This window comes from Halomonas denitrificans, assembly GCA_019800895.1.
In the GTDB taxonomy this organism is placed as follows: domain Bacteria; phylum Pseudomonadota; class Gammaproteobacteria; order Xanthomonadales; family Wenzhouxiangellaceae.
This window is the reverse complement of record JAHVKF010000001.1, coordinates 517,464-632,366: the sequence shown is the minus strand read 5'-3', so window position 1 is coordinate 632,366 and position 114,903 is coordinate 517,464. Positions and strand designations below refer to the sequence as shown.

Genomic DNA, 114,903 nt, shown 5'->3' with positions numbered 1-114,903 from the left:
CACCTGTCCGCCGAGCCGCTCCAGAAGAAGCTGGCCAGGCAGGGCGGTTGACGCCGCCGGGCCGAACTCGAATGCATTCCGCACTCACCGTCTCGCACCCACCCCAGGAGGGCCGATGACCACCACCCCCGAGCACGATGCACGCATGGCGACCCTGACCTTCGCTGCGGTCTACCCGCACTATGTCACCAAGGTCGAGAAGAAGGGCCGCACGGTCGAGGAACTGCACCGGGTCATCGAATGGCTGACGGGCTTCGACGAACGCGACGTGAAGCGGCTGATCGATGAAGGCGTGACCTTCGAGCAGTTCTTCGAACGGGCGGAACTCAACCCGAACGCGAAGCGCATCACCGGAACCATCTGCGGCTACCGGATCGAGGACATCGAAACACCGCTGACGAAGCAGGTCCGCTACCTCGACAAGCTGGTCGACGAGCTGGCGAAGGGCCGGCCGATGGAGAAGATCCTGCGCAGCGCCTGACCCGGCACGCGCGCACGGAATCCTCAGCCATCCAGCGGACTCCGCGCCCCCAGCGCTCCGCGCTGAACCACGTGGGTGTAGATCATCGTCGTGCGCACGTCCGAGTGGCCGAGTAACTGTTGAATCGTCCGGATGTCCGCACCGGACTCGAGCAGGTGGGTGGCGAAGGAGTGGCGGAACACGTGGCTGGTCACCGGCTTGCGGATGCCGGCCTGCCGCGTTGCCTTCTTGACCGCCCGCTGGATCGAGCCGGTCAGCAGGTGATAGCGCGCGATCCGCCCGCTGCGCGGTTCCCGGCTCACGTGCCGGGCGGGAAAGACGAACATCCAGGCCGCCTCGAACTGCACGTTCGGGTACTTGCGCGCCAGCGCGTGGGGCAGGATCACCCCGCCAACGCCCCGTTCGCGATCGCGCCGGGCCACGGCCGCGGCGCGCTCGATCTGCGCGGCCAGCGGCTCGACGCAGCGGTCGGCCAGCACCGTGATCCGGTCCTTCGCGCCCTTGCCGTCGCGGACCGTGATCGAGCGTCGCTCGAGGTCGACGTCCTTGATCCGCAGCGCCGCCGCTTCCCCGACGCGAAGGCCGGAGCCGTAGAGCAGCCGCACGACCAGGTCGTGCGGCGGCTGCAGCTGGGCAAGGATCGACCGGATCTCCGCCACCGTCAGCACCACGGGCACCCGCTGCGGCCGCTTCGCGCGCACCACCTCGTCCAGCCACGGCAGGTCGATCTCGAGCACGTGGCGGTACAGGAACAGGATCGCGTTGAGCGCCTGGTTCTGCGTCGCCGCCGCGCAGTCCCGCTCCGTGGCCAGGTGGCTCAGGTACGCCGTGACCTCCTCGGCGCCCATCGTCTCCGGATGCCGCTTGCCGTGGAACAGGATGAAGCGTCGGACCCAGTGGATGTACGCCTTCTCGGTCTTCGGGCTGTAGTGCCGGACCCGGATCAGGCGGCGCATCCGGTCGAGGAGTTTTTCGGCCATGCGGGCGGCTCGTCGGGGCTCCCGCCCAGTCGACCCCATCGAGGGGCGGATCGCCATCGGGAAATTTCCGAAATTCGGGTAGGAAACTTGCGCGCTAAACAGCGATCATGCAGGATAGGTACGCGAGGCGAGCGGGGCAGGGCGTTGGAAATCAGAGACTTGAAGCCAATCGGCGACGAAAATACGCGGACTAACGCGCCATTTCGCGCGCCTACTCGCTATACAGCCCTTTCGTCACATATTTCATAGTTAGATTGACTCAGGGATGAAGACAAAGCTCAAATACACTCTCAAATTCCTACTTGGAATAATCTTTGTTTTAGGCGTTGTTGCGCTCCTCTATTGGCTCTTCGCCATCTACCAGGTTTCAAACTGGCTCGCCATTTTGGCAATTGCGCTGTTTCTGGTATTGCCCCTACTCAAGGTTATGTTTTCTCTGCCCGGTGAGATCATGATGCTCTACCACATCCTGCGATCGGACAATCCGGAGGAGCTGGAGAAAATAGCTGGCGACATGAGAGAAAGAGATCAGCTATGAGAAGACTTCCGAGGCCGCAATCTAACAAGTCGCTCAAGTACGTTCCGGCCCTGGCGGGCCTCCATCGGACGCGCTACGCGCGCCGCTTAGCTAAGACGTTAGAACTCAATGACCAAGATTCTCATGCTGGGTAGGAGACCGCCACGATTCGCGCGTGTACGGTTTGGTTCAGAGGCAAGAGAGCAGATGCTGAAATTCAGGAATGGGCGTCCTCTCAAAGACAATGTCAAGTCTCTTGGGGCCAGGGTATACGTCAAGGACGGAACGGCTCCTCCGCTGGGTGATTGCCCAAGAAGTGATGAAGGAATCGTGCTCAGCGAAAGAGCCTGCGAGCTTCTAAGCCCCGAAGAATTTCAGGCAATTCCTGTCTCTTTTTATGGGGTTGGCGCGGAAAAACGGTCCGGAATTTGGTACGGACAGCCACTAGAGAGCTATACGAGTAACGTCCAATTGGAATCTAGCTATTTTTTCATCCATCCAATTAAGACAAGACTGCCCGAGGTCGAGGGTATTACAGAACCGCCAGACTATCCTGGCGATAAACCAGAGGGGGATCTTGACCTGAAGGCCTTATCGGATTGGATTGCTGCAGGTATTCATTTTCAACAAAATATCGAGAGTTACTTAAAACGCTATTTCTCGAACATTGAGCCTCCTTTGATTTTTGCCTTTGGAAATGTTGCCGATATTTTCTTCAGTGAGCAATTTCAAAAGGTAGTGCAGGAAAGTGATCTCAAAGGGTTCACTTTTAAGGAGGTCGCCAAGACTTGATTTCTAACAAGTCGCTCAAGACATTCCGGCCCTGCGGGCCTCCATCGGACGCGCTTTGCGCGCCGCTTAGCTAAAACGTTCTGCGGCGGCGCGAATTACAATGCTCCTCGGGAGAACGCGCAGATGACCCGTTGCTCGAAATGCGAAACCTGATTTTACTGGCACTCGCGCTGCTCTTGTCGCCAACGATTGCGTTCGGTCAGCCCGTTTCGCCAGGATCCTCCGAGCACCTTGCCCTGGCACGGACGTACCCCAGCGCAGCGATGCAGTTGGAGCTTGGGTACCACATCTACCTCCCACCAGCCTACGAGGCGAGGCCGGAGGAACGCTTTCCCGTCGTGTATTGGCTCCACGGAGGGAGTGGCTTTCCGCCAGGCGTGCTTGCAATCCTTTCGAGCCGCTTCGATGCAGCCATCCGGACAGGAAAAGTGCCTCCCTTGATCGTCGTCTTCCCGGACGGCCTCGGTGCAAGCATGTGGGTCGACTCCAGGGACGGCAGTCTCCCCATGGAGAGCATCGTCGTTTCCGAGCTGATTCCGCACATTGATGCCGCTTACCGTACGATCGCTTCGGCGCCAGGGCGCATTCTTGAGGGCGCCAGTATGGGCGGCTACGGTGCAGCGAGGCTGGGGCTCAAATACCCGCACCTGTTCGGGGCAATCTCGATGCTCAATGCCGGGCCTCTGCAAGAGATGCTCGACCCCCAGAATGCGCCCACCGCCGGAGTCGAGAGAGCGCAGGACACTCTCGACCGCGTTTATGGAGGAGATCAGGAATACTTCCGGTCCCAGAGCCCCATCTTCCTCGCCGAGCAGAATGCGGACGCGGTGCGTGGCAAGGTGGCGATGCGTCAACTGATCGGAGAGTCGGATCCGCTCCTGGAGAACAACCGGCGGTTCTCCGAGCACCTGACCGCATTGAACATCCCACATTCGTTCGAGGTCCTGCCTGGCGTGGGCCATGGTTCTCCCCGGGCGATGTTCGCCGCGCTCGGCGAGAGCTATTGGGAGTTCTTCAGGGTGTTTCTCGAGGGCTCCTCGTCTGATGAACCCTAATCAAGCAGATAGGGATGGTCACTTGTTTCAAGTAACAAGACCGCTTTTGGAACTCGGCGGCGAGGCATTGTCGAGGTCGTCGTCGAGGACGAGACCCCGGTCGAAGTCGTAGAGAGGGCGTTCACGACGCCGGACTGATGGGCACAGCCGGGGCCGCCGCAGAACCCGCCGCTGTAGGCCGACCGGGGGCGCCAGCGTTCCTGGCTCGTCCGAACATCGGCGCCTACTTTCGCCTGTCCACCCGCCGTGCCGCCAGCCCCCGGCGGCTAAGCGGCCAACTGTTAGCCCGCAGCAGCAAAATGATCGCAGCTGAACGTCCGCTTTACTCCAGAAAGTAAGCAATGGTGAGTGAATTCGTAGACAGTCAGCTTTTGACACGAAGCAGACAATCAACCTTTTTGGAGACAACATGCGCCTATTTATCTCGTTTTTGGTGTTCTCGTCTCTTATGACGAGCTCAGCAACAACGACATTAGCTGACGACGCTGCCTCCGGGTTCGTCGATATTCAAGCGGCAGACGTGCCATATGAGCCCCATCCTGAGGTGCAGGAGTTGGGCTACTCCGTATTGTCCGGAGATCCGTCCGAGACTGGCGTGTATGTCGTTCGCCTACAGATTCCTCCTGGTCTGACGTTCCCGCCGCATCATCATGACCAAGACAGACACATCACTGTGATATCCGGCGTATGGTCGTTCGGAAAAGGCGATTCGGGCAGATGCGACGATACGCTCTCGCTTACCGCCGGCGCGTATGTTTTGCATCCCAAAGGTGGCGTTCATTTCGACGGCGCGTGCGGCGACGAGCCCGTCGAAGTTCAGATCATTGGTCAAGGGCCGGTAAAGACTACTTGGATTGACGAGCCTGAGTAATTGTGCCGATTCGACAAGTAACGCGGGATTTTCAGGATTTTTGGGCGAACGCTCTTGGCAGAAAGAAGACATTCGGAGCGGTGGCAGGTAAGGCCAAACAGGGCGCTGCACCTGCCACTTGACCCAGCGCTCCGGGTGCTGCCGCAATGCTCGGTCTGCCTCAAGTAGATGTAAGCTAAAACGTTAGGCGGCACTGAAACGTTGTCGCGGGATTTTGGCCAGGTACTAAAGAATGAATGACCGAAAGGTTTGGGCGCCCCCGCGATCTGTTCGTCCTCTGTCAATCGCGCTCATCCGACGAGCCGAGGAAGTGCTGGTTATGGCCGTGCGGGACAGTCAAGGTCAGATCAAGGGCTGGCGCCCGCCGGGGGGTGGCATTGAGTTTGGCGAGTCTGCCGAACAAGCTGTCGTCCGTGAGATCTACGAGGAGTTGAGTCAGCCCATTATTTGCAAGCAGCAGGTATGCGTTCTCGAGAATATTTTTTCGCACGAAGGGCAACCTGGGCATGAAGTGGTGTTCGTGTTCGAGGTGAAGTTCTCAGATCATTCGGCCTACGCTACAGAGCACTATGCATACATTGATCAAGGCATCAAGAACGATGTGGTCTGGATTAGTACAGCGAAATTCCGGGATTCGACTGAGCGGCTGTTTCCTGACCACTTGCGTAAGTATCTGTAGTTGGCTTTCGTCGCAAATGCCGCCCAACTAACACGTTATGCCGCGCAAGATGCGCCGCCGCTGGAAAGCAAGGCCGGCTCGGTTCGTCGCCGCAGGGACGGTGTCCGCGGTGACCGCTATTGATTCAGAGCGGACGGTGATGTCGATGGTGACCTTGGGCGAAACCCGGTCAATCGCAAGGTCCACCCCACCTTTTGCATCCGCCGCTCGAGCGACCATGCTTCTAGGGCGACGAGAACCCGGTCGACGCCGATGCGGCTCAGCACGGCCTTGAAAGACCTCGCCTCGGCGCCGCTGGTGGTCAAATCAAGAGCCAGGACCTAGCTCGGCGGCCATGGTGGTGGGTCATGATGGAACCGAAAGCACTGGTAGCTGAGGGTGCCGGGCCCCCAGCCACCGTCCCAGGCATAATCCGTCATGAAGTTGGGTGGGTAACTATCTTGAAAGTCTGCGTTGCACCAGGGCGCAGCAATGTCACGACTGCATTCGTAAACCGTCTCGAATTCTGACGTCGGTCCCAAGGTGCCGTTCAGGCCATCAACGCAAGTCATTACAGGGTTCGTTTCATCGAGTCCCTTGCACTGATAGCTGATCCGCAGGCCTCCCTCGCTGTGCCCCGTCGTACTGTGAATTTCCTGGAACGTGTATTTGTTTCCTAGTACTGGTTCGTATCGGTCATCGCAGACCGGCGGGCCGAACACCTTTTCGCAGTCGTAATACCAGACGCGTAAACCAGTTCCATCGCCGACCTGACCGGAATAATGCAGGTCCCCATCATTCTCGAGCGGCGACCGGCAGAGTGCAGCATGGATATTCGGCCCTAATCCTTGGTTAGTGGAAACTGCGGCTTCGGCTTCGGTATCCGGATGAGTTGCGTGTTCCGGCGCGGGCTCGTCGTTTGAACATCCGATTGAAGCAAGGACAAGAGCCAGAACAACAAGAGTGCGAAAGTCTTGTGCCATCTGCTTCTTCAAATCGGCTCCGCGTAGGGACTTGATCCAAGGCTTTGATCGTCGCTACACGCGCGATTGCTCCGCGGTCAAAGGGCAAACGTAGCACATGTCGGCCTGATTGCCTCACAAGCGCCCCAGCGATCCGCGGCAACAGACGACCGTTCGATACCTTGAGTCGGACGATCTCCCAGCAGTCGGTCTACCTGCAGGAAGGCCACGAGAGCGGCGGGTGATTCGGGCGGCGCACCGCTTGCCTCGCTGCGCCGGTGATCCTGCGCGTGCTCAGCCGGGAACCCGAACCTCCACCCGATCTCGCCCCCGGCGCTTGGCCTCGAGCAGGGCCGAGTCGGCGCGCTCGAACCAGCGGTCGAAGTCGTCGTCCGGCACCGCCTCGGTCAGCCCGATGCTGACGGTGACGGCCTCGCCCGCAACAGTCAGTTCCGACCGGACGGCGTCGCACAGCGCATTCAGCCTGCCGCGTGCTTCGGCTAGCGTGGTGTCGGGCAGCAGCAGCACGAACTCGTCGCCGCCGTAGCGGGCCACGACGTCGGTGCCGCGCGTTTCGCGGCGCATGAGGTCGGCCAGCTCGACCAGGGCGCGGTCGCCGGCGGGGTGGCCGTGCTCGTCGTTGATGCGCTTGAACCGGTCCAGGTCGACCACGGCCAGGCAGCTGGGGGTGCCGCGCCGGGCCAGGGCGAGCTCGCGGCCGGCCTGGAAGATCAACAGGTCGCGCGTGGTGGCGCCGGTCAGGCCGTCGAACATCAGCCGTTCGCGCAGCTGCTGGTTGTCGGAGACCAGCAGCGGCAGGGCCAGGCCGAACCACGCGGTCGTCGCGATCACCGCGATCGCGAACTGGTACACGAACACGAACTCCGCCAGGCCCAGGGCGCCGAGCAGGACGACGATCAGGAAGCTGACGACGCCCAGGCTCGCCGCCGTTCGCAGGGGCGATTCCGAGTGGGTCAGCCACATCTGGGGGATCAGCAGGAAGAAGATCAGGAACGCGCTCTCCACCGTGCCGAGGCGCTGGGCGGCGAGCATGGCCGCGGCGACCACGAGCGCGCTGACCGAGAGCTTGAAGGCGAAGGAGCCGGTCAGGCCGTCCTTGCGCACGCCGTCCATCGGCTCGATCCAGAACGCCGGTGCGCGGACCAGCTTGATCAGCAGGGCGCCGCAGAGCGGGCCGAGCACGACGAGCGCGACGAAGTCGCCGATCCAGAAGGCCAGCCAGGTCCCGGCGATGGCGTCGGCGTCGAGCAGGTCGAACACGACCAGGCTGGTGATGACGCCGGCGGTGGTCGCCATGGACGCGGTGATCGCGATGCCCAGGAACGCGATGACGATGCGCGGGAGGCTGTGCTGCTGGCGGTCGGCCACGCGCCCGAGCGCCGCCGCGCCGAGGCCGTAGCAGCCGATATGGACCACGGCGTTCGCGAGACCGCCGCCGATGATGTCCTGCCAGCCGGCGCTGATGTCGTAGAGCCAGACCGACCAGACCGTGGCCACGACGTTGGCCACGAGCAGGGCCGGGACGGCGCGCAGGCCGATGACCAGCAGGGCGGTGAAGGTCAGCGCCGACGGCGGGTACCAGACGCTGGCGTGGGCGGTGAACTCGGCCAGGTGGCCCAGCCCCCAGATGCCCAGCCAGGCCGCGCACAGCGCGACGCTCTCGAGCCAGCGCGACCGCGTGGTATCGCTCACGGGGCCGGGGTCGCTGCGTCCTGCTCGGCGTCTGCCGTCCAGTAGTACAGGCTGCCGTCGTCACTGCCGCCGACGATGGCGTGGCCGTCAGCGGAGATCGCCATGGGCCAGTTCATGGTCCGGGTCTTTACGGACCAGGCGAGGTCGCCGGTGGCGTTGTCGTACAGGTAGAAGTGCCCGGCGCTCTCGTGGACGCCGTGGCCGTGGTCGGCGGGTTTGCCGTCGGTGGCGGTGACGTGCAGGCCGGCCTCGTCGAGGCCCACGCCCGGGTTGACGCCGAACGCGGTCGGTCGACTCCACAGGAAGTCGGAGGCGACCGTTCCGTCGGACTGCTTCGAGGCCAGCGAGTACACGACACCGCCGTAGGACGGGTCGGCCGCGGGCGTGGCGGGGCGGTCCAGGTTCGCGCCGACCGCCACGTGCACGGTGCCGGCGCTCGAGCCCGAGATGGCGAAGCCATAGGCCAGGGAGATCGCCTGGCCCTTCGGCAGCTGGTCGCCGGTCGGCTTGAAGCGCCAGGCCGGTTCCTCGCTTACGTTGTCCTGGAAGCACACGCAGCTGCCGTCGTGCAGGCTGCCGCCCCAGGCGCTGCCGTCGGCGGTGATCGCCACGCGCATCACGCCGCTGTCGAAGGGGGTGACGCGGTGCGACGTGAATCCTTCGCTGCCGATCTCGAGCCGGACCAGCTTGCCGGTGGTGGCATTGTTTGCTCCGTAGGTCCGGGACGCGGCCACCGCTCGCCGGCCGGCCTCGTCGATCATCACGCTCTGGACGTCGGCCTCGGCCCCTGCGTCGAAGGTGTCGAGCAATCGGAACTCGAAGCTGCCGTCGGCGCCGTACAGCGCAACGGTGCTGCCGTAGCAGGCGACCAGGCGGCTGCCGTCCGCGCCGAGGCTGACCTCGTTGACGCGGCTCGGCGTCGACGTGGCGAGCAGGGGGACGAGCCGCATGGTGTTCGGCGGCGCGTCGGGATGAATGCCGTAGACGCGCAGAAAGCCCTCGGTGTCGGACACTTCGCCGCCGGCGGCGAGCGTCGAACCGTCGTCGCTGATCGCGACCCAGTACACGCCGTGCTCGATCGCCTCGTCCGAGACCGGAATCGAGTAGAGCAGGTCGCCCGAGGCGTCGTAGCAGTAGACGTGGAAGTCCCCGCTGACGCCCGGTCCGCGCTCGACCCAGGTGCCGCAGACCACGCGGTGGCCGTCGGGCGTGATCGCGCAGGTGTTGATCTGCTTTCCGGCGGCGGGCACGCGGGTCCACTTCGGCGTGGACGGGATGGTGGAGGTCACGGCAAGTCCGGGTCGGTGGGCGCTTCGGGATTCTAGTCCATCGGTCCGCGCCGGCGCGCCGGCTTGCAATTCCGGGGCGGGCGCTTATTCTGGAGCGGGAGTCGGAGCCGGCGATCGGCGGAGCGGGGAGCTCCGATCGGCCGCCGCACGAAGGGGATGGACCTGCGCCCGGCGAGTCCGGGGCAAGGACGTCGATCATGGCCGAGAGGTATCACGTCGCAGTCGTCGGCTCGGGACCGGGAGGCCTGAGTGCGGCGGCACGCGCGGCCGAGTACGACGCCATTGCGCGCGAGACGAACCCCGACCACGCCCCCACGCACATCCTCCTCGAGGCCTTCGACGGCCCGGCCAAGACCATCCACCGCTACCAGAAGGGCAAGCACGTGATGGCCGAGCCCAACTTCCTCGACCTGAGATCACCGATGCGCTTCCGGGCCGGGACGCGCGAGCAGATCCTGGACTGGTGGCGCAAGGGCCTGGAAGAGAAGCAGGTCAACGTGCGTTTCGGCGCCGAGGTCACCGGCATCGAGGGACAGCGGGGGGATTTCCGCCTCTCGCTGAACAACGGCGAGGTCGTCGAGGCCGAGACCGTGGTCCTCGCGATCGGCACCCAGGGCAATCCGCGCAGGCTCGGCGTGCCCGGCGAGGACGCGTCGATCGTGCAGTACCAGCTCGACGACCCGGAGGCCTACCGCGACGAGACGATCGTCGTGGTCGGCGCCGGCGACGCGGCGATCGAGAACGCGCTGGGGCTGGCCGAGCAGAACACGGTCCACATCGTCAACCGCCGGGCCGAGTTCGCCCGCGCCAAGCAGGGCAACCTCGATGCGGTGCTGAAGGCGATCAACGATCCCGGCGTGGCGTTCTCGTGCTTCTACGAGAGCAACGTCAAGCGCGTCGAGGCGCCAGAGGCCGCCGGCCAGCCCGGCGCCATCGTGCTCGACACGCCGGAAGGCGAGAAGCGCGTGGCCTGCCACCGGATCATCGCGCGGCTGGGGTCCGTGCCGCCGCGCCGCTTCGTCGAGGCCTGCGGGGTGAAGTTCCCCGACGATCGGCCCACGGCGCTGCCGGAGCTGAGCAGCCGCTACGAGAGCAACGTGCCGGGCCTGTACGTGATCGGCGCGCTCGGCGGCTATCCGCTGATCAAGCAGGCCATGAACCAGGGCTTCGACGTGGTCGAGACCCTTCGCGGCAACGACGTCAAGCCGGTCGACTACGAGCTCCTCAGGCTCCAGTTCGCGGGCCTGCCCTACGTGGCCGACCCGGAGGAGATCCTCGACCTCTACCAGCAGCGCCTGCCGATGTTCCGGCGGATGAACGCGCTCCAGTTCCGCGAGCTGGTCCTCGAGAGCCGGGTGATCGCCAGCGTGCCCGACGAGGACGCCCGGCGCGAGGCCGAAGCCGAGACGAAAGCGGTGGAGGAAGAACGCTGGAAGCAGCTGATGAACCGCCACAAGGAATCGCTGCGCGAGCTGAAGGCGCAGGGCGAGCCGATCGGCGACGCCGACCGCGCGCCGCCGGAGCGCCCGCGGTCCACGCGCATCGTCGAGGAGGGGTCGACGATCTACCGCGACGGCGACTACACCAGCACCTTCTACACGATCGCCGAGGGCGAGGTCCGGCTCCGGTACGAGAACGACGGACCGGTCCATACGCTGAAGGCCGGGCAGTTCTTCGGCGAGATGAGCCTGATCTCGGGCCGGCCGCGCAGCGGTTTCGCCGAGATCGGCCCGGGGACCATCCTGCTCGAGACCCCGCGCCGGATGATGATCAAGGTGATGAACTCCAACGAGGAGGTCAAGCGGGGCATCGACTGGGTCTTCGTCGTTCGCGCATTGCAGAAGACCTTCGCCCCCGACCTGCCGCTCGACGTGCTGCGCAGGATCGCCGGCCGGACCGAGCAGCGAGAATACGCGGCGGGCGAGACGATCCATCGCGAAGGGGACACCGGCGACGTGCTGCACCTGATCCGCAGCGGCACGGTGGCGATGACCCGCGAGGTCGACGGCAGGACGATCGCCATCGATCACCTGCAGAGCGGTCGGATCTTCGGCCAGATGGCGCTGATGGGCGACCCGACGCGGCGCGAGACCGCGACCGCGGCCGTGCGCACGGAGACCATCGCGCTGCGCAGTCCCGAGTTCCTGGCGCTCCTGAACCAGGACCCGCAGCGGATCGCGGACATCCAGCGCGAAACGCAGCAGCAGCTGAAGGTCGAGACGCTGCTCGGCTCGATGCCCGAAGGCGGCAGCATCGTCTCCTTCTTCATGTCCGAAGGGCTTGGCGAGGCGACGAACGCGATGCTGATCGACGAGGACCTGTGCGTGGGCTGCGACCACTGCGAGAAGGCCTGTGCCGAGACCCACGGCGGCATCAGCCGGCTGGACCGCAAGAGCGGTGCAAGCTTCGCCTCGGTCCAGGTGCCGATCTCCTGTCGCCACTGCGAGCACCCGCACTGCATGAAGGACTGCCCCGTCGACGCGATCCACCGCGCGCGCAGCGGCGAGGTGTTCATCGACGACTCGTGCATCGGCTGCGGCAACTGCGAGACCCACTGCCCCTACGACGCGATCCACCTGGCCCCGCGCCAGGTGGGGAAGACCGGCCTGCTCGCCTGGCTGCTGCTCGGCCTCGGGCCGGCGCCGGGCGAGGCGTCGACGGCGACGGCGACGGTCGACCACGCCGACAGGGACGCATCGTCGAAGGTGGCGGTCAAGTGCGACGGCTGCATGGAGCTCTCCGGCGGCCCGGCCTGCGTGCGCGCCTGCCCGACCGGCGCGGCGATCCGGATCGGGCCGGACCGCTTCGCCGACGTCATCGTGAAGCGCTGAGCCCGTGTTCCGCAACCTGCTCCAGTACCGCGATCGACGCTACTTCAAGGTCGCCGTGGTGCTGGTGGTCGCCGCCATCGCGCTCTACCTGACCCAGGACGGCGACCTGCCGCCCAACGGCGGGAGCTGGCAGGGCTACACGCTGGGTGCGGCGGGCGCGGTGCTGATCGTCTGGCTGTCGCTGCTCGGCATCCGCAAGCGCAGCTACCGATCGACGCTCGGCACCGTGGAGGGCTGGACCTCCGCGCACGTCTACCTCGGCGCGGCCCTGCTGGTCGTCGCCACGCTGCACTGCGCGTTCCAGTTCGGGCTGAACGTGCACACGCTGTTCTACGCGCTGATGGTGGGCGTGATCGTCAGCGGGTTCTACGGCCTGTTCGTCTACATGAGCTACCCGAGGCGCCTGGCCCGGACCCGCTCAGGCCGCCGCCGCAAGGACTGGCTGGCCGAGTTCAATGCGCTCGACGAGAAGATCCGCGACCTGGCCCGGCGCTGCGACGGCCACACCTTCGCCGTGGTCGACAGCGCGCTGGACCGCACCCGCCTGGGCGGGGGCGTGGTGGCCCAGCTCGACGGCCGGGACCGGTCCCTGGTGCTGGACCCGGACCGGGACGGTGATGCGTCGACGCTGGTGGCCAATCGCGACCAGGAAGCCGTCATCGACTACCTGGCGGCCAGCGTTCCGCGGGCCGGCAAGCGCGAGGAGGCGCTCGTGCTGCAGGACCTGCTGGCCCTGTTCGGGCGGCGGCGGAGCGTGCTGCGCCGGCTGCGCCACGACATCCGCCTCCAGGGCTGGCTGCGAATCTGGCTCTACGTCCACGTGCCGCTGACCGTGGCGATGCTCGCCGCGCTGCTGGTCCACGTGCTCTCGGTCTTCCTCTACTGGTAGCGCGCATGCAGACGCTGCTTCGACACATCCACAAGGACCGGGCGGGTCGCGAGGCGCTCGACGAGCGCGTGCTCGACGAAGCGGTGATCACGGTCGGTCACGCCAGCGACCAGTCGATCCAGCTGCGCGACCCGGCGGTGGCACGGCGGCACGTCGAACTGCGCCCGACGTCGAAGGGTCGCTTCCGCTACCGCTTCGTCGGTGGCGCCGACACGGTGGCCGGCGGCAGGTCCCGTCGACGGGGCGTGCTCCAGGCGGGCGATCGCATCGAGCTCGGCGACCAGGTCATCACGGTCGGCGAACCCGAGCCCGGCTTCGACGCGGTGCTGGAACTCGCGACCGTCGAGCCCAGGCAGGGCGCCGGGGCGGCGACCCACCACCGCATCGAACTGGCGCAGACCGGTCTCGCCATGCGCCGGCCGGCATGGATCGGTCTGATCGCCGTCCTGCTGCTGTTTCTCGCGATCCCCCTGGCCGGCTACTTCTGGCCCGAGATGGGCCGGGAGCTGCGCGAGAACCCGCTGCTGCCGTCCGATCACGTCTGGTCGACGGGGCCGCTGGCCGGAGTGCACCACACGCCGGAGATCGGCCTGGATTGCCAGGCCTGCCACCAGCAGCTGTTAAAACGCGCGCCCGACGGCGGCTGCCTGGACTGCCACGCCGAGGTGACCGGCCACGTCGATCGCAGCGTCGTGGCCGTGCCCACGCTCGACGCCACGCGCTGCGCCACCTGCCACCGCGAGCACCTGGAACCCTCGCGCCTCGTGCGCAACGAGGAAGCGCTGTGCGTCGACTGCCACGAGGCGCCGGAGGCCTTTGCGCAGACCCGCGACGGTCACCCGCTGCCGGAGGCCGTCGCCGGGTTCTCCGAGGCCGCGCATCCGCAGTTCCGGCTCTCGCTGCTGCGCTTCGAGCCCGCCGGCGACTGGATCAGGGAGCGCGTGCCGCATTCCCCGTCCGCGTCGGAGACCTCGAACCTGAAGTTCCCGCACGATCTGCACCTCGACCCGAGCAAGGTCGAGTCCCTGACCACCGGCGAGGCCCTGGCGTGCTCGAGGTGCCACGCGCTCGACCCGGACGGGGAGCATTTCGCGACCCTGAGCATGGAGACGGCCTGCCAGGACTGCCACTCGCTGTCCTTCGATGACGATTTTCCGCGCAAGCAGCTGCCGCACGGGGACGTCGAATCGGTGCTCCTGGCGCTCGAGGAGCACTACATCCGCAAGCACGCCGACCCGGAGCTGCGCGGCGGGCCGGCCGAGCGCGGCCGGCGACGGCCGGGGCGCAGTCGCAGCGAGGAAACCTGCGAGGGCTCGGCGCTGGACTGCGGTCGACGCCTGGCGCTGCAGGAAGCGACGAACCAGTTCTCGCGCTCGGGCTGCGTGACCTGCCACGAGGTCGGCACCGATGCGTCGCGACCGTTCCTCGAGCGCTGGGCCGTGCAACCGGTCCGGCTGGTCGACGACTGGTACCCGTATGCAGGCTTCGACCACGAGGTGCATCTGACGCGGAGCCGCGCTAGGATGGACGACGAAGTCGCCTGCAGCTCCTGCCACGCTGCCGAGACGTCGGCACGGAGCGAGGACGTGCTGATTCCGGGCCTCGACAACTGCCTGCAGTGTCATGGGCCGAGCGGCGCGGGCGAGATCATGGCGGTTCTGAGCTGCCGCGGTTGCCACGACTTCCACCTGCCGTTCCGCGACGCGATGCGGGGGCACCACGCCGGCGAGGGCAGCCGCTCCGGCGGAACGGTCACCCACCTTCTTCGAGAGGGGGAGCGACCATGAACCGGAACGCGCGTTCGATCCGACCCACCGTCACGCTGCTTGCCCTGGCGCTCTGCGCCACGGCTGCGGCCGACGACCCGGTCGGCACGAGTCCCTTCTCCGAGGACGCCTACCTGGAGCGGCTCGAACTGCTCGAACACCGGCTCCTGCGGACCGTCCCGTCCTCGCCGCGGATCGCCCTGCGTGGGCCGCGAACGCTCGGGTCCGTCACCGGCCCGCGGCTGCTTGCCGACGACAGCGAGGCGGTGATCGCGCGTGCCGTGCATCAGGCGGACGCGCTCGGCGCCGTGGCGACGATCGCGGTGGTCGACCGGGTCGGCAACGTGCTGGCCGTCTATCGCATGAACGGCAGCAACCCCGACGTCCTCCTCGCCACCACCGACCCGGGCCGGCCGGCCATCGACGGCGGCCTCGAAGGCATCGTGCTTCCGGCCACCGTCGGCGGCGACGCGCTGGCGGCGATCGCCAAGGCGGTGACCGGCGCCTACCTTTCGACCAGCGACGGCAACGCGTTCACGACCCGCACGGCCAACCAGATCGTCCAGGAGCACTTCAATCCCGGCGAGTTCAACCAGCCGTCGGGGCCGCTGTTCGGCGTGCAGTTCAGCCAGCTGGCCTGCTCGGACTTCACCCTGGCAGCGACCGGCGGCGGCGCGTCACCCGGTCCGCAGCGCTCGCCGCTGGGCCTGTCGGCGGACCCGGGCGGCCTGCCGCTGTACAAGGACGGCGCGCTGGTCGGCGGTGTCGGCGTGATGGCCGATGGCGACTACGGCATCGACCGCAACATCCTCGATTTCGACGTCGATCTCGACGAGCGGATCGCGCTGGCCGCCACCTTCGGTTTCACGCCGCCGGACGACATCCGCGCCGACCGGATCACGGTCGAGGGCAAGACCCTGCGCTTCACGGACGTAGACTTCGACGACCTGGCCGCCGACCCGGCCGCGGCGCCGGCCTTTTCCACGCTGGGGCCGGGCGATGGCAGCCTGATTCCCGTACCGGGCTACAGCGACGGCAGCGTTCGCGAGGGCACCGTGTTCGGCACGGCGCCGTCGGGCATCCGCGGTGCGCCGGCTGCGACCTTCCCGGACCGCGACGCCTTCGTGTTCGTCGACGGTGCCGATCAGGACCGCTATCCGCCGCAGGCCGGCACCGATGCATCGGCGCTGAGCGCCGAGGAAGTGCGGGTGATTCTCGACGAGGCACTGGGCGTGGCCAACCAGGCGCGGGCCCAGATCCGGCGACCGCTGGGCAGCCAGGCGCGCGTGACCGTGTCGGTCGTCGACTCCAACGGCGTGGTCCTCGGCATGGCGCGTTCGCGCGACGCGCCCGTGTTCGGCGCCGACGTCTCGCTGCAGAAGGCGCGGACCGCAGCGTTCTTTTCCTCGGCCGCGGCCGGCGCGTTCCTCGAGGGCGTCACGGAACCGACCGTCTACCTCGACGCGAACCTGGCGCCGCGCCGCTTCGTGGACATTCCGGACTACGTCGACGCCGTGCGCGCCTTCGTCGGGGCGAGCGCGCTGGCCGACGGCACGGCCTTTTCGGACCGCGCCGGCGGCAACCTGTCGCGGCCCTTCTTCCCCGACGGCATTCTCGGCACCGATGCGGGGCCGCTCAGCAAGCCGGCCGGCGAGTGGAGCGTGTTCTCCACCGGCCTGCAGCTCGACCTGGCGATGAACGGCATCGTCCAGCACATCGGCTTCGTGGCCGGCCTGTTCCCGGCCGAGACGCCGGACAACTGCGTCGGCGTGGAGCTCGGTTCGGGCATTTCGACGGCGCCGGGCGGCAACCTCGCCAACGGCATCCAGATCTTCCCGGGCAGCGTGCCGATCTATCGCGGCGACACGCTCGTCGGCGGCATCGGCGTGTCCGGCGACGGCATCGACCAGGACGACATGATCGCGCTGCTCGGGGTCGAGCGGGCCGGACAACGACTCGGCGGCATGGTGAACAACGCGCCGGATGCGATTCGCGCCGATCGCCTGACGCCGCGCGGCGTGCGCCTGCGCTACGTGCAGTGCCCGTTCGCGCCGTTCCTGGACTCGAACGTCCAGAACGCCTGCAGCGGGATCTAGGGGGAGAACACAGAGGCTCTCGCGCGTTTGGTGCGCGGAGGGCGAGGGCCATCGAAACAAGGAGCGGGAGGGAGCCATGCACTCACGGACCCAGCCGATCGGGAGCGTGTCGACCGCGCGGACGGCCGTCGGCGCTGCTGCGGTCGTGCTGTCGCTGATGCTCGTCGCGCTCCCGGCTGGCGCGCAGGACGAGGCCGCACAACAGGAGGCAGCGCAGCGCGCCGAGGCGGCCGCCCAGGACAGCGCGGAACCGCAGGCCCGGGAGCGGCGTCGCTCGACCCGGCGCCGGCGGCCGAGCGCGCCGCAGGACGAGCCGACCCCACCGGCCGATGCCGAGCCGACCGGGGAGAGCGACCGCCCGGTCCGGCGGCGCCGACCCGGCGAGCGCGAACGCGACGAGGTCCGCGGCCGGGTCGAGATCGTCGAGCGGCCGACCCTGCCGGTTTCCACCTCGGCAGTGCCGCGACCGGGCGTCGATGCCTACGTCGATCCGATCCCCGTGCCGGATCGCTGGCGCATCGTCGATGCCTTCTACGACGAGCGCTGGTGGGATCCGTACAACCGCAACCGCTACAAGGGCGACACGCCGATCCACGGCGAGGACTGGTTCTTCAACGTCACCGCCTTTTCCGACAGCTTCGTGGAGGTCCGCAACCTGCCGACGCCGGTCGGGGTGCAGAGCGCCGACGGATCGGGCGCCCTCAACGTGTTCGGCGGCCAGGACCAGTTCGGCTTCGTCCAGAACGTCGGCGCCGAGTTCGTCTACTACAAGGGCGACACGGTGTTCCGGCCGCCGGACTACGAGTTCCGCTTCACCCCGGTCATCAACTACAACTACGCGCAGGCCGACGAGATCCTGAACCTGAACGTCGACCCGCGCGACGGCACGACGCGCCACGACCACCACGTCGGCATCCAGGCGGCCTTCTTCGACTACCACATCCGCGACGTGTCGAAGCAGTACGACTTCGACAGCATCCGGATCGGCATCCAGCCCTTCAACGCCGACTTCCGCGGCTTCCTGTTCCAGGACGACCAGCTCGGCGTGCGCCTGTTCGGAACGCGCAGGAACAACGTGTTCCAGTACAACCTGGCCTGGTTCCGCCGCCTCGAGAAGGACATCAACAGCGGCCTGAACGACCTCGGCACGGCGCCCCGCAAGGATGACCTGTTCGTCGCCAACCTGTACTGGCAGGACATGCCGAAGCTCGGCTACTTCTCGTCGTTCCTGCTGGCCTGGAACCGCAACCGCGAGGACGACGAGATCGTGTTCGACAGCAACGGCTTCATCGCCCGCCCGGCCTCGATCGGCATGGAGCGGCCGCGCCGCTACGACGTCGGCTACCTGGGCTACAGCGCCGACGGCCACATCGACCGGCTGAACATCACCGGTTCGGCCTACTACGCCTACGGCACGGAAGAGAACAGCATCTTCACCAACGAAGAGAGCGACATCCGCGCCTGGTTCCTGGCCGCCGAAGCATCCATGGACTTCGACTGGCAGCGGTACCGGGCCTCGTTCCTGTACCAGTCGGGCGACGACGACCCCTTCGACGACAGGTCCGAAGGCTTCGACGCGGTGTTCGAGAATCCGCAGTTCGCAGGCGCCGACACCAGCTACTGGATCCGCCAGGCGGTGCCGCTGGTCGGCGGTGGCCGGGTGGCGCTTTCCGGGCGCAACGGCATCCTCAACTCGCTGCGCTCGAGCAAGGAACTGGGCCAGTCGAATTTCACCAACCCGGGCCTGATCCTGCTCGGCGTCGGCGGTGACTTCGACGTGCTGCCGGAGCTTCGCCTGTCGTTCAACGCCAACCAGCTGTGGTTCGACGAAACCGGCGTGCTCGAAGTTGCGCGCAACCAGGCCGACATCGGCCGCAGCATCGGAACGGACCTGTCCGTGTCGGCGATCTGGCGGCCGACGATGATCCAGAACGTGGTGTTCCGGCTCTCCTATGCCGCGCTGATTCCCGGCGACGGTTACGAGTCGCTGTTCCCGGACGACGACACGCCGCAGAGCCTGCTGTTCAACATGATCCTTACGTATTGAGCGAGGACGACACGATGATTTTCAAGCTGTTCAAGTCCGTGGCGTTCAGGAGCGAAGACTCGGCACTCCGACTCTGTGCCGTTGCAGGCATCGCCGTGCTCCTCGCAGTGCTTTCCTTCGAGCTTCTGGCCGCCGGCGGCTATGCCGATCCCGTCGACCGCTCCTACCTCTATACACCGCCGGCGCCCGAGTCCCAGTCGGCCGAAGAGGTGCTTGCCAAGAGCGAAGGCTGCATGAGCTGCCACGTGGAGACCGATCGGCCGAGCATGCACGCGAACCCGGCGGTCAAGCTCGGCTGCACGGATTGCCACGGCGGTGATGCGACCCGGATGCTGCCGGCCGGGGCGGCAATGGGCGACGAGGCCTACCAGCGGACCCTGGAGACCGCCCACGTGCTGCCGCTGTATCCCGACGAGTGGCACACGCCGAGCAGCGCCAACCCCGAGCGGACCTACACGCTGCTCAACCACGAGAGCCCCGAGTTCATCCGCTTCATGAACCCGTCGGACTATCGCGTGGTGCGTGAGGCCTGCGGCGCCTGTCACCTGGAGATCATCCACAAGGCCGAGCGCAGCCTGATGGCGACCAGCGCGATGCTGTGGGGCGGTGCGGCCTACAACAACGGCATTCTCGACCGGAAGAACTACATCCTCGGCGAGGCCTATACGGCGGACGGCGAGCCGGCGCGCGTGACCGCGCCGATCGAGCCCGACGAAACGATGCGTGCGCTCGGAATCCTGCCGGAGCTGCTGCCGCTGCCGGCGTGGGAGACCATCAAGCCCGGTGATCATTTCCGGGTGTTCGAGCGCGGCGGGCGCAACAAGCTCAGCCTGTTCCCGGAGACGGGCAACCCGAACGCCACCGGGCGCATCGTGCTGCTCGAGGAGCCGGGCCGTCCGGACATCCGTCAGTCGAATCGTGGTCCGGGGACGGGCGCGCGCATCTCGGTGCCGGTGCTGAACATCACCAAGACCCGCCTGAACGACCCGAACATGTGGTTCATGGGCACCAACGATCAGCCCGGCGACTACCGCAACTCGGGCTGCGCGTCCTGCCACGTGGTCTACGCCAACGACCGCGATCCTCGCCATTCGGGCCCCTACGCCGCCTTCGGCCACCGCGGCCGGACGCAGACCGTGGATCCGACCATCCCCGACGACGAATCGGGTCACCCGCTTCAGCACGCGTTCACCAACTCGATCCCGACCAGCCAGTGCATGGTCTGCCACATGCACCAGCCGAACATGTTCGTCAACAGCTACATGGGCTACACGATGTGGGACTACGAGTCCGACGCGCCCCACATGTGGCCCGAGGAACAGCAGTACCCGGACGCGGACGAGATGCGCGCAGTGCTCGACCGCAATCCCGAGGGCGCCGCGCCGCGCGGCAACTGGGCCGACGTCGATTTCCTGCGCCAGGTCTCGGAGATGAACCCGGAGCTGAGCGACACGCAGTTCGCCGACTACCACGGCCACGGCTGGAACTTCCGGGCCGTGTTCAAGCGCGACCGCGAGGGCAACCTGCTCGACGACGAAGGAAACATCGTGTCGAACGACGACCCGGAAAAGTTCGACAAGGCCGTGCACATGTCGTCGATCCATCTCGACGCGGGCATGCACTGCGTGGACTGCCACTTCGCCCAGGACACGCACGGCAACGGTCATCTCTACGGTGAGGTGGCGATGGCCATCGAGATCGAGTGCGTGGACTGCCACGGCACCGCCGACGCGTACCCGAACCTGCGGACCTCGGGCCCCGCTGCGCTCGAGGGCGGCACCGACATGAGTCTGCTGCGCACGCCGGACGGCCGCCGGCGCTTCGAGTGGATCGGCAACGAGCTGGTCCAGCGCTCGGCGATGAACCCGGACCTCGAATGGACCCTGAGCCTGGTCCGCGACTCGGTCATGGAGGGCAGTGCCGGCTACAACGAGCGGGCGGCCAGGGCGAAGCTGATGAGTACGGACGTGACGGCCCAGACCTGGGGCATGGACGTGCCCAGCGATGCGCGGGCGCACCGCTACGAGGAAATGGAGTGCTACGCCTGCCACACCTCGTGGACGACCAGCTGCGGCGGCTGTCACCTGCCGGTCGAGGCCAACTGGAAGACCGATCGGCTGCACTACGAGGGCGGGCCGTCGCGCAACTACTCGACCTACAACCCGCAGGTGGCGCGCGACCAGACCTTCATGCTGGCCCGCCAGGGCGAGCAGCAGGGTGGCCAGTACGCGCCGGCGCGCTCGTCGTCGGCGCTCGTGCTGTCCTCCACCGATGCGTTCCGCCAGAAGATCTACGTGCAGCAGCCGCCGATCTCGTCGGCCGGCTACAGCTCGCAGGCGATGAACACGCACTTCCCGCACACGGTGCGCAAGACCGAGACGCGGGTCTGCAGCGACTGTCACCTGTCGGCCGACGGTGACAACAACGCGATCGTCGCCCAGACGCTGATGCTCGGCACCAACTTCCTCGACTTCGTCGGCTACCACGCGTGGGTCGGCGGCGACGGCGAGCTGTCGGCGGTGCAGGTCACCGAGTGGGACGAGCCGCAGGCGGTGATCGGCAGCTACCTGCATCGCTACGCCTATCCCGACTGGCATGCCGCGCACCTGGAACGCGATCGTGAACTGGAGACCGCGCACCGCCATTCGGCTGGCCGCGTCGGCTGCATCCAGCAGCGCGGCGAGTACCTGTACACCGCCGGCGGCGACGAGGGCTTCCGCGTCTACGACATCGCCTCGGTGGCCAACAAGGGCTTCTCGCAGCGCATCGTCTCGGCGCCGTTCAGTCCGCTCGGCCAGGACATGCAGGTGGCCTCGGAGAACGCCACCTGCGTCGATCTCGTGACGACCCAGCCGATCCACCCGGACCGCAACGAGGGCGAGCTGATGCGGGAGACCAACCAGGAGCAGCCGTTTGCGCCGATCTACGATTATGCGGTGATCACGGACGCCGTCGAGGGCCTGATCCTGGTCGACGTCAACACGCTGGCCGACGGCGAGCCGCGCAACAACGACCTGGAGCGAGCGCTGACCTGGAACGAGGACGGCGTGCTCGACGGCGCCCGCCACGTCACCATGGCCGGCGACCGGGCCTATGTCGCCGCCGACCGCGGCATCGTGGTGCTCGACCTGTCGGACCCGCTTTCGCCGCGCGTGGCCTCGACGATCCCGCTGACCGGGGCCCGGGCCACGACGCTGCAGTTCCGCTACCTGTTCGTGGTCGACGCCCGCGGGCTGTCGGTCGTCGACGTGACGGATCCGGCGGCGCCGCGGATCGTCGAGAACAACACGATCGCGCTGGCCGACGCGCACAACGTGTATGTCTCCCGCACCTATGCCTACGTCGCAGCGGGTCGCGACGGGCTGGTCATCGTCGACGTGACCCGTCCGGAAGCAATGGAGGTCGTCGAGCGATTTGCCGGCGATGACGATCGCGACGGCGGAATCGTCGATGCGCGTGACGTGATCGTGGCCTCGACCAACGCGTCGCTGTTCGCCTACGTCGCCGACGGCCGCGGCGGCCTGAAGGTTGTCCAGTTGACGTCGCCGGAGCTGCAGCCGAACTTCTACGGCTTCAGTCCGCGGCCGAATCCCGCGCTGATCGCGACCTATCCCACCGCGCGCCCCGCGCTCTCCCTGTCGAGGCCGCTGGAGCGGGACCGCGGCGTCGACGAGACCGGCGGCCAGGTCGCAGTGTTCGGCCGCCTCGGCGCCCGTCCGCTGACGCTGGAGGAAATGCAGGGCCTGTATCTCGACGACGACGGGAACCCCTGGTTCGTCCGCGACGAGGTCGAGCAGGACGAGGGCGACCCCGGCGTGATCGAGCATGACCCGGCCGTTCATCATGGGACCGGCCAGGAAGGGGCTGGCCAGGAAGGGGCCGGTCATGAGTAGGCGGGCGGGCGCACCGGCGCGCGGTCATCGGATCGCGCTGGCCGCGGCGGCGGCATGGGCGGCGTCGACGGCGCTCGCCCAGCCCCTGCCGTACGAAAGCGACGACCTGCACCTCGGGCCCGCGACCTGCGCGACGTCGGTCTGCCACGGCAAGGTTTCTCCGGACGAAACCTCGAACGTGCTGCTCAACGAGTACCGCACCTGGTCCAACGACGACTACCACTCGCGTGCCTACAACGTGCTGCGCAGCGAGGAGTCGAGGCGGATGGCCGAGCGTCTGGGACTGGGCAATGCCACCACCGCGCAGGTCTGCCTGGACTGCCACGCCGACAACGTGCCGGTGGAGCGGCGCGGCGAGAAGTTCCAGATCAGCGACGGTGTGGGCTGCGAGGCCTGCCACGGCGGGGCCGAGCGCTGGATCGAATCGCACGCCGAAGAGGGCGCGACGCATCAAGACAATCTCGCGCGCGGCATGTACCCGACCGAGCAGCCCGAGGCGCGGGCGCGGCTCTGCCTGTCGTGCCACGTGGGCACGGAGCACAGGTTCGCCGACCACGACATCATGGCCGCCGGCCATCCGCGCATGAGCTTCGAGCTCGAGACCTTCACGGTCAACCAGCCGGCGCACTACGAGATCGACGAGGACTACGTCCGGCGCAAGGGCGAGATCGGCAGCGTGAACATGTGGGTGACGGGCATGGTGATGAAGGCCGAGCGCCAGCTCGCCCTGATCCGCTCCGAGCGTTTCGAAGGTCACGGAATCTTTCCCGAGCTCGCGTTCTTCGACTGCCACGCCTGCCACCACCCGATGGACGCGCTGCGCATGCACTCGACGCCCGTGACGAGCGGACTGCCGCCGGGGATGGTGCGCCTCGACGACAGCAGCTTCCAGATGCTGCTGGCGATCGCTGACGTGCTCGATGCCCCGATCGGCGAGCGGCTACGGGAACGGACCCGGGATCTGCACCGGGCGACCGCCCGCGGTCGCGGGGCGCTGCAGGGCGCGGCCGGCGAACTCGACGGCGCCGTCGACGCCCTGCGCCGGTTCGTTGCCGGCCACGACTACAGCGCAGGGGAGATGCGGCGCATGCGCGAGCTGCTGCTGGCGCGGGCCGGCGAGGGCCGCTACGGCGACTTCACCAGCGCCGAGCAGGCCTTCCTGGCCGTGGAGACGCTCAGCATCGTGCTCGACGACGCCGGCGCGGTCGCTTCCGTCCTCGATGTCTGGTTCGAATCGCTGGCGAACGAGCACGAGTTCGACCCGGGCGCCTACGCGGCCGCCGCGCGACGGGTATCCGCCGCGCTGAACTGACGAGCGCGACAGGTATCGGCCGCGCTGGACCGCGTTTCCGCGGCGGCGGTCGGCGCACGGCGCGCGCTGCGGTAAAATCGTGACGGTCATCACGCCCGGACCACAGGTTGCCCTCATGAGTGCGCGCGATTCCGATCCCGATCAAGCGTCCGACGACCGCTCCGAACGGAACTCCGGCGCCGGTCCGGCGACCGACGGCGCGCCGCGCGACCGCTTTTCCCTCGAACACCAGGCGACCCGCCGGAAGACGCCCGTGTCCGGCACGATCACCGTGGGCCGGGGCGGAGAGCGCGAGCTCGTGCTCGACTGCGTCAAGTGCTCCCGCCTCCACGCCGAATTCCGGGTCGAGGCCGATTCGCTCGTCGTCGAGGACCGGGGCTCGACCAACGGCACCTACGTCAACAGCCGCAAGATCACCGAGGCGACGACGCTGGAGGACGGCGACGTGGTCCAGTTCGGCGACGATCGCTTCCGCGTCATCGACGTCGAACAGCAGAGCACCGAGCCCGACGCGGACCGGACCGTGGTCGCGAGCAGCGGCGACCTGGACGCGCTGCTGGGATCCGAGACACCGGCGGATGCACCGCACGGCGACTGGCCCGACGCACCCGAGGGCGCTGCCCCGGACGAGCGCGAGCGCGGCGAGGCGGGGCAAGAAGACTTCGGGAAGGGTCCTGCGCCGGCCGCCGCTCGACCGACCGGTCGGGAGGGCATGCGGTCGTCGCAGGGGGCGCTGGATGCGTCGATTCCCGGCAGCTGGGCCGATGCCGACCAGCTCGAGCAGGCGTCCCACACCTCGATGCTGGTCCACGAGGAGATGCTGGCGCCCGAGCACGCTTCGCCGTCGCTGGACCCGGAGATCGCCATCGCCCGTGCCCGGGAACACGCGGGTCCGGACCGCCCGATCCTGGTAGGGCTCAACGAGTCGGTGATGGGCGTGATGTTCGAGCTCGCGGGAGGCAAGGACGAGACCGGCAGGGACAGGACCAAGTGGGAAATCGGCCGGAGCGAGCGCGCCGAAATCGTCATCGATGCCGACAGCGTCTCGGGTCGGCACTGCCAGCTGGTCCACGACAAGGGCCGCTGGAAGGTGGTCAACATGATGTCGGCCAACGGGACCTTCGTGAACGATCGCAAGGTGTTGAGCGCCTACCTGCAGCCCGGCGACGTGATCCGCATGGGCAGCGTCGAGCTGGTGTTCGACGCCCGGGTGCGGGGAGCGCGCCGTCGCAAGCGGCCCGGCGCGGCACCGGCCGACGGCCGTTCCGGCGTCGGTCGCCTGCTCACCGCGCCGTTCCGCTGGCTGGGTCGCTTGTTCTCGCGCGGCTCCGGCTGAGCCGGACGTCGGGGTCGACGCGAACGCAGCCGCGGCGCTCGCCGGTCGGAGGGCTGCTATATTCCGAGCCGACTCCATCGCCCGGTCTGCTCTTGAGCCCTTCTTCGCGAACCCGGATCTGGATGCTGCGCCTCGTGCCGCCCGGTCGCTTCGGGCGTTGGTGGTCGGCATTGATCCTCCTCGCCGCGGGCGCCGCCCTGTTCGGTGCCGCCGGGCTGCAGATCGTGCGACATCCGGGCTACGACGGGCAGTTCCCCTGGTCCATCCCGCTCTTCTTCACCTGCGCGGTGGCCTACATCGTGCCGATGTTCCACTTCATCACGATGCGCACGCACCAGTGCCTGGATACGCTGGAGGCGTACGTGCCCTCGTCGAAGCGGCGCGCCGAGCTGCGCGATGCCATCGACCGGCGCTCGCTGGCCTGGACGCTGCGATCGGCGGGTGCGGCGGTGCTGCTCTGGCTGGTCCAGAGCCGGCTCCTGGCCGGAAGCTGGGAGAACGTGTGGATCGGCCTGACCGCGAACTTCGCGTCCAGCGTGTTCGCGATCGGGCCGCTGTTCGTCTGGCTGACGATGTACGTCGCCATGAGCGCCCTGGTCCAGAACGCGCTGACGTTCCGCCGCCTGGTGCCCGAGCTGGAAACGGACATCTTCGAGCCGGACAGCCACATGCCGGTCGGGAGCATGGCCGTGACGTCCACGCTGGTCTCCCTCGGCGGCATGGCGCTGATGTCGATCATGTGGCTCGGCGGTCCGATCGACTGGTGGACGACGCTGCCGGGGCTGGTGATCTTCGCGCCGTTCGTGCTTCTCCTGCTCCTGCTGCCCGTACTGCCGCTGCACCGCAAGCTGCTGGCCCAGCGCAGGGCGGCGCTCGAGGACGCGCAGCGGATGCTTCGCCGGGCCCGCGAGCCGAAGGGCGACGACGACGCGGCCATGATGCGGCAGTCCGCGGCGCTGTCGCTGCACCGCGAAGTCGCGCGCCTGCCGGTCTGGCCCTTCGATATGGGCGCGGTGACGCGCTTCGTCGCCTACGCCGTGATCGTGCCGCTGACCTGGGCCGGGGCGGCGCTGATCGAGATGCTGGTCAACGCGCTGGTCGAGGCCGGCTAGGCGTCGCAGCGACGGGGCCGGGATCGCACGGTGCCCGTTCGCGCGCCCGCGTGCTGCATGGACGATTTCCTACATCACGTCGGGTCGATTTCCTGTCGCCCGGAAACGGTCGATCGCGCTACCGTTGGCCTCGAAGCCCGCCGGCGTCCGGCCGACGCGGAACGGGGTCGCAGATCATCCGCGCCGATCGACCCCGAACGTCGCACGCTTGCTTCGATCGTCGGGCTCGGAGACGATCGAATCCGCCCCGGAGAACCGCCATGTCGCAATTCGCCCGGCTTCGCCGCGCAACGCTCTGGACGGCCGGCTTCGTTCCGGTCGCACTCCTTGTCGCTTATCTCGGCCTGCCGTCCGAGCGGACGCTGGTCGTGTCGGGGCTGGACGATGCGACGATCGAAGCCGTGGAGGCGAACGCAGCTGGCATCGTGCGCGTGGACCGGTCGGTTCCTGCGAGTCTCGACCGGATCCAGGACCCGCTGGCCCGCATGCAGCGGCTCGGGCCCGACGAGACGCTCTTGCGCCTGCCGCCCCGACCCTGGGCGGCGGGCCTGGGAATGGGGGCCGATCACGAAGCGGCGGGGACCCTGCTCGGGGCGCGGTACACGTTCGAGCGCAGGCCCAATCGCTGGGCAGGCCCTGTCTTCGTCGCGATCCTGCTGGTCGCTGCGCTCTGTGGGCTGCGGTGGCCGGGTCCAGCGGCTACCGGACGCGCTCGTTGATGCGCAGCGCGATGTCCCCGTCCTCGACGGTGACCGCCTCGCGCACGCCCTGCAGGTCGCCCGGTGAAGCGGTCGCGTTGCCGCTGGCGCTGATGCGGGCGGTGACGTTCCAGGTGTCGAAGCTCGACAGGTTCATGTTCGGCGCCATCGCGTCGGCGTCGGTCAGGGTCACCGTGCGGGGCAGGGCGGCGGCCGGGAAGCGTTGCACGGCCAGCGGCATCGGCGGGCCGGAGGCAGCGCGGGCGAACACGAACACGGTCTCGTCGCCGGAGACGGCGCCGGCCAGTTCGGGGGCGAGGTCGACGGTGACCGTCAGCGAGACGCCGGCCCCCGCGTCGTCGCGGGGCGTGGCCGGTGACGGCCGATCCGCGGCGCCGGCGGCCGGCGCCTGCACCGCCACGCCGGCGGACGCGTGCGCGTCGCTGGCCAGGGCCGCGCGGGCCCGTGCCATCTGTTCGTTGACCTGGTCCTTGACGCCGCCGGCCGGCAGCAGGGTATCGAGGCGTTCCCAGTCGACCAGCGCCTCGCGGAAACGGCCCTGCTGGAACGCGCCCATGCCGGACAGCCACAGGGCCTTCTGGTTGGTCGGGTCGAGCTCGACGGCGCGGTCGAGCAGGGCGGCGGCCTCCGGCGGCATCTCGGGCCGGCCGGAAGCGAACAGCAGCGTCTCGGCCAGCTCGACGTGGGCAAAGGAATTGTCGGGCTCCAGAAACAGCACGCGACGCCAGGCGGCGTCGGCGGCGGGCCACTGCTGCAGGTTCTTCCAGATCAGGCCCATGCGCGTCCAGGCCTCGACGTCCTCGGGGTTCTCGTCGACCGCCGCGGCCAGGTCGCCGAGGACCTCGCGGACCTCGGTCGCCCGGGGGTCCATCGGGTCCAGCGCCTCGGGCGTGCCGGCGACGCGGTAGACCAGGACCACCAGCACCGGCACCAGCACGACGACCAGCGCCGCCGTCAGGCGATGGTCGTTGCTGCGGGGCATCGCGGCGAGCTCCCGCTGGAGCGCGTCGTGTCGACGCGACCATTCAGCGGCCGGCAGGTCCTCCTTCAGGGCATCCAGCGCCTCGAGGCGATGGCGGATGCGGCGGGCTTCCGGCGCACTGCGCAGCAGCGGCACCAGGACGAAGGCCAGCGCGACCAGGCAGGCGAGCGCACTCAGGAACAGGAACACGTCGGGCGGTCTCCGGGGGCGGGGTCAGGTAGCGGGCGGATCGGAGGGCGAATCGCCGGCCGGCGTGCCCGCCGACTCGGCCAGGCGACGGCGCTGGGCGCGGACGATCAGCGCGGCGAGAATGCCGCCGACGACCAGCAGCAGCGGCGGGCCGGCCCACAGCAGCAGCGTATGGGCGGCCAGCGGCGGGTTGTACAGCACGAAATCGCCGTAGCGGTCGCGCATGAACTGGCGAATCTCGTTGTCGGCCCGGCCCTCGCGAATCTGGCGGTAGACCGCCTCGCGCAGGTCGGCGGCCAGCGGTGCGTCGGAGCTGGACAGCGCCTGGTTCTGGCACACGGTGCAGCGCAGTTCGTCGATCAGTGCGTGGTAGCGCTCGCGCTGGGTCTCGCTGGCGAATTCCAGCGGCTGGATCGGGTTCTGCGCCGCGCCGGTCGCGGCCAGGACCAGCAGCAGGGCGGCGGCGAAGGTCCGGAAACGCACCGTCACTGCGCTTGCTCCGCCAGCGCGGCGAGGCCGCGGCTTCGCTGCATCAGGTCGGCGAAGCTCTCGGCGTCGATCGGACCGGTGTGCTTGTGCCGGATGATGCCGTTGTGGTCGACCAGGAAGGTCTCCGGCGCGGCGACAACGCCCAGATCGATGACCAGGTCGCTGTCGTAGTCGACGACCTGCAGGTCCCAGCCGTCGCCGAACCGCTCCAGCCAGCGCAGTGCGTCGTCGCGTTCGTCCTTCCAGTTGATGCCCACCAGTGGCACCGGCGCTTCCTCGCCCAGCCGGACGATGAAGGGGTGCTCGATGCGGCAGGCCGGGCACCAGCTTCCCCAGACGTTGATCAGGTAGGGACGGCCGGCCAGCGCGTCGTTGGTGATGGTGCGGCCCGGGTCGGCCAGCGAAGGCAAGGCGAAGTCCGGCACCGGCTTGCCGATCAGCGGGCTTCGGATCAGCTGGCGCTCGTCGGCGGTCTTCAGCCCGGTGAACAGCAGGATCAGCAGGACTGCGAACAGCAGCAACGGGACCGCGAGCAGACGAGTCATGCCGCGGCCTGCTGCGGACCGCCGACGGCCGCGTCGGTGCGCGTCATGGCGTGCTTCGCCAGGCGGCGGTAGCGCGGGTCGGTCGCGGCCAGCAGGCCGCCGATCAGCATCAGCACCGCACCGCCCCAGATCCAGCGGATGAACGGCTTGACGTGGACGCGGATCGACCAGGCGTCGCCGTCCAGCGGCTGGCCCATGGCGATGTAGAGGTCGCGGAACAGGCCGGGCTCCAGGGCGACCTGGGTCATGACCTGGCCGGAGCGGTAATAGCGGCGCTTCTGCGGGGTCATCGCGGTCCAGGCCTCACCGTCCTTCAGCACCGTGAAGCGGGCTTCCTCGGCCGACCAGTTCGGGCCCTTGACCGTGGCGATCTCGTCCAGGCGGAAGGCCAGGCCGGCGGTCTCGACGGTCTCACCGGGGCGCATCGCGAAGTCGCGCTCGGCGGTCGACGATTCGACCATCGCCACGCCGATCACGAACACGCCGACGCCGAGGTGCGCGGCGACCATGCCCCAGTGGCCCCGGAGCAGGCCCGACGACGACTTCGCCGCGCGGGCGACGAAGGCCAGGGCGCCGAGGACCAGCCAGAGGCCGCCGATCCAGCCCGTCACGGCGCGCAGCGTGAACGCATCCAGCGCACCGGCGATGATGACGCCGCCGAGGACGGCCACGATCGCCGGCACCACGAGCGGTTTCAGCGCCCGGCCGACGCTGTCCTGCTTCCACCGGCTCATGGGTCCGAAGGGCAGCAGCAGCACCAGCGGCGTCATCAGCAGGATGAACATCGCCGAGAAGTAGGGCGGACCGACCGAGACCTGGCCCCAGCCCATGAAGTCGTTGAGGATCGGGAACAGCGTTCCGAGCAGGACCATGGCCGCGGAGACGACCAGCAGCAGGTTGTTGGCCAGAAGCAGGGTCTCGCGCGAGAACCAGTCGAAGCCCTCGCCGGCGGCGAGCTTCGGCGCGCGCAGCAGGAACAGCAGCAGCGCCCCGCCGGTGACGATGCCGAGGAAGGCCAGGATGAACAGGCCGCGCTCGGGGTCGTTGGCGAAGGCGTGGACCGAGGTCAGCACGCCGGAGCGGACCAGGAAGGTGCCGAGCAGCGACAGGGAGAAGGCGGCGATCGCCAGCAGCACGGTCCAGGCGGGGAACGCGTTGCGCTTCTCGGTCACGGCCTGCGAGTGGATCAGCGCGGTGCCGACCAGCCACGGCATGAACGAGGCGTTCTCGACCGGGTCCCAGAACCACCAGCCGCCCCAGCCGAGCTCGTAGTAGGCCCACCAGGAGCCCAGCGCGATGCCGCCGGTGAGGAACGACCAGGCGGCCAGCGTCCACGGCCGCGACCAGCGCACCCATTCGCGCTCGACCTTGCCGCCGAGCAGGCCGGCGACGGCGAAGGCGAAGGCCACCGCGAAGCCGACGTAGCCCATGTACAGCAGCGGCGGGTGGAAGATCATGCCTGGGTCCTGCAGCAGCGGGTTCAGGTCGGCGCCGTCGGGCGGGCCCGGCAGCAGCCGCTCGAAGGGATTCGACGTCAGGATCGTGAACAGCAGGAAGCCGATCGTGATCATGCCCATCACCGCCAGCACGCGGGCCAGGAACGGCCGCGACAGGGAACGCGAGAACAGGACCACGGCCACCATCCAGCCCGACAGCATCAGCACCCAGAGCAGCAGCGAGCCCTCGTGGCCGCCCCAGACGCCGGTCAGGCGGTAGTGCACCGGCAGCAGGAGGTTCGAATGGTTGGCGACGTAGGCGATCGTGAAGTCGTTGGCGACGAACGCGGCGGACAGGATGCCGAAGGCGATCGCGACGAACACGAACAGGCCGACGGCCAGCGACGGGGCCAGGCTCATCAGCCGGGCGTCGTCGCGCCACGCGCCGATCAGGGGCAGCGTGGCGAGGAGGATCGCCAGAACCAGCGAAACGATCAGCGCGATCTGGCCCAGCTCGCCCAGTACGCCGCCCGTCATGGGTTCGTGTCCGGACCGGGGTGACCGGCCTCTTCCAGCGCCCGCAGGACCTCCGGCGGGGTGTAGGTCTCGTCGTGGCGGGCCAGCACCTCGTCGGCCTCGAAGCGTCCGTCGCGCAGGTAGCCGTGGGCGATCACGCCCTGTCCCTCGCGGAACAGGTCGGGCAGGATGCCGCTGTAGGTCACCGGCACGTTATGGCGACCGTCGGTGACCTGGAATTCGACGTCCAGGCTGCCCGGTGCGCGAACCACGGTGCCGTCGGCGACCAGGCCGCCGAGGCGGAAGCGCCGCTCGGGCGACAGTTCCTGTTCGGCGACGTCCGTGGGGCTGACGAAGAACATCACGTTCTGGTTCATCGCGGTGATCGCCACGGCGGTCGCGAGGGACATGCCGACGAGGATCAGGACGACGATCAGCAGGCGGCGCTTGCGGGTGCGGGTCATGGGGCGTCGTTCTCCTTCAATGCGTTCGCCGCGGAGCGCTCCTCGAGCTGCTCGCGAATCTGCCGGACCAGGCGACGACGGCGAATCCACGGGGCGAGGAACTGCCACGCGCAGACGGCCGCGAACACGCCGTAACTGGACCACACGAAGGCCGCGTAGTTCAGATCGGGGAGGATCGTCGACATCATCGGATCGCCGCTCCCCGTTCGATCGGATCGACCGCGCCTGGGGCTTCCAGGCCGGGCGCGAGTTCGCGCTGGACCCAGCGCTTGTGCTGGTCCTGGGCCAGCAGCAGGTTGCGGGCGCGGTCCAGCAGGGCGGCGCCGAACAGGAACTTGGTGCCCAGCGTGGTCCAGATCAGCGGCGGGATCATCGACGGGTGCATCGACGACTCGCCGAACACGCGGATCGTCTGGCCCTGGTGCAGCGTGGTCCACCATTCGACCGAGAAATGGATGATCGGCAGGTTGACCAGGCCGGCGATGACCAGGACCGACGCCACGCGCGCGCCCTTGCGCGGATCGTCGTAGGCCGCGTACAGCGCCATGATGCCGACGTAGATGAACAGCAACACGAGCATCGAGGTCAGGCGCGCGTCCCATTCCCACCAGGTGCCCCACATCGGCTTGCCCCAGAGCGAGCCGGTGACCAGGCAGATCAGCGTGAGACCGGCGCCGATCGGCGCCGCGGCCATGGCCATGATCTCGGCGGTGCGGATGCGCCAGATCAGCGCGATCGCGGCCAGCACCGCCATGATCAGGTAGCCGAGCAGCGCCTGCCATGCGGCCGGCACGTGGATGTACAGGATGCGGGCCGAGTCGCCCTGCTGGTAGTCGGGCGGGGCCACGTACAGGGCCAGGTACACGCCGTACAGCGTGCAGGCCAGGAACGCCGCCCACAGCCAGGGCGCGAGGCGACGCGCGAACACGCTGAACACGGGCGGCGACCCGAGCTTGTGGAATGCCAGTTTGATCGACTGCCAGATCATTCGAGATTCATCTTGAGAGCGGCCCGGATGCCGATCGGCGCCAGGGTCAGACACACTATTGTAAAGGCCCCCAGGAAACCCAGGTGAGCACCGGGGGCGAAGCCGTCGGCGGCCAGCTGGACCGCGCCGGCGGCGAAGATCAGCAGCGGCACGACCAGCGGAAAGACGAGGATCGCCAGCAACGCGCCGGCGCCGCGGGTGGTCAGGGTCAGCGCCGCGGCCAGCGCGCCGATCAGGGTCAGGGCGGGCGTGCCGATCGCGAGACTCGCCACCAGCGTACCCAGCGCCGGCGCGGGCAGGTTGAGCATCAGACCGGCCAGCGGGGAGAACAGCACCACCGGCAGGCCGGTGACGAGCCAGTAGGCGAGCAGCCGGACGTACACGGCCAGGTAGCCCTCGCGGTTGCCGACGAACCACTGCTCCAGCGAGCCGTCGTCGTAGTCGGGCCGGAACAGGTGCTCCAGCGCCAGCAGGCTGGCCAGCAGCGCGGCGACCCAGATCATGCCGCCGGAGAGCCGGGCCAGCAGGTCGGGGCCGGGGCCGACGCCCAGCGGAATCAGCACCACGACCGCGAACAGGAAGAACAGCGGCAGCAGCGTCTGGCCGATCCGGCGGAAGGCCAGCCGCAGGTCGCGGACCAGCAGCGCACGGGCTTCGCGCAGCGCGCTCACGGCGCGTCCCCTTGCCTATCGATGAGCGTATCGACGTGCGGATCCCCGTGCGCGGCGTCGGCTGCCACCACGGCCAGCCGGGCCAGCCGTGGGTGGTCGGGGAAGCGCTGGTGGGTGGCCAGCACCACGGCGCCGCCGGCCTCCGCGTGGTCGGACACCAGCCGGTCGACGATCACGCAGCCCTCGTCGTCGAGGCTGGCATAGGGCTCGTCGAGCAGCCAGATCGGCACCCGGCGGACCAGCAGCCGGGCCAGGCCCAGCCGACGTCGCTGGCCGGCCGAGAGCGCACGCGTAGGGCGCCGACCCAGCCCGGCCAGGCCGACCCGGGCCAGGGCCTCGGCCGCCGGTCGCCCGGGCGGCCCCATGGCGCGCTCGAACTCGAGGTTCTCGCGGCAGGTCAGGTCGTGCTTGATCGCCGGCAGGTGGCCGACCAGGGCGCAGTCGGCGGTCGCGCTGCGCGTTCCGGCGGACGGCCGGATCACGCCGGCCAGGGCGCGCAGCAGGGTGGTCTTGCCGGCACCGTTGCGGCCGGTCAGGGCCAGCACGTCGCCGCCGTGGACTGCCAGCGAAACCGGCTCGAACACCGGTTCGCCGGCGCGTTCGAAGACCAGGTCGACGGCGCGGAGCAGGGCGCTCATCCGCCCCCGCCAGCGCGGGGGAGCGGGACCAGTTCGGCCGGCCCGTCGCCGGTGCCGCAGACCACCGCGGCCTGGCCGAAGCGCCGGGCCAGGGCCAGGCCTTCGTCGAGCCGGCGCACTTCGACCAGGCGGCCGTGCTCGTCCGGCCAGCGGCCGCGCGGGTCGATGTGCCGGGTGGTGCCGCGGACCGGAATCCGGGCCTCGGCCAGCGCCGCGTCGAGCTCGGCGCGCATGCGACGGTTCTCGTCCTCGTCGCGCGATCGTGCGCCGGGGTTGTCGGGCGTGACGATCATCCAGTGACCGACCGGCCCCCGCGAGGGTTCGTCGGCGGGCCACTGGACCCGCTCGCCGATGCGCACGTCGACCTCCGCACCGCCGGCCAGGCGGACGCGGTAGGTCGTGGCCTTGAAGGCCTCGACCAGGGTCGTGGGCAGCGGGGCCGGGTCGGGCGGCATCGTTCGGGTCTCCGGGACGGGTCGATCGGGTCGTTGCGGTATCATCCTGCGCGGCCGGCTACGGGGCGCGTCGGCGATGCGCTCGCCGAAGCCCGCGGGATTCCGGCCCCGAGCGGTCCAGTGCGAGGCCGCCGGTTCGCAGTACCGATTCGCACCGATGGTTCGCGCTGAATGGTTCGTACCGTCGATTCTACCTGCCCCAAAGCCCCGGATTCATCGATGCATCCTTATGACTACGACCTGTTTGTGATCGGCGGCGGCTCCGGCGGCGTGCGCGCCGCGCGGATCTCGGCCGGCCACGGCGCCCGCGTCGGCCTGTGCGAGGAATCGCGCCTCGGCGGCACCTGCGTGATCCGCGGCTGCGTGCCGAAGAAGCTGATGGTGTTTGCCAGCCAGTTCTCCGAGGCCTTCGAGGACGCGGCCGGCTACGGCTGGAGCGTCGGCGAGGCCCGCTTCGACTGGCCGGCGCTGGTCGCGGCGAAGGAAAAGGAAATCACCCGGCTCGAAGGCGTCTACGGGCGGCTCCTCGAGGGCGCCGGCGTGACCGTGCACGAGGGCCGGGGCCGTCTGATCGACGCGCACACGGTCGAGGTCGGCGAGCGGCGGTTCACGGCCAAGACGATCCTGGTCGCGGTCGGCGGCCGGCCGACGAAGCTGGATATCCCCGGGGCCGAACTGGGCATCATTTCCGACGACGCCTTCGACCTGCCGGAGCAGCCGAAGGAGTTGCTGATCGTCGGCGGCGGCTACATCGCGGTCGAGTTCGCCGGCATCTTCAACGGCCTGGGCACGAAGGTCACCGTCGCCTACCGCCGGGACCGCATCCTCCGCGGCTTCGACGAGGACGTCCGCCGCGTGGTCGACGCCGGCATGCGCGAGCGCGGCGTGGACATCCGGACGCAGGTCTGCCCGGCGCGGCTGGACCGGGCCGACGACGGCCGCATCGAGGTGACCTTCACCGACGACTCCACCGCGCGCTACGACCAGGTGTTCTTCGCCACCGGCCGCTCGCCCTACGTCGGCGATCTCGGCCTCGAGGCGGCCGGCGTGACGCTGGGCCGGGGCGGCCGGATCGAGGTCGACGACGACAGCCGCACCTCGGTCGAGAACATCTTCGCGGTCGGCGACGTGACCGACCGCATCCAGCTCACGCCGGTGGCGCTGGCCGAGGGGCACGCGTTCGCCGATACGCAGTACGGCGGTATGCCGCGCCAGGCCAGCCACGACAACGTCCCCTCGGCAGTGTTCAGCCAGCCGCCGGCGGCCAGCGTGGGGCTGGCCGAACACGAGGCACGGGAACGTTGCGAAGCGCTCGATGTCTATCGTTCGGAGTTCACCCCGATGCGCTACACCCTGGCGGGGCGTGGCGAAAAGGCCCTGATGAAGCTGCTGGTCGATCGGGACAGCGACCGGGTGCTCGGCCTGCACGTGGTCGGACCCGACGCCGGCGAAATCGTCCAGGGCTTCGCGGTCGCCGTCCGGGCCGGTTTGACCAAGGCGGATTTTGATCGCACCATTGGCATTCACCCGACCAGCGCGGAAGAGCTGGTCACGATGCGCGTGCCGGTCGACCCGGCGACGTGAATTCCGGGAGCCTCCTTCACGGAGCGCTCCGGCGTGTTGGCAACCTGGACGACGGCCCCGGCGGGTCCGGGCGTCCACTGGAAACGAATCCTTCGGAGAACGAACCGGACATGACTCAGGCAATTCGACGCTTTTCCACCGCGACGCTGGTCTCGGCCCTTGTTGCAACCTTTCTCGTGGCGGTCGGGGGACCTGCCGCAGTGGCCAAATCCGAGCGCCCGGTCGGCGGTGCCAAGGGGCTGGAATCGGCCACCTTCATCGTTCGCCTCGACGCGCTGCCGAGCGCGCAGTTCCGCGGCGGCACGCTGGAGACCTTCGACGCCCGCGGCCGCAAGTCGGCCAAGCGCTTCGCGCCGACCGCGCCGGAAGCCACCGGCGCGGTCCGGCTCGATGCCGACGCCCCGGCGGTGGCGGAGTATGCGATGCACCTGGATGCGGTGCGCGGCGATGTCCTGTCGCGCGCCGGAGCGATCCTGGGCCGTGACCTGGCGCCGAAGCACGTCTATCGCCACGTGCTCAACGGCTTCGCCGTCGAGCTGAGCGCCGCCGAGGCCGAGCGCCTGGCCGCGCTGCCGGGCGTGCGCTCGGTCGAGCCGGAGTTCGTTCATCGGCCGCTGACCGACAACGGGCCGCAGTGGATCGGCGCGACCCGCTACTGGGTCGGCCAGAACGGCACGGTCGCGCCGAACCGGGGCGACGGCATGGTGATCGGTATCGTCGACACGGGCATCAACTGGGAATCGAATTTCTTCGACGAGACCCGCCCGGGCGCGCCCCAGATCGACAACCCGCGCGGTCAGTTCTACGGCCTGTGCAGTCAGCCGAACGTGCCGTGCAGCGACAAGATCATCGGCGTCTACGACTTCACCGACGAAGGCACCGACGGCAAGGACCCGGACAACCACGGGTCGCACGTGGCCAGCATCGCCGCCGGCTTTCCGCTGTCGTTCTCGCTGAACATCGCCGGCCAGTCGATCTTCTTCTCGACCTCCGGCGTGGCGCCGAACGCCAGCATCATTTCCTACAAGGCCTGCGAGTCCGACCCGGACGACCCGGACGGCAGCTTCGTGTGTTTCGGCAGTTCGACCGCTGCGGCGCTCGAGCAGGCCATCGTCGACGAGGTCGATACGCTGAACTATTCGATCGGCGGGCCGCCGACCGATCCCTGGGCGGGCATCGGTCAGAGCTTCACGACCTCGCAGGAACTGTTCCTGAACCTGCGCGCCGCCGGCGTCGCGGCCGCGACCTCGGCCGGCAACTCGGGCCCCGACGCGGGCACGGTCGGCACGCCGGCCAACGCGCCGTGGTCCTTCGCCGTGGCCAACGCCACTCACGATCGCGTCCTCGCCAATCGCCTGCTCGGCGCTTCCGGCGGGCCGTTCACGCTGGGCAGCCTGACCGGACTGGGCCTGACCGGTGGCACGGAGATTCTCCCGATCGTCTACGCCGGCGACTTCGGCAACGCCCTGTGCGGTACGGGCGAGGCCGAGCTCGGCTCGACCTGCGGCCAGAATACCGGCGCCACCAACCCGTTCCCGCCGGGGACCTTCAACGGCGAGATCGTGGTCTGCGACCGCGGCACCTACGGCCGCATCGAGAAGGGTCGCAACGTGCTGGCTGCCGGCGCCGGCGGCATGATCCTGGCCAATACGGACGCCCAGGGCGAGAGCATCAACGGCGACCAGCACTGCCTGCCGGCGATGCACATCGGCGACAGCGACGGTGACCGCATCCGGAGCTGGCTGGCCAGCGGCAGCGGCCACCAGGGTCGCCTGACGGGCACGATCCGGGTCGTCGACGACGACTTCGGCGGTCGCCTGAATACCTCGTCGTCGCGTGGACCGGCGATCGGCTCGCCCGACACCATGAAGCCGAACGTAACCGCGCCGGGCACCGACGTGCTGGGCGCCGGCTTCGACGGCGTCAACTCGATCGCGTTCCTGACCGGAACGTCGATGTCGTCGCCGCACGTGGCGGGTGCGGCGGCCCTGCTGCGCGCCTCGCACCCGGACTGGACCCCGGACCACGTGTTCTCGGCGCTGGTCACGACCGCGGACCCCGACCTGATCACGCTGGACGACGGCTCGCCGGCCAGCACCATCGATCGCGGCGCCGGCGGCGTCCAGGTCGACCTGGCCTCGCAGATCGGCCTGTATCTCCCGGTCACGACGCAGGAATTCGAGGACGCCAATCCCAGCCTCGGCGGCGATCCCGGTCAGCTCAACCTGCCCGGCATCGCCAGCGACGGCTGCGCGTCCCAGTGCGACTTCACCCGCCGGGTCCGTGCGCTGGGTGACGGCATCTGGAACGTCCGCGTCGAGGGCGACCTCGACATCGCGGTCAGCCCGAGCGACTTCACCCTGCAGGAGGGCGGCAGCCAGGTCCTGGACATCTCGGTCTCGCCGGGCTCGGTGCCGCTCGGCACCTGGGGCACCGGGTCGATCGTCCTCGAGTCCGTCGGCGGCGTGTTCGCCGACCAGCGGCTGCCGGTGGGGGCCTTCGTCACTCCCGGCGAGCTGCCGGACGTGCAGCACTACACGACGGAAACCAACCGCGGCCGCGGCGAACTTTCCATCGAGCAACTGGGCGTTCTTTCGGAAGCACTGTTCCGGACCAGCGCGCTGACGCTGCCCACGGCTCGGGTTCCCCAGCTGGCCCAGGACCCGACCCGCGACACCCCCTACGACGGCGGTGCAGGCGTCGCCCTCGAGCTGGTCGATGTGCCCTCCGGTGCGCTGCTGCTGCACGCCGAGACCTTCACGTCGCCGTCGCAGGACGTTGACCTGTTCGTCGGCCGAGATGTCAACGGCAATGGCGTGGCCGAAGAGTCCGAGGAAGTCTGCCGGTCGACCACGCCGACCGACCTCGAACTCTGCAACATCGCCACCCCCCTGCCGGGCCAGTGGTGGATCGTGGTCCAGAACTGGAATGCCTCGTCGGGCGCAGGCAGCGACAACGTGCCCTTCGAGTTCGCCGTACTGTCCGAGGACCTCGACCCGAGCCTGGTCGTCTCCGGACCGGCGGTCCACCCCGGCGGGCCGCTGACGCTGCCGATCTACTGGGACCAGCCGGCCATGAAGGCCAGCGAGCGCTGGGTCGGTGCCGTGGGCGTGGCCTCGTCGCCGGACTTCACGGCCAATATCGGGGTGATTCCGGTGACGGTGGACCGGGTCGGTCCGAACACGCCGCAGGTCACGCCGCTGTTCGAAGGCCAGGACTACACGCTGGTGATCCCGCCGCAGACCGAGCACGAGCTGGCGTTCATCGACGTGCCGTCCAGCGCGGCCACGCTGTCCGTCCAGGCCGACGGGCCGCTGACCGGCCTGTCGCTGCGTCGCCTCGACTTCTCGATGGTCGGCACGCCGGTCCAGCCCCAGCCGGCGACGCAGGTCGCGGTGGGGTCGCAGTCGGGCGGCACCTGGACCGTGACTGCCCCGCCCAGCATCCAGCCGGGCCGCTACTTCGTGGTCATGGACAACGCGACCAACGCCGAGGCCCAGGTCACGGTCACCGCCGAGGTCGGCGAGCTGAACGGCATCCAGCCGCAGCGCGGCCTGTGGAGCCCGCGCGACCGACTGATCAACCAGGGCATCGAGTACCAGGTCGCCGGCAGCAACGCCTTCGTGACCTGGTACACCTACGACGAAGACGGCCTGGCGACGTTCTACATCTCCAACGGCGCACCGGCCGAGCTGAACAGTTCCTACTTCAGCCAGCCGATCTACCGGGTGACCAGCAACGGCATTCGCCAGACCGTCGACGTGGTCGGCGAGATCCAGGTCACGGCGCTCGACGAACGCGAGCTGATCTTCGCCTGGCGCCTGAACGGCTACCACGGTGCGGAGATCTACACCCCCGACCACAACAGCGATTGCCCGCTGGTCGACGGCGAGCGCCGGCAGCTGCTGGGCCACTGGTTCCCGGCCGAGTTCCGCGAAGGCGGCGTGACCTTGCTCTACACCGCGGTCGCCGAGGCCTGGGTGCGCTACTTCTTCGACGTCACCGGCCAGCCGCGCTGGGTGTTCGCCGGCAACGAAGTCGAGGCCACGATCCCCGGCGCCAAGGCACTGGACGTACTCGAGTTCCGGGGCTGGTGCATCTACTGCGAGGAAACCGACATCACCAACAGCTCGGTCGGCGTGCTCGAGCGGGTGTTCGACGGCCTCGAGAGCGTGCGCGAAGTGCTGTCCTTCGAGATCGGTGCGCCGATCGACACGGACTACGCCACCGACCGCACGCTGTCGCGCCTGTCGAACGTGGGCACCTGCCCGAACTGACGCCGGGTCGCATCCGGTCGGTCCTCGAACCCGGCGCCGGCCCTCGGCGTCGGGTTCGTTCGTTTCGGCGGACCGGTCCCCGGACGGTCCGGCAGGGCGGGTCGGTCGCGTCGGCGCCGCGGGGGGCGTACAATGACCGCCACCCCATTGCAGCGAGACGGTTCCGCCCTTTGAAATCTGCCGACAACGCCGAATCCGTCCAGCGCCTGCGCGACCTCGCCGTCGCCGTGCTGGAAGATGCCAAGGCGCAGGATCTCCAGGTCTTCGACCTGCGCGAACGAAACACCTTTGCCGACTTCATGATCGTGGCCAGCGGCACCTCCAGCCGCCAGATCAAGGCCATGGCCGAGCGCATCTCGCTGAAGCTCAAGGCGCTGGAGCTGCCGCCGCCGCTGGGCGTCGAAGGCGAAGAAGGCGGCGAATGGGTGCTGGTCGACCTGGCCGATGTGGTCGTCCACCTGATGCTGCCCCAGACCCGGGCCTTCTACAACCTGGAGAAGCTCTGGGACGCCTCGATCCGCGAACGCCCGGCCCAGACGCTGTAACGCCGTCCCGATGGACCTGGCGCTGATCGCCATCGGGCGCCGGATGCCCGCCTGGGTATCCGACGGGTTCGAGGAATACCGTCGCCGCCTGCCGCCCCACCTGTCGCTCCGGCTGATCGAGCTCGACGGCGGACGGGGCACGTCCGAGATCGAGATCCGCCGCGACGAAGCCGCGCGGATCCAGGCCAGGATTCCCGACGGTGCTCAGGTCGTCGCCCTGGACGGGCGGGGCAAGCCGTGGTCCACCGCCGAGCTGTCGAAGCGCCTCGAAGGCTGGCAGATGGACGGTCGGCCGGTCGCGTTGCTGGTCGGCGGCTCGACCGGCCTCGACGACGCGGTGCTCGCAGCTGCAGACCAACGCTGGTCCCTCGGGCCGCTGACCCTGCCGCACATGCTGGTCCGCGTGCTGCTGGCCGAACAGGTCTATCGCGCCTGGTCCCTGAGCAGCGGCCATCCGTATCACAAGTAGACGCTACGATGCCTGCCATGCCATCGACTTCGAGCGACCGCGCCCCGCGCATGATCCTCGCCTCCGGTTCGCCGCGCCGGCGCGAACTGCTGGCCGTGCTCCTGCCGCGCTTCGACGTGATTCCGGCCGATATCGACGAGTCGGCAAGAGAGGGTGAGGCGCCGTCGGACTACGTGCGCCGGATGGCGCGCGAGAAGGCCGCCGCCGGCGGGTTCCCGGACTGGACCCTCGGCGCCGACACGAGCGTGGTCCTCGACGGCGTCCTTCTCGGCAAGCCCGCGGACGAGGAGGAGGCGATCGCGATGCTCGAGCGCCTGTCGGGCACGAGCCACCGGGTGCACTCGGCGGTGGCGCTGCGCGGTCCCGAGGGCGAATTCGCCGAATGCGAATCCATCACCGAGGTCGAATTCGCGACGATCGACCCGGCGTGGATCCGGCGCTACGTGGCCTCCGGCGATCCGATGGACAAGGCCGGCGCCTACGGCATCCAGGGCGCACCGGCGGCGTGGATCCGTGAGCTTCGCGGCAGTTACTCGGGCGTGGTCGGCCTGCCGCTGTTCGAAACCGCCGACCTGCTGCGCGGCGCGGGCTTCGACCCGGCCTGAGCCAGCGTGGGCCGTGACCCCGTCGATGCTATGCTCGACGCGTCCCGCCGGCGGCTGGATCGCGGCACGGATCGATCGAGGAATCGTCGCCTCGGACCCGGAACCGACCCTCCTCGATGCCCCCGTGCGGCCCCTGACGACCCTCCCAACAGCGAAGCCCGACCGTGAGCAATGAACTGCTGATCAACGTGACGCCGTCGGAAAGCCGAGTGGCGCTGGTCGAGAACGGCCTGCTCCAGGAGCTGCACCTGGAGCGCGCCGACGACATCAGCTACGTCGGCAATATCTACTTCGGCCGCGTCGAGCGCGTGCTCCCCGGCATGCAGGCCGCCTTCGTGAACATCGGCCTGAGCCGCACCGCGTTCCTGCACGCCGGCGAGATCGCGCGGCCGCGGCCCGAATTGTCCACGGCGCTGGACGACGAACTGGACGAGCCCACCGTGCCGCCGATCGGCGAACTGATCCGCGAGGGGCAGGAGGTGCTGGTCCAGGTGGTCAAGGACCCGATGGGCTCGAAGGGCGCGCGCCTGACCACCCAGCTCAGCCTGCCTTCGCGCTACCTGGTCTACCTGCCCGGGGTCCGCTCGGTCGGGGTTTCGCTCAGGATCGACAACGAAGAGGAGCGTGCACGCCTGCGCGGTCTGGTCGAGCAGTTGATGTCCGAGCGCCGGACCGACGACGGCGACGGGAAGAGCCAGGAGGCCGACAGAACGAGCGGTCGGAAAAGCGACGGGGAAAGCGGCAGGGGGGGGCGCGACACCGCCGTCGATGAGCCCGGCGGGGCGTCGGCCGAGGACATCGGCCTGATCCTGCGCACCAATGCCGAAGGCGTGGAGCTCGATGCGCTGCGCCGCGACCTCGACTACCTGCGCCGCCTGTGGCGCGACATCGAGCGCCGGATGGCCGGGTCACCGAAGCCCGGCGACTGCATCTACGAGGACCTGTCGCTGCCGCTGCGCGCGATCCGCGACCTGATGCACGGCGGCATCGACCGGGTGCGCATCGACGATGCGAAGACCCTGCGCCAGGCCCAGGCCTTCGCCGCGAACTTCGTCGCCGAATGGGCCGACCGGATCGAGGCCCACGGCGGCTCGGGCCCGCTGTTCGACCTGTTCGGGGTCGAAGACGAGATCACCCGGGCGCTGAAGCGCGACGTGACGCTGAAATCCGGCGGCCACCTGACGATCGACCAGACCGAGGCGATGACCACGATCGACGTCAATACGGGCGGCTACGTCGGCGTGCGCAATTTCGCCGAGACCGTGTTCAAGACCAACCTCGAGGCGGCCCAGGCGCTGGCCCGTCAGCTGCGGCTGCGCAACCTGGGCGGCATCATCATCATCGATTTCATCGACATGGACGACGACGAGCACAAGCGCCAGGTGCTGCGCACGCTGACCCAGGCGCTGGCGCGGGACCCGGCCAGGAGCACCGTGTCGGAGATCTCGCCGCTGGGCCTGGTCGAGATGACCCGCAAGCGCACGACCGAGAGCCTGGAGCACCGCCTGTGCGAACCCTGTCCGCACTGCAACGGCCGGGGCTGGCAGAAGTCGGTGGAGACCGTGTGCTCGGAAATCTTCCGCGAGATCCTGCGCGCGGTCCGCCAGTTCGAGACCGGCCAGCTGATGGTCATGGCCCCGCCCCAGGTCGTCGACAAGATTCTCGAGGAACACACCCGGACCATCGCCGAACTGACCGAACAGCTCGGGACCAACATCCGCTTCCAGCCCGAGGAACAGTACGGGCAGGAACAGTTCGACGTCGTGCTGCTCTGATCCGGGGGCAGGATTGAGCTCGGGACCGACTTCTTCCTCGACGCCGTCCGCTCCGCGCCGGCCACGACGGCGCCTGCGCAGCCTGCGGCGCGGGTTCTGGAAGCTGGTCGCCGTGGTCATCATCGGTTCGGCGGCGCTGGTCAGCATCGGCCGCCTGCTCGCGCCCTATGCCGACGTGGCCCGGCCGCTGGTCCAGGACCTGCTCGCCGAGGCCCTGCAGCAGCCCGTGCGGATCCGCGAAATCCGCGCCCGCTGGCCGAGGATGTCGCCGGAGATCCGCCTGCACGGGCTGGAGGTGGGCCCGGACGACGCGCCGTTGCTGCAGATCGACCAGGCCCGTCTGCAGCTGCGGCTCTACAACCTGGTCCGACCGGCGCGCAACACGGTCGGCCTGGCCGCGCTCGGCCTCGACATCGCCGCCGTGCAAGACGATCGGGGCCGCTGGAGCTGGCAGCTGGAACAGGGTGGGCGCGTCGGGCGCGGCTGGGAGCGCGCGCTGACCGCCGGCGACCTGACGCTGCGCGACGTCGGCATCCGGATCGAACCCCGCGACCTGCCGCCGATGCGCCTGCGCGTACCGGAAGCGGCGCTGGCCCGCGACGGCGCCCGGATCGCGGCCCACCTGCTGGCGATTCCGGAGGGGCTGGACGGACGATGGGCTCGTCGGGCAGGCGCCGAGCCTGCCGGACGCCCGGAAGGCGATCCGATCGACCGGCCGGGCCGGCAGTCGGGAGCCGATCTCCCCGCCGAGACGGCGGATCCGGAGGGCGCTTCACTCGTCGAGCCGGTGAACGAGACAGTCGCCGAGACCGTCGTCGCTCCGATCGTTGCTCCAATCGTTGCTCCAATCGTTGCTCCAATCGTCGACCGTGCCGACGATGGCGGAACCGTTTTGACCGGAACGCCGATCGAGATCGGGCTGCGCCTCGAGCTCCCGGACTCGGGTCTGCGCGCCGTGCGCGCGCATGCACGCATCGACGAGCTGCGGGTGCCGCCGTTCGAAGAGGGCTCCGAGTCGCTGCGCGTGGCCGGCGACCTGTGGGTCGACTGGTCCCCGGCGGCCGGCCTCGAGGCGATCGGTGACCTGGCCCTGGAACGGCTCGACGAGGAGCAGGTGGTCGAGCGGCTGGTCCTTTCCCTGATCGCCGCGGGCGGCAACGAAAACGGCAACGGGCCGGATCGCGAGATCAACGACCCGACCAACGACGAGACCGACCACGACACCGACCACGAGGCGCTGGTGCTCGATATCGAAGGACGCGATCCGGACCGGGGCGTGACCTGGATCGAGAACGCGGCGGTCGGCCGGAGCCCGGATCACTGGGCGCTGGCGGCGGAATCGATCGACCTGGCGCTTTTGCACCGGTGGACCGAGCCCCTGCGCGAGCGCGGCGCGCTGCCGGAATTCGAGCTGGCCGGAATCGCGCGCGACCTGGCCCTCGGCGGGGACGCCAGCGGCCATCTCCACGCAGCCTCCGGCGTGATCGAAGACCTTGACGTTCGTGTGGAACTGACCGGTCGGGTCGCCGAGCGGATGCCCGGTCCGCTGGACGTGCACGCCTCGCGGCTGGAGTTGGCGCTGGCCGGCGACGCGCTGGTCGTGCAGCCCTGCGGCGTGGTCGGGCTCGAATGGCCGGGGCTGTTCGAGCGACCTCTGCGCTTCGACGCCGACGAGGGCTCGCTGCTGTTGCGGCCGTCGTCGATGGACGTCCGCGATCTGGTGCTGGCCCACCCGGAGGTCGTGCTTGCGATCGACGGACGACTGTTCGACGCCGGCGATTCGGTCGCCCATCCGCTGTTTCTCGACCTGCTGGTCGAGACCCCGCGCATCTCGACCGAGGCGCCGGCCGACTGGATTCCGCGGCGCGGCCTGCCCCCGAAGACGCGCGCGTGGCTGGTCGATGCCCTGGTCGGCGTCGATCGGGCCGAGGCGACGACCACGTTGTTCGGAACCCCGCGGACCTGGAAGCAACGCCTGCCCGACGGCGGCCTGGAAAGTCGGATCGACGTCGGGGGGCTGACCCTGGCCTACGCCGACGGTTGGCCGGCCGCGACCGACCTCGAGGCGCGCGTGACCTTCCTCGGCGAGTCGATGACCGCGGCGATCGGCACGGGCCGGATCGCCGGCACGGCGCTGGTCGGGCCGCGGATCGAGATTCCGCGGCTGCGCGACGCCGAGCTGACCCTCATGCTGGAAACGGCGGCAGGGACGGGAGCGGACGCCCTGGTCGACCTGGTCCGGGCCCTGCCGCTGGAGGCGGCGCGACCGACCCTGGAACGGCTGGAGTTGCGCGGCGCCGCGGCCGCGACCGCTCGCGTGGTGCTGCCGGTCAAGCGGATCGACGACTGGCAGCTCGACGGCGAGGTGGTGTTCGACGAGGCCGTGCTGCGCTGGCCGGCGCCGGCCTACCGGCTCGATGCGCTGACCGGCCGCGTGCGCTTCGGCCGCGACGGGTTCGGGCCGTCGGTGCTGGGCGGGCGGCGCGCGGGAAGGGCGGTCGAGCTGGAGGTCGCGGCCGACTTCCAACCGACCTTCGAACTGCGCCTGGCCGGCGAATGGCCGCCGGCCGCGGCGCTGCCGGACGACCGTCCGGCCGAACTGGCACCGCTCCTGGCCGACGCCTCCGGTGCGCCGCGCTTCGACGTCACGATCCGGGGCGCGGAGGATTCGCCGGCGAACACGGAGTCGAGCGGGCCGTCGGTACCGGATCGCGGCGATTCCGGGCCGACCGGCTCGGTGATCGTGGAAAGCGACCTGGTCGGCCTGGCACTGGCCTGGCCCGAGCCGCTCGACAAGCCGGCCGACGCTCGCTGGCCGTTCCGCCTGGACGTGCCGCTCGGCGACTCGCCGGCACCGATCCGCTTCGACCTGGTCGACCGGATCGAAGGCCTGGTCGGCGCGGACCGGCTCGGCCTGGGGCTGGGTGCGGCGGAGGCCTCGCTGCCGACCGCCGAGGCCTTTCGGGTCGTCGGCGACCTCGCCGCCCTCGACCTGTCGGGCTGGGTCGGGCAATTCGCGACCGGCCCCGGGGCCGTTGAAGCCCCCGGTGACGCATCCGGGGGTGCAGGCCTCGAGCTGGCGCTGGACCGCGCGGTCGACGGATGGGTCGATGTGACGATCGGCGATCTGCGCTTCGATGCCGCGTCGCTCGGACCGGTGGCCGCGTCCCTGGGCCGCGAAGCGGACTACTGGCGCCTGCTGCTGGACGGCCCGGCGCTGGCCGGCCGGTTCCGGCTGCCCGCCGCCGGTGCCGGGGCGGTGGTCGTCGACCTCGATCGCCTGCACTGGCCGCGGCGCGAGGACGCCGACGGGACGCCCTCGCGGCCGAGCCGGATCGATCCTCGCCGGCTGCCCGAGGTCGACGTTCGGATCGACGACCTGCGCTACGGCGACCTGGCGCTGGGTCGGCTGTCGGTCAATACGCACGCCGCCGCGCGCGGACTGGAAATCGAGCAGTTCTCGATCGAGCACCCGACCCTCGGCCTGACCGGCGGCGGGCGCTGGAGGATGCCGGCCGATTCGGACCAGCCGAGAACGCGCGGACGCTTCCGCCTGACTGCCGACAGCCTGGGGCAGGTGCTCGCCGACGCCGGCTACGACCTTGCGCTGCAGCGCGGCCGGGCGGTGATCACGCTTACCGGAGGATGGCCGGGCAGTCCGCTGGATTTCACCCTCGAGCGCTTCGAGGGCGAGCTGGACCTGGCGATCGGCGACGGCGTGATTCCCGAAGCGCGCGTCGGCGCCGGCCGCCTGCTCGGGCTGGTCAGCCTCAATTCGATTCCTCGCCGCCTGCGGATGGACTTCACCGACGTGTTCGCCGAGGGGCTGACCTTCGACCGGGTCGCGGGGCATTTCGAACTGGCCCAGGGCCGCGCGGTGACCGACGACCTGGTGATCGAGGCGCCGGCAGCGATCGTGCAGATCCGTGGCGAAACGGACCTGGCCGAGCAGACCTACGACCAGACCCTGATCGTTCAGCCCGGCGTCGGCTCGACCCTGCCGATCATCGGCGCGCTGACCGGCGGCCCGATCGGCGCCGCGGCCGGCGCGGCGCTGCAGCAGCTGCTCGACAAGCCGCTGCGCGGGATTTCCGAGGTCCAGTACACGGTGACCGGTCCCTGGGACGACCCGGTGCTGGTGCCGGTCAGCGCCCGCGGCGTCGAAAGCCTGCCGGAGCCGGAATCACCGCCCGGGACTGCCGAGGGTGGTTGAATCGGCGGCCATTGCCCGGATATCTGGATTCGGCGCGATCGAGAGCGCGATTAACGATGTTTAGTCCACAGATGAACACGGATCAACACGGATAATGTCGGTGTCGTGGTTCGGATGATCGGCTCTCGATCAAGAAATCGATCGGTCTCGCAAGACCCGGAAAATCCGCCCCATGGGCTCGGGAGTCCGGACGAGGATCGAATCCTTGCCGAAGCTCGGCGCTGAATCGAAAGATCATTGTTTCACCGGTTCGTTCATCAGTGTTCATCTGCGTTCATCCGTGGACACACAAGGAATTTCTTTGACTGGCGGCGACCAACGCCGCTGCGACTGCCTCGACGACTGGCACCATACGAGTACCCTGACGACATGCTGCAACTGGCGACCGAACATCTCCTGACCCCGGCCGAGCTCCAGCCGGACGATCTCGACCGCGTGCTGGGCCGGCTGGTGGCCGGCGCGGTGGATCTCGGCGACCTGTATTTCCAGCATCGCCGGACCGAGACCTGGAGCCTGGAGGACGGCATCGTCAAGGCCGGCGGCTTCCACATCGACCAGGGGGTCGGAGTGCGGGCGATCGTCGGCACCGGTACGGGCTTCGCCTACGCCGACACGATCAACCTGCCGGCCCTGATGGAGGCCGCCGGCAGCGCCCGCTCGATCGCTCGCAGTGGAAGCTCCGGCAGCCTTCCGGTGGCGAGCCCGGTGCAGGCGCCGGCGCTGTACTCGCCGGACGATCCGATCGCGGCGCGCGGCTCGGCCGACAAGGTCGACCTGCTGCGCACGATCGACGCCTACGCCCGTTCGCTGGATCCGCGCGTCAGCCAGGTCAACGTTTCGCTCGCCTGCCAGTACGAGTCGGTGCTGATCGCGGCCAGCGACGGCACCCGCGCCGGCGACGTGCGGCCGCTGGTCCGGCTCGACGTCCGGGTGATCGCCGAGGAAGGCGATCGGCGCGAATCGGGCAATGCCGGGGGCGGCGGTCGCTACGCGCTGGACGAACTGATGCAGGCCGACGCCTGGCAGCGCCTCGCCGGCGAGGCGGTCCGCCAGGCCACCCTGAACCTCGGCGCCGAGGACGCCCCGGCCGGCCAGATGACCGTCGTGCTCGGACCGGGTTGGCCCGGCGTGCTGCTGCACGAGGCGATCGGCCACGGCCTCGAGGGTGATTTCCATCGCAAGGGCATCTCGGCATTCAACGGCCGGATCGGGGAACGGGTCGCGACCGAGCACTGCACCGTCGTCGATGACGGGACCCTGCCCGGTCGGCGCGGCTCCCTGTCGATCGACGACGAGGGGACGCCGACCTCGTGCACCACGCTGATCGAGAACGGCCGCCTGACGGGCCTGATGCAGGACAAGCTCAACGCTCGGGCGATGGGCATGAAGCCGACCGGAAACGGCCGCCGGGAATCCTTCGCACACGTTCCCATGCCGCGGATGACGAACACCTACATGCGGCCCGGCGACCACGACCCGGAGGAAATCCTGGCGTCGGTGGACGATGGCATCTACGCGGTGAACTTCAACGGCGGCCAGGTCGACATCACCTCCGGCAAGTTCGTGTTCGTCGCCTCGGAGGCCTACCGGGTGAAGAACGGCAAGGTCGGCGCGCCGCTGAAGGGCGCGACGCTGATCGGCAACGGCCCGGATGTACTGACGCGGGTGTCGATGGTCGGCAACGACCTTGAGCTCGATGCCGGCGTCGGCGTGTGCGGCAAGGACGGCCAAGGCGTCCCGGTGGGTGTCGGCCAGCCGACCCTGAAGATCGACGGTCTGACCGTCGGGGGGACGGCATGAGCGCTTCCCGCGACGTGATCCAGCGCGGTGCCCACGACCTGCTCGACGACCCGGACGGCGAGCAGGCGCTGCTCACCGACGTCGCGTCCGACGTGCTTCGGCGAGCGCGCGCCGGCGGCGCGGACCAGGCCGAGGTCAGCGTCAATTCGTCGCTGTCGCGCGAAGTCAACGTGCGCCTCGGCGAGATCGACACGCTGGAAGAGGCGCGCGACCGTGGCGTTTCCATCACCGTCTACCGCGGCCGGGCCAGCGGCTCGGCGACCACCGGTGACCTGTCGCCGGAGGCCCTGGGCCAGGCCGTGGAGCAGGCCCTGGCGATCGCCCGGCACACGCAGGCCGATCCGGCCGGCGGCCTTGCCGACGCCGGCCGGATGGCGACCGTGATCGAGGACTTCGATCTGTGGCATCCGGCGATGCCGGAGATGACCGCGCTGATCGAGCGGGCGCGGGCGATCGAGGCCGCCGGTCGATCGGTGGACGCGCGGATCGACAACTCGGAGGGCGCGGGGGTCTCGACGTCGGCCGCGGTCGGGGTCTACGCCAATTCGCACGGGTTCGTCGGCGCGCGTCGCTCGACCCGCTTCGGCCAGAGCTGCGTGCTGATCGCCGCCGACGACGACGGCATGCAGCGCGACTGGGACTGGGACGACCGGAGCCGCTTCGATGCGTTGGCCGATCCCGAAGCGACCGGCCGCGGTGCCGCCGAGCGGGCGCTGCGGCGGCTCGGTGCGCGCCGGGCGCCGACCGGACCGGCGCCGGTGCTGTTCACGCCCGATACGGCGCTGGGGCTGGTCCGTCACCTGATCGGCGCCGCGTCCGGCGGCAATCTCTATCGCCGATCGAGCTTCCTCCTCGACCGCCAGGGCGAGGCCATCTTCCCGGACTTCGTCCAGATCGACGAGAACCCGCACCTGCACGGCGCGGACCGGTCCAGTTCCTTCGACGCCGAGGGCGTGGCCACGCAGGCCGCCCCGTTGATCGACGCGGGCCGCCTCGCGCGCTACGTGCTGTCGAGCTACTCGGCGCGCAAGCTCGGGCTGGAGTCCACGGGCAACGCCGGCGGCGTCCGAAACCTGCTCGTGCGGCCCGGCTCCCTGGACCAGGCGCAGCTGGTCCGCGAGATGGGCCGCGGCCTGGTGGTCACGGAGGTGATGGGGCAGGGGGTCAACCTGGTGACCGGCGACTATTCGCGCGGGGCATCGGGCTTCTGGATCGAGGACGGGGAGGTGGCCTGGCCGGTCGAGGAAATCACCATCGCCGGCAACCTGCGCGACATGTTCTCCGGCCTCCGGGCCCTGGGCGCGGATGTCGAGCGCCGGCGCAACGTGCAGACCCCCTCGATCCTGATCGACCGGATGACGGTCGGCGGGGATTGATCGCGGCGCAGGCATCGCCGCGTTCGGGCGGCGGCCGCCCGAACGGCTTCTGCGATCGTCTCGCAAGTCAGGACGCGTCGTCCTCCGACTGGCGGATGCCCTCGATCGACAGGATCATCTCGACGGTCTCGGCCGGCCCGAGGTCGTAGGTGATGCCCCAGTCCGCCAGCGTCAGGGTCGTGCTGCCCTGGAACCCCCGGCGATAGTTGCCCCAGGGGTCTTCGCCGGCGCCGGTCTGCTCGACATCGATGGTGACTTCGCGCGTCTGGCCGAGCAGCGACAGGTCGCCGGTCAGCCGGTAGCGGTCGTCGCCCAGGGGCTCGAAGGCGGTCGAGCGGAAGCTCGCCTCGGGGTGGGCGTCGACCTGCAGGAAGTCTTCCCCGCGCAGGTGATCGTCGCGCCGCTCCAGGTTGGTGTTGACACTGGACGTCCGGATTTCGACCTCGACGGAGCTTTCCTCGGGCGCTTCGGGATCGAAGGTTAAGCGGCCGTCGAAGTCGTCGAAGCGGCCGTACAGCCAGGAAAAGCCGAGGTGCGAGATCTTGAACTAGACGAACGCATGCATGCCGCGCGTGTCGATCGTGTACTGCTCGGGGGCGGCGGCGGTCGGGCCGGCAGCGGCCAGCAGCGAGCCGCACAGCAGGGTGATGCCAAGGCGGGATCGGATCATCGGTTTCGACTCCATCGATTGAAGGGTGAATGCGGTCGAGGCGGTCGCCGGATTCCTCGTCGGTGCCGGCGTCGCCCCGGAAGACGAACCCGGAAGACGAACCCGGAAGACGAACCCGGAAGACGAACCCGGAAGACGAACCCGGAAGACGCCGGATGCCGGCGGCTGCCGGCGGGCAGGCCTCGTACTCGGCCGGATCATGCAGCGTCGATGTGAACGGCGAGCCAAGCGGGCGTCTCGCATTGCGCCCGACGCGCCCTGCGCCTATCCTGTCGCCCGCCGCCGACCGAACGGCCCGAGCGACGTGCATCGCGCCGCGTTGTGTGCCGGCGGCTTACGAGACCCACGGACCGAGGAGAACCCCATGCATCCCGATCGACGACCGCTGATCGCAGGCAACTGGAAGATGAACGGCTCGCAGGCCATGACCCGGGCGCTGATCGGAGACATCGTGTCCGCGTACGAGGCCCGGCCGGTCGATGCGGACGTCGCCGTGATGCCGCCGTTCCCGTACCTGCTGACCGCGCGCGATGCGCTGGGCGACTCCGCGGTCCGGCTCGGCGCGCAGGATCTCAGCGCCGAGGCGCCCGGCGCCCACACGGGCGACGTGGCGGCGGCGATGCTGGTCGATTGCGGCGTTTCCCTGGTGCTGGTCGGTCACTCGGAGCGGCGCGAAGACCACGGCGAGACCGATGCGGTCGTTGCGGCGCGGTTCACGGCGGCGGTCGAGGCCGGCCTCGTGCCGGTCCTGTGCGTCGGCGAAACCCTGGCGCAGCGCGATGCGGGCGAGGCCGAGGCGGTGATCGGCGCGCAGGTGGACGCGGTCGTCCGGCACGCCGGGATCGCGGCCTTCGAGCACGCGGTGATCGCCTACGAACCGGTCTGGGCGATCGGCACCGGGCGGACCGCCACGCCCGACCAGGCGCAGGAAATCCATGCATTCATCCGGGCCCGTCTCGCCAATGATGATGCTACAATTGCGGGCCGCATTCGGATTGTCTACGGCGGCAGCATGAAGCCCGGCAACGCGCCGGAACTGCTGGCCTGCGAAGACATCGACGGCGGCCTGATCGGCGGCGCATCGCTGGATGCGGCATCGTTCATGGGGATCGTCGGGGCTGCAGCGCGCTGAGGCGGCGGCAGGCGCGACGACCCGGCACCGAATTCGACGACGACGGAATCTGACGACGCATGTTTACTGTATTGATCGTGTTGCACGTCCTGCTGGCCGCTGGCCTGATCGCCATCGTGCTGGTCCAGCGCGGACCGGGTGCGACCATGGGCGCCGCGTTCGGGTCCGGTGCATCGGGCACCGTGTTCGGCTCGCGCGGTGCGTCCAATTTCCTGACCCGCACGACCTCCTGGCTCGCGGTCGGTTTCTTCGGCATCAGCCTGACCATGGCGGTCCTCGCCGCCGGCGGCAACCGCGAAGCGACCGACGACCTGGGCGTGGTCGGCGCCCTCGAATCCTCCGCCGCCGATGCGGCGAACGATGCCGACGCGGCGGTCGACGCGGTCATCGAGCAGCTCGATTCCGAGCCGCGCGAAGCCTCGGGCGACGACGCGCAGGCCGACGGGGCGGACGATCAGTCCGGCAACCAGGCGTCCGGCAACCAGGCCGGCAACCAGGCCGCGTCTGCCGAGGACGAGTCGTCCGAGGTCATCCCGGAGCCTCCGGTCGACTGACCGTACGGTCGGCCGAGTTCCGAACAACGAGTTTCACGTCGTGTACCTGCCGAAGTGGTGGAATTGGTAGACACGCTGTCTTGAGGGGGCAGTGGCCTAACGGCCGTGCCGGTTCGAGTCCGGCCTTCGGCACCAGGTTCACGACGTAACGTTGCGACATATCGCTTCGACCGACCGAGTCTCGAAGCGATCGATTCACGACAAGGCGAAGGTGCAGGCGATCCGCCCGGGAGCCGCTGGGCGCGTCCTGTGCCATCCACCCCGGTCGAGCGGGGGCGAGCTGGAAGCGAGGCGAAATGCTGACCGAATACTTTCCGATCCTGATCTTTCTCGGTGTCGCGGCCGGCATGGGCGTCGCCCTGCTCGCGGCCGGTGGCATTCTCGGGCCGCGTCGCCCCGATGCCGAGAAGCTCTCGCCGTACGAGTGCGGCTTCGAGGCCTTCGAGGATTCGCGCATGAAGTTCGACGTGCGCTTCTACCTCGTCGCCATCCTGTTCATCATCTTCGATCTCGAAATCGCGTTTCTGTTTCCGTGGGCGGTGGCGCTCGATTCCATCGGCATGACCGGCCTGATCGCGATGTCCGTATTCCTGGCCGTGCTGGTGATCGGGTTCATCTACGAATGGAAGAAGGGCGCGCTGGAATGGGAGTGACCGCATGAGCGACATCGTTGAACTGAACCAGGTCGACGACATCCTGCGTCCCGGTGCCGACGCGAACCCGCTGCTGTCGAAGGGCATGGTCACGACGTCGGTCGACGCGCTGGTCAACTGGGCGCGCACCGGCAGCATGTGGCCGATGACCTTCGGCCTGGCCTGCTGCGCCGTCGAGATGATGCACGCCGGCGCGTCGCGCTACGACCTCGACCGCTTCGGCGTCGTGTTCCGGCCCAGCCCGCGCCAGTCCGACGTGATGATCGTTGCCGGCACGCTCTGCAACAAGATGGCCCCGGCCCTGCGCAAGGTCTACGACCAGATGCCCGATCCCAAGTGGGTGATCTCCATGGGCTCCTGCGCCAACGGTGGGGGTTACTACCACTATTCCTACGCAGTGACCCGCGGCTGCGACCGCATCGTGCCGGTCGACGTCTACGTCCCGGGTTGCCCGCCGTCGGCGGAGCAGCTGGTCTACGGCATCATCCAGCTGCAGAAGAAGATTCGACGGACGAATTCCTTCATGGCACCGGCCGCATGAGCACTTTCAGCGAACGCAACCAGACCATCGCCCGGCGCGTCGAGGAACTGCTCGGCGATCGCGTCGTCGCCGTGCGCGAGGACCATCGCCAGCTCATCGTCGAGCTGAAGCCGCGCGACTGGGTCGACAGCTGCACCCGGCTGCGCGACGACGAGACGCTGGCCTTCGACATGCTCATCGACCTCTGCGGGGTCGATTTCCTTGGCTACGGCGACGACGAGTGGGAAACCGCGGAAGCGTCCGGCTCGGGCTTCTCGCGCGGCGTCGATCACCTCGGTCCGGGCCGCTTCGACTGGGCCAGCCGGCCCGAGGCCGAGCAGATTCCCAATCGCTTCGCGGTGGTCTGCCAGCTGCTCTCGACCGCCCACAACCACCGCCTGCGCCTGCGCTGCCATCCCGACGAAGCGGATTTCCCCAGCCTGCCGTCGCTGGTCGAGGTGTGGGCGTCGGCCAACTGGTACGAGCGCGAAGCCTTCGACCTGTTCGGCATCGTGTTCGAGGGGCACCCGGACCTGCGTCGCCTGCTGACCGACTACGGATTCATCGGTCACCCGTTCCGCAAGGACTTCCCGCTGATCGGCAACGTCACGGTGCGCTACGACGAGGGCCGCAAGCGCGTGGTCTACGAACCGACCGAAATCGAGCCGAGGGTGCTCGTGCCGCGCGTGATCCGGCGCGATTCGAGGTACGTCGGCGACCAGCTCGACCGCCGCGAAGGGGGGCTGTGACATGGCCGAGATCCGCAACTACACGCTGAACTTCGGTCCCCAGCATCCGGCCGCCCACGGCGTCCTGCGGCTGATCCTGGAGATGGACGGCGAAGTCGTCCAGCGCGCCGACCCGCACGTCGGCCTGCTCCACCGGGCCACCGAGAAGCTTGCCGAGTCCAAGCCGTTCAACCAGTCGATCGGCTACATGGACCGGCTCGACTACGTCTCGATGATGTGCAACGAGCACGCCTACGTGCGCGCCATCGAGCAGCTTCTCGGTATCGAACCGCCGGACCGCGCGCAATGGATCCGCACGTTGTTCGACGAGATCACCCGCATCCTGAACCACCTGATGTGGATCGGCGCCAACGGCCTCGACCTGGGCGCGATGACGCTGTTCCTCTATGCCTTCCGCGAACGCGAGCAGCTGATGGACGTCTACGAGGCGGTCAGCGGCGCGCGGATGCACGCGACCTACTACCGCCCGGGCGGCGTCTACCGCGATCTGCCGGCCGAGATGCCCAAGGTCGAAGAAAACCGCTTCCGCAAGGCCTCCGACGTCAAGCGCCTCAACGAGTGGCGCGAAGGCTCGATGCTGGACTTCCTCGACGCCTTCATGGCCGATTTCTTCGACCGCGTCGACGAGTACGAGACCCTGCTCACGGACAACCGCATCTGGAAGCAGCGCAACGTCGGGATCGGCGTGGTGTCGCCGGAGCGTGCCCGCCAGCTGGGCTTCAGCGGACCGATGCTCAGGGGTTCGGGCATTGCCTGGGACCTGCGCAAGAAGCAACCCTACGCGCGCTACCGCGACGTCGATTTCGACATCCCGGTCGGCGTCAACGGCGATTGCTACGACCGCTACCTGGTGCGCGTCGAGGAGATGCGGCAGTCGGCGCGCATCGCCCAGCAGTGCATTCGCTGGCTGCGCGACAATCCCGGTCCGGTCATGGTCGGCAACTACAAGGTCGCGCCGCCGTCTCGCGAAGAAATGAAGGACGACATGGAAGCGCTGATCCACCACTTCAAGCTGTTCACCGAGGGCTACTGCGTGCCGGAGGGCGAGACCTACGCCGCGGTCGAGGCGCCCAAGGGCGAATTCGGCTGCTACCTGATTTCCGACGGCGCCAACAAGCCCTTCCGCGTGCATCTGCGCGCGCCGGGCTTCGCCCACCTCTCGGCAATGGACGAAATGGCGCGCGGGCACATGCTGTCCGACGTGGTGGCATTGATCGGTACCCAGGACATCGTATTCGGAGAGATCGACCGATGAGTTTCCAGGCCCACGAGAGCCCGGCGGCCGGCAAGGCCGAACTGCTGAGCGACGCGACCCGGTCGACGATCGACCACTGGAAGACCAAGTTTCCGGACTCGCTGGAAGGGCGGCGCTCGGCGGTCATCCAGGCCCTGTACGCCGCCCAGGTCCAGAACGACGGCTACCTGACCAGCGACCTGATGGACGCGGTGGCCGACTACCTCGAGCTGCCGCCGGTCTGGGTCTACGAGGTCGCGACCTTCTACTCGATGCTGGAAACGAAGCCGGTCGGACGGAACTCGATCTCGATCTGCACCAACATCTCCTGCATGCTCTGCGGCGCCGACAAGATCGTCGACTACGTCGAGAGCAAGCTGGGCACGAAGCTGGGCGAGACGACCGCCGACGGGCGCATCTTCCTGAAGATCGAGGAGGAGTGCGTGGCGGCCTGCACCGGCGCGCCCATGATGATCGTCAACGGTCACTACCACGAGAACCTGACCGAGGAGAAGATCGACGAAATCCTCGCCGGCCTCGAGTGACCCAGAAACTTTTCGTTATCCACAGATGAACACGGATGAACACAGATTGGAAGAACCGGCGCTCCATCGGGGCCTGCCGACACGGCGGATGAACCGCGGTTCTGCGAACTCGCTTGGCACCGGGCCGGAATACCATCCGTGTTCATCCGTGTCCATCTGTGGACAAGAGGCTTTTGCTAATGGCTGACCACAACGTCTGTTTCACCCATCTCGACGAGCCCGAGTGCTGGTCGCTGGAGGCCTACCGCAAGCACGGTGGCTACGAGGCGTGGGAGAAGGTCCTGGCCGAGAAGACCGCGCAGGAAGACATCATCGAGGAGGTCAAGAAGTCCTCGCTGCGGGGGCGTGGCGGCGCAGGCTTCCCGACCGGCCTGAAATGGTCGTTCATGCCGCGCTCGGCGCCGGGTCAGAAATACCTGCTGTGCAACTCGGACGAGTCCGAGCCCGGCACCTGCCATGATCGCGACATCCTGCGCTACAACCCGCACGCGGTGATCGAGGGCATGGCGATCGGCTGCTATGCCATGGGCGCGACGGTCGGCTACAACTATCTTCGCGGCGAGTTCCACCACGAGCCCTTCGAGCGTTTCGAAGCGGCCCTGAAGGAGGCCTACGAGGCCGGCCTGCTGGGCACGAACATCAAGGATTCGGGGATCGACGTGGACATCTACGCGGTGCTCGGTGCCGGCGCGTACATCTGCGGCGAAGAAACCGCGCTGATGGAGTCGCTGGAAGGCAAGAAGGGCCAGCCCCGCTTCAAGCCGCCGTTCCCGGCCAATTTCGGTATCTACGGCAAGCCGACCACGATCAACAACACGGAGACCCTGGCCTCGGTCCCGGCGATCCTGCGCAACGGCGCCGACTGGTTCCTGAACATCGGCAAGCCGAACAACGGCGGCCCGAAGATCTTCTCCGTGTCGGGCCACGTGGCGCAGCCGGGCAACCACGAGATTCCCCTCGGCACGCCGTTCGCGAAGTTGCTCGAGATGTGCGGCGGCATGCGAGACGGCAATGCGCTGAAGGGCGTGATCCCGGGCGGCTCGTCGATGCCGGTGCTGCCGGCCGACGTGATGATGGACATCACCATGGATTACGACGCGCTGCAGAAGGCCGGGTCCGGCCTGGGCTCCGGCGCGGTCATCGTGATGGACGAGACGACCTGCATGGTCAGCGCCTGCACCCGCATCGCGCGCTTCTACTACGCCGAGTCCTGCGGTCAGTGCACGCCCTGCCGGGAAGGGACGGGCTGGATGTACCGGGTGCTGAAGCGGATCAGCGACGGGCAGGGGCGCCCCGAGGACATCGACCTGCTGGCCTCGGCGGCCGGTCAGATCGAGGGCCACACGATCTGTGCCTTCGGCGAAGCCGCGGCATGGCCGGTCCAGGGCTTCCTGCGTCACTTCCGGCACGAGTTCGAGTACTTCGTCGAGCACAAGCGCTCGATCGTCGCCGACAAGTTCGGCGCCGCGGCCTGAACTTCAGAAAGGCCTGACCGCAGATGAACGCAGATGGACGCAGATTGAAACCGTGGAACAAGCAACTGCAGACCTGGCAATGAGTCCGTTCCGTCGACGCGTCCCGGGCCGGCGCGGCGAAGGAGTCTGTGCTCTGCATCCGCGTTCATCCGCGTTCATCCGCGGTAATCAAACAGAGTTTTCACGAGTCTGACTATGGCAACAGTCGAAAACAAGCCGGTGGATACGGTGACGATCGAGGTCGACGGCCGCGAGCTGGAAGCGCGCAAGGGCCAGATGATCATCGAGGTGACCGATCGTGCGGGCATCGAGATTCCGCGCTTCTGCTATCACCGCAAGCTGTCGATCGCGGCCAACTGCCGGATGTGCCTGGTCGACGTGGAGAAGGCGCCGAAGCCGCTGCCGGCCTGCGCCACCCCGGTGGCCGACGGCATGAAGGTGTTCACCCGTTCCCGCCGCGCCGTCGACGCGCAGCGCGGTGTGATGGAGTTCCTGCTGATCAACCACCCGCTGGACTGCCCGATCTGCGACCAGGGCGGCGAGTGCGAGCTGCAGGACCTGGCGATGGGCTACGGCCGGTCGATCTCGCGCTTCACCGAACGCAAGCGCGTGGTCAAGGACAAGAACCTCGGTCCGCTGGTGGCCACGGACATGACCCGCTGCATCCACTGCACGCGCTGTGTGCGTTTCCTCGAGGAAATCGCCGGCACCGCTGAACTCGGCGGCGTCGGCCGCGGTGAGAAGACCGAGATCTCGACCTTCATCGAGCGCAATATCGACTCGGAGCTGTCGGGCAACATCATCGACCTGTGTCCGGTCGGTGCACTGACCAACAAGCCGTTCCGCTATTCCGCCCGCGCCTGGGAAATGTCGGCCCGGCCGTACATCGGTACGCACGACTGTGTCGGGTCGAAGCTGCACTATCACGTCCGTCGCGGCGAGATCATGCGCGCGGTGCCGCGCGACGACGAAGCGGTCAACGAGTGCTGGCTCGCCGACCGCGATCGCTATTCGCACTTCGGCCTCGCCGCCGACGATCGCGTGACTCAGCCCAGGATCAAGCGCGACGGCCAGTGGCAGGACGTCGACTGGGAGACCGCCCTCGATTTCGTCGGCAAGCGTCTGTCGGCAACGATCGACGAGCACGGCGCAGACCAGGTCGGCATCCTGGCCTCGCCGCGGGCGACCAGCGAGGAGTTTCGCCTCCTGCGCAGCCTGGCCGACGGCCTCGGCACGCCGAACCTCGATCACCGCCTGCGCGTGACCGACGACCGCGACCCGAACCTCGGCCGCGCGCGACTCGATCGGCCGTCCGAGGACCTGTCGCGGGCCGACGCCGTGTTCCTCGTCGGCAGCCACCTGCGCCACGACCAGCCGATCCTGAATCATCGGGTCCGCAGCGCATGGCGCTCGAACGGCGCGAAGGTGATGGACCTGAACCCGATCGCCTGGGATCTCCCCTACGACCTCGCCGCTCGCGTGATCGTGCCGCCGCAGCAGATGGTCGCGGGGCTCGCGCGTGTGCTGCACGCGGCCTACCAGGCCGCCGACGCCTCCGTGCCGGACAGTGCCCTCGGTCGGTTCATCGCCGACCACGTGCCGGACGAAGCCGCCCGCGCGGTGGCCGATGCCCTGCGGGATGCCGATCATGGCTTCGTGCTCCTCGGCGACGTCGCCCTGGCCCACCCGCAGGCCGCGATCCTCCGGGCCCTGGCCGACGACCTCTGCCGGGTGCTGGAGACGGCGCGGATGTTCCTGCCCGGAAGGGCGAATTCCGAGGGCGCCTGGCGCGCCGGAGCGGTGCCGGGCGCCAACGGCCTGTCCGCGGCCGCGCAGATCGGGGCGCCTCTGAAGGCCTACATCCTCCACGACCTCGAGCCTGAGTTCGACCTGCCCGATCCCGCCGCAGCCCGCGCCGCGCTGGCCCGGGCCGACCTGGTCGTCGCCTTCGCCGCGTTCGCCGGCACGGACCTGCTCGACAGCGCCCACGTGCTGCTGCCGCTGGCCGCAGCGCCGGAAACCGACGGCAGCTTCGTCAACCTCGACGGCCTGCGCCAGATCGTCGACGCGGTGGGCCGGGCGCCCGGTGCCGCGCGGCCGGGTTGGAAGATCCTGCGCAAGCTGGGCGAGCAACTCGAACTCGACGGCTTCGATTTCACCCACATCGGGCAGGTCGCCCCGGTGTACGACGAGTCCGCCGTTGGCGCGCCCGAGCTGGACGACGACGCCTTCGCGTCCGCCGACGACGGCGAGGACGCACTCTGGCGGGTCGGCGTCGTGCCGATGTTCGGCGGCGACGCGCTGCAGCGCCGCTCGAAGCCGCTCCAGGACACGGACCACGCCGACAATGCCTATGTCGTGCTGCATCCGTCGGCGCGCGACTCGCTGGAACTCGGCCAGGCCGAACGGGTCCGGATCGTCCAGGGAACCGAGCGTGCGATCGCCCCGCTGCGCTACGACGACGGCGTGCCGCCGGGTGCGGCGTGGTTGCCGGCGACCAGCTGCCTGTCCAGCCGGCTCGGCGCGGCCTGGGCTCCGCTGGAACTGGAAGCCGCCGACGCGGAGGACGACCGATGATCGAACAGCTGACGGTGCTGGCCTGGACGGTCGCCAAGATCCTGATGATCATGGTGCCGCTGATCCTGGCCGTGGCGTACTACACCTACGCCGAGCGCAAGGTGATCGGTTACATGCAGTCGCGCGTGGGGCCGAACCGGGTCGGGCCGAAGGGCCTGTTCCAGCCCTTCGCCGACGTGTTCAAGCTGCTGCTCAAGGAAATCATCCTCCCGGCCAACGCGAACCGGTTCCTGTTCATCCTTGCACCGATGCTGACGCTGGTCCCGGCCTTCGCGGCCTGGGCCGTGGTGCCGTTCTCCGACCGGCTGGTGCTGGCCGACATCGACGCCGGCCTTCTCTACATTCTGGCCATGACGTCGATGGGTGTCTACGGCGTGATCGTCGGCGGTTGGGCGTCGAACTCCAAGTATGCCTTCCTCGGCTGCCTGCGCTCCGCGGCCCAGATCGTGTCCTACGAGATCGCGATGGGCTTCGCCCTGGTCGGTGTGATCATCCTGTCCGGCAGCCTGAACCTGACGGCCATCGTCGACGCGCAGGGAGGCGGCATACTGAGCTGGTTCTGGCTGCCGCTGTTCCCGCTGTTCGTCGTCTACTTCATCTCGGGCGTGGCCGAGACGAACCGCGCGCCCTTCGACGTCGCCGAGGGCGAGTCGGAGATCGTTGCCGGCTTCCACGTCGAATACTCGGGCAGCGCCTTCGCTCTGTTCTTCCTGGCCGAATACGCCAACATGATCCTGATCTCCGCGCTGACCGCGTTGCTGTTCTTCGGCGGCTGGCTGAGCCCCCTGGCCGGGGTGCCGGTGGTCGGTGAACCCGGTCCGCACTGGTTCCTGATCAAGACCTTCGGCTTCATGTTCCTGTTCCTGTGGTTCAGGGCGACCTTCCCGCGCTATCGCTATGACCAGATCATGCGCCTGGGCTGGAAGGTCTTCATCCCGATCACGATCGTATGGATCCTGGTGGCCGGTCTGTTCCGGGTCTCCGGGTTCTACGGAGGTTGACGATGCACGCCGTTCGACAGTATTTCCAGTCGCTGATGCTGCTGGAGCTCTTCAAGGGACTGAACCTGACCTTCCGCTACTTCACGCGGCCGAAGTTCACGCTCAGCTACCCGGAGGAGAAGACGCCGAAATCGCCGCGCTATCGCGGCCTGCACGCGCTGCGCCGCTACCCGAACGGCGAGGAGCGCTGCATCGCCTGCAAGCTCTGCGAAGCCGTCTGCCCGGCGCTTGCGATCACCATCGATTCGACCCAGCGCGAAGACGGAAGCCGCCGGACCACGCGCTACGACATCGACCTGTTCAAGTGCATCTATTGCGGTTTCTGCGAGGAAAGCTGCCCGGTGGACTCGATCGTCGAGACCGACTTCACCGAGTACCACTTCGAGAACCGCGGCGAGAACATCGTCGACAAGCAGCAGCTGTTGGCGCTGGGTGACCGGCTCGAGCCGCAGATCGCCGCGGCCAAGGCCCGGGACGCGGCCTACCGCTGACGCCGGACGACGCGGGATCAGGGCCCGCCCGGCGCTTCAATGAACCGAAACGAGAGGGAAACGAGTTCGACGATCGAACGGCCGGCTTTCGCGAGCGGAACCGGCCGAACGGACTGAACCGGAACTGAAACCATGCCAATCATCGAAATCATCTTCTACCTGTTCGGTGGCGTGCTGACCCTGGCCGCGCTGAGCGTGATCACCTCGCGCAACCCGGTCTATTCGGTGCTGTTCCTGGTGCTCTGCTTCTTTTCCGCCGCCTGCATCTGGCTGCTGCTTGAAGCGGAGTTCCTGGCCATCACGCTGGTGCTGGTCTACGTCGGCGCCGTGATGGTGTTGTTCCTGTTCGTGGTGATGATGCTCGACATCAACCTTGCCGTACTCAAGGCCGGCTTCGCCCGCTATCTGCCCGTGGGCATCCTGGTCGCGCTGGCGATGGCTGCCCAGCTGTTCATCCTGATCTGGTCGCGCGGTCTCGACACGAACGTGATGATGCCGCGCGCCGAGGGCGAGGGCAGCAACACCCGCGCGCTGGGCGAATGGCTGTTCACCGAGTACCTCTACCCGTTCGAGATCGCCGGCTTCGTGCTGCTGGTCGCGATCGTGGCGGCGATCATGCTGACCCACCGCCGCCGTCCACAGACCAAGTACCAGGATCCGTCGCAGCAGGTCCGGATCCGGCGCGAGGAGCGGGTCCGACTGGTCCAGGTCGAATCCGAAGGAGGGGAGAACTGACATGCTCACCCTGGCGCACTTCCTGACCCTCGGCGCGATCCTGTTCTCGATCGGCGTGGCCGGCATCTTCCTGAACCGGAAGAACATCATCATCCTGCTGATGTCGATCGAGTTGATGCTGCTGGCGGTCAACATGAACTTCATCGCCTTCTCCCGATTCCTGGACAACATGGACGGGCAGGTCTTCGTGTTCTTCATCCTGACCGTCGCCGCCGCCGAGGCCGCCATCGGTCTGGCCATCCTGGTCGTCCTGTTCCGGAACCGGCAGACGATCAACGTCGAAGACATCGAGGAACTCCGGGGCTGACGCGCCCGGCTGTCACGAGAACCGAACGGACGAATTGACGAGTGGATATCAAGACCGTATTGCTGCTGATCCCGCTGCTGCCGCTCGCCGGCAGTGCCATCGCGGGACTGTTGCGGCACCCGATCGGGCGCACCGGCGCCCACACCGTGACCATCCTGGCCGTAGCCGGCTCGTTCGCGCTGTCGGCGTGGGTGGCCTGGCAGGTCTTCACCACCGACTGGCAGGTGCTGAACTACACGGTCTACCAGTGGGCGGTTGTCGACGGAATCGATCTCGAAGTCGGCTTCCTGATCGACTCGCTGACCGCGCTGATGATGGTGGTGGTGACCTTCGTGTCGCTGATGGTCCACGTCTACACCATCGGCTACATGAAGGACGATCCGGGGTACCAGCGCTTCTTCGCCTACATCAACCTGTTCACGTTCGCGATGCTGATGCTGGTCATGGCGAACAACTTCCTCCAGCTGTTCTTCGGCTGGGAGGCGGTCGGCGTGGTCTCCTACCTGCTGATCGGCTTCTACTTCAAGAAGGAATCGGCGGTACGGGCCAACCTGAAGGCCTTCCTGGTCAACCGGGGCGGCGATTTCGGCCTCCTGCTCGGCGTCGCAGCCGTGCTGATGTACATGGGATCGCTGGATTACGCCGAAGTCTTCGCCGCGGCACCTTCGGTCGCGGGCGAGACCTTCTCGCCGTTCGGCAGTGTCGAGTGGTCGGTGATGACCTTCATCTGCATCTGCCTGTTCATCGGTGCGATGGGCAAATCGGCCCAGGTGCCGCTGCATGTCTGGCTGCCCGATTCGATGGAAGGCCCGACCCCGATCTCGGCGTTGATCCATGCCGCGACCATGGTCACCGCGGGCATCTTCATGGTCGCGCGTCTTTCGCCGCTCTACGAACTGTCGTCGACCGCACTGAGCTTCATTCTGATCATCGGCGCGACCACGGCCCTGTTCACGGGCCTGATCGGCATCGTCCAGAACGACATCAAGCGCGTCGTGGCCTATTCGACGCTGTCGCAGCTCGGCTACATGACGGTCGCGCTCGGCGCCTCGGCCTATTCGGTGGCGATCTTCCACCTGATGACCCACGCGTTCTTCAAGGCGCTGCTGTTCCTGGCCGCCGGCTCCGTGATCATCGCGATGCACCACAAGCAGGACATGCGCGAAATGGGCGGCCTGGGTCGGAAGATGCCGATCACCGCGGCCACCGCCTGGATCGGCTCCCTGGCGCTGATCGGCTTCCCGTTCTTTTCCGGCTTCTTCTCCAAGGACCTGATCATCGAGTCGACCAAGCTGGTCGAGCGGACCGGCGGATCCTATGCCGTATTCGCGGTCTACGCCGGCGTGGTGGTGACCGCGCTGTACACGTTCCGCATGCTGTACCTGACCTTCCACGGCAAGGCGCGGGCGGACGAGGAAACGCTGTCCCATGCACACGAATCTCCCTGGGTGGTGACCGTTCCACTGGTCCTCCTGGCCATTCCGTCGCTGCTGATCGGCTACTTCACCGTCGAACCGTTGCTGTTCGGCGGTGCCCTGGCCGACGCGATCTACATCGATCCCGCATCGGATCCGGTGGCCAAGCTGGGCGACAAGTTCCACGGCGCAGCCGCATTCGCGATGCACGGTTTCGTCACGCCGGTGTTCTGGCTGGCGATGCTCGGGGTCGGACTGGCCACCTGGATCTACCTGTTCCAGCCCTCGATCGCATCGACGCTCAAGAATCGCTTCCACGGACTGTGGCTCGTGCTGGACCGCAAGTACGGCTTCGACGAGTTCTACCAGAACGTGATCGTCGGCGGCGGCATGGGGCTGGCCCGCTTCCTGTCGAAGCGCGGCGACCGGATGATCATCGACGGCTGGTTGGTCCACGGCTCGGCGCGCCTGGTCGGCGCGGTGGCCGCTCGGGTGCGCAACGTCCAGACCGGCTTCCTCTATCACTACGCCTTCGCGATGATCATCGGCCTGGTGGCCCTGGTCTTCGCGTTCGTGCTGCTGAAATGAACAAATCAAGGTTGATTCGCTGATGGGTGTCATGAACTGGCCGCTGCTGAGCCTCGTCGTCTGGCTTCCGATCCTGGTCGGGTCGGTCCTGCTGTTCGTGCCCGAGGCGCGCGCCTCGCTGGGCCGCGGCCTGGCCCTGGTCGCCAGCCTTGCCGCACTTGCCTTGTCGCTGGTCCTGCTCGGCGGCTTCGAGCTGGGTACGGCCGCCTACCAGTTCGAGGAGAAGACGACCTGGATCAAGGCCTTCGACATCCACTATCACCTCGGCGTCGACGGCTTCTCGCTGCCGCTGATCGCCCTGACCGCACTGACGACCGTGCTGGTCGTGATCGCGGCCGGGTCGGTGCGCTCCCGGGTCAACCAGTACCTCGGCGCGTTCCTGATCCTCTCGGGACTGATGAGCGGCATGTTCGCGGCGCTCGACGCGATGCTGTTCTACGTGTTCTTCGAAGCCATGCTGGTGCCGATGTTCCTGATCATCGGCATCTGGGGCGGACCGAACCGGATCGTGGCGACGATCAAGTTCTTCCTGTTCACCTTCTTCGGCTCGGTGTTCATGCTGATCGCGCTGATCTGGCTGTACCTGCAGTCCGGCAGTTTCGCGATTGCCGACCTCCACCAGCTTCCGATCGGTCTGGAGGCCCAGATCTGGCTCTTCCTTGCCTTCCTGATCGCCTTCGCGGTCAAGATTCCGATGTGGCCGGTGCACACCTGGCTGCCCGACGCCCACGTCGAGGCGCCGACCGGCGGGTCCGTGGTCCTGGCGGCCGTGATGCTGAAGATCGGCGGCTACGGCCTGATCCGCTTCTCGCTGCCGATCGCGCCGGATGGCTCGGCCGCCCTCGACTGGCTGGTCATCGGGCTGTCGCTGGTCGCGATCGTGTACATCGGCTTCGTGGCCCTGGCCCAGCAGGACATGAAGAAGCTGATCGCCTACAGCTCGATCTCGCACATGGGCTTCGTGACCCTGGGCCTGTTCCTGGCCTTCGCGATTGCGCGCAACACCGGTGAACTCACGGGCGCCGGTCTCGGTATCTCCGGCGCCATGGTCCAGATGATTTCCCACGGGTTCATCTCCGGTGCGATGTTCCTTGCCGTCGGCGTGCTCTACGATCGTATGCACAGCCGGCGGATCGCCGATTACGGCGGCGTGGCCAATACCATGCCGTGGTTCGCGATGTTCGCGGTGCTGTTCTTCATGGCCAACTCGGGCCTCCCGGGGACCAGTGGATTCGTCGGCGAGTTCATGGTGATCCTGGCCGCGTTCAAGGCCAACGCCTGGTTCGCGTTCTTCGCCGCGATGACGCTGATCCTTGGTGCGGGCTATTCGCTGTACCTGGTCAAGCGCGTGTTCTACGGCGAGGTGGCCAACAAGCAGGTCGCAGAACTGCGTGACCTGGACGGTCGCGAATGGATCGTTCTGACCGTGCTGGCCGTGTTCACCCTGGGTCTCGGGGTCTGGCCTTATCCGCTGATCGAAATGATGGAACCCTCCGTGGCCAACCTGGTTGACCACATCACGACAACGAAGGTCGATTGATGAGCGTTTCGGAACTGCAGCTCGCGCTGCCGGAAATCTTCATTGCCGCCATGGCCTGCGTCGTGCTGGTCGCGGACCTGTTCGTGACCGAGTCCCGGCGCGGCCTGACCCATACACTGGCGCTGATGGTGCTGGCCTTCGCCGTGATCATCACCCTTCGGATGATGACGCCGGCGGGCGAATCCCTGCTGGCGTTCAGCGACACCTTCGTTCGCGACCGCTTCGGCGACATCGTGAAGCTGTTCGCCTACCTGGTGCTGATGGGCGTATTCGTCTACGCCAAGCACTTCCTGCGCATGGCCGGACTGTTCAAGGGCGAGTTCTATTCGCTGAGCCTGTTTGCACTGCTGGGCGTGATGATCATGATCTCTGCCGGCAGCCTGCTGACCGTCTACCTGGGCCTCGAGCTGCTGGCGCTGTCGAGCTATGCACTCGTCGCGCTGAACCGCGATTCGGCCAGCGGCGCCGAGGCGGCGATGAAGTACTTCATTCTCGGGTCCCTGGCCTCGGGCATCCTTCTGTTCGGCATGAGCCTGATCTACGGCGCGACGGGGACGCTCGCGCTCACCGAGGTCTCGGCCGCGCTGGGCCAGGCGGCCTCCGGGGATGCGCTGCTGGCCTTCGGGCTGGTGTTCCTGGTCGTCGGCATCGCGTTCAAGCTTGGCGCCGTGCCGTTCCACATGTGGTTGCCCGACGTCTACCAGGGTGCGCCCGCCGCGGTCACGCTGCTGATCGCCTCGCTGCCCAAGCTGGGTTATCTCGCCCTGGCCATCCGGCTGCTTTCCGACGGCATGGGCCCGCTGCACGCGGACTGGCAGATGATGCTGGCGGTGCTCGCCGCGCTGTCCATGATCCTCGGCAACGTGGTCGCGATTGCCCAGTCCAATTTCAAGCGGATGCTGGCGTACTCGACGATCTCCCACGTCGGCTTCATCCTGCTCGGCCTGCTGGCCGGCAGCGCGGCCGGCTACGCTGCGGCGACCTTCTACACGATCGTCTACACGCTGATGTCTGCCGGGGCCTTCGCGATGATGATCCTGTTGTCGCACCAGGGCGTGGAAGCCGAAAACCTCGACGACTTCAAGGGCCTGGCGAAGCGCAGCCCGTGGTTCGCGCTGATGATGCTGATGCTGATGTTCTCGCTGGCCGGCATCCCCGTCTTCGTCGGTTTCTTTGCCAAGTGGCAGGTCATTGCCGCTGCGATCCAGGCCGGCTTCACGGGCCTGTCGATCCTGGCCGTGGTGACGGCCGTCATCGGTGCGTTCTACTACCTGCGCGTCGTCAAGCTCATGTACTTCGACGACCCGGAGAACACCACGCCCGTCGATGCCCCGTTCGATTTCAAGACGGTCCTGTCGATCAACGGCGTGGCGATGCTGGCGCTGGGCATCTTCTCCAGCGGGCTGATCAGCCTGTGTGTGAGTGCCTTCGGGTAAGGTTTTCTTCGCTAGCGCGTAGCGGTGCTTATCGCTTGCGTGACGAATCTCTCCTGACCCTGGTGATCCAGGGTTCCTGGAAACAGAACCAACCCCGAAAGGCCTTTCGCCCCGCGCTTCGCGCTTGCGGGCGACCTTATTTTGTCAGGCGCGACAAAAGCAGGCAGAAGCGCTCTTCAAGAACGGGTCGTATCGAGGGGCGAGTTTCCCGGCTGATGCCGTGGCGACGATACTCGATGGGCGGCTCCGGGAGACGAGAGGCTGTGGGTCGCAACCTCCAGGATTACCCAGGGTGGACACGGAGCGGACTCTGCTTCGGCCCTGCAGAGATCTCAAAGGCCGTGCCCACCGAGGCTGAAGATCTCCGATCCTTTATCCGGTAGCCGAAGCCTGGTGCTCGACAGTTTCTCGTGTCTCAGCGCGGTAAGCGATTTTCTGCGCCGCGCCGCAGCCTGACGGGCAGCCCCGCTCTCCTCGCACCGCTTCTGAGAGCGCTTTTGCGTACGTTTGAGGCGACTGTCAAAAGTACCTCGCTAGAAAGCGGGCGCAGCCCGCGTGGCGAAACTGCTTTTGGAACAGAATCCAGTTCGGACACGCACCCCGCGCGGCCAACCCGTTCGAGATGCGAAAAACGAGCCCGCTGACGCGAATCGCCGGCCTCAACCGGCCGGTCGTCGCCCCCCGCTGATGCGCTCGATGCCCGCCAGGTCGGTCCGAGTCTCCAGCGACTCGAAGCCGGCAGCGGCAAACAGGCCGCGCACGGCCTTCGCCTGGTCGTGGCCGTGCTCCAGCCAGAGCCATCCGCTCGGCGCGAGACGCTCGAACGCCTGCGCGACCAGGGATCGGATCAGCGACAGGCCGTCGGCGCCGTCGGTCAGGGCGACGCGCGGTTCGAAGCGCAGGTCGCCGCGATCCAGGTGCGGGTCATCGGCGGCGATATAGGGCGGGTTGCTGACCACGGCGTCGAAGGGGCCTTCGACGGCAGAGAGCAGGTCGGACCGGACCCGGCGCACGTTGTCGTTGCCGAGTCTCGCCCGGTTGGCTTCGGCGACCTCGAGCGCGGCGTCGGAGAGATCGGTCAGGACGATCGACCAGTCGGGTCGTTCGGACGCAAGGGTCAGGCCGATGCAGCCCGAGCCGGTGCCAACGTCGGCGACCCGCGCGCCGGCAGGAAGGTCGAGCGCCAGCACGGCTTCGACCAGGTGCTCGGTTTCCGGGCGCGGAATCAGCACGTCCGGCCCGACCCGGAAGGGGCGGCCGAAGAACTCGCGCTCGCCGAGCAGGTAGTGGAGCGGTTCTCCGTCGGTTCGTCGGGCCAGCAGGCCGGCCAGCCGGTCGGCTTCGGCGGCCGTCAGGCGATGGTCGCCGTGGGCGAACACCCAGGCTGTGCTGCGGTCGAGGATCGCCGCGGCCAGCTGGCGCATCTCGCGGGTTTCGATCCGGTCGGCATAGGGGCCGGTGACTGCGTCCAGCCGGACCCGATTCTCGTCGCTCGAGCCGGACACCTCAGACCCCGTCAGGCATTCGTCGGATGGCCGGCCGGGCTTTCGCCTCCCTGGCGCCGGCCGAGCAGTCGTCCTGCCAGGCCGGTCAGGTCGTCGCCGATCAGGTACAGGATCGGAATCAGCGCGAGCGTGATCAGCGTCGCGAACACGATGCCGAAGGCCAGGGAAACGGCCATGGGCACCACGCCCTGGGCCTGGAGGCTGCGTTCGAAGAACACGATCGGGGCCAGGCCGAGGAAGGTCGTCGCCGAGGTCAGGAGAATCGGACGGAAGCGGGCGCGAGCCGCCTTCAGCGCGGCGTCGACCCGCGACTCGCCCCGGCTGCGGTGCGTGTTCACGAAGTCGACCAGGATCAGGCTGTCGTTGACGACCACGCCGGCCAGGGCGACGATGCCGAAGATGCTGATCATGCTCATCTGCATGCCGAGTACCCAGTGGCCGAATACGGCGCCGATGAATCCGAAGGGAATCACCGACATGATCAGCAGCGGCTGCAGGTAGGAGCGCAGCGGAATCGCGATCAGCGCGTAGATCAGGAACAGGGTGAGCAGCGTGCCCGTGAACAGCTGGCGCTGGATGTCCTGGAGCGCCCGCGTCTGGCCCGAGAGGCGGACGTCGACACCGGCGTGCCCGGCGAGGATCGAGGGCAGGACCTCCTGGCGCAGTTCGCCGATGATCCGGCCGGCTTCGGCCAGCTCGCTGTCGACCCGGCCGGTCACGCTGACCGCGCGCTCGCCGTTGTAGCGCCGGATCGAGGACGGGCTGGTGCCCTCGACGACCTCGGCCACGGCGCCGAAGGGAACCTCGTCGCCGCTGGGAGTGCGGATTCTCATCTCCTCGAGATAGCCTTCCGAGGTCCGCTGCTCGAGCGGGTAGCGCACCATCACGCGAACATCGTCCTCGCCGCGCTGGATCCGCTGGACCTCTTCGCCGAAGAAGGCCTGGCGGACCTGGCGGCCCAGCGTCTGCTGGCTCAGGCCCAGCACTTCCGCCTCCGGCTTGATCTCGATCTGCAGCTCGCGCAGCCCGACCTCGAAACTGTTGCGGACGTCGTAGGTGCCTTCGTACTCCAGGATGGCCTGCTCGAGCTCGGCGGCCGCCGATTCGAGCTGCTGGAGATCGCTGCCGACCAGCTGGAAGGAAATGTCCGGCCCGTCACCGCCGGGCCCGCCCGGGCCGCCGATCTGCAGGGTCCGGGCGCCGACGATCTGACCGACTTCCTCGCGCCAGCGACGCTCGATCTCGGTCACGTTCAGGCGTTCGTCGTCGGTGCGACGCAGCTCCACGATCAGGTTGCCCGACGTTTCCGAACCCGACCACATGTAGCGGGTGCGCACGACCGATTCGTCGAGACCGAACTCCTCCTGCATCCGCTCGTCGACGCGCTCCAGCGATTCCGAGAGGTGATCCATCGCCCGGAAGGTCACGCTCGACGGGGTGCCTTCGTTCATTTCCAGCTGGGCCCGCATGAAGTCTCCGGCCACGTCGGGGAAGAAGTCCCACTTGACGAAGGGGCCGGCGACGAAACCGATCGACACGATCAGGGCGGCAATGAAGCCGGACAGGGCGATGTAGCGCGCGCGCAGCATCCGACGCAGCGCGGGCAGGTAGACCCGATCCGCGAAGCGGTAGAGGCCGTCGGAGAACCGCCGCTGCATCCGGATCAACGGGTTGCCGGTGTCCGCGCCGTAGGTCCTGACCTTCATGTGGGCCAGGTGGGCCGGGAGAATCAGCTTCGACTCGATCAGCGACATGGCCAGGGCGATCACCACCACCCAGCCGATCGGGGCGAAGAACTGGCCGGAGACCCCGTCGACCATCAGGATCGGCGCGAACGCCGCGATCGTCGTCAGCACCCCGAAGGTCGCCGGGACAGCCACTTTCATGGTCCCGTCGACCACGTGGTCGATCGAGTGGCCCTTCTCGCGGATTTCGGTGAAGGCGGACTCGCCGATGACGATCGCGTCGTCGACCACGATGCCGAGAACCACCAGGAAGCCGAACAGGCTGATCAGGTTGATGGTCACACCGGCCAGGGGCAGGGCCCACATCGTGCCGGCGAAAGCGACCAGGAGCCCGACCATGACCCAGAACGCGAGCTTCAGCCGCAGGAACAGGGTCAGGATCAGGAACACCAGGAACGCGCCGGCCAGGAGGTTCTTGGTCATCATTCCGAGCCGGTCCTGCAGGTAGTAGGCCGAATCGGCCCACCACGCGACGTTCACCCCGTCGGGCAGGGTCTCCTGCTTGGCCTCGATGAAGCTCCGGGCCGCTTCGGACGCGGCCAGCGCATCCTGGCCGCCGGTGCTGACGACGCGGATGGCGATCGCCGGCTGGTCGTTGTGGCGGGCGTAGAAGTCCCGTTCGACGAAGCCGTCTTCGATCTCGGCGATGTCGTCGAGCAGGACGCGGGAGCCGTCCGGGTTGGAGCGCACGACGATGTCGCGGAAGTCGCGGCCGACGTAGGCCTGGCCGACCGTGCGGACCAGGATGTCGCCGCCGGCGGCCTCGATCCGGCCGCCCGGCAGGTCCAGCGACGAGGCGCGAACGGCGCTTGCGACTTCGGCCAGGGTCAGGCCGTAGGCCCGCAGCGTTTCCTCGCGGACCTCGATGCCGATCTCGTAGGGGCGGTCGCCGAGCAGGTCGGCCTGGGCCACGTCGGGCAGGGCGACGAGCTCGGTTCTCAGCTGGCGGGCGACTTCCTTGAGCGTCCGTTCCGGCACCTCGCCGAACACGCTGACGTAGACGACTTCCTGGGTGAACTGGTTGCGCCGGTAGGTCGGCCGCTCGGTTTCGGCGGGAAAGGTCGAGATCGCGTCGACGCGGCTCTTGACCTGGTCGAGCACCTCGATCACGTCGTACTCGGGCAACACGTCGATCCGCACCGACCCGGACCCTTCGCGGGCGGTGGAGACGATCTCCTCGATGCCCTCGACGTCCTCGACGGCTTCCTCGATCTTGATCAGCACGCCCTGTTCGACGTCCTTCGGCGTACCGCCCCGGTACGGCACGCTGACGCTGATCGAATCCAGCACGATCCGTGGCTGGACTTCCTTGGTGATGGTGATCGCCGACCAGATGCCGCCCGCCACCAGCGCGGCCATCAGCAGGTTCGCGGCCACCGCGTTATGGGCGAACCACGCGATGATGTTGCCGTACCAGCCCCGGTTCATTCGATCGGGTCCTCCGCGCCGGAGGCCGCCGGTTCGTCAGCGGCGGTGGCGAATTCCTCGGCGGGCAGCAACCTCAGTTCGGGGTCGGCGGCCTCGTCCTCGCGGATCCGCAGCCGAAGGCCCGGCACCGGCGCTGGGATCGCCGTGGTCACGATCCGGTCGTCGGCGGCGATGGCGTTGTCGATGTACACGCGGTCCGAGGTCTTGCGGACGATGTCGACGGTCAGGACCTCGAGCTGGTCCTCGGCGTTGGCGACGTAGACCTGGTTGCCGTCGTGCACCGCCTCGGCAGGCAGCACGATCAGCCCGCTGGCCTCGCGCCCGGGAACGGCCGCTTCGACGTAGGTGCCGACGGGCAGCGCCCGCTCCGGGCCCTCGTCGTCGAGCGCGTAGGGGTCTTCGATTTCGGCGACCAGATAGGTCAGGCGGGTGTTCTCGTCGACCACGCCTTCGGTGCGCACCAGCGTCGCCGGCCAGCTGCCCGCGCGGCCGGAAACCGTTGCCGTGAGCGTGACCGGGCGGCGCAGCGAATCCCGTTGGGTGGCCGGAGGCAGGTCGAGGAACGACAGGTCGCGATCGGACATCGGCAGACGCACTTCAGCGACGTCGGTGGCGAAGGTGACGCCGAGCGTGCTGCCGGCCTGGACGAACTGACCGAGATCCGCGTCCCGGCGCACCACCATGCCGTCGTAGGGCATGCGGATGCGGGTCCGCTCCAGGTTGCGCCGGGCGCGCATCACCGCCGCCTCCTGGGCCTGGACCGCGGCTTCGGCCCGGGCCAGCTGGGGCAGGCGCAGGGTCAGGTCGCTGGGCTCGCGGTCGCTGCCGTAGAGGCGCTCGAAATCGGCGCGGGCGGCGTCGGAGCGCGCCTGCTCGTCGGCCAGGGTCGCGCGCGCGGCGGCCAGGTCGGCTTCCGCGGCCAGCAGGGCGGCCTCGTAGTCGCTCGGATCGATCCGCGCCAGCACCGTGCCGGCCTCGAAGAACCCGCCGGCGTTGAATTCCTCGGCCAGGGACACGATGCGTCCGGTCACTTCCGAGACCACCGTGGTCCGGTTGCGCGGCTGGACCGTGCCCTGGCCGGTGACGACGAAGCGGTCGTCGTTGACCGTCGGACGAATGACTTCGACCAGCATCGAGGCCGGTTCGGCGGTTCGCCGTTCGGGGCGCTCGTTGCCGGCGAGCATCAGCACGAACAGCACGATCGCGGCCGCGATGATGACGAGGGGGAGCGCGTAGCGTAGCGGTCTGGCCATGGGGTCGATTCCAGGAATCCCGAGGATAGTGGCAAGGTGCCGGGATTCTTTCACGCGCGAGTGAGCGCTCGATAGTGCCGGAAGGCATGGGCCGGTCGTCACGGTTCGCCCCGCCGGGGCAAGGGCTTCGACCGGGTGCGCTAGAATACGCTTCGACCTTCGAAACGGATCGACCCATGCATTCCCGCCCGAAGCACGACGGCATTCACCGGAAGAGTCGCGACGAGATCGAGGCGATGCGCGTGGCCGGCCAGCAGGCCGCCAGCGTACTCGCGATGCTTCGCGAACACGTCCGGCCGGGCGTGACCACCGGCGAGCTGGACGCGATCGCGCACGCCTACATCGTCGACGAGCTGAAGGGCATTCCGGCGCCGCTGAACTACCGTGGTTTCCCCAAGTCGATCTGCACTTCGGTCAACCACGTGGTCTGCCACGGCATTCCCGGCGAACGCGTGCTCAAGGACGGCGACATCGTCAACATCGATGTGACGGTCATCCAGGACGGCTGGCACGGCGACACCAGCAAGATGTTCCTGGTCGGCGAACCGTCGATCAAGGCGCGCCGGATCTGCGACGTGGCCTACCGGGCCATGGTCACCGGCATCGAGATGGTCAAGCCGGGGGTGACGCTCGGCGATATCGGCGCGGCCATCCAGAAGTACGCCGAGGGCCAGCGCTGCTCGGTGGTCCGCGAGTACTGCGGCCACGGCATCGGGCGCGGGTTCCACGAGCCGCCCCAGGTCCTGCATTACGGCAGGCCCGGCGAGGGTGTGGTGCTCGAGCCCGGCATGACCTTCACGATCGAGCCGATGATCAACCTCGGCAAGCCCGGTACGAAGCTGCTGTCCGACGGCTGGACCGTGCTGACCAAGGACCGCAGCCTGTCGGCCCAGTGGGAGCACACCATGGCCGTGACCGATGACGGCGTCGACGTCCTGACCCGGTTGCCCGACGACCCGTTGTGATCGACCGCCTGCTGGCCCCGCCGGCATCCCGGAACTGCCTCGACCTGCGGGCCTTGCAGGCCATCGACCCGGTGCCCGACCGCCTGTCGCGCGAACTCGGTGCCGCCCGGCGTCACGCCGACGGCGTGCTGGCCGGGCAGTTCGCGGCCGGCAGCGACATTCGCGATCTGGTCCAGGCCCGCGCCTGGGTGATCGAACAACTCGTGCTGACCGCGTGGCAGGCCCTGATTCCGGCCTCGGCAGCGCTGGAGCTGATCGCCGTCGGCGGCTTCGGGCGCGGCGAAATGCACCCGCACTCCGACACGGACCTGCTGATCCTGAGGCCCGACGAGGAGCCGGGGCCCGAGCGAGCGCTGGAAGACTTCGTTCGCGTGCTCTGGGACGCCGACCTGCACCCCGGCCACGGTGTCCGTACCGTGGCCGAGTGCATCGCTGCGGCAGCCGACGATGTCGGCGTGGCCACCAACCTGATGGAGTCGCGGCTGCTCCATGGGGCGGGCTCGCTGTTCGAGGCCATGCGGTCGGCGACCGACGCGCCGGCGCTGTGGCCGGCCAACGAGTTCTTCGCGGCCAAGTTCGAAGAGCAGCAGCAGCGCCACGACCAGCACGAAGACACGGTCTACAACCTCGAGCCCGACCTGAAGAACGGGCCGGGCGGGCTGCGCGACGTCCAGATGATCGCCTGGGTCACCCGGCGCCACTTCGGCACCTCGACCCTGCACGGGCTGGTGGAGCACGATTTCCTGTCCGAGCGCGAGCACGAGGAACTTGTCGAGTCGCGCAACCGCCTCTGGGCGATCCGCTGGGCGCTGCACGAGATCGCCGGCCGGGCCGAGGAACGGCTGCTGTTCGACTACCAGCGCAAGCTGGCGGCGCGCTTCGGCTTCGACGCGTCCGACGGCAACGCCGCGGTCGAGGCCTTCATGCAGCAGTACTACCGCACGGTGATGCGGATCGAGCGTCTGAACGAACAGCAGCTGCAGATCTTCGAAGAAGAGCTTCTGGCCGGTCGCAGGCACCTGCCCTCCTACGCGATCGACGACACGTTCCGGGTCACCCACGGCTACCTCGAGCTGGTCGACGAGCAGGCCTTCGTGCGCCAGCCCGAGCTGCTGCTGAAGCTGTTCCTGGTGCTGGCCGACGACGAAGCCATCCGGGGCGTGCGCGCGTCGACGATCCGGTTGATCCGGGACCATCTCTACCTGATCGACGACGAGTTCCGCTGCGACCCGGCGAATCTCGACCTGTTCCTCCAGCTGCTGCGCCGCGAGCGCCGGGTGTACTCCCAGCTCGAGCGGATGAACCGCTACGGGGTGCTGGCGGCCCTGCTGCCCGCGTTCGGGGCGATCACCGGGCGCATGCAGTTCGATCTCTTCCACGTCTACACCGTCGATCAGCACATCCTGTTCGTGATCCGCAACCTGCGCCGCTTCGCCTACCGCAAGTACCCGGAGGCGTTCGCGCGAGCGATGGACGTGTTCGAGCGCATCGAGGTGCCCGAGGTGCTCTACCTCGGCGCCCTGTTCCACGACATCGCCAAGGGTCGGGGCGGCGATCACTCCGAGCTCGGTGCCGAGGACGCGCGGGACTTCCTGGCCCGTCTCGACATGCGCCAGGAAGACCGCGACCTGGTCGTCTGGCTGGTCGACCAGCACCTGCTGATGTCGATGACGGCGCAGCGCCAGGACATCTCGGACCCGGCCGTCATCGACCGCTTCGCGCGTGCCGTCGGCACCCAGCGTCGCCTCGAATACCTGTACGTATTGACCGTGGCCGATATCGCGGCCACCCGGCCCAAGCTCTGGAACTCGTGGAAGGACTCGCTGCTCTGGGAATTGTTCACGGCGGCCACCGATCGGCTCGCCGAGGGGGAAGCCGCCCTGCAGGATCGCGCCGAACTGGCCGAGGAGATCCGATCCGGGGCCCTGGCCGAGCTGGAGGCGAACGGGCTGGACCGGGCTGCCGCCGAAGAACTCTTCGACCGCTTGCCGGTCGACGGCCTGGTGCGCCTCGACGCGGACCAGCTGGCCTGGTCGGCCGGATGCGTGCTGGAGCGCCCGGCGCGTCCACGGGTGGCCTGCCGCAACCTCGCCGACAAGGGCATCACGGAAGTTTTCGTCCACGCCGACGACTTCGACGGCCTGTTCGCCATCACCGCGCGCGAATTCGACCGCATGGAGCTGAACGTGCTGGCCGCCCGGGTCGCGACCACCCGGGACGGGCGAAGCTGGAACGTGTTCCAGTTGATGGACGCCAACGGCGGCTGCATGAACGAATCCGACACGCACCGCCTCGAGCGCGCGCTGGCCGGGCAGCTGACCAGCCGGGATATCCGTGCGCTTCCCGGCCGGCCGATTCCGCGGCGGCTGCGGCACTTCCTGACCCGGTCGGAGATCGTGCTCGAGTCGCAGGACGGGCTGACCCGCCTCGACATCGCGACGACCGATCGACCCGGCCTGCTTTCGGCGATCGCCGAGGCGCTGCTGGCCGCCGACCTGCGTCTTCACGACGCGCGCATCGCGACCTTCGGCCAGCGCGTCGAGGACGTGTTCAAGATCTCGGATCGCGACGGCCGACCGCTCGACGCCGAGCGCGCGGCCGACCTGGAGCACAGGCTCCGCGACCGTCTCGACCCGGCCGACGCCCGGCCGGCCCCCGAACCCACAGGAGAGTCCTGATGAGCGAACTGGAATCGACCATCCGACCCGTCATCGAAGAGGCCTGGGAGCAGCGCGACACGCTCGGGCCCGGCCGCTACGAACCCGGTCTGCGCGACGCGGTCGACCGCGCCCTGTTCGGGCTGGAGCGCGGCGACCTTCGGGTGGCCACGCCCGGCGAGGGCGGCTGGACGGTGCACGAGTGGCTGAAGCAGGCCATCCTGCTGCACTTCCGGATCACCCACAACCGCGTCATGCACGACGGCGGACGGCGCTACTTCGACAAGGTCGCGCTGCGCTTCGCCGGCGACGACGACCCGATCGACGACTGCGGTGCGCGCCTGGTGCCGGACGCGACCGTTCGCCAGGGCGCCTTCATCGGCCGGGACGCGGTGCTGATGCCGAGCTACGTCAACATCGGCGCGTGGGTCGGGCCGGGCAGCATGATCGATACCTGGGCGACGGTCGGGTCCTGCGCACAGATCGGCGCCGGGGTCCACCTGTCCGGCGGCGCCGGGATCGGCGGGGTGCTGGAGCCGCTCCAGGCGCAGCCGACGATCATCGAGGACGGTTGCTTCATCGGCGCACGCAGCGAGGTGGTGGAGGGCGTGATCGTCGAGAAGGGCGCGGTGATCGGCATGGGCGTGTTCATCGGCCGGAGCACGCGGATCTACAACCGCGAGACCGGCGAGACCACCACCGGTCGCGTGCCGGCCGGCTCGGTGGTGGTTGCCGGCAGCCTGCCGGCCGAGGACGGCAGCCATTCGCTCAATGCGGCGATCATCGTCAAGCAGGTCGACGAGAAGACCCGGGCGAAGACCTCGGTCAACGAGCTGCTGCGTGCAGCGCGCTGAGGGCCGGCCATGATCGTCTACGGAATCCGCAGCTGCGATACCTGCCGCAAGGCGCGCAGGTGGCTTGACGACCGCGACCTCGATCACGACTGGGTCGACCTGCGCGAAGACGGCGTGACCACCGCCGACCTGCGCCGCTGGCTGAAGGCGGTCGGTCCCGATGCGCTGGTCAACCGACGATCGACGACCTGGCGCCAGCTGGCGAAGGCGGAACGGCCGGCAATGCAAGCGTCCGCCGTGCTGCCGGTGCTGCAGGCCCACCCGACGCTGGTCAAGCGGCCCGTGTTCGAGCGCGGCGACGAGGTGCGGGTCGGCTTTTCCGCCAACGTCCGCGACTGGCTGGAGCGGTCATGAGCGCCGACGTCGTGGCCCTGGCCCGCGAACTGATCCGGCGCCCGTCGGTCACGCCCGACGACGCCGGCTGCCAGGACCTGCTCGCCGAGCGCCTCGCGGCCGCCGGGATGCAGGTCGAGCGCCTCCGTTTCGGCGAAGTCGACAACCTGTTCGCCCGCCACGGAAGCGGCGGACCCCACCTGCTCCTGCTGGGCCACACGGACGTGGTGCCGCCCGGTCCGGAGGCCGAGTGGAGATCGCCGCCCTTCGAGCCGACCGAGCGCGACGGCCGGCTTTATGGACGCGGCGCGGCCGACATGAAGGGGTCCGTGGCGGCGTTCGTGGTCGCGGTGGAACGCTTTCTTGCCGAGCGTCCGGCCCATCGGGGCACGCTGTCGATCCTGCTGACCTCCGACGAAGAGGGTCCGGCGACCGACGGCACCGTGCGGGTCGTCGACTGGCTGGTCCAGCGCGGCGCGCTGCCCGATCACGTGCTGGTCGGCGAGCCGTCGAGCCGGCACCGCCTCGGCGACGTGATCCGGATCGGCCGGCGCGGCAGCCTGCAGGGCGTGCTCCGGATCCGCGGCACGCAGGGCCACACGGCCTACGCGGAGCCCAGCGAGAACCCGGTTCACCGGGCCGCGCCGTTGCTGGCCGCGCTGACGGCGTTGCGCTTCGACGACGGCGACGAGGCCTTTCCCGCCACTCGCCTGCAGGTGTCCAACGTGCGCGCCGGGACCGGCGCCGAGAACGTCACGCCTGGCGAGATCGAGATCCGCTTCAATATCCGGCACAACCCGAACTCCACCGCCGAGTCGCTGGAGTCCCGGGTGCGGTCGCTCATCGAAGCGTCCGCGCCGGGTGAATGCACCCTCGACTGGCGCGTTTCCGGCGCGCCGTTCGGCCCGGCGGCGGGGCCCCTGGTCGATGCGGTCGACGCCGCCTGCCGGGCGGTCCTCGACCGGGCGCCGACGCCCGATACGGGCGGCGGAACGTCGGATGGACGGTTCTTCGGGCCGCGCGGAATCGAGGTCGTCGAGCTCGGGCCGGTCAACGAGACCATCCACCAGGTCGACGAGTGCATCGCCGTGCCGGACCTCGAGCGTCTGCCCGAGGTCTACGTCCACGTGCTCGACGGTCTGCTCGGCCGGGCAGGCTGATCGCATGGCGCGCTACACTCTGCCGCCTAAACCCTGCACCGGGCGTCCGGGAGTCGAACGATGCGCGTGATGATGGCGGTGCTGGTCCTGCTGCTGGTCGTGCTCCAGGTCAGCCTGTGGCGCCAGTACGGGCAGATCGGCGACCTGCGCCGCCAGGTCGAGGACCAGCTGGAGCGCAACCGGGTGCTGCGCGAGCGCAACGACGCGCTGGCCGCCGAGGTGGCCGACCTGAAGAGCGGGCTCGAAGCGGTCGAGGAGCGAGCCCGCGCCGAACTGGGACTGGTGCGCGACGGCGAGCGCTTCTTCCTGGTGGTCGACCCGGACGATCTGCCCGAGGGCCAGACCGATGCGTTGCGCGAACTCGAGAGCCTGCCCGGCGCGGCCGAGCAGGGGGCGCCGCAGGCGTCTAGCGCGGTCGACCCCGACCCTGCCGTCGCTGACGAACCGCCGGCGGATGGCTGATCCGGCGTCCGGAAACCCGGCCTTCGCCGGTCGCGGGCGTCATGAGTCGCCGCGGGCTTGGGGCGGCCCGGTCGGCCGCGGCGCCATCCGCACCGAGCCCGAGGACTTTCGCGTGATCGAGGACCCGGGCTATGCGCCGAGCGGCTCCGGCGAACACCTGTGGCTCGACGTCGAGAAACGCGAGGCCAACACGATGGATGTCGCGCGGCGGCTCGCCGATCATGCCGGCGTGTCGCTCCGTTCCGTGGGCTTCGCTGGGCTGAAGGACCGCAACGCCGTGACCCGCCAGCCGTTCACGATCCAGCTGCCCGGCCGGGACGATCCGGACGTCGCGGCGTGGTCGGACGACACGCTGCGCGTCCTGTCGGTGACCCGCCACTCACGCAAGATCCAGCGCGGTCGGCTGGCCGGGAATGCCTTCGAACTGGTCGTGCGGAACGTCGACGGGGATCGTGACGCGGTCGAGCGGCGCCTGGCGTCGATCCGCGAGGGCGGTGTACCGAACGGCTTCGGCGAACAGCGCTTCGGCGGCAACAACGTCGCCCGGGCCTATCGCCTGTTCCGCGGCGAGCTTCGGCGCAAGCCGTCGCGCGCCAAGCGCGGGTTCTATCTTTCGGCCGCGCGCTCGCTGATCTTCAACCGCGTGCTCGAAGCCCGGATCCTGGATGCCAGCTGGAACCAGGCCCGTGCGGGCGAGCTGCTGATGCTCGACGGCAGCCGGTCCGTGTTCGCCGCCGAGGCGATCGACGCCGAACTCGAAGCCCGGGTCGCCGGCCAGGACGTGCACCCAACCGGACCGATGGCCGGCGAGGGCGGCCCGGTGCCGACCGGCGAGGCCGCCGCGCTCGAAGCCGCCGTGTTCGAGGAGTACGCGGAGCTGGTCACGGGCCTGCAGCGCTTCGGCCTGTCCGGCGAGCGCCGACCGCTGCGGATGCGCGTGCTCGACCTGTCCTGGACATGGCCGGCGCCGGACGTGCTGGCGCTGTCGTTCCGCCTCCGGCCCGGCTGCTACGCGACCGCCGTACTGCGTGAAGTGCTTGAATATCGCGACGCGAGCCACGATCTGGAGCCGTCATGAGAGTCTTCCCCGCTTCCACGTTCCTGCGACGCCGCGCCGCCGGGACGGTCTCGTGAACTATCGATTGAAAGGCGCGTCCGGGCCGATGACCGGCCGGACCTTCGACATCGGCGACGGCTTGACCATCGGTTCGGCGCCCGACGCGGACATTCGCGACGCGGCGCTGGAAAGCCGGCATGCGCGCATCCGCGTCGATGACGATGCGCTGGTGCTGGAGGCCGACGGGCCGGTGGAGGTCAACGGCGAGGCGGTACGCCGTCGTGCCCTGGAGTCGGGCGACGAGCTCCGGATCGCGACCCTGCGTTTCGTGCTTCAGGCGCCGGGTCTGAAGCCGGCCCGGGTCCTGGAGCCGGTCGAGGCGGCCGGGTCCGGCGGGCGCTGGGGCTGGCTGCTGGCGGCAGGCGCCGCCGCGGCGGCTGGTGCAGCGGGCTGGTGGTTCCTGCTCGGTCCCGGGGGCGGTGCGGCAGGATGACCGCGGAGCGGGCGGACGCCGGCTGGCGCCTGTGCGTGGCGCCGATGATGGACTGGACCGACCGCCACTGTCGGTATTTTCACCGTCTGCTCGCGCCGTCGGCTCGCCTGTACACGGAGATGGTCACCACCGGCGCGGTCCTTCACGGCGACCGGGATCGCCTGCTCGGCTTCGATCCGGCCGAGCACCCGGTCGCGCTGCAGCTCGGCGGCTCCGAACCGGACGAACTGGCCGAAGCGGCGCGGATCGGGGTGGAGTGGGGCTACGACGAAATCAACCTCAATTGCGGCTGTCCGTCGGACCGGGTCCAGAAGGGCCGGTTCGGTGCCTGCCTGATGCTCGAACCCGAGCGCGTGCGGGACGGACTGGCAGCGATGCGCGATGCGGTCGACGTGCCGGTGACGGTCAAGACGCGGATCGGCGTCGACGATCAGGACAGCGAGGCGTTTCTGCACCGCTTTGTCGAGATCGTGGCCGAAAGCGGGGTCGAGACGTTCATTGTCCATGCGCGAAAGGCCTGGTTGAGCGGTCTGAGCCCCAAGCAGAACCGTGAAGTGCCGCCGCTGGACTACGGGCGGGTCGCGCGGCTGCGAGCCGCGTTCCCCGGGCTGCGAATCGTTCTCAACGGCGGTGTGGTCGACGTCGAGGCCGCGCTCGCGGCGATGCGGGATTTCGATGGCGTGATGCTGGGCCGCGCGGCCTACCAGAACCCCTGGATCCTGGCCGAACTGCAGCAGTCGATCGACCCGGCGCTGGCGCCGGCCGACCGGCCGTCGGTGGTCACGGCAATGGCCTCCTACGCCGCGCGCGAGCAGGCCGCTCGGGGCGTTCGCCTGCAGTCGATCGGCCGCCACATGCTGGGCCTGTTCCACGGCCAGCCCGGCGCGCGAGGCTGGCGCCGGGGACTGAGCCAGCGGATGCATCTCGACGGCGCCGATCCGACCCTGTTCGACGAGGTCCTGCCCCCGGTTTCCCCGGCCGAACGGACCCGCGGGGCCGCCCAGGCGGGCTGAGCCGCTCGGAACCCGGTTTCCGGCCTGAAACGCTATTGACACGGGCCGTCAAACCCTCTAACATTCTCGTTCTTCGGCAGACCGCAAATGCGCGGTCTGTCGTTTGTTTTCTAAAGGTTTGGAAAAATGGCGACGATCAATCAGCTGGTCCGCAAGCCGCGGCGCCCGAAACAGTACAAGTCGAACGTGCCGGCCCTCGAGGCCTCGCCGCAGAAGCGCGGAGTGTGCACTCGCGTGTACACCACGACCCCGAAGAAGCCGAATTCGGCGCTTCGCAAGGTCGCTCGTGTGCGCCTGACCAATGGCTATGAAGTGACGAGCTACATCGGTGGTGAGGGGCACAACCTCCAGGAGCACTCGGTGGTGCTGATCCGCGGCGGTCGAGTCAAGGATCTCCCGGGTGTGCGGTATCACACCGTTCGCGGAAGCCTCGACACGGCCGGGGTGACCGACCGTCGCCAGGGCCGCTCGAAGTACGGCGCCAAGAAGCCCAAGAGCAAGTAACAAGAGCAAGTAAGCAGGTTCACGACGGGGCGGGCGCCGGACAGGCCGCCGACCCGAAGACTCTGAATACGGAAATCATATATGTCCCGCAAGCACTCAAATTTCCAGCGCGACATCCTGCCGGACCCGAAGTTCGGTAGCGAGTTGCTGACCCGCTTCGTCAACATGGTGATGAAGGACGGCAAGAAGTCGGTCGCCGAGCGCATCGTCTACGGTGCCATCGACGAGATCGAGGCCAAGGGTCACGCCGAGCCGATCGAGTTGATCGAGAAGGCGCTGGAAGCCGTTGCTCCTGCCGTGGAGGTGAAGTCCCGCCGAGTCGGTGGCGCCACCTACCAGGTGCCGGTCGAAGTGCGTCCGCGCCGTCGCCAGACGCTGGCGATGCGCTGGATCATCGATTTCGCCCGCAAGCGCGGCGAGAAGTCGATGCCGAAGCGGCTGGCCGGCGAACTGCTGGATGCCGCCGAAGAGCGCGGCAATGCCGTGAAGAAGCGGGAAGACGTGCATCGCATGGCCGAAGCCAACAAGGCTTTCGCCCACTATCGCTGGTAAGACCGGATAGGGTCTGGAGCTCATCGTGCCTCGCAAGACATCCATCGAGCGCTATCGGAACATCGGGATCATGGCCCATATCGATGCGGGCAAGACCACGACGACCGAGCGCATCCTGTTCTACACGGGCATCTCGCACAAGATCGGCGAGGTGCACGACGGTAATGCCGTGATGGACTGGATGGAGCAGGAGCAGGAGCGAGGCATCACGATCACCTCCGCTGCGACGACCTGTTTCTGGAACGGGATGGACAGCGACTGGCCGGACTACCGGATCAACATCATCGACACGCCGGGGCACGTCGATTTCACGATCGAGGTCGAGCGCTCGCTGCGCGTCCTCGATGGCGCCGTGGCCGTGTTCTGTGCGGTTGGCGGCGTCGAGCCGCAGTCCGAGACGGTGTGGCGTCAGGCCAACAAGTACGAAGTGCCGCGCATGGCGTTCGTCAACAAGATGGATCGGACCGGTGCGAACTTCTCGCGCGTGGTCGGCCAGATCAAGGATCGCCTGGGCGCGCGCCCGGTGCCGATCCAGCTGCCGATCGGTGCGGAGGAAGACTTCGAGGGCGTGATCGACCTGGTCAAGATGCGCGCGATCTACTGGGACTCGGAAAACATGGGCACGACCTACGAGGCCCGCGATATCCCGGCCGAGCTCGCCGACGAGGCTGCCCAGGCGCGTGAGTTCATGGTCGAATCGGCCGCCGAGGGTTCGGAAGGCCTGATGGAGAAGTATCTCGAAGGCGGCCAGCTGAGCGAGGAGGAGATCGTTTCCGGTCTTCGCGCGGCGACCCTGGCCAACGAGATCGTTCCGGTCCTGTGCGGCACGGCGTTCAAGAACAAGGGCGTCCAGGCGCTTCTGGACGCGGTCGTGCAGTACATGCCGTCGCCGACCGAGGTCAAGGCCATTCGTGGCGTGACCGAGGACGAAGAAGAGGCGATCCGGAAGTCCGACGACGACGAGCCGTTCGCGGCGCTGGCGTTCAAGATCGCGACCGATCCGTTCGTCGGTTCGCTGACCTTCTTCCGGGTCTATTCCGGCGTGATCAGCGCCGGCGATACGGTGTTGAATCCGATCAAGGGCAAGAAGGAGCGCATCGGCCGCCTGCTGCAGATGCACTCCAATTCGCGCGAGGAGATCAAGGAAGTCCGCGCCGGCGATATCGCCGCGGCAGTCGGCCTGAAGGACGTGACGACCGGCGATACGCTGTGTGATCCGTCCAACGTGATCACGCTCGAGCGCATGGAGTTCCCGGAGCCGGTGATCGCCGTCGCCGTGGAGCCGAAGACCAAGAGCGACCAGGAGAAGATGGGCATCGCGCTGCAGAAGCTGGCGCAGGAAGATCCGTCGTTCCGGGTCCACACGGACGAGGAGTCCGGCCAGACCATCATCGCGGGCATGGGTGAGCTGCATCTCGACATCATCGTCGACCGCATGAAGCGCGAGTTCAAGGTCGAGGCCAACGTCGGCAAGCCGCAGGTTTCCTACCGCGAGACGATCCGCAAGGGCGTCGAGGCGGAAGGCAAGTTCGTGCGCCAGTCGGGCGGTCGCGGTCAGTACGGTCACGTCAAGATCCGTCTGGAGCCGCAGGAAGAAGGCGCGGGCTTCGAGTTCGTCAACGAGATCGTCGGCGGCGTGGTCCCGAAGGATTACATCGGCTCGGTGGCCAAGGGCATCGAGGAGCAGCTGATGAACGGTGTGCTCGCCGGCTTCCCGATGGTCGACGTCAAGGCTGTTCTGTTCGACGGCTCGTACCACGAGGTCGACTCGTCGGAAATGGCGTTCAAGATCGCCGGCTCCATGGCCGTCAGGGACGGAGCGCTGAAAGCGAATCCGGTCCTGCTCGAGCCGATCATGAAGGTCGAGGCGGTGACGCCGGAAGACTATATGGGCGACGTCATGGGCGACTTGAACCGTCGTCGTGGCCTGGTCCAGGGCATGGAAGACGCCGCGTCCGGCAAGATCATCCGCGCCCATGTGCCGCTCTCCGAGATGTTCGGTTACGCGACCGACCTGCGTTCGATGACGCAGGGGCGCGCGAACTATTCGATGGAGTTCCTGCACTACGCCGAGGCCCCGAACAGCGTGGCCGACGAAGTCATCAAGAAAACCGCATAAGAACGCGAGAGGAAACGTTCCATGTCCAAGGCTAAATTCGAACGTACGAAGCCGCACGTCAACGTGGGCACGATCGGTCACGTCGACCACGGCAAGACCACGCTGACGGCGGCCCTGACCAAGGTCTGCGCGGAAGCGCGTGGCGGTGAGTTCAAGGCGTACGACCAGATCGACAACGCGCCGGAAGAGCGGGCTCGTGGGATCACGATCGCGACCGCGCACGTCGAGTACGAGTCGGACGCGCGTCACTACGCGCACGTCGACTGCCCGGGGCACGCCGACTACGTGAAGAACATGATCACCGGTGCGGCGCAGATGGACGGCGCGATCCTGGTGGTTTCGGCCGCGGACGGTCCGATGCCGCAGACGCGCGAGCACATCCTGCTGGCGCGCCAGGTGGGCGTTCCGCAGATCCTGGTCTACCTGAACAAGGCGGACATGGTCGATGACGAGGAGCTGCTGGAGCTGGTCGAGATGGAAGTGCGCGAGCTGCTGTCGAGCTACGACTTCCCGGGCGACGACACCCCGATCGTGACCGGTTCGGCGCTGAAGGCGCTGGAAGGCGACGACTCGGACATCGGCGTTCCGTCGATCCTGAAGCTGGTCTCGGCGCTGGACGAGTACATTCCGACGCCGGAGCGCGACACGGACAAGCCGTTCCTGATGCCGATCGAGGACGTGTTCTCGATTTCCGGCCGCGGTACGGTGGTGACGGGCCGCGTCGAGCGCGGGATCGTGACCGTGGGCGACGAGCTGGAAATCGTCGGCATCAAGGACACCACGAAGACCACCTGCACGGGTGTGGAGATGTTCCGCAAGCTGCTGGACCAGGGCGAGGCGGGCGACAACGTGGGCGTTCTGCTGCGCGGCACGAAGCGTGACGACGTCGAGCGCGGCCAGGTTCTGGCCAAGCCGGGCACGATCACGCCGCACACGCACTTCGAAGCCGAGGTGTACGTGCTGAGCAAGGAAGAGGGCGGCCGTCACACGCCGTTCTTCAAGGGCTACCGTCCGCAGTTCTACTTCCGCACGACCGATGTGACGGGTGCGGTGGAACTGCCGGAAGGAACCGAGATGGTGATGCCGGGCGACAACGTGAAGATCCAGGTCGAGCTGATCGCCCCGATTGCCATGGAAGAAGGTCTGCGTTTCGCCATCCGCGAGGGTGGCCGGACCGTGGGTGCCGGCGTGGTGGCGAAGATCCACAAGTAACCGCGCGGCACCGGCAAGGCCCGCCGCCGGCGGGCCCTGCCTCGAGTGCTTTTCCGCGGCCGAGAGGGTCGGGGAAAACAAGTGTTCTTTGACAGACTAAAGGCGTAACGGCAATGGCCGAACAGAGAATTCGTATTCGTTTGAAGGGCTTCGACCACCGCTTGATCGATCGCTCGACGCAGGAAATCGTCGAGACGGCCAAGCGGACCGGTGCCCAGGTTCGCGGTCCGATCCCGCTCCCGACGCGGAAGGAACGCTACACGGTGCTGACCTCACCGCACGTCAACAAGGACGCGCGTGACCAGTATGAGATTCGCACCCACAAACGTCTGATGGACATCGTGGATCCGAACGACAAGACCGTGGATGCACTGATGAAACTCGATCTGGCCGCCGGTGTGGACGTCCAGATCAAGCTGTACTGACAAGGATAGGCAGTCATGGCAATTGGAATCGTAGGACGGAAGCGAGGCATGACCCGGGTGTTCACCGAAGACGGCACGGCCGTTCCGGTGACCGTGGTCGAGGTCGCCCCGAATCGCGTGACCCAGATTCGCGACAACGATCGCGACGGCTACGCGGCCATCCAGGTCACCACCGGCAACCGCCGTGCGTCTTTGGTCAACCAACCCCTGGCGGGTCATTTCCGCAAGGCCGGCGTCGAGCCGGGCGAGGGGCTCTGGGAATTCCGAATCGAAGCCGCTGACGGTGAACTGCCCGAAGTCGGCTCCGAGATCTCCGTGGACCGTTTCACCGACGGTCAGAAGGTCGACGTGACCGGCACCAGCAAGGGCAAGGGCTTTGCGGGTGTGATCAAGCGTCACAACTTCCGCATGCAGGACGCCACGCACGGCAACTCGCTGTCGCATCGCGCGCCGGGTTCGATCGGCCAGTGCCAGACGCCGGGTCGCGTCTTCAAGGGCAAGAAGATGGCCGGTCACATGGGCGCCGAGCGCGTCACGACCCAGAACCTCGTGGTCGTCCGAGTCGACAAGGAACGCAACCTGCTGCTGATCCGCGGCGCCGTACCGGGCGCGCCCGGCGGCCACGTCGTGGTCTGCCCGGCGGTGAAGGGCTAAAAGGAAGGAACGCAATCATGGAACTCGCAATCACAGGCGGCAGCAGCAAGATCACGGTGGACGAAGGCGTTTTTGATCGCCCGTTCTCCGAAGCGCTGGTGCACCAGGTCGTGACCGCGTACCTGGCCGGCGCTCGCGCTGGAACCAAGGCCCAGAAGAACCGCTCGGCCGTGTCCGGCGGTGGTCGCAAGCCGTGGCGCCAGAAGGGCACGGGCAACGCCCGCGCCGGCACCATCCGCAGCCCGCTGTGGCGCAGCGGTGGCGTCACCTTCGCCGCTCAGCCGCGCGACCACTCTCAGAAGGTCAACCGCAAGATGTATCGCGGCGCGATCAAGGCGATCCTGTCCGAACTGGTTCGCCAGGACCGGCTGGTGGTCGTCGAATCGCTCGGGGTCAAGGAACCGAAGACCGCTGCGCTCGCCGAGAGCCTGAAGTCGCTGGGCGTGGACCGGGGCCTGATCGTCGATGCGGAACTGGACACCAACCTGTTCCTGGCCAGCCGGAACATTCCCGGCGTGTACGTGGCCACGGTCGACCAGATGGATCCGGTCAGCCTCGTCGGCTCCGACAAGGTGGTATTGACCACCGCTGCGATCACCCGCATCCAGGAGTGGCTGGCATGAACAAGGAACGCATGTACCAGATCGTGCGCCTGCCGCACGTATCCGAGAAGACCGCGCGGCTGCAGGCGGACTCGAACCAGTACGTGTTCGAAGTCGCCAAGGACGCGGCCAAGGACGAAATCCGCCAGGCCGTCGAGGGGTTGTTCGACGTCCGGGTCGAGAACGTCAGCGTGGTCAACGTGAAAGGCAAATCCAAGAGCTTCCGGATGCGTCCGGGTCGTCAGAAGAGCTGGAAGAAGGCGTACGTGCGCGTTCAGGCCGGTCAGACGATCGAACAGCTCAGTGCAGACTAACGAATAGCCGGGAAAGCAAGCATGGCAATCGTCAAGGCAAAACCAACTTCGCCGGGCCGTCGCGGCCTGGTACGCGTCCGCCACGATCACCTGTGGAAAGGCAAGCCGTACCAGTCCCTGACCGAGGCGAAGTCGTCGACCGGCGGTCGGAACAACAACGGCCGGATCACCACCCGTCATCAGGGCGGCGGTCACAAGCAGCGCTATCGCGTCGTCGACTTCAAGCGCGACAAGGACGGCATTCGCGGCATCGTCGAGCGGATCGAGTACGACCCGAATCGCAGTGCCCATATCGCACTGGTCAAGTATTCGGACGGCGAGCGTCGCTACATCCTCGCGCCGCGCGACCTGCGTGCCGGTGACGAGGTGCAGAGCGGTTCGGAAGCCCCGATCAAGCCGGGCAACGCCATGGAACTGCGCTCGATTCCCGTCGGCACGACGCTGCACAACGTCGAAATGAAGCCGGGCAAGGGCGGCCAGATGGCACGTTCCGCGGGAGCGTCGGTCCAGCTCGTGGCGCGCGAAGGTCGCTACGCTACCTTGCTGCTTCGTTCCGGCGAGATGCGCAAGATCCTGACCCATTGCCGGGCCACGATCGGCCAGGTCTCGAACGCCGAGCACAACCTGGAGAAGCTGGGCAAGGCCGGCGCGAAGCGCTGGCGCGGTGTGCGCCCGACGGTCCGCGGTGTCGTGATGAACCCGGTCGACCACCCGCACGGTGGTGGTGAAGGTCGGACCTCCGGTGGTCGCCATCCGGTCACCCCGTGGGGCGTCCAGACCAAGGGCAAGCGCACGCGCACCAACAAGCGCACGAGCAAGTTCATCGTTCGCTCGCGTAAGAAACGCAAGTAACAGGAAATCGCAATGCCACGTTCACTCAAGAAAGGCCCGTTCATCGACCATCACCTTCACGCGAAGGTGCAGGTCGCGCTCGAGTCCAACAGCAAGCGCCCGATCAAGACCTGGTCGCGCCGCTCGATGATCATGCCGGACATGGTCGGACTGACGATCGCCGTTCACAACGGGCGGCAGCACGTGCCCGTGCTGATCAACGAGAACATGGTCGGCCACAAGCTGGGCGAATTCGCCCCGACCCGCACGTTCAAGGGTCACGTGGCTGACCGCAAGACGAAGTAAGGATGGGACTGTCCATGGAAGCGACTGCAAAACTGCGAGGCGCGCGGATCTCGGCTCAGAAGGCACGGTTGGTTGCGGACCAGGTCCGCGGGCTGCCGGTTGAAAAGGCCGATGAACTGCTCAGCTTCAGCAACAAGAAGGGCGCGCACATCGTGCGCAAGCTCCTGCTGAGTGCCGTGGCCAATGCCGAGCACAACCAGGGTGCGGACATCGACGAACTGACCGTCAGCCGCATCATGGTCGACGAAGGCCCGACGCTCAAGCGCGGCCGGGCTCGTGCCAAGGGCCGGTACACCCGGATCCTGAAGCGCACGAGCCATATCACGATCACGGTCGCGGAGAAATAAGGAACTGTTATGGGTCACAAGGTACATCCAACCGGTATTCGCCTGGGCATCTCCAAGGATTGGGCTGCTCGCTGGTACGCCGAACGTGAAGAGTTCGCCGCGAACCTGAACAGCGACCTCGCCGCGCGCAAGTTCATCGACAAGGAACTCGCGCAGGCCGCGGTCAGCCACGTGCACATCGAGCGCCCGGCCAAGCAGGCCCAGGTCACGATCCACACGGCGCGTCCGGGCATCGTCATCGGAAAGAAGGGCGAGGACATCGAGCGCCTGCGTCGCAAGCTGACCGACATCCTCGGCGTGCCGACGGCCGTCAGCGTCAGCGAGATCCGCAAGCCGGAGCTGGACGCCAAGCTGGTCGCCGACAGCATCGCGCAGCAGCTGGAACGCCGCATCATGTTCCGCCGCGCAATGAAGCGCGCGGTCGGCAACGCGATGCGCCTCGGCGCCCTGGGCATCAAGGTCCAGGTCGGCGGCCGCCTGAACGGGGCGGACATCGCCCGGTCCGAGTGGTACCGGGAAGGCCGCGTACCGCTGCACACGCTGCGCGCGAACGTGGACTACGGCGTGTCGACGGCCAAGACCACCTACGGCGTCATCGGCGTCAAGTGCTGGGTGTATACCGGCGACGTGTTCGATCTCCACGCCGAGAAGCAAGAAGAGAAGTCGTCCGGCAAGGGCGGTCGGGAGAACTGAGATGCTGCAGCCGAAACGAACCAAATTCCGTAAGACGCAGAAGGGCCGGAACCGCGGTCTCGCCCAGGTGGGCAACAAGGTCAGCTTCGGCGAGTACGCGCTGCAGGCCACGACCCGCGGTTTCATCACTGCGCGCCAGATCGAGGCGGCCCGTCGTGCCATCACCCGTCACGTCAAGCGTGGCGGCAAGCTCTGGATCCGCGTGTTCCCGGACAAGCCGATCACGAAGAAGCCGGTCGAGGTGCGCATGGGCAAGGGCAAGGGCAACGTCGAATACTGGGTTGCTCCGATCCAGCCCGGCCGCGTGATCTATGAAATCCAGGGCGTCAGCGAAGACGTCGCACGGGAAGCATTCCGCCGTGCCGCCGCCAAGCTGAGCGTCAAGACGACGATTGTTGCGAGGTCGCTGTAATGAAGGCGAAGGAAATCAAGGGCAAGTCCGAGCAGGAACTCAAGGACCTGCTGGTGGACCTGCGAAAGGAGCAGTTCGAACTGCGCATGGCGCTCGGCACCGGTCAGTTGACCGAGCCGCACAAGCTGCGCCAGGTGCGCCGTGACATCGCGCGCGTCAAGACGGTATTGAATCAGCCGCAGGGTGAACAGGCATGAGCGAGAACAAGGAAACCAAGCGCGTCGAGCACGTCCAGACCGGCAAGGTCGTCAGCAACAAGATGGACAAGACGGTCACCGTGCGCCTGGAGCGCATGCTGAAGCACCCGCTGTACGGCAAGTACATTCGCCGGTCCAGCAAGGTGCACGCGCACGACGAGAACAACGAGTGCAACGAAGGCGATACCGTGCGCATCGCGCCGGGCCGCCCGCTTTCCAAGACGAAGAGCTGGAAAGTGGTCGAGATCGTCGAGCGGGCGCAGTAAGCCGGAGCGGAGCAGACAATGATCCAGATGCAGAGCAGACTGTCGGCGGCGGACAACAGTGGTGCCCGTGAGCTGATGTGTATCAAGGTGCTGGGCGGTTCCAAGCGTCGTTACGCCAACATCGGCGACGTGATCAAGGTGACCGTCAAGGACGCGATTCCGCGCGGCAAGGTCAAGAAGGGCGAGGTGTACAACGCCGTCGTCGTTCGCACCCGCAAGGGCGTGCGTCGCCGGGACGGCTCGCTGATCCGTTTCGACGGAAACGCCGCCGTGATCCTGAACAACAAGCTGGAGCCGATCGGTACCCGAATCTTCGGGCCGGTGACGCGTGAACTGCGCGGCGAACGGTTCATGAAGATCATTTCGCTGGCACCGGAAGTGCTGTAAGGAGTTCGAGAGATGCAACGCATTCGCAAGGGTGACGAGGTCATCGTGATCGCCGGACGCAGCAAGGGCCAGCGCGGCCATGTGCTGAAGGTCCTGGCGGACGATCGGTACCTGGTCGAGAACGTCAACATGGTCAAGCGTCACATGAAACCGGATCCGCAGCGCCAGCAGCCCGGCGGCATCGTCGAGCGGGAAGCGCCGATCCACGGTTCCAACGTGATGCTGTACAACCCGGCCACCGATCGCGGTGATCGAGTCGGGTTCAAGATGCTGGACGACGGGCGCAAGGTTCGCGTGTTCCGTTCGACCGGCGAAGTCGTCGATATTTGAGGCCAATGAGATGAGCAGGTTGCAGGAATTCTATCGGGACACGGTCGCCGGCCAGCTGAAGGAGAAGTTCGGCTACGCCAACGTGATGCAGGTGCCCCGGATCGAGAAGATCACGATCAACATGGGTCTGGGCGAAGCCGTGGCCGACAAGAAGGTCATCGAGAAGGCGGTCGGCGACCTGGCGAAGCTCTCCGGCCAGAAGCCGATCGTGACCAAAGCCCGGAAGTCCGTCGCGAGCTTCAAGATCCGCGACGATTACCCGATCGGTGCCAAGGTCACGCTGCGTCGTGAACGCATGTACGAATTCCTGGATCGACTGATCAGCATCGCGCTGCCGCGCGTCCGCGATTTCCGCGGGATCAGCCCGAAGGCGTTCGACGGTCGGGGCAATTTCAACCTCGGCATCCGGGAGCAGATCATCTTTCCCGAAATCAACTACGACGAGGTCGACGCGATTCGCGGAATGGATATCGCGATCACGACCAGCGCCGCCACCAACGAGGAAGGCAAGGCGCTGCTCGAGGCGTTCGGCTTCCCGTTCCGCGCACGCTAAGGAGTAACAGGAACCATGGCCAAGAAATCAATGATCGCGCGCGACGAGAAGCGGGCCGAGCTGGCAGGCAAGTACGCCGCCAAGCGGGCCGAGCTGAAGCGCATCATCGCCGATCCGGACGTCGACTTCGAAGAGAAGCAGGCGGCCATCTTCGCGCTGAGCAAGCTGCCGCGCGATTCCAGCCCGGCTCGCGGTCGCAACCGCTGCCAGCAGACCGGTCGTCCGCGCGGGTACTACCGCAAGTTCGGCCTGGCGCGCAACAAGCTGCGTGAAGCCGCGATGCGCGGAGATATTCCCGGCCTGCGCAAGGCCAGTTGGTAAAGAGGACGAACGAACATGAGTATGAGTGATCCGATTGCCGACATGCTCTCGCGCATCCGTAATGCGCAGGAAGTCAACAAGAAGAGCGTGTCGATGCCGGTGTCGAAGGTCAAGATCGCGATTGCCGAAGTGCTGAAGGAAGAGGGCTATATCCTCGACTTCCGGACCAACGGCGAAGGCGTGCAGGCCGAGCTGGAAATCGACCTGAAGTACATGAACGGCCGAGGCGTGATCGAAACGCTGCGCCGCGTGAGCAAGCCGGGTCGCCGGCTGTACTACGCCGCCAGCGACATTCCGCGCGTCCAGGACGGACTGGGCATCGCGATCATCAGCACGTCCAAGGGCGTGATGACCGACGCTTCGGCTCGCCGTGAAGGTCACGGCGGCGAAGTGCTCTGCACGGTCGCCTGACGGGAGTTTCGAAGATGTCGAGAATTGCCAATTATCCGATCGAGTTGCCGAAGGCGGTCCAGTTCAGCCAGGACGGCCAGACCGTCCGGGTCAAGGGCCCCAAGGGCGAGCTCGAGTTCGACCTCCATCCGACGGTGGAGATGTCCAACGAAGACGGCATGCTGAAATTCGCGCCGTCCGCCGACGGCACGTCCGCGATGGCCGGCACCATGCGTGCGCTGGTCAACAACATGGTCGTGGGCGTCACGGACGGTTTCGAAAAGAAGCTGAACCTGATCGGCGTCGGCTACCGCGCGCAGGCGCAGGGCGCCAAGCTCAACCTGCAGCTCGGGTTCAGCCACCCGGTGGAATTCGAAGTTCCCGAGGGCGTGACTGTCGAGACCCCGAGCCAGACCGAGATCGTGGTCAAGGGTGCCGACAAGCAGCTGGTCGGCCAGGTCGCGGCCAAGATCCGCGCCTATCGTCCGCCGGAGCCCTACAAGGGCAAGGGCGTGCGCTACGCCGACGAGCGTGTCGTCATGAAGGAAGCCAAGAAGGCCTGATGCAAGGACGCATTGACATGAGCCAGAAGAACGAATCCCGACTCCGCCGAGCCCGCAAGGCACGTGCCCGAATCGCCCGCGGCGAGAAGCCGCGCCTTTCGGTGTTTCGCTCCGGCCGGCACATCTACGCCCAGGTCCTCACGGCCGGCGGCGACCGCACGATTGCCGCTGCCTCGACCGTCCAGGCCGACCTGCGCAAGGACCTGAAGTCGACCAGCGACCGCGGCGCGGCCGAAGCCGTCGGCAAGAGCATCGCGGCCAAGGCGCTGGCCGAAGGCATCGAAGAAGTCGCCTTCGACCGCTCCGGTTTCAAGTATCACGGTCGCGTGAAGTCGCTGGCCGACGCTGCCCGTGAAGCGGGCCTGAAGTTTTAATCGACACGATTTTGGACAACTGATATGGCGAGAGATTACGAACGGTCCGACGACTTCATCGAGAAGCTGGTCGCTGTCAACCGTGTGGCCAAGGTGGTCAAGGGTGGTCGTCAGTTCGGCTTCACGGCGCTGTCCGTGGTCGGCGACGGCAATGGAAAGGTCGGCTTCGGCTACGGCAAGGCGCGTGAAGTGCCTCTGGCCATCCAGAAGTCGATGGAGAAGGCCCGCCGGGACATGAAGCGGATTCCGCTGAACAACGGCACCCTGTGGCACCCGGTGAAGTCGCGGCACAGCGGCTCGCGCATCTACATGCAGCCGGCGTCGGAAGGTACAGGCGTGATCGCGGGTGGCCCGATGCGCGCCGTGTTCGAGGCCGTCGGTGTCCACAACGTCCTGGCCAAGAGCGTCGGTTCCAACAATCCGATCAACCTGGTTCGCGCGACCATCAAGGGTCTGGAGGCCATGGCGTCTCCCGAGTCCGTGGCGGCCAAGCGCGGCAAGAGCGTCGAGGAGATTCTGGAAAACCATGGCTAAAAAGAACCCCGGCCGCGTGCGCGTGACCCTGGTCCGCAGCCCGAACGGCACCATTGGAAAGCACCGCGAAACGGTGCGTGGACTCGGTCTCCGTCGCATGAACCACAGCGTCGAACTCGAGGACACGCCGGCAGTTCGCGGCATGATCAACAAGGTCCATTACCTGGTGAACGTCGAGGACGTCTGACGTCCGCCGCCTTCACCGAACTCCGATTGCATTGACGGAAACGAACATGAAACTGAACAGCATTCAGCCCGCCGACGGTGCCAAGCAGAGCCGCAAGCGCGTAGGCCGCGGTATCGGTTCCGGTCTGGGCAAGACCGGCGGACGCGGTCACAAGGGCCAGAAGTCCCGTTCCGGCGGTTTCCACAAGTCCGGTTTCGAGGGCGGCCAGATGCCGCTGCAGCGCCGTTTGCCGAAGGTCGGATTCAATTCCGCGGTGAACCGCTTCACTCGTGAAATCCGCCTGTACCAGATCAACCAGCTCGATCTCGACACGATCGATCTCGATGCGCTGAAGAACGCCGGCCTGGTGCCGCGTTCGACCCGCCGCGTCAAGGTGATCAACACCGGCGAACTGACCCGCGCGGTCACGCTGAAGGGTATCGACGCGTCGGCCGGTGCGGCCAAGGCGATCGAAGCCGCCGGGGGCAAGGTCGAGTAATGGCCTCGGGTCCCTCGCAGATGGCGGGAATGCTCGGCGGCATGGGCCGGTTGACGGAGCTCCGCAACCGTCTCCTGTTCGTGCTCGGTGCCCTGGCGGTCTACCGCCTCGGCACGTTCATTCCCGTGCCCGGGATCAATCCGGACGCGCTGGTCCAGCTCATGGACCAGCAGCGCGGAACGATCGTGGACGTGTTCAACATGTTCTCGGGCGGCGCGCTCGGCCGGTTCTCCATCTTCGCGCTGGGCATCATGCCGTACATCTCGGCGGCGATCATCATGCAGCTGATGAGCCACGCAATTCCGCAGCTCCAGCAGCTGCGCAAGGAAGGCGAGGCCGGTCGCCGCAAGATCACGCAGTACACGCGCTATTTCACCGTTGTCCTGGCGCTGTTTCAGTCCTTCGGCGTGGCCGCTGCGCTGCAGGCCCAGAGCGCGGGGCAGGGTCTCGCCGTGGTGATGACGCCGGGCCCGAGCTTCATGTTCGCCGCGATCGTGACCCTGACCGCGGGAACCGTGTTCCTGATGTGGCTGGGTGAACAGATCACCGAGCGGGGCATCGGCAACGGCATCTCGATCATCATCTTCGCGAGCATCGTCGCCGGCCTGCCGGCCGCGGTCGGCAACACGCTGGAGCTGGTCCGGACCGGTCAGCTCGGCCCGCTGCTGGTGCTGTTCCTGATCATTCTCGCCTTCGCCGTGACCGCCTTCGTGGTCTTCGTCGAACGCGGCCAGCGCCGGATCACGGTCAACTACGCGCAGCGCCAGGGCCGAAAGGCCTACCAGAACCAGTCGACGCATCTTCCGCTGAAGGTGAACATGTCGGGCGTGATCCCGGCCATCTTCGCCTCGTCGCTGGTGCTGTTCCCCGCCACGATGAGCACCTGGTTCGGCCAGGCCGGCCAGTCGACCTGGCTGCAGCGGATCGCCGACCAGCTCTCGCCGGGGCAGCCGGTGTACGTGCTGCTTTTCGGTGGTCTGATCGCGTTCTTCTGCTTCTTCTACACCGCGATCGTGTTCAATTCGCGTGAAACCGCGGACAACCTGAAGAAGTCGGGCGCGTTCATCCCGGGCATTCGCCCCGGGCGACAGACGGCCGAGTACATCGACTACGTGCTGACTCGTCTGACGGCGGTGGGCGCGGCGTATCTGGTGGCGGTCTGCCTGCTGCCCGAATTCCTGATCATGCGCTGGAACGTACCGTTCTACTTCGGCGGTACGTCCCTGCTGATCATCGTGGTGGTGACCATGGACTTCATCGCGCAGCTCCAGGCGCACCTGATGTCGCACCAGTACGACAGCCTGCTGAAGAAGGCGAATCTGAAAGGCTACGGACGCTCCGGTGGAGTCGTCCGCCGCTGATTGGCGATTGAATTGGGGACCCGGTGTCGGGTCGCCGGAAACGACGTAGAGGAAAGGACAATGAAGGTTCAGGCATCGGTCAAGCGAATCTGCCGAAACTGCAAGATCGTGCGCCGCCGCGGTGTGGTGTTCGTGATCTGCACGGATCCGAAGCACAAGCAGCGCCAGGGCTGACCCTGGCGGGTCGCTCAGGGCTTGGAAACCGCATAGAAAACTGCTAATATTGCCGGTTTGCGTCGAGCGGGTTCGCTCGACCAGGCCAGCAGCCGGAAATCACGAGGAACGCATTCATGGCTCGTATCGCAGGCGTCAATCTGCAGCCAAACAAGCACATCTGGGTCGCACTGACCCAGATCTATGGCATCGGTCGTACCCGCGCGTACGAAATCTGCGACGCGACCGGCGTCGCGCCGACCACCCGGGTCCGCGAACTCACCGAAGGCGAGGAAGAAAAGCTTCGCCAGAAGGTCGGCGAGTTCACCGTCGAGGGCGACCTGCGTCGCGAGGTGGGCATGAACATCAAGCGCCTGATGGACCTGGGCTGCTTCCGCGGCCTTCGCCACCGGCGTGGACTGCCCGTTCGCGGGCAGCGAACCCGCACCAACGCGCGCACCCGGAAGGGCCCGCGTCGTCCGATTCGCTGAGGACTGAAGAGTTATGGCAAAGCAGACCGCCAAGGGCAAGAAGAAGGTCAAGAAGACCGTGATCGACGGCATTGCCCACGTGCATGCCTCGTTCAACAACACGATCATCACGATCACCGACCGTCAGGGCAACGCGCTGTCCTGGGCGACCTCCGGGGGTTCCGGCTTCCGCGGCTCGCGCAAGTCGACGCCGTTCGCGGCCCAGGTCGCCGCCGAAAATGCCGGCCGCGCCGCGCAGGAGTTCGGTCTGAAGAACCTGGAAGTCCGGGTCAACGGGCCGGGGCCGGGGCGCGAGTCCTCCGTGCGTTCGCTGAATGCGCTGGGCTACAAGATCACCAACATCATCGACGTCACGCCGATTCCGCACAACGGCTGCCGTCCGCCGAAGAAGCGCCGAGTCTAAGCAGAACCACTACCGAACGAGCGACACCGAAATGGCACGATACACTGGACCGACCTGCAAGCTGGCTCGCCGCGAAGGCGTCGACCTGAGCCTGAAGAGCCCGGCACGCAGCCTGGATTCGAAATGCAAGCTCGAGCAGCCGCCGGGGCAGCATGGGGCAGGGCGCCGTCAGCGCCTGTCCGACTATGCACTCCAGCTGCGTGAAAAGCAGAAGGTGCGCCGCATGTACGGCGTGCTCGAGAAGCAGTTCCGGAACTACTACAAGAAGGCCGCTCAGCAGAAGGGCGCGACGGGCGAGAACCTGCTCCGCCTGCTGGAAGGCCGGCTGGACAACGTCGTCTACCGCATGGGCTTCGCGGTCACCCGCGCCCAGGCCCGCCAGATGGTCAGCCACCGCCTGGTCGAAGTCAATGGCGGAATCCTGAACATCCCGTCCGCGCAGGTCGCGCCGGGCGACAAGGTCGCCATCCGCGAGAAGGCGCGCAAGCACCTCCGCGTCCAGGAAGCCGCCACCGTGGCCAGGGATCTGGACATGGTCGCGCCCTGGTGCGAGTCCGATCTGGACAAGTTCGAAGGCACGCTGAAGAGCCTGCCGGATCGAGACGACCTGCCGCCGGATATCAACGAGAACCTGATCGTGGAGCTCTACTCCAAGTAATCAGCGCCGACCGGTTCGCGCTGCGATCCGGTCGCCGGGTTCCGCACCGGTGTCAACAATCAGCTAGACGAATTTGAGAGAGGCATTCATGTCGAGTGCGTATTCACTGATCGAAAAGATGCTCAAGCCCAAGGGCCTGATCGTCGAGGAAATTTCGCCGCGCCGCTCGAAGGTGACGCTGGAGCCGCTGGAACGCGGATTCGGACACACCCTGGGCAACGCGCTGCGTCGCGTGCTGCTGTCGTCCATTCCGGGCGCTGCGATCTCGGAAGCCGAGATCGACGGCGTGCTGCATGAATACACTTCGGTGGAAGGACTGCAGGAGGACATCGTCGAAGTCCTGCTGAACCTCAAGGGCGTTGCCGTGCGCATGCACAACCGCGACGAAGCGACCCTGACGCTGACCGCCGACAAGGCCGGGGCCGTGACCGCCGGCGATATCCAGGTCAACGACGACGTCGAAATCGTCAACCCGGATCACGTGATCTGCACGCTGACCAAGAAGCAGAAGCTGCACATGCAGCTGAAGATCACCCGAGGCGTCGGTTACCAGCCGGCAGCGACCCTGCGCTTCAACGAAGAAGAGTCGCGCTCGATCGGTCGCCTGCAGCTCGACGCGTCGTATTGCCCGGTCCATCGCGTGGCCTACAGCGTCGAGAGCGCTCGAGTCGCCCAGCGAACCGACCTCGACAAGCTGGTCTTCGACATCGAAACCAACGGCACCCTGTCCTGCGAGGACGCCGTGAAGCTGGCCGCGAGCATCCTGGTCGACCAGATGTCGGTGTTCGTGGACTTCATTGCCCGCGACAAGGACGAGGAAACCCGCGACGAGCAGTCCTTCGACCCGGTGCTGCTGCGTCCGATCGACGATCTCGAACTGACCGTGCGTTCGGCCAACTGCCTGAAGGCCGAGCACATCCAGTACGTCGGCGACCTGGTCCAGCGCAGCGAAACCGAACTGCTCAAGACGCCGAATCTCGGCAAGAAGTCGCTGACCGAAATCAAGACGGTCCTGGCCGCGCATGACCTTTCGCTTGGGACCCGGCTGGAAAACTGGCCGCCGTCCAACCTTGCGCGCGAATCTGTTTAAGGAGAATCACGATGCGCCATCGCAAATCGGGCCGCAAGCTCAACCGGAACTCGTCGCACCGCCAGGCGATGTTCAAGAACATGGCCTCGAGCCTGTTCAAGCACGAACTGATCAAGACCACGCTGCCGAAGGCGAAGGAATTGCGCCGGGTGGCCGAGCCGCTGATCACCATGGCCGGTGAGGACACCGTGGCCAAGCGCCGCCTGGCCTTCGCCCGCCTGCGTGACAAGGAAGCGGTCGGCAAGCTGTTCAGCGAACTGGGTCCGCGCTACCGCGAGCGTCCGGGCGGCTATGTCCGGATCCTGAAGTGCGGGTTCCGTGCCGGCGACAAGGCCCCGATGGCCTATGTCGAGCTGGTCGACCGGCCGGGTGCTCCGGGTTCCGAGGCAGCCGCCGAGTAACGATTTCCGGTTCGATACCGGAGGTTCAGGAAGGCCCGGCGCTTGCGCCGGGCTTTTTCTTTGGGCGCCGGCCTGGCCCTGGCTGTCGTTGTTCGGCCGGGCCGCCGGCCACTGCACGGCCGCGCGTTACAATCCGCCCATTCGCACCGGAGGCCGGCGATGCGCAAATTCCTGATCTTTCTTTCCGCGTTCCTGATTCTTCTGCTGGGCCTGTGGGGCACGGCCGTATTCATGCTCGACGAGGCGAGATTGAAGCAGCTCGCGGTCGAACAGATCGAGGAGCGCACGGGCCGCACGATGACGCTGGCCGGGCCGCTCGACGTCCAGTTTCTTCCCCGGATCCAACTCGTCGCGCGCGACGTGACGCTGACCGGGCCGCCCGACTACGACGGTCCCCCCTTGTTCACGGCAGACGCCTTCCGGATGTCGGTCGCGCTGTGGCCTCTGCTTCGCGGCCAGGTCGAGACCGGCGCGCTGGGCCTGGAAGACGCCGAGCTCACGCTGCACACGGACCGGGCCGGCCGTACTTCGCTCGACGGCCTGCTGGCCCCGGCCGACTCGCCTTCAAGCGATGCCTCGTCGGCCGATTCGGCCGGCCCGAGCGGTGAGCGGCCGGACGTCCGGATCGAGGCGATCCGGCTGACCGATGTCCGCCTTGTCGTCAGCGATGCCCGCGACGACACGGTTCAGCGCTTCCTGCTGGAGCGCTTCGAACTTGGCGAGTTCCGCTTCGGCAGGCCGGTTCCCTTCACCTTTCGCGGGGAGATCGGCGATCCCCCGGTGCTCGAGGGCATCGTGCTCACGGGGTCGCTGGACGTGCCTCCCGGCGACGGGCCGATCCGTCTGTCCGGACTGGAACTGGCAGCGACCAGCGGTGATCTGAGGCTCGGTCTCGATGGCTCGATCGTGCTCGAGACCGGCGCCGTGCCGGAAGCGCGCCTCGAGGAGGGCCGGGTCAGGATCGGGGACCAGTCGCTGGCGGTCTCCGGTCGCTGGCGCGGAACCCCCCGGCCGTCGGTCCGCGCCGAAGTGCGCGGCGAGTCGCTCGACGTCGACGCGCTGCTGGCCACGCTGCCGGCCGGGGACGAGGCGGTGCCCGAGAACTCGCCGTCGCCGCTCCTGGTTCTGCGCGACATGGACGCCGACGGCGATGTGGTGGTCGATCGCATGCGGCTCGGCGGTCTGCCGCTGACCGATGTCCGGGCTACCCTGGTCGCGCGCAACGGCGTGGTCACGCTCGATCCGCTCGCTGCGGAGCTCGACGGCGGCGCGGTCCGCGCCTTCGCCCGGGCGGACCTGAACGCCGAGCCTCCCCGGCTCGTCCTGCGTCCGAGCTTCGAGCTGGACAGCCTGTCGACGGCGCTCGCGCCCTGGGGCCTCGACCGGTTCCTGGCCGGCGCCGGTTCGCTCCAGCTCGACCTCAGCGGCCGGGGCCTGAGCGCCGACGCGCTGCTGGCTTCGCTGGACGGCGCCGGCGACTACGCCTTCCGGGACGGCGAGATTCGCGGCCTGGACCTCGACGGTATGGTCGATGCACTGGCCGCCCGCGACGTCGTGGCCGCCGTCCGCGACGGGGTCGGCGGAACGACGACGTTCAGCGAGTTCTCCGGGCCCCTGGCCGTCCGCGATGGCGTGGTCGACCTCAGCGGTCTGACGATCGTGACCGAGCGGCTGGGCGTCGGCGGAACGGTCCGGCTGGGCCTGGCGGACCTGTCCCTCGACGGTCGACTGCGCCTGGCCGGGGAACGGCTGCAGCGGGTCCCGCTCGCGCTCGGCGGCACGCTGACCGCGCCGCGCCTCACGCCCGATCTCGGCAGTGCGGTTCAGGAAGAAGCCGAGCGGCGGGTCATGGACTTCCTCCAGCGGCGCCTGCAGGGCGAAGACGAGTCGGACGAAGAGGATTCGAACGAGGAGGACGGCGACGGTGCGGGGGCGGATGGCTCCGGCGGCTGAGACGTCGGTCGCTCCGAACGTGCGCTCGCCCTCGACGCTGCCGTTGCTGGCCGGTCTCGGCGCGTACGGGCTCTGGGGCGTCGTCCCGTTGTATTTCAAGCTGGTCGGGGAGGCCGGGGCGGACGAGATCATCGCCCACCGGGTGCTGTGGTCGGTCGTGTTCCTTGCCCTCGTCCTGGCCGTGCGCTACCGGGGCCGGATCCGTTCGTCGGTCCGCATTTCCGGGCGCGTCGCCGCCGCCCTGGCGGTGTCCGGCGCGCTGGTCGCGGCCAACTGGCTGATCTTCGTCTATGCCGTCAACACGGACCGGGTGCTGCAGACCAGCCTCGGCTACTTCATCAATCCGCTGGTCAGCGTCGTCCTGGGCACCGTGGTCCTGCGCGAGCGAATGCGCCCGGTGCAGGGCATCGCGGTGGCGCTGGCGGCGATCGGCACGATCTATCTCGCCGTCCGCGTCGGTCGGCCGCCCTGGCTGGCGCTCGGACTGGCGGCGAGCTTCGGCCTCTACGGCCTGGTGCGGAAGGTCACCGACGTCGGCCCGATGGTCGGGCTGTTCTGGGAGACCCTGATGATGACGCCGGTCGTCGCACTCTGGCTCCTGTTCCTCGCCGACCCCGCTGCGCTGGCGTTCGGCGCCGGCTCGCCGGCCTTCGACCTGCTGATGGCCGGGACGGGGCTGGTCACGGTGGTGCCGCTGGTGCTGTTCGCGACCGCCGCACGCGGATTGCCCCTGATCACGGTGGGCCTGATGCAGTACATTGCACCTTCGATCTCGTTCTGCCTGGCCGTGTTCCTGTTCCGCGAACCCTTCACCCCCGATCACGCCGTGGCCTTCGCCCTGATCTGGACCGCGCTGGCCCTCTACACCGCGTCGGCCGCCCGCCACGCCCGGCTGCAGCGGCGGCTCGCCCGGCGGACGACGGCGCCTGCCGAGGCCCGGCCGTGAGCGCCGTCGATCCGACCCGCGACCGCTCGCCGAGCCGCAACGTTCGCTCGCTGCGGGCGCTCGGACCGTTCATCGGCCGCTACCGGCTCCAGATCGGCCTCGCCGGCCTGTTCCTGGTGCTGGCGGCGGCCGGCACCATGGCCATCCCGGCCGCGGTCGGCCAGGTCATCGATCGTGGCTTCCTGGCCGACGACCCGGCCACGATCGACCGCTGGTTCTGGCTGCTGTTCGGCGCCGCGACGGTCATGGCCGTGGCCGGCGGACTGCGTTTCTACTGGGTGTCCTGGCTGGGCCAGCGGATCATCACCGATCTGCGCGAGGCGGTCTATCGCCGGGTGATCCGGCTCGGTCCGGAGTTCTTCGCCTCGACCCGCACCGGCGAGGTGCTGTCCAGGCTCAATACCGACACCACCCTGGTCGAGTCGCTGATCGGCTCCAGCGCCTCGGTAGCGATCCGCAACCTGCTGATGCTGGTCGGTAGTTCCGTACTGCTGGTGATCACCGCACCGTCGCTGGCGGGGGTCATCGGCGGCATGATCGCGCTGGTCTTCGTGCCGGTCGCGGTTCTCGGTCGCTGGGTCCGCCGCCTGTCCCGTCGCGCCCAGGACGCGGTCGCCGAGTTCTCCGCTCACGGCGACGAGACCATCAATGCGGTGTCGACGGTCCAGGCCTTTGCCCAGGAAGCGCGCGAGGCCGACACGTTCCGCGGCCAGGTCGAGGACGCCTTCGACGCCCAGCGCGACCGGCTGCGGGCGACCACGGTGCTGATCGTGATGGTCATCCTGATGACCTTCGGGTCCGTGACCTTCGTGCTCTGGCTCGGCGCGCGCGAAGTCCTCGACGGCACGCTCAGCCCGGGGCAGCTCAGCCAGTTCGTGCTCTACGCGTTGCTGGCGGCGGGTTCCACCGCTTCCCTCAGCGAAGTCTGGGGTGGCGTCCAGCGGGCCGCCGGAGCCATGGAACGCCTCGCCGAACTGCTCGAGGCCGACGACGCACTCGTCCGGAGCGGTTCGCCGAAGTCCCTGCCCGACGGTCCCCTGGGGCTGCGCTTCGACAACGTCGACTTCGCCTATCCGTCGCGGCCCGACCAGAACGTCCTGCAGGGCCTGTCCTTCGAGGTCCGTCCCGGTGAGACCGTCGCCCTGGTCGGCCCCTCGGGGGCCGGCAAGAGCACGATCTTCCAGCTGGCGTTGCGCTTCTACGACCCGGTGTCCGGCGCGATCCGCCTGCAGGGCGCCCGCGAGGCGGTCGACCTGCGCGACCTCGATCCGGTGGCCCTGCGCGACGGAATCGGACTGGTCAGCCAGGACATCGCACTGTTCTCCGGTACGGCCGCGGACAATATCCGCTACGGCCGGCCCGATGCGGCGCTCGAGGCCGTGGAGGAGGCCGCGCGGCTGGCCCACGCGCGCCCGTTCATCGACGCCCTGCCCGAACGCTTCGACGCCTTCCTCGGCGAGCGGGGCGTGCGCCTGTCGGGCGGCCAGCGCCAGCGCATGGCGATCGCACGCGCGTTGATCAAGACCCCGGACATGCTGCTGCTCGACGAGGCGACCGCCAGCCTCGACGCCGAGAGCGAGCGTCTGGTCCAGCAGGCCATCGACGAAGCCAGCCGGGACCGGACCGTGCTGGTCATCGCCCACCGGCTGGCCACGGTGCGCCAGGCCGATCGCATCCTGGTGATCGAAGACGGCGCCGTCCGCGCCGAGGGCACCCATGAAGAACTGCTCAAGCGCTCGCCGCTCTATGCGCGCCTGGCGCGCCTGCAGTTCGCCGAGGCGGGCACGGAACCGATGGCCGCCGAAGAAATCCAAGGCTGACGAGCCCCTGCTCCCCATGAACCCGAGAACGTAACCGGAGACCCGACCGATGATCCACGTCCGTGCTGCGCTGAACCCGAAGTTCCTGACGACCCTGTTGCTCTCCGCGCTTCTGCTGTTGACCGCCGGCTGCGCCACGACCAAGTCGGATACGGTGCTGATCGCCGACGCGCGCGCCGCGATCGTCCGCTTCGTCGATCGCGATCCGGGCCTGCGCGACTGGGTCGACCATGCGCACGGCTATGCCGTGTTCCCCAGCCTGGGGAAGGGTGGGCTCGGCGTCGGCGGCGCCTACGGCAACGGCATCGTGTTCGAGCGCGGCGATCCGATCGGACGCACCCGGCTGATCCAGGGCACCGTCGGCTTCCAGATCGGCGCGCAGAACTTCGCCATGGTCGTGTTCTTCCAGGACGAGGCGGCGCTGACCACCTTCCAGCGCGGAAACTTCGAGTTCTCCGCCCAGGCCACGGCGATCGCCGCTTCGGCGGGCGTGGCGGCGACCACCAGTTACGAGAAGGGCGTGGCGGTCTTCATCCTCGGGCGGGGCGGCTTGATGGCCGAAGCGTCGGTGGGTGGGTTGAAGTTCGACTACTCGCCTCTTTGATTCGGCCGCTCCGAGCCGGGGGCGGCCGGCGGGCCGCTTCTCCTCGTTCTCGTGATTTCGTAGCCCGGGTTAGCGGGAGCGCACTATCGAAACCTGTCGCCCCGGGCTTGACCCGGGGTCCAGTGACTTTGGTGTTCGACATTGACCATCAAAAGCGTTTCGCACGCCTGCTTCGCAGGCTTCTGCGAGGTACTTTTGAGGCCCCAAAAGTACCCAAAACCGCTGCGCGAACATCGCCGCCCGGGCTGCGCCCGGGTTCCCTCCGATGCTCGGTGCGAGCGGGGCAAAAAGAACTCGCTTCGCTCAGACACCTTTTTGCAGATTGTCATGACAAGCGCCGCTCGCACCTCCGCTTCTCGACGGTGCTGACGGCGGGAACGTCAAAGTCGAATCCACCGTAATGCCGAGCTTCACGGCACTTTGCATGTCATCCCGGACGTGATCCCGAGTGCAATGTCTTTGATCGAAACGGCAGAAAGGCACTGGACCCCGAACCGAGCGGTAAAGCCGCGAGCTCGCGGAGCCGCTACGCGGCGATGCCATCAACTCCGGGGCGACAGAGTCCGGAAGGACGCCGCTTTTTCTGCCTGGGAAGGCGCCGAGACTCGGAGGGCGCTGCGGAAAAAGAGTTTCCGCATGTTTGAGCGGAAGGAGCAATGCGACTGGAGCGAGTTCGGAAACTCCCGCAGCGACCGAGAATCGAGGGGACCCGGCGCACCGCGACGGGCGACTTCCCCGGCATGAGCGCTTTTGGTGACTTTTGTCGCCACAAAAGTCACTCGCATCAGCTGGCGCAGCCAGCGGCGAAACGCTTTTCAAATCAAAGAAAACACCCCCAAACCAACCCTACCTTGACGTCCACCCGTCAGACTGACCCCGTGAACAACGAGAACCTCCTCGAACCCTCCGCCGGCGGCCTGTACTGCGCCGCCGGCGACTTCTGGATCGACCCCCTGCGCCCGGTGCCGCGCGCGATCATCACGCATGCCCACGCGGACCATGCGCGGGGCGGCTCGGAGGAATACCACACCGCAGAGTCGAACAAGGCGATCCTCGCCGCGCGGATCGGCGCCGGTGCGGAGGAGGGCGACGGCGATCCGGCCGCAGAGGACAAGCCGCGCCCCGACCACCACGGCCACGAGTGGGGCGAGCCCTTCGACCTCGGCGACACGCGCGTTACCCTGTTCCCCGCCGGCCACATCCTCGGCTCGTCCTGGGTGCGGATCGAGTCCGAGCAGGGCACCTGGGGCGTGTCGGGGGACTTCAAGCGTGCGCCGGACCCGACCTGCGCGGCGTTCCAGCCGGCCGACTGCGATGTCTGGGTCACCGAATGCACCTTCGGCCTGCCGGTCTACCGCTGGCCCGAACCGTCCGTAGTCATCGACCAAATCGAGGCGTGGTGGGACGAGTGCCGGGCCGCGTCGCGGCCCGCCGTGCTGTTCTGCTACGCGCTGGGCAAGGCGCAGCGCGTGCTGGCCGAACTCGTCGCGCGCCGGCCCGGCATGCGGGTCTGGCTCCACGGCGCCATGCGACCGCTGACGGACATCTACCGGGCGCAGGGCGTCGCGCTTCCGGAGACGCTGCCGGTCAGCGAGGCCGAGAAGGGCGAGAAGTTCGCGGGTGAACTGGTGCTGGCGCCGCCGTCGGCGGCGGGCTCGACCTGGATGCGGCGCTTTCCGAAGCACTCGGCGGGCTTCGTTTCGGGGTGGATGCGGATCCGCGGGAACCGCCGTCGGCGCGGTTACGACCGCGGTTTCGTGTTCTCGGACCACGCGGACTGGCCGGCGCTGATCGACACGGTCCGCGACCAGCGTGCCGAACGCGTGATCACGATCCACGGCAACGGCGAGCCGCTGGCCGGCTACCTGCGCGAGCAGGGGCTCGACGCCGAGGCCTGGAACCTGCGGGCCACGATGGGCGAGGGCGCGTGAGACCCCGGGCATGAAGCGATTCGTCGAACTGTACACCGCGCTCGACGGCACGACGGCGACCAACGCCAAGGTCGCGGCGCTGAAGGCCTATTTCCAGGACGCGGCGCCGCGCGACGCGGCCTGGGCGGTGTACTTCCTCACCGGTCAGCGCCTGAAGCGGCTGGTCAACACGCGCGAGCTGCGCGAGTGGACCGCCGAACGGGCCGGGCTTCCTCTGTGGCTGGTCGAGGAGAGCTACGAGCACGTCGGCGACCTCGCCGAGACCATGACGCTGCTGACGCCCGAGCCGGACGCAGGCCGTGCCGATCTGCCGCCCCTGCACGTCGTGGTCGAGGAAGTGATCCGCCCGCTCGGCGATATGGAGGACGAGGACCGCAAGCGATCCGTCGTTGCCCGGTGGGACACGCTGCCCGAGACTGCGCGCTTCCTGTTCAACAAGCTGATCACCGGCGCATTGCGGGTGGGCGTGTCGAAACGTCTGGTCACCCGCGCCCTGGCCGAGGTGGCGGAGGTCGAGCCGGGATTGATCGCGCACCGCCTGATGGGTCAGTGGCAGCCCACGGCGGAGAACTTCGACGCGCTGATCGCCGGGGAGGAGGCCGACGGACCGGCCCCGGCAACCCCCTATCCGTTCTTCCTCGCCTCGCCGCTGGAGGAGGCGCCGGAGTCGCTCGGCGATGCGGTGGACTGGCACGCCGAATGGAAATGGGACGGCATACGCGCCCAGCTGATCAAGCGACAGTCCGAGCACTTCCTGTGGTCGCGCGGCGAGGAGTTGCTGAACGGCCGCTTCCCGGAGATCGAGTCGATTGCTGCGGACCTTCCCGACGGCACCGTGCTCGACGGGGAGATCATGGCCTGGGACGACGACGCGGACGCGCCGCTTCCCTTCGCGGTGCTGCAGACACGGATCGGCCGGAAGAAGCCCGGGCCGAAGACGCTGGCGAAGGCCCCGTGCACGCTGCTGGCCTTCGATCTGCTCGAAGCCGGAGGCGAAGACCTTCGCGACGCTCCGCTGATCGAACGACTCGCCCGGCTGCGAGCGCTCGTCGAGGGCCTGGAGTCCGGGATTCGGTGTCCTGTGCCCGTGGGCTTCGACGACTGGTCGGAGCTGCCGGAGCTACGGGCATCGAGCCGGGAGCGCGGGGTCGAAGGGTTGATGCTCAAGCGCGCCGATTCGCCCTACCGGGTCGGACGTCGGCGCGGCGATTGGTGGAAGTGGAAGGTCGAACCGTACACCTTCGACGGTGTTCTGCTGTACGCGCAGCCGGGTCACGGTCGCCGTTCCAACCTGTTCACCGACTACACCTTCGCGGTGCACGGGCCGGACGGTCTGGTCCCGGTTGCCAAGGCCTATTCCGGCCTTACCGACAAGGAGATCGAAGAACTGGACCGCTGGATCCGCAGGAACACGCGGGAGCGCTTCGGACCGGTGCGCTCGGTCCAGGCGAAGCACGTGTTCGAACTCGCCTTCGAAGGCATCGCCCGCTCCAGCCGACACAAATCGGGCCTGGCGCTCCGCTTCCCGCGCATCCACCGCTGGCGACGCGACCTCGACATCGCCGGCGCCGACCGGCTCGAAGACCTTGAGCGACTGCTGCCCGGTTGACGCCTATCTGGTCGGGCAGGGCCAGCAGGTGCAGGCCTTCCAGCGCCAGGCCTGGGAGGCGTTTTCCCGGGGCAGGAGCGGCCTGATCCACGCGCCGACGGGAAGCGGGAAGACGCTGGCCGCCTGGGGCGGGGTGGTGCGCGAGCTGGTCCGGGAGCCGGGCACGGGCCTGCAGTACCTGTGGATCACGCCGCTCCGGGCGCTGGCCGCCGATACCGCAAGGGCTCTCGAGCGTCCGCTGCGGCACGCCGGCGTCGATGACGCCGTGGCGCTTCGTACGGGCGATACCTCGGCCTATCGCAAGAAGAAGCTGATGGATCGGCCGCCGCCGGCGCTGGTGACCACGCCGGAAAGCCTGGCGGTGATGCTGAGCTATGCCGACGCGCCGGCCCGCATGAAGCACCTGCGCGCGGTGTTCGTCGACGAGTGGCACGACCTGGTGGATTCCAAGCGCGGCGTGCTGCTGCAGCTCGCACTGGCTCGGCTCCGGGGCTGGAACCCGGGCCTGCGGACTTGGGGGCTTTCGGCGACCCTGGGCAACGTCGACGAGGCCGCCGCGGCGCTGGTCGGCGTGAACGAGACACCCGCGATCGTCGCCGGCGACCTCGATCGCCCGGTCGAGCTCGAATCGCTGCTGCCCGCCTCCGTCGACCGCTTCCCCTGGGCCGGCCGGGTCGGCATCCGGCAGCTGAAGGCGGTCATCGAGCGGATCGCCGCGGCCGAGACGACCCTGCTGTTCACCAATACCCGCTCCCAGGCCGAGATCTGGTTCAACGCGATCCAGGCGGTCTGCGAGTGGCCGGACCGGGTCGCGCTGCACCACGGGTCGATTGCTCGGGACCTGCGTGAACGCGCGGAGCAGGGCCTGGCCGATGGCTCGCTCAAGTGCGTGGTCGCGACCGCCAGCCTCGACCTGGGCGTCGACTTCTCGCCGGTCGACCAGGTGATGCAGGTGGGCAGTCCGAAAGGCGTGGCCCGCCTGATCCAGCGCGCCGGTCGATCCGGCCACCGGCCCGGCGGCACGGCCCGGATCGTCTGCGTTCCGACCCACGCGCTGGAAATCGCCGAGCTGGCCGCTCTGCGCGAGCGGCTCGGCAGCGGACGCGTCGAGCCCAGGTCCCCGCTGACGCTGGCGCTCGACGTGCTTGCCCAGCACGTGGTGACCGCCGCGCTCGGCGGCGGCGTGGTCTCCGATGCCCTGTTCGACGAGGTCCGGACCACCCACGCGTTCGCCGGCCTCGATCGGTGCCAGTGGCAGTGGGTGCTGGACTTCGTGATCCGGGGCGGCCCGGCGCTCCGCGCCTACCCGGCGTTCCAGCGCGTGGTCGAGGACCGCGGCCTGCTCAAGGTGCCGAACCGGCGGATCGCGATGCTGCATCGCCTGAACATCGGCACGATCACCGCCGACGGAGCGCTGAGGGTGCAGTTCCAGAAGGGCGGCTCGCTGGGCACGGTGGAGGAGCGCTTCCTGGCCCGGCTTCGTCCCGGCGAGCGCTTCGTGTTCGCCGGCCGGGTCCTGGAGCTGGTCCGGATCCACGACATGGTCGCCTACGTGCGTGCGGCGAACACCCGAAAGGCCCAGGTGCCTGCGTGGCAGGGTGGACGGCTGCCGCTCTCGACGCTGCTCGCAGACGGACTGCTGGAGCTCTTCGAGCGGTTCGCCGCCGACCGCCTGCCGGCCTCGGTGGAAGCGCGCGCCGCCGCACCTCTCCTGGCGCTGCAACGCGGGGTCTCGGCCTTGCCCGCCCGTGATCGCCTGGTCCTGGAACGGGTGACCAGCCGGGAGGGGCACCACTGGTTCGTGTTCCCCTTCGCCGGCCGCCTGGCCCACGAGGGCCTGGCCGCGCTCATGGCGTGGCGAATCGCTCGCGAGCGGCCCGTGACCTTTTCGATCACCGTCAACGACTACGGCTTCGAGCTGCTCAGCGGCGATCCCGTCGCGCTGGACGAACGCGACTGGCGCGCACTGCTCGACCCCGACGGCCTCGATCGCGATATCGTCGAGAGCATGGATGCGGCCAATCTTGCGAAGTACCGGTTCCGCGACATCGCCCGGATCGCGGGCCTGGTCCAGCAGGGTTATCCGGGCAAGGGCAAGGCGGTGCGCCAGCTCCAGGCGTCCAGCGGATTGATCTTCGACGTGTTGTCAGAACACGACGCCGGGAACCTGCTGCTCGACCAGGCGCGGCGCGAGGTGCTCGAAGCGCAGCTCGAGGTGCGGCGGATCCGCCGCGTGCTGGAACGCAGCCAGGACCAGGTGCTGGCGATGACCGCTCCGGACCGCCTCACGCCGCTGGCGTTTCCGCTCTGGGCCGACCGCCTGCGCGCCCACCTGTCCAGCGAGGACTGGCAGGCCCGTGTCGAGCGCATGCTCGGGCGATTGGAAAAGAACGCCCCGTCCGCTGCATGATCGTCGAGCTGGCGGGCAATCGACTGGAGATGCGGCCGGACCGGTCGCTGTGGTGGCCGGCTCGGCGGACCGCACTGGTCGCCGATGTGCACCTCGGCAAGGATCAGGTGTTCCGACGCGCCGGCGTGGCGATCCCCGGGGCGGTGCTCGATGCCGAACTGGCCGCGTTGGACGCCGTGCTCGAGGCGACCGGTGCCGAGCGGCTGGTGGTCCTCGGCGACTGGGTCCACGCCGCCCCCGCTGCGGACGATGCCTGGCCGCATGCGATCGCCCGATGGCGGGCGCGACACGCTTCGCTGGACCTGGTGCTGGTCGCCGGCAACCACGACCGGGGCCTGGCGCCGTGGCTGGATCCTTGGCGGATGACGAGCTGGGCCGACGGCAGGTGTCTGGACGGGCTCGAGCTGTTGCACGAGGTGCGCACGGAGGCTCCGCCGCCGGGGCTGTCGGGCCATGTCCATCCGGTGGTGCGGCTCGGCCGACGCGGTGATCGGCTGCGGCTGCCGGCCTTCGCCCGCAAGAACGAACACCTGATCCTGCCGGCCTTCGGGCGGTTCACCGGGGGCGGGGAAGGGCTGGAGCGCGAGGGCTGGACGTTCTTTCCGGTCAGTCCGGACCGCGTCTTCGCGCTCGGGGATGATCCCCGGGCCCGTGCCGACCGCGATCCCGGCGCCGGATGACCTCGGCATCGACCTCGAGAACGACCCGATTTCGCGTGTCGAGAAACTCGATCCGGACCGAATGTCCGGGCGGCGGCGACCGGACGGGCTGCATCAGCATCAGATGCAGGCCGCCACGCTCCAGCGTGATTGCCTCGCCGGGCTCGATCACCAGCCCGTCCACGCGCCGCATCCGGGCCATGCCGTCTTCGTGGAACGAGCGATGGAGCTCGACGCGCCGGAACCCCTCGGCGCGGGCCGAAGCGATCCGGACGGCCTCGTCGCCGTCGTTGAGCAGGGTCATGTAACCGGCCAGCATGGGCGCGCCGGGCGGTGCCGCGGGAATCCAGGGGTCCAGCGCCCGCAGCCCGTCGGCGGCGGAGGCATCGAGTACCATCAGGAGCAGCAGGGTCGCGATCGAAGAGCGGAGCATCTCGGTCATCATCTCGATCCTCCGGGCAGGAACGAATCGTCGATTTCGTCCCTCCATTCTATCGCGCCGGCGTGCGCGCACCGGGAGACAGGCATGGATTTCACGCCCTCGGATCGATCGAACGATCTGGCGCATCGCATCGAGGCCTTCGTCGAGCAGCGCGTTCTGCCGCTCGAGGCCGAACTGTTCGGTCGCGTCCGATCGGACGACGAGCGCTGGCAGGAACCACGAGCGGTTCGCGAACTGAAGGCGGAAGCGCGCGGCGAGGGCCTTTGGAACCTGTTCCTGCCCGACCGCGAGCTGGGCGCCGGCCTGTCGAACCTCGACTACGCGCCGCTCGCCGAGCGCATGGGACGATCGTTGCTGGCGCCCGAGGTCTTCAACTGCAACGCGCCCGATACCGGCAACATGGAAGTGCTGTACCACTACGGGTCCGACGACCAGAAGGCACAGTGGCTGGAGCCGCTGCTCGCCGGCGAGATCCGGTCCGCGTTCTGCATGACCGAGCCCGACGTGGCCTCTTCGGACGCGACCAACATGGAGGCCA

Annotated in this window: 110 protein-coding genes, 1 tRNA gene and 1 pseudogene (2 of these 112 running past the window's edge); 93 read left to right on the top strand and 19 right to left on the bottom strand. The window is 67.8% G+C overall.

Annotation, left to right across the window (positions count from 1 at the left end):
* Together KUV67_02800 and KUV67_02795 are read left to right on the top strand one after the other, a co-directional pair.
* Nucleotides 1–51, top strand: partial view of a DNA alkylation repair protein gene (locus tag KUV67_02800; GenBank protein MBY6203798.1) — the end only. 660 nt of this gene lie to the left of the window's left edge; 51 of the gene's 711 nt are visible here — the last part of the coding sequence; the start codon falls outside the window, past its left edge; it ends in the stop codon at nt 49–51.
* A 103-nt stretch (nt 52–154) separates the two neighbouring features.
* Complete coding sequence (locus KUV67_02795) at nt 155–481, top strand: DUF2200 domain-containing protein (protein ID MBY6203797.1); 327 nt, start codon at nt 155–157, stop codon at nt 479–481.
* Between the two features lie 23 nt (nt 482–504).
* On the opposite strand, the gene KUV67_02790 is transcribed toward KUV67_02795, so the two are convergent.
* Complete coding sequence (locus KUV67_02790; protein MBY6203796.1) at nt 505–1,500, bottom strand: integron integrase; 996 nt, start codon at nt 1,498–1,500, stop codon at nt 505–507.
* Between the two features lie 226 nt (nt 1,501–1,726).
* On the opposite strand from KUV67_02790, the gene KUV67_02785 reads away from it, so the two are divergent.
* From KUV67_02785 to KUV67_02765, 5 genes are all read left to right on the top strand, one after another.
* Nucleotides 1,727–1,999 (top strand): hypothetical protein, encoded by a 273-nt coding sequence (locus KUV67_02785; protein MBY6203795.1) that lies wholly within the window; start codon nt 1,727–1,729, stop codon nt 1,997–1,999.
* 186 nt (nt 2,000–2,185) lie between these two features.
* Nucleotides 2,186–2,770: a hypothetical protein gene (locus tag KUV67_02780; protein ID MBY6203794.1), complete on the top strand. Its 585-nt coding sequence runs from the start codon at nt 2,186–2,188 to the stop codon at nt 2,768–2,770.
* A 140-nt stretch (nt 2,771–2,910) separates the two neighbouring features.
* The gene (locus tag KUV67_02775) at nt 2,911–3,825 is read left to right on the top strand and encodes a hypothetical protein (GenBank protein ID MBY6203793.1); all 915 of its coding nucleotides are present in this window, start codon (nt 2,911–2,913) and stop codon (nt 3,823–3,825) included.
* 409 nt (nt 3,826–4,234) lie between these two features.
* On the top strand, nt 4,235–4,696 hold the full coding sequence (locus tag KUV67_02770; GenBank protein ID MBY6203792.1) for a cupin domain-containing protein: 462 nt from the start codon (nt 4,235–4,237) through the stop codon (nt 4,694–4,696).
* 232 nt (nt 4,697–4,928) lie between these two features.
* On the top strand, nt 4,929–5,375 hold the full coding sequence (locus KUV67_02765; GenBank protein ID MBY6203791.1) for an NUDIX domain-containing protein: 447 nt from the start codon (nt 4,929–4,931) through the stop codon (nt 5,373–5,375).
* Nucleotides 5,376–5,695: 320 nt separating this feature from the next.
* On the opposite strand, the gene KUV67_02760 is transcribed toward KUV67_02765, so the two are convergent.
* The 3 genes from KUV67_02760 to KUV67_02750 form a co-directional block, all read right to left on the bottom strand.
* On the bottom strand, nt 5,696–6,349 hold the full coding sequence (locus tag KUV67_02760) for a hypothetical protein (GenBank protein ID MBY6203790.1): 654 nt from the start codon (nt 6,347–6,349) through the stop codon (nt 5,696–5,698).
* A gap of 261 nt (nt 6,350–6,610) precedes the next feature.
* The gene (locus tag KUV67_02755; GenBank protein MBY6203789.1) at nt 6,611–8,029 is read right to left on the bottom strand and encodes a diguanylate cyclase; all 1,419 of its coding nucleotides are present in this window, start codon (nt 8,027–8,029) and stop codon (nt 6,611–6,613) included.
* The gene (locus KUV67_02750; protein MBY6203788.1) at nt 8,026–9,318 is read right to left on the bottom strand and encodes a hypothetical protein; all 1,293 of its coding nucleotides are present in this window, start codon (nt 9,316–9,318) and stop codon (nt 8,026–8,028) included. Before KUV67_02750 ends, KUV67_02755 begins: the two co-directional genes overlap by 4 nt.
* A gap of 197 nt (nt 9,319–9,515) precedes the next feature.
* Here KUV67_02750 and KUV67_02745 point away from each other — a divergent pair, with 197 nt between their 5' ends.
* The 10 genes from KUV67_02745 (at nt 9,516) to KUV67_02700 (ending at nt 27,319) form a co-directional block, all read left to right on the top strand.
* Nucleotides 9,516–12,149, top strand: coding sequence for a cyclic nucleotide-binding domain-containing protein (locus tag KUV67_02745; protein ID MBY6203787.1), 2,634 nt, complete (start codon nt 9,516–9,518; stop codon nt 12,147–12,149).
* Between the two features lie 4 nt (nt 12,150–12,153).
* The gene (locus KUV67_02740; protein MBY6203786.1) at nt 12,154–13,038 is read left to right on the top strand and encodes a hypothetical protein; all 885 of its coding nucleotides are present in this window, start codon (nt 12,154–12,156) and stop codon (nt 13,036–13,038) included.
* 5 nt (nt 13,039–13,043) lie between these two features.
* Nucleotides 13,044–14,825, top strand: a complete 1,782-nt coding sequence (locus tag KUV67_02735; protein MBY6203785.1) for a hypothetical protein — start codon at nt 13,044–13,046, stop codon at nt 14,823–14,825.
* Nucleotides 14,822–16,900 (top strand): heme-binding protein, encoded by a 2,079-nt coding sequence (locus KUV67_02730; protein ID MBY6203784.1) that lies wholly within the window; start codon nt 14,822–14,824, stop codon nt 16,898–16,900. Before KUV67_02735 ends, KUV67_02730 begins: the two co-directional genes overlap by 4 nt.
* A 76-nt stretch (nt 16,901–16,976) precedes the next feature.
* Complete coding sequence (locus KUV67_02725; protein ID MBY6203783.1) at nt 16,977–18,947, top strand: hypothetical protein; 1,971 nt, start codon at nt 16,977–16,979, stop codon at nt 18,945–18,947.
* A 14-nt stretch (nt 18,948–18,961) separates the two neighbouring features.
* The gene (locus KUV67_02720) at nt 18,962–22,840 is read left to right on the top strand and encodes a hypothetical protein (protein ID MBY6203782.1); all 3,879 of its coding nucleotides are present in this window, start codon (nt 18,962–18,964) and stop codon (nt 22,838–22,840) included.
* Nucleotides 22,833–24,152, top strand: coding sequence for a cytochrome c family protein (locus KUV67_02715; GenBank protein MBY6203781.1), 1,320 nt, complete (start codon nt 22,833–22,835; stop codon nt 24,150–24,152). The genes KUV67_02720 and KUV67_02715 overlap by 8 nt, the downstream gene beginning before the upstream one ends.
* Nucleotides 24,153–24,267: 115 nt before the next feature.
* Nucleotides 24,268–25,488, top strand: a complete 1,221-nt coding sequence (locus tag KUV67_02710; protein ID MBY6203780.1) for an FHA domain-containing protein — start codon at nt 24,268–24,270, stop codon at nt 25,486–25,488.
* Nucleotides 25,489–25,610: 122 nt separating this feature from the next.
* Nucleotides 25,611–26,600 carry a hypothetical protein gene (locus KUV67_02705; protein MBY6203779.1) on the top strand — a complete coding sequence of 330 codons (990 nt, stop codon included), beginning with the start codon at nt 25,611–25,613 and terminating at the stop codon, nt 26,598–26,600.
* A 260-nt stretch (nt 26,601–26,860) separates the two neighbouring features.
* Entirely contained in the window at nt 26,861–27,319 is a 459-nt protein-coding gene (locus tag KUV67_02700) for a hypothetical protein (GenBank protein ID MBY6203778.1), read from the top strand.
* Here the strand turns inward: KUV67_02700 and KUV67_02695 are convergent.
* Genes KUV67_02695 through KUV67_02650 form a run of 10 tightly spaced genes read right to left on the bottom strand, consistent with a single transcriptional unit; the run spans nt 27,300 to nt 34,692 of the window.
* Entirely contained in the window at nt 27,300–28,490 is a 1,191-nt protein-coding gene (locus tag KUV67_02695) for a hypothetical protein (GenBank protein ID MBY6203777.1), read from the bottom strand. The genes KUV67_02700 and KUV67_02695 overlap by 20 nt on opposite strands.
* Nucleotides 28,491–28,514: 24 nt before the next feature.
* The gene (locus tag KUV67_02690) at nt 28,515–28,979 is read right to left on the bottom strand and encodes a cytochrome c-type biogenesis protein CcmH (GenBank protein ID MBY6203776.1); all 465 of its coding nucleotides are present in this window, start codon (nt 28,977–28,979) and stop codon (nt 28,515–28,517) included.
* On the bottom strand, nt 28,976–29,524 hold the full coding sequence (locus KUV67_02685; GenBank protein ID MBY6203775.1) for a DsbE family thiol:disulfide interchange protein: 549 nt from the start codon (nt 29,522–29,524) through the stop codon (nt 28,976–28,978). The genes KUV67_02690 and KUV67_02685 overlap by 4 nt, the downstream gene beginning before the upstream one ends.
* Complete coding sequence (locus KUV67_02680; GenBank protein MBY6203774.1) at nt 29,521–31,497, bottom strand: heme lyase CcmF/NrfE family subunit; 1,977 nt, start codon at nt 31,495–31,497, stop codon at nt 29,521–29,523. The genes KUV67_02685 and KUV67_02680 overlap by 4 nt, the downstream gene beginning before the upstream one ends.
* Entirely contained in the window at nt 31,494–31,940 is a 447-nt protein-coding gene (gene ccmE / locus KUV67_02675) for a cytochrome c maturation protein CcmE (protein MBY6203773.1), read from the bottom strand. The genes KUV67_02680 and ccmE overlap by 4 nt, the downstream gene beginning before the upstream one ends.
* On the bottom strand, nt 31,937–32,128 hold the full coding sequence (gene ccmD, locus KUV67_02670) for a heme exporter protein CcmD (GenBank protein MBY6203772.1): 192 nt from the start codon (nt 32,126–32,128) through the stop codon (nt 31,937–31,939). The genes ccmE and ccmD overlap by 4 nt, the downstream gene beginning before the upstream one ends.
* The gene (locus KUV67_02665; protein MBY6203771.1) at nt 32,125–32,928 is read right to left on the bottom strand and encodes a heme ABC transporter permease; all 804 of its coding nucleotides are present in this window, start codon (nt 32,926–32,928) and stop codon (nt 32,125–32,127) included. Before KUV67_02665 ends, ccmD begins: the two co-directional genes overlap by 4 nt.
* The gene (gene ccmB / locus KUV67_02660; protein ID MBY6203770.1) at nt 32,925–33,599 is read right to left on the bottom strand and encodes a heme exporter protein CcmB; all 675 of its coding nucleotides are present in this window, start codon (nt 33,597–33,599) and stop codon (nt 32,925–32,927) included. The genes KUV67_02665 and ccmB overlap by 4 nt, the downstream gene beginning before the upstream one ends.
* Nucleotides 33,596–34,237: a heme ABC exporter ATP-binding protein CcmA gene (gene ccmA, locus KUV67_02655; GenBank protein ID MBY6203769.1), complete on the bottom strand. Its 642-nt coding sequence runs from the start codon at nt 34,235–34,237 to the stop codon at nt 33,596–33,598. The genes ccmB and ccmA overlap by 4 nt, the downstream gene beginning before the upstream one ends.
* Nucleotides 34,234–34,692, bottom strand: a complete 459-nt coding sequence (locus KUV67_02650) for a DUF3293 domain-containing protein (GenBank protein ID MBY6203768.1) — start codon at nt 34,690–34,692, stop codon at nt 34,234–34,236. The genes ccmA and KUV67_02650 overlap by 4 nt, the downstream gene beginning before the upstream one ends.
* 219 nt (nt 34,693–34,911) lie before the next feature.
* On the opposite strand from KUV67_02650, the gene gor reads away from it, so the two are divergent.
* The 9 genes from gor to pmbA all read left to right on the top strand — a co-directional run bounded on the left by gor (nt 34,912) and on the right by pmbA (nt 51,336).
* Nucleotides 34,912–36,276, top strand: a complete 1,365-nt coding sequence (gene gor, locus KUV67_02645; GenBank protein ID MBY6203767.1) for a glutathione-disulfide reductase — start codon at nt 34,912–34,914, stop codon at nt 36,274–36,276.
* A 110-nt stretch (nt 36,277–36,386) separates the two neighbouring features.
* On the top strand, nt 36,387–40,553 hold the full coding sequence (locus KUV67_02640; GenBank protein MBY6203766.1) for a S8 family serine peptidase: 4,167 nt from the start codon (nt 36,387–36,389) through the stop codon (nt 40,551–40,553).
* 206 nt (nt 40,554–40,759) lie between these two features.
* Nucleotides 40,760–41,098: a ribosome silencing factor gene (gene rsfS / locus KUV67_02635; GenBank protein ID MBY6203765.1), complete on the top strand. Its 339-nt coding sequence runs from the start codon at nt 40,760–40,762 to the stop codon at nt 41,096–41,098.
* Nucleotides 41,099–41,108: 10 nt separating this feature from the next.
* Complete coding sequence (rlmH, locus tag KUV67_02630) at nt 41,109–41,567, top strand: 23S rRNA (pseudouridine(1915)-N(3))-methyltransferase RlmH (GenBank protein ID MBY6203764.1); 459 nt, start codon at nt 41,109–41,111, stop codon at nt 41,565–41,567.
* Between the two features lie 50 nt (nt 41,568–41,617).
* On the top strand, nt 41,618–42,172 hold the full coding sequence (locus KUV67_02625) for a Maf family protein (protein ID MBY6203763.1): 555 nt from the start codon (nt 41,618–41,620) through the stop codon (nt 42,170–42,172).
* 164 nt (nt 42,173–42,336) lie between these two features.
* Nucleotides 42,337–43,947 (top strand): ribonuclease E/G, encoded by a 1,611-nt coding sequence (locus KUV67_02620; GenBank protein ID MBY6203762.1) that lies wholly within the window; start codon nt 42,337–42,339, stop codon nt 43,945–43,947.
* Between the two features lie 13 nt (nt 43,948–43,960).
* Nucleotides 43,961–48,160: a hypothetical protein gene (locus tag KUV67_02615; GenBank protein ID MBY6203761.1), complete on the top strand. Its 4,200-nt coding sequence runs from the start codon at nt 43,961–43,963 to the stop codon at nt 48,158–48,160.
* 369 nt (nt 48,161–48,529) lie between these two features.
* A complete protein-coding gene (gene tldD / locus KUV67_02610) occupies nt 48,530–49,960 on the top strand; it encodes a metalloprotease TldD (GenBank protein MBY6203760.1) in 1,431 nt (476 codons plus the stop codon).
* Nucleotides 49,957–51,336, top strand: a complete 1,380-nt coding sequence (pmbA, locus tag KUV67_02605; protein MBY6203759.1) for a metalloprotease PmbA — start codon at nt 49,957–49,959, stop codon at nt 51,334–51,336. Before tldD ends, pmbA begins: the two co-directional genes overlap by 4 nt.
* Nucleotides 51,337–51,403: 67 nt before the next feature.
* Here pmbA and KUV67_02600 read toward each other — a convergent pair.
* Nucleotides 51,404–52,003, bottom strand: a pseudogene (locus KUV67_02600) (YceI family protein).
* Between the two features lie 367 nt (nt 52,004–52,370).
* Between KUV67_02600 and tpiA the strand changes: the two are divergent.
* From tpiA to nuoN, 17 genes are all read left to right on the top strand, one after another.
* Nucleotides 52,371–53,138 (top strand): triose-phosphate isomerase, encoded by a 768-nt coding sequence (tpiA, locus tag KUV67_02595; protein MBY6203758.1) that lies wholly within the window; start codon nt 52,371–52,373, stop codon nt 53,136–53,138.
* 59 nt (nt 53,139–53,197) lie between these two features.
* Nucleotides 53,198–53,692 carry a preprotein translocase subunit SecG gene (secG, locus tag KUV67_02590; GenBank protein MBY6203757.1) on the top strand — a complete coding sequence of 165 codons (495 nt, stop codon included), beginning with the start codon at nt 53,198–53,200 and terminating at the stop codon, nt 53,690–53,692.
* A 48-nt stretch (nt 53,693–53,740) separates the two neighbouring features.
* Nucleotides 53,741–53,827 (top strand) — tRNA-Leu (locus KUV67_02585).
* 161 nt (nt 53,828–53,988) lie between these two features.
* The gene (locus KUV67_02580; protein ID MBY6203756.1) at nt 53,989–54,345 is read left to right on the top strand and encodes an NADH-quinone oxidoreductase subunit A; all 357 of its coding nucleotides are present in this window, start codon (nt 53,989–53,991) and stop codon (nt 54,343–54,345) included.
* A gap of 4 nt (nt 54,346–54,349) precedes the next feature.
* On the top strand, nt 54,350–54,886 hold the full coding sequence (locus KUV67_02575; GenBank protein ID MBY6203755.1) for an NADH-quinone oxidoreductase subunit B: 537 nt from the start codon (nt 54,350–54,352) through the stop codon (nt 54,884–54,886).
* The gene (locus KUV67_02570; protein MBY6203754.1) at nt 54,883–55,614 is read left to right on the top strand and encodes an NADH-quinone oxidoreductase subunit C; all 732 of its coding nucleotides are present in this window, start codon (nt 54,883–54,885) and stop codon (nt 55,612–55,614) included. The genes KUV67_02575 and KUV67_02570 overlap by 4 nt, the downstream gene beginning before the upstream one ends.
* Nucleotide 55,615: 1 nt before the next feature.
* Nucleotides 55,616–56,869 carry an NADH-quinone oxidoreductase subunit D gene (locus KUV67_02565; GenBank protein MBY6203753.1) on the top strand — a complete coding sequence of 418 codons (1,254 nt, stop codon included), beginning with the start codon at nt 55,616–55,618 and terminating at the stop codon, nt 56,867–56,869.
* A complete protein-coding gene (gene nuoE / locus KUV67_02560; protein MBY6203752.1) occupies nt 56,866–57,393 on the top strand; it encodes an NADH-quinone oxidoreductase subunit NuoE in 528 nt (175 codons plus the stop codon). The genes KUV67_02565 and nuoE overlap by 4 nt, the downstream gene beginning before the upstream one ends.
* 179 nt (nt 57,394–57,572) lie before the next feature.
* Nucleotides 57,573–58,868, top strand: coding sequence for an NADH-quinone oxidoreductase subunit NuoF (nuoF, locus tag KUV67_02555; protein ID MBY6203751.1), 1,296 nt, complete (start codon nt 57,573–57,575; stop codon nt 58,866–58,868).
* A gap of 195 nt (nt 58,869–59,063) precedes the next feature.
* Complete coding sequence (gene nuoG / locus KUV67_02550; GenBank protein ID MBY6203750.1) at nt 59,064–61,445, top strand: NADH-quinone oxidoreductase subunit NuoG; 2,382 nt, start codon at nt 59,064–59,066, stop codon at nt 61,443–61,445.
* Complete coding sequence (gene nuoH, locus KUV67_02545; GenBank protein ID MBY6203749.1) at nt 61,442–62,446, top strand: NADH-quinone oxidoreductase subunit NuoH; 1,005 nt, start codon at nt 61,442–61,444, stop codon at nt 62,444–62,446. Before nuoG ends, nuoH begins: the two co-directional genes overlap by 4 nt.
* 2 nt (nt 62,447–62,448) lie before the next feature.
* Nucleotides 62,449–62,937: an NADH-quinone oxidoreductase subunit NuoI gene (gene nuoI, locus KUV67_02540; protein MBY6203748.1), complete on the top strand. Its 489-nt coding sequence runs from the start codon at nt 62,449–62,451 to the stop codon at nt 62,935–62,937.
* Nucleotides 62,938–63,069: 132 nt separating this feature from the next.
* Nucleotides 63,070–63,672: an NADH-quinone oxidoreductase subunit J gene (locus KUV67_02535; GenBank protein MBY6203747.1), complete on the top strand. Its 603-nt coding sequence runs from the start codon at nt 63,070–63,072 to the stop codon at nt 63,670–63,672.
* A 1-nt stretch (nt 63,673) separates the two neighbouring features.
* Nucleotides 63,674–63,979, top strand: a complete 306-nt coding sequence (gene nuoK / locus KUV67_02530; GenBank protein MBY6203746.1) for an NADH-quinone oxidoreductase subunit NuoK — start codon at nt 63,674–63,676, stop codon at nt 63,977–63,979.
* A gap of 41 nt (nt 63,980–64,020) precedes the next feature.
* Nucleotides 64,021–65,982 (top strand): NADH-quinone oxidoreductase subunit L, encoded by a 1,962-nt coding sequence (gene nuoL, locus KUV67_02525; protein ID MBY6203745.1) that lies wholly within the window; start codon nt 64,021–64,023, stop codon nt 65,980–65,982.
* A 31-nt stretch (nt 65,983–66,013) separates the two neighbouring features.
* Entirely contained in the window at nt 66,014–67,522 is a 1,509-nt protein-coding gene (locus KUV67_02520) for an NADH-quinone oxidoreductase subunit M (protein MBY6203744.1), read from the top strand.
* On the top strand, nt 67,522–68,958 hold the full coding sequence (gene nuoN / locus KUV67_02515) for an NADH-quinone oxidoreductase subunit NuoN (GenBank protein ID MBY6203743.1): 1,437 nt from the start codon (nt 67,522–67,524) through the stop codon (nt 68,956–68,958). Before KUV67_02520 ends, nuoN begins: the two co-directional genes overlap by 1 nt.
* Before the next feature lie 659 nt (nt 68,959–69,617).
* Here the strand turns inward: nuoN and prmC are convergent.
* Genes prmC through KUV67_02500 form a run of 3 tightly spaced genes read right to left on the bottom strand, consistent with a single transcriptional unit; the run spans nt 69,618 to nt 74,889 of the window.
* Nucleotides 69,618–70,463 carry a peptide chain release factor N(5)-glutamine methyltransferase gene (gene prmC / locus KUV67_02510; protein MBY6203742.1) on the bottom strand — a complete coding sequence of 282 codons (846 nt, stop codon included), beginning with the start codon at nt 70,461–70,463 and terminating at the stop codon, nt 69,618–69,620.
* An 11-nt stretch (nt 70,464–70,474) separates the two neighbouring features.
* Complete coding sequence (locus KUV67_02505; GenBank protein MBY6203741.1) at nt 70,475–73,636, bottom strand: efflux RND transporter permease subunit; 3,162 nt, start codon at nt 73,634–73,636, stop codon at nt 70,475–70,477.
* Entirely contained in the window at nt 73,633–74,889 is a 1,257-nt protein-coding gene (locus KUV67_02500; protein ID MBY6203740.1) for an efflux RND transporter periplasmic adaptor subunit, read from the bottom strand. Before KUV67_02500 ends, KUV67_02505 begins: the two co-directional genes overlap by 4 nt.
* Before the next feature lie 176 nt (nt 74,890–75,065).
* Here KUV67_02500 and map point away from each other — a divergent pair, with 176 nt between their 5' ends.
* The 49 genes from map to pdeM all read left to right on the top strand — a co-directional run bounded on the left by map (nt 75,066) and on the right by pdeM (nt 113,944).
* Nucleotides 75,066–75,854 carry a type I methionyl aminopeptidase gene (gene map, locus KUV67_02495; protein MBY6203739.1) on the top strand — a complete coding sequence of 263 codons (789 nt, stop codon included), beginning with the start codon at nt 75,066–75,068 and terminating at the stop codon, nt 75,852–75,854.
* Nucleotides 75,851–78,532 carry a [protein-PII] uridylyltransferase gene (gene glnD, locus KUV67_02490; protein ID MBY6203738.1) on the top strand — a complete coding sequence of 894 codons (2,682 nt, stop codon included), beginning with the start codon at nt 75,851–75,853 and terminating at the stop codon, nt 78,530–78,532. Before map ends, glnD begins: the two co-directional genes overlap by 4 nt.
* Complete coding sequence (gene dapD, locus KUV67_02485) at nt 78,532–79,365, top strand: 2,3,4,5-tetrahydropyridine-2,6-dicarboxylate N-succinyltransferase (protein ID MBY6203737.1); 834 nt, start codon at nt 78,532–78,534, stop codon at nt 79,363–79,365. The genes glnD and dapD overlap by 1 nt, the downstream gene beginning before the upstream one ends.
* A 9-nt stretch (nt 79,366–79,374) precedes the next feature.
* Nucleotides 79,375–79,719 carry a Spx/MgsR family RNA polymerase-binding regulatory protein gene (locus tag KUV67_02480; GenBank protein MBY6203736.1) on the top strand — a complete coding sequence of 115 codons (345 nt, stop codon included), beginning with the start codon at nt 79,375–79,377 and terminating at the stop codon, nt 79,717–79,719.
* Complete coding sequence (dapE, locus tag KUV67_02475; protein ID MBY6203735.1) at nt 79,716–80,858, top strand: succinyl-diaminopimelate desuccinylase; 1,143 nt, start codon at nt 79,716–79,718, stop codon at nt 80,856–80,858. The genes KUV67_02480 and dapE overlap by 4 nt, the downstream gene beginning before the upstream one ends.
* 60 nt (nt 80,859–80,918) lie before the next feature.
* Nucleotides 80,919–81,320: a septum formation initiator family protein gene (locus tag KUV67_02470; GenBank protein ID MBY6203734.1), complete on the top strand. Its 402-nt coding sequence runs from the start codon at nt 80,919–80,921 to the stop codon at nt 81,318–81,320.
* Entirely contained in the window at nt 81,313–82,398 is a 1,086-nt protein-coding gene (gene truD, locus KUV67_02465; protein MBY6203733.1) for a tRNA pseudouridine(13) synthase TruD, read from the top strand. Before KUV67_02470 ends, truD begins: the two co-directional genes overlap by 8 nt.
* Nucleotides 82,399–82,450: 52 nt before the next feature.
* Nucleotides 82,451–82,870 carry an FHA domain-containing protein gene (locus KUV67_02460; GenBank protein ID MBY6203732.1) on the top strand — a complete coding sequence of 140 codons (420 nt, stop codon included), beginning with the start codon at nt 82,451–82,453 and terminating at the stop codon, nt 82,868–82,870.
* Nucleotides 82,867–83,883 carry a tRNA dihydrouridine(20/20a) synthase DusA gene (gene dusA / locus KUV67_02455; protein MBY6203731.1) on the top strand — a complete coding sequence of 339 codons (1,017 nt, stop codon included), beginning with the start codon at nt 82,867–82,869 and terminating at the stop codon, nt 83,881–83,883. Before KUV67_02460 ends, dusA begins: the two co-directional genes overlap by 4 nt.
* 126 nt (nt 83,884–84,009) lie before the next feature.
* Entirely contained in the window at nt 84,010–84,387 is a 378-nt protein-coding gene (rpsL, locus tag KUV67_02450) for a 30S ribosomal protein S12 (protein ID MBY6203730.1), read from the top strand.
* Between the two features lie 81 nt (nt 84,388–84,468).
* Nucleotides 84,469–84,939 (top strand): 30S ribosomal protein S7, encoded by a 471-nt coding sequence (rpsG, locus tag KUV67_02445; protein MBY6203729.1) that lies wholly within the window; start codon nt 84,469–84,471, stop codon nt 84,937–84,939.
* Between the two features lie 25 nt (nt 84,940–84,964).
* Nucleotides 84,965–87,058, top strand: a complete 2,094-nt coding sequence (fusA, locus tag KUV67_02440) for an elongation factor G (protein MBY6203728.1) — start codon at nt 84,965–84,967, stop codon at nt 87,056–87,058.
* A gap of 21 nt (nt 87,059–87,079) precedes the next feature.
* Nucleotides 87,080–88,270 carry an elongation factor Tu gene (tuf, locus tag KUV67_02435; GenBank protein MBY6203727.1) on the top strand — a complete coding sequence of 397 codons (1,191 nt, stop codon included), beginning with the start codon at nt 87,080–87,082 and terminating at the stop codon, nt 88,268–88,270.
* A 113-nt stretch (nt 88,271–88,383) separates the two neighbouring features.
* Nucleotides 88,384–88,695: a 30S ribosomal protein S10 gene (rpsJ, locus tag KUV67_02430; GenBank protein MBY6203726.1), complete on the top strand. Its 312-nt coding sequence runs from the start codon at nt 88,384–88,386 to the stop codon at nt 88,693–88,695.
* Between the two features lie 15 nt (nt 88,696–88,710).
* The gene (gene rplC / locus KUV67_02425) at nt 88,711–89,349 is read left to right on the top strand and encodes a 50S ribosomal protein L3 (GenBank protein ID MBY6203725.1); all 639 of its coding nucleotides are present in this window, start codon (nt 88,711–88,713) and stop codon (nt 89,347–89,349) included.
* Between the two features lie 17 nt (nt 89,350–89,366).
* A complete protein-coding gene (gene rplD / locus KUV67_02420) occupies nt 89,367–89,972 on the top strand; it encodes a 50S ribosomal protein L4 (GenBank protein ID MBY6203724.1) in 606 nt (201 codons plus the stop codon).
* Entirely contained in the window at nt 89,969–90,265 is a 297-nt protein-coding gene (gene rplW, locus KUV67_02415) for a 50S ribosomal protein L23 (protein MBY6203723.1), read from the top strand. The genes rplD and rplW overlap by 4 nt, the downstream gene beginning before the upstream one ends.
* A 21-nt stretch (nt 90,266–90,286) precedes the next feature.
* Entirely contained in the window at nt 90,287–91,117 is an 831-nt protein-coding gene (gene rplB, locus KUV67_02410; GenBank protein ID MBY6203722.1) for a 50S ribosomal protein L2, read from the top strand.
* A 12-nt stretch (nt 91,118–91,129) separates the two neighbouring features.
* Nucleotides 91,130–91,402, top strand: a complete 273-nt coding sequence (gene rpsS, locus KUV67_02405; protein ID MBY6203721.1) for a 30S ribosomal protein S19 — start codon at nt 91,130–91,132, stop codon at nt 91,400–91,402.
* Nucleotides 91,403–91,416: 14 nt separating this feature from the next.
* Nucleotides 91,417–91,749 (top strand): 50S ribosomal protein L22, encoded by a 333-nt coding sequence (gene rplV, locus KUV67_02400; protein ID MBY6203720.1) that lies wholly within the window; start codon nt 91,417–91,419, stop codon nt 91,747–91,749.
* A gap of 9 nt (nt 91,750–91,758) precedes the next feature.
* A complete protein-coding gene (gene rpsC / locus KUV67_02395) occupies nt 91,759–92,442 on the top strand; it encodes a 30S ribosomal protein S3 (GenBank protein MBY6203719.1) in 684 nt (227 codons plus the stop codon).
* Nucleotide 92,443: 1 nt separating this feature from the next.
* The gene (gene rplP, locus KUV67_02390; protein MBY6203718.1) at nt 92,444–92,854 is read left to right on the top strand and encodes a 50S ribosomal protein L16; all 411 of its coding nucleotides are present in this window, start codon (nt 92,444–92,446) and stop codon (nt 92,852–92,854) included.
* Nucleotides 92,854–93,051, top strand: coding sequence for a 50S ribosomal protein L29 (gene rpmC / locus KUV67_02385; protein MBY6203717.1), 198 nt, complete (start codon nt 92,854–92,856; stop codon nt 93,049–93,051). Before rplP ends, rpmC begins: the two co-directional genes overlap by 1 nt.
* Nucleotides 93,048–93,317 (top strand): 30S ribosomal protein S17, encoded by a 270-nt coding sequence (rpsQ, locus tag KUV67_02380; protein MBY6203716.1) that lies wholly within the window; start codon nt 93,048–93,050, stop codon nt 93,315–93,317. Before rpmC ends, rpsQ begins: the two co-directional genes overlap by 4 nt.
* A gap of 18 nt (nt 93,318–93,335) precedes the next feature.
* Entirely contained in the window at nt 93,336–93,704 is a 369-nt protein-coding gene (gene rplN, locus KUV67_02375) for a 50S ribosomal protein L14 (GenBank protein ID MBY6203715.1), read from the top strand.
* Between the two features lie 12 nt (nt 93,705–93,716).
* Nucleotides 93,717–94,034 (top strand): 50S ribosomal protein L24, encoded by a 318-nt coding sequence (gene rplX / locus KUV67_02370; protein MBY6203714.1) that lies wholly within the window; start codon nt 93,717–93,719, stop codon nt 94,032–94,034.
* A gap of 10 nt (nt 94,035–94,044) precedes the next feature.
* Entirely contained in the window at nt 94,045–94,587 is a 543-nt protein-coding gene (rplE, locus tag KUV67_02365; GenBank protein ID MBY6203713.1) for a 50S ribosomal protein L5, read from the top strand.
* 15 nt (nt 94,588–94,602) lie between these two features.
* Nucleotides 94,603–94,908 (top strand): 30S ribosomal protein S14, encoded by a 306-nt coding sequence (gene rpsN, locus KUV67_02360; protein ID MBY6203712.1) that lies wholly within the window; start codon nt 94,603–94,605, stop codon nt 94,906–94,908.
* Nucleotides 94,909–94,923: 15 nt separating this feature from the next.
* Nucleotides 94,924–95,319 (top strand): 30S ribosomal protein S8, encoded by a 396-nt coding sequence (gene rpsH / locus KUV67_02355; protein MBY6203711.1) that lies wholly within the window; start codon nt 94,924–94,926, stop codon nt 95,317–95,319.
* A 14-nt stretch (nt 95,320–95,333) separates the two neighbouring features.
* On the top strand, nt 95,334–95,861 hold the full coding sequence (gene rplF / locus KUV67_02350) for a 50S ribosomal protein L6 (protein MBY6203710.1): 528 nt from the start codon (nt 95,334–95,336) through the stop codon (nt 95,859–95,861).
* Nucleotides 95,862–95,878: 17 nt separating this feature from the next.
* A complete protein-coding gene (gene rplR / locus KUV67_02345) occupies nt 95,879–96,235 on the top strand; it encodes a 50S ribosomal protein L18 (protein ID MBY6203709.1) in 357 nt (118 codons plus the stop codon).
* Between the two features lie 24 nt (nt 96,236–96,259).
* Entirely contained in the window at nt 96,260–96,769 is a 510-nt protein-coding gene (gene rpsE, locus KUV67_02340; GenBank protein MBY6203708.1) for a 30S ribosomal protein S5, read from the top strand.
* Nucleotides 96,762–96,956 (top strand): 50S ribosomal protein L30, encoded by a 195-nt coding sequence (gene rpmD, locus KUV67_02335; GenBank protein ID MBY6203707.1) that lies wholly within the window; start codon nt 96,762–96,764, stop codon nt 96,954–96,956. The genes rpsE and rpmD overlap by 8 nt, the downstream gene beginning before the upstream one ends.
* A gap of 46 nt (nt 96,957–97,002) precedes the next feature.
* Nucleotides 97,003–97,434 carry a 50S ribosomal protein L15 gene (rplO, locus tag KUV67_02330; protein ID MBY6203706.1) on the top strand — a complete coding sequence of 144 codons (432 nt, stop codon included), beginning with the start codon at nt 97,003–97,005 and terminating at the stop codon, nt 97,432–97,434.
* On the top strand, nt 97,434–98,795 hold the full coding sequence (gene secY / locus KUV67_02325; protein MBY6203705.1) for a preprotein translocase subunit SecY: 1,362 nt from the start codon (nt 97,434–97,436) through the stop codon (nt 98,793–98,795). Before rplO ends, secY begins: the two co-directional genes overlap by 1 nt.
* Nucleotides 98,796–98,855: 60 nt before the next feature.
* Nucleotides 98,856–98,969, top strand: coding sequence for a 50S ribosomal protein L36 (gene rpmJ / locus KUV67_02320; protein MBY6203704.1), 114 nt, complete (start codon nt 98,856–98,858; stop codon nt 98,967–98,969).
* Nucleotides 98,970–99,085: 116 nt separating this feature from the next.
* Nucleotides 99,086–99,439: a 30S ribosomal protein S13 gene (gene rpsM / locus KUV67_02315; GenBank protein ID MBY6203703.1), complete on the top strand. Its 354-nt coding sequence runs from the start codon at nt 99,086–99,088 to the stop codon at nt 99,437–99,439.
* A gap of 13 nt (nt 99,440–99,452) precedes the next feature.
* Nucleotides 99,453–99,842, top strand: a complete 390-nt coding sequence (gene rpsK / locus KUV67_02310) for a 30S ribosomal protein S11 (protein MBY6203702.1) — start codon at nt 99,453–99,455, stop codon at nt 99,840–99,842.
* A gap of 31 nt (nt 99,843–99,873) precedes the next feature.
* Nucleotides 99,874–100,500: a 30S ribosomal protein S4 gene (gene rpsD, locus KUV67_02305; GenBank protein ID MBY6203701.1), complete on the top strand. Its 627-nt coding sequence runs from the start codon at nt 99,874–99,876 to the stop codon at nt 100,498–100,500.
* An 88-nt stretch (nt 100,501–100,588) separates the two neighbouring features.
* Nucleotides 100,589–101,590, top strand: coding sequence for a DNA-directed RNA polymerase subunit alpha (rpoA, locus tag KUV67_02300; protein MBY6203700.1), 1,002 nt, complete (start codon nt 100,589–100,591; stop codon nt 101,588–101,590).
* 11 nt (nt 101,591–101,601) lie between these two features.
* Entirely contained in the window at nt 101,602–101,991 is a 390-nt protein-coding gene (rplQ, locus tag KUV67_02295) for a 50S ribosomal protein L17 (protein ID MBY6203699.1), read from the top strand.
* A 159-nt stretch (nt 101,992–102,150) separates the two neighbouring features.
* Nucleotides 102,151–103,944, top strand: a complete 1,794-nt coding sequence (locus tag KUV67_02290; protein ID MBY6203698.1) for an AsmA family protein — start codon at nt 102,151–102,153, stop codon at nt 103,942–103,944.
* Entirely contained in the window at nt 103,928–104,890 is a 963-nt protein-coding gene (rarD, locus tag KUV67_02285) for an EamA family transporter RarD (GenBank protein ID MBY6203697.1), read from the top strand. The genes KUV67_02290 and rarD overlap by 17 nt, the downstream gene beginning before the upstream one ends.
* A complete protein-coding gene (locus tag KUV67_02280; protein ID MBY6203696.1) occupies nt 104,887–106,710 on the top strand; it encodes an ATP-binding cassette domain-containing protein in 1,824 nt (607 codons plus the stop codon). Before rarD ends, KUV67_02280 begins: the two co-directional genes overlap by 4 nt.
* A 49-nt stretch (nt 106,711–106,759) precedes the next feature.
* Nucleotides 106,760–107,314: a hypothetical protein gene (locus tag KUV67_02275; protein ID MBY6203695.1), complete on the top strand. Its 555-nt coding sequence runs from the start codon at nt 106,760–106,762 to the stop codon at nt 107,312–107,314.
* 878 nt (nt 107,315–108,192) lie between these two features.
* Nucleotides 108,193–109,245 (top strand): ligase-associated DNA damage response exonuclease, encoded by a 1,053-nt coding sequence (locus tag KUV67_02270; protein ID MBY6203694.1) that lies wholly within the window; start codon nt 108,193–108,195, stop codon nt 109,243–109,245.
* 10 nt (nt 109,246–109,255) lie between these two features.
* Nucleotides 109,256–110,854, top strand: coding sequence for an ATP-dependent DNA ligase (locus tag KUV67_02265; GenBank protein MBY6203693.1), 1,599 nt, complete (start codon nt 109,256–109,258; stop codon nt 110,852–110,854).
* On the top strand, nt 110,832–113,264 hold the full coding sequence (locus KUV67_02260; protein MBY6203692.1) for a ligase-associated DNA damage response DEXH box helicase: 2,433 nt from the start codon (nt 110,832–110,834) through the stop codon (nt 113,262–113,264). Before KUV67_02265 ends, KUV67_02260 begins: the two co-directional genes overlap by 23 nt.
* Entirely contained in the window at nt 113,261–113,944 is a 684-nt protein-coding gene (gene pdeM, locus KUV67_02255; protein ID MBY6203691.1) for a ligase-associated DNA damage response endonuclease PdeM, read from the top strand. Before KUV67_02260 ends, pdeM begins: the two co-directional genes overlap by 4 nt.
* On the opposite strand, the gene KUV67_02250 is transcribed toward pdeM, so the two are convergent.
* Nucleotides 113,871–114,368 carry a copper chaperone PCu(A)C gene (locus tag KUV67_02250; protein MBY6203690.1) on the bottom strand — a complete coding sequence of 166 codons (498 nt, stop codon included), beginning with the start codon at nt 114,366–114,368 and terminating at the stop codon, nt 113,871–113,873. The genes pdeM and KUV67_02250 overlap by 74 nt on opposite strands.
* Before the next feature lie 81 nt (nt 114,369–114,449).
* Here KUV67_02250 and KUV67_02245 point away from each other — a divergent pair, with 81 nt between their 5' ends.
* Nucleotides 114,450–114,903: the 5' portion of an acyl-CoA dehydrogenase family protein gene (locus KUV67_02245; GenBank protein ID MBY6203689.1), read on the top strand. The gene runs 755 nt beyond the window's last position; 454 of the gene's 1,209 nt are visible here — the first part of the coding sequence; the start codon lies at nt 114,450–114,452; its stop codon lies off the right edge, out of view.

Bases quoted from the DNA above. Each gene is read 5' to 3' on its own strand.
- KUV67_02790 (MBY6203796.1), bottom strand. From the start codon at position 1,500: ATGGGGTCGACTGGGCGGGAGCCCCGACGAGCCGCCCGCATGGCCGAA.
- KUV67_02785 (MBY6203795.1), top strand. From the start codon at position 1,727: ATGAAGACAAAGCTCAAATACACTCTCAAATTCCTACTTGGAATAATC.
- KUV67_02780 (MBY6203794.1), top strand. From the start codon at position 2,186: ATGCTGAAATTCAGGAATGGGCGTCCTCTCAAAGACAATGTCAAGTCT.
- KUV67_02775 (MBY6203793.1), top strand. From the start codon at position 2,911: ATGCGAAACCTGATTTTACTGGCACTCGCGCTGCTCTTGTCGCCAACG.
- KUV67_02770 (MBY6203792.1), top strand. From the start codon at position 4,235: ATGCGCCTATTTATCTCGTTTTTGGTGTTCTCGTCTCTTATGACGAGC.
- KUV67_02765 (MBY6203791.1), top strand. From the start codon at position 4,929: ATGAATGACCGAAAGGTTTGGGCGCCCCCGCGATCTGTTCGTCCTCTG.
- KUV67_02745 (MBY6203787.1), top strand. From the start codon at position 9,516: ATGGCCGAGAGGTATCACGTCGCAGTCGTCGGCTCGGGACCGGGAGGC.
- KUV67_02735 (MBY6203785.1), top strand. From the start codon at position 13,044: ATGCAGACGCTGCTTCGACACATCCACAAGGACCGGGCGGGTCGCGAG.
- KUV67_02730 (MBY6203784.1), top strand. From the start codon at position 14,822: ATGAACCGGAACGCGCGTTCGATCCGACCCACCGTCACGCTGCTTGCC.
- KUV67_02725 (MBY6203783.1), top strand. From the start codon at position 16,977: ATGCACTCACGGACCCAGCCGATCGGGAGCGTGTCGACCGCGCGGACG.
- KUV67_02720 (MBY6203782.1), top strand. From the start codon at position 18,962: ATGATTTTCAAGCTGTTCAAGTCCGTGGCGTTCAGGAGCGAAGACTCG.
- KUV67_02715 (MBY6203781.1), top strand. From the start codon at position 22,833: ATGAGTAGGCGGGCGGGCGCACCGGCGCGCGGTCATCGGATCGCGCTG.
- KUV67_02710 (MBY6203780.1), top strand. From the start codon at position 24,268: ATGAGTGCGCGCGATTCCGATCCCGATCAAGCGTCCGACGACCGCTCC.
- KUV67_02705 (MBY6203779.1), top strand. From the start codon at position 25,611: ATGCTGCGCCTCGTGCCGCCCGGTCGCTTCGGGCGTTGGTGGTCGGCA.
- KUV67_02700 (MBY6203778.1), top strand. From the start codon at position 26,861: ATGTCGCAATTCGCCCGGCTTCGCCGCGCAACGCTCTGGACGGCCGGC.
- KUV67_02685 (MBY6203775.1), bottom strand. From the start codon at position 29,524: ATGACTCGTCTGCTCGCGGTCCCGTTGCTGCTGTTCGCAGTCCTGCTG.
- KUV67_02680 (MBY6203774.1), bottom strand. From the start codon at position 31,497: ATGACGGGCGGCGTACTGGGCGAGCTGGGCCAGATCGCGCTGATCGTT.
- ccmE (MBY6203773.1), bottom strand. From the start codon at position 31,940: ATGACCCGCACCCGCAAGCGCCGCCTGCTGATCGTCGTCCTGATCCTC.
- ccmD (MBY6203772.1), bottom strand. From the start codon at position 32,128: ATGATGTCGACGATCCTCCCCGATCTGAACTACGCGGCCTTCGTGTGG.
- KUV67_02665 (MBY6203771.1), bottom strand. From the start codon at position 32,928: ATGATCTGGCAGTCGATCAAACTGGCATTCCACAAGCTCGGGTCGCCG.
- ccmA (MBY6203769.1), bottom strand. From the start codon at position 34,237: ATGAGCGCCCTGCTCCGCGCCGTCGACCTGGTCTTCGAACGCGCCGGC.
- KUV67_02650 (MBY6203768.1), bottom strand. From the start codon at position 34,692: ATGCCGCCCGACCCGGCCCCGCTGCCCACGACCCTGGTCGAGGCCTTC.
- gor (MBY6203767.1), top strand. From the start codon at position 34,912: ATGCATCCTTATGACTACGACCTGTTTGTGATCGGCGGCGGCTCCGGC.
- KUV67_02640 (MBY6203766.1), top strand. From the start codon at position 36,387: ATGACTCAGGCAATTCGACGCTTTTCCACCGCGACGCTGGTCTCGGCC.
- rlmH (MBY6203764.1), top strand. From the start codon at position 41,109: ATGGACCTGGCGCTGATCGCCATCGGGCGCCGGATGCCCGCCTGGGTA.
- KUV67_02625 (MBY6203763.1), top strand. From the start codon at position 41,618: ATGATCCTCGCCTCCGGTTCGCCGCGCCGGCGCGAACTGCTGGCCGTG.
- tldD (MBY6203760.1), top strand. From the start codon at position 48,530: ATGCTGCAACTGGCGACCGAACATCTCCTGACCCCGGCCGAGCTCCAG.
- pmbA (MBY6203759.1), top strand. From the start codon at position 49,957: ATGAGCGCTTCCCGCGACGTGATCCAGCGCGGTGCCCACGACCTGCTC.
- tpiA (MBY6203758.1), top strand. From the start codon at position 52,371: ATGCATCCCGATCGACGACCGCTGATCGCAGGCAACTGGAAGATGAAC.
- secG (MBY6203757.1), top strand. From the start codon at position 53,198: ATGTTTACTGTATTGATCGTGTTGCACGTCCTGCTGGCCGCTGGCCTG.
- KUV67_02580 (MBY6203756.1), top strand. From the start codon at position 53,989: ATGCTGACCGAATACTTTCCGATCCTGATCTTTCTCGGTGTCGCGGCC.
- KUV67_02575 (MBY6203755.1), top strand. From the start codon at position 54,350: ATGAGCGACATCGTTGAACTGAACCAGGTCGACGACATCCTGCGTCCC.
- KUV67_02570 (MBY6203754.1), top strand. From the start codon at position 54,883: ATGAGCACTTTCAGCGAACGCAACCAGACCATCGCCCGGCGCGTCGAG.
- KUV67_02565 (MBY6203753.1), top strand. From the start codon at position 55,616: ATGGCCGAGATCCGCAACTACACGCTGAACTTCGGTCCCCAGCATCCG.
- nuoE (MBY6203752.1), top strand. From the start codon at position 56,866: ATGAGTTTCCAGGCCCACGAGAGCCCGGCGGCCGGCAAGGCCGAACTG.
- nuoF (MBY6203751.1), top strand. From the start codon at position 57,573: ATGGCTGACCACAACGTCTGTTTCACCCATCTCGACGAGCCCGAGTGC.
- nuoG (MBY6203750.1), top strand. From the start codon at position 59,064: ATGGCAACAGTCGAAAACAAGCCGGTGGATACGGTGACGATCGAGGTC.
- nuoH (MBY6203749.1), top strand. From the start codon at position 61,442: ATGATCGAACAGCTGACGGTGCTGGCCTGGACGGTCGCCAAGATCCTG.
- nuoI (MBY6203748.1), top strand. From the start codon at position 62,449: ATGCACGCCGTTCGACAGTATTTCCAGTCGCTGATGCTGCTGGAGCTC.
- KUV67_02535 (MBY6203747.1), top strand. From the start codon at position 63,070: ATGCCAATCATCGAAATCATCTTCTACCTGTTCGGTGGCGTGCTGACC.
- nuoK (MBY6203746.1), top strand. From the start codon at position 63,674: ATGCTCACCCTGGCGCACTTCCTGACCCTCGGCGCGATCCTGTTCTCG.
- KUV67_02520 (MBY6203744.1), top strand. From the start codon at position 66,014: ATGAACTGGCCGCTGCTGAGCCTCGTCGTCTGGCTTCCGATCCTGGTC.
- nuoN (MBY6203743.1), top strand. From the start codon at position 67,522: ATGAGCGTTTCGGAACTGCAGCTCGCGCTGCCGGAAATCTTCATTGCC.
- KUV67_02505 (MBY6203741.1), bottom strand. From the start codon at position 73,636: ATGAACCGGGGCTGGTACGGCAACATCATCGCGTGGTTCGCCCATAAC.
- KUV67_02500 (MBY6203740.1), bottom strand. From the start codon at position 74,889: ATGGCCAGACCGCTACGCTACGCGCTCCCCCTCGTCATCATCGCGGCC.
- map (MBY6203739.1), top strand. From the start codon at position 75,066: ATGCATTCCCGCCCGAAGCACGACGGCATTCACCGGAAGAGTCGCGAC.
- dapD (MBY6203737.1), top strand. From the start codon at position 78,532: ATGAGCGAACTGGAATCGACCATCCGACCCGTCATCGAAGAGGCCTGG.
- KUV67_02480 (MBY6203736.1), top strand. From the start codon at position 79,375: ATGATCGTCTACGGAATCCGCAGCTGCGATACCTGCCGCAAGGCGCGC.
- dapE (MBY6203735.1), top strand. From the start codon at position 79,716: ATGAGCGCCGACGTCGTGGCCCTGGCCCGCGAACTGATCCGGCGCCCG.
- KUV67_02470 (MBY6203734.1), top strand. From the start codon at position 80,919: ATGCGCGTGATGATGGCGGTGCTGGTCCTGCTGCTGGTCGTGCTCCAG.
- truD (MBY6203733.1), top strand. From the start codon at position 81,313: ATGGCTGATCCGGCGTCCGGAAACCCGGCCTTCGCCGGTCGCGGGCGT.
- dusA (MBY6203731.1), top strand. From the start codon at position 82,867: ATGACCGCGGAGCGGGCGGACGCCGGCTGGCGCCTGTGCGTGGCGCCG.
- rpsL (MBY6203730.1), top strand. From the start codon at position 84,010: ATGGCGACGATCAATCAGCTGGTCCGCAAGCCGCGGCGCCCGAAACAG.
- rpsG (MBY6203729.1), top strand. From the start codon at position 84,469: ATGTCCCGCAAGCACTCAAATTTCCAGCGCGACATCCTGCCGGACCCG.
- tuf (MBY6203727.1), top strand. From the start codon at position 87,080: ATGTCCAAGGCTAAATTCGAACGTACGAAGCCGCACGTCAACGTGGGC.
- rpsJ (MBY6203726.1), top strand. From the start codon at position 88,384: ATGGCCGAACAGAGAATTCGTATTCGTTTGAAGGGCTTCGACCACCGC.
- rplC (MBY6203725.1), top strand. From the start codon at position 88,711: ATGGCAATTGGAATCGTAGGACGGAAGCGAGGCATGACCCGGGTGTTC.
- rplD (MBY6203724.1), top strand. From the start codon at position 89,367: ATGGAACTCGCAATCACAGGCGGCAGCAGCAAGATCACGGTGGACGAA.
- rplW (MBY6203723.1), top strand. From the start codon at position 89,969: ATGAACAAGGAACGCATGTACCAGATCGTGCGCCTGCCGCACGTATCC.
- rplB (MBY6203722.1), top strand. From the start codon at position 90,287: ATGGCAATCGTCAAGGCAAAACCAACTTCGCCGGGCCGTCGCGGCCTG.
- rpsS (MBY6203721.1), top strand. From the start codon at position 91,130: ATGCCACGTTCACTCAAGAAAGGCCCGTTCATCGACCATCACCTTCAC.
- rplV (MBY6203720.1), top strand. From the start codon at position 91,417: ATGGAAGCGACTGCAAAACTGCGAGGCGCGCGGATCTCGGCTCAGAAG.
- rpsC (MBY6203719.1), top strand. From the start codon at position 91,759: ATGGGTCACAAGGTACATCCAACCGGTATTCGCCTGGGCATCTCCAAG.
- rplP (MBY6203718.1), top strand. From the start codon at position 92,444: ATGCTGCAGCCGAAACGAACCAAATTCCGTAAGACGCAGAAGGGCCGG.
- rpmC (MBY6203717.1), top strand. From the start codon at position 92,854: ATGAAGGCGAAGGAAATCAAGGGCAAGTCCGAGCAGGAACTCAAGGAC.
- rpsQ (MBY6203716.1), top strand. From the start codon at position 93,048: ATGAGCGAGAACAAGGAAACCAAGCGCGTCGAGCACGTCCAGACCGGC.
- rplN (MBY6203715.1), top strand. From the start codon at position 93,336: ATGATCCAGATGCAGAGCAGACTGTCGGCGGCGGACAACAGTGGTGCC.
- rplX (MBY6203714.1), top strand. From the start codon at position 93,717: ATGCAACGCATTCGCAAGGGTGACGAGGTCATCGTGATCGCCGGACGC.
- rplE (MBY6203713.1), top strand. From the start codon at position 94,045: ATGAGCAGGTTGCAGGAATTCTATCGGGACACGGTCGCCGGCCAGCTG.
- rpsN (MBY6203712.1), top strand. From the start codon at position 94,603: ATGGCCAAGAAATCAATGATCGCGCGCGACGAGAAGCGGGCCGAGCTG.
- rpsH (MBY6203711.1), top strand. From the start codon at position 94,924: ATGAGTATGAGTGATCCGATTGCCGACATGCTCTCGCGCATCCGTAAT.
- rplF (MBY6203710.1), top strand. From the start codon at position 95,334: ATGTCGAGAATTGCCAATTATCCGATCGAGTTGCCGAAGGCGGTCCAG.
- rplR (MBY6203709.1), top strand. From the start codon at position 95,879: ATGAGCCAGAAGAACGAATCCCGACTCCGCCGAGCCCGCAAGGCACGT.
- rpsE (MBY6203708.1), top strand. From the start codon at position 96,260: ATGGCGAGAGATTACGAACGGTCCGACGACTTCATCGAGAAGCTGGTC.
- rpmD (MBY6203707.1), top strand. From the start codon at position 96,762: ATGGCTAAAAAGAACCCCGGCCGCGTGCGCGTGACCCTGGTCCGCAGC.
- rplO (MBY6203706.1), top strand. From the start codon at position 97,003: ATGAAACTGAACAGCATTCAGCCCGCCGACGGTGCCAAGCAGAGCCGC.
- secY (MBY6203705.1), top strand. From the start codon at position 97,434: ATGGCCTCGGGTCCCTCGCAGATGGCGGGAATGCTCGGCGGCATGGGC.
- rpmJ (MBY6203704.1), top strand. From the start codon at position 98,856: ATGAAGGTTCAGGCATCGGTCAAGCGAATCTGCCGAAACTGCAAGATC.
- rpsM (MBY6203703.1), top strand. From the start codon at position 99,086: ATGGCTCGTATCGCAGGCGTCAATCTGCAGCCAAACAAGCACATCTGG.
- rpsK (MBY6203702.1), top strand. From the start codon at position 99,453: ATGGCAAAGCAGACCGCCAAGGGCAAGAAGAAGGTCAAGAAGACCGTG.
- rpsD (MBY6203701.1), top strand. From the start codon at position 99,874: ATGGCACGATACACTGGACCGACCTGCAAGCTGGCTCGCCGCGAAGGC.
- rpoA (MBY6203700.1), top strand. From the start codon at position 100,589: ATGTCGAGTGCGTATTCACTGATCGAAAAGATGCTCAAGCCCAAGGGC.
- rplQ (MBY6203699.1), top strand. From the start codon at position 101,602: ATGCGCCATCGCAAATCGGGCCGCAAGCTCAACCGGAACTCGTCGCAC.
- KUV67_02290 (MBY6203698.1), top strand. From the start codon at position 102,151: ATGCGCAAATTCCTGATCTTTCTTTCCGCGTTCCTGATTCTTCTGCTG.
- rarD (MBY6203697.1), top strand. From the start codon at position 103,928: ATGGCTCCGGCGGCTGAGACGTCGGTCGCTCCGAACGTGCGCTCGCCC.
- KUV67_02275 (MBY6203695.1), top strand. From the start codon at position 106,760: ATGATCCACGTCCGTGCTGCGCTGAACCCGAAGTTCCTGACGACCCTG.
- KUV67_02265 (MBY6203693.1), top strand. From the start codon at position 109,256: ATGAAGCGATTCGTCGAACTGTACACCGCGCTCGACGGCACGACGGCG.
- pdeM (MBY6203691.1), top strand. From the start codon at position 113,261: ATGATCGTCGAGCTGGCGGGCAATCGACTGGAGATGCGGCCGGACCGG.
- KUV67_02250 (MBY6203690.1), bottom strand. From the start codon at position 114,368: ATGATGACCGAGATGCTCCGCTCTTCGATCGCGACCCTGCTGCTCCTG.